The 94780-nt window shown below is 39.5% G+C and carries 79 protein-coding genes, 3 tRNA genes and 1 other RNA gene; 27 read left to right on the top strand and 56 right to left on the bottom strand.

Going from position 1 to position 94780, the window contains the following annotated elements; all coding sequences use genetic code 11:
- Positions 1 to 313 precede the first annotated feature (313 nt).
- The 9 genes from fba to QL995_RS19865 form a co-directional block, all read right to left on the bottom strand.
- A complete protein-coding gene (gene fba / locus QL995_RS19905; RefSeq protein ID WP_007377491.1) occupies positions 314 to 1378 on the bottom strand; it encodes a class II fructose-bisphosphate aldolase in 1065 nt (354 codons plus the stop codon).
- A 201-nt stretch (positions 1379 to 1579) separates the two neighbouring features.
- On the bottom strand, positions 1580 to 2755 hold the full coding sequence (locus tag QL995_RS19900) for a phosphoglycerate kinase (protein WP_007587175.1): 1176 nt from the start codon (positions 2753 to 2755) through the stop codon (positions 1580 to 1582).
- A gap of 64 nt (positions 2756 to 2819) precedes the next feature.
- Positions 2820 to 3836, bottom strand: coding sequence for an erythrose-4-phosphate dehydrogenase (epd, locus tag QL995_RS19895; RefSeq protein ID WP_197176256.1), 1017 nt, complete (start codon positions 3834 to 3836; stop codon positions 2820 to 2822).
- A 232-nt stretch (positions 3837 to 4068) separates the two neighbouring features.
- Positions 4069 to 4332 (bottom strand): hypothetical protein, encoded by a 264-nt coding sequence (locus QL995_RS19890; RefSeq protein WP_290294920.1) that lies wholly within the window; start codon positions 4330 to 4332, stop codon positions 4069 to 4071.
- Between the two features lie 44 nt (positions 4333 to 4376).
- A complete protein-coding gene (locus QL995_RS19885; protein WP_290294919.1) occupies positions 4377 to 5108 on the bottom strand; it encodes an SIMPL domain-containing protein in 732 nt (243 codons plus the stop codon).
- 301 nt (positions 5109 to 5409) lie between these two features.
- A complete protein-coding gene (locus QL995_RS19880) occupies positions 5410 to 6033 on the bottom strand; it encodes a 3'-5' exonuclease (protein WP_197152565.1) in 624 nt (207 codons plus the stop codon).
- A 15-nt stretch (positions 6034 to 6048) separates the two neighbouring features.
- A complete protein-coding gene (locus QL995_RS19875; RefSeq protein WP_290294918.1) occupies positions 6049 to 7887 on the bottom strand; it encodes a DUF294 nucleotidyltransferase-like domain-containing protein in 1839 nt (612 codons plus the stop codon).
- Positions 7888 to 8012: 125 nt separating this feature from the next.
- Positions 8013 to 9737: a sodium:solute symporter family protein gene (locus tag QL995_RS19870; protein WP_007587184.1), complete on the bottom strand. Its 1725-nt coding sequence runs from the start codon at positions 9735 to 9737 to the stop codon at positions 8013 to 8015.
- A gap of 10 nt (positions 9738 to 9747) precedes the next feature.
- A complete protein-coding gene (locus QL995_RS19865; RefSeq protein ID WP_007377498.1) occupies positions 9748 to 10011 on the bottom strand; it encodes a DUF4212 domain-containing protein in 264 nt (87 codons plus the stop codon).
- A 414-nt stretch (positions 10012 to 10425) separates the two neighbouring features.
- Between QL995_RS19865 and QL995_RS19860 the strand changes: the two genes are divergently transcribed.
- A complete protein-coding gene (locus QL995_RS19860) occupies positions 10426 to 13866 on the top strand; it encodes a PAS-domain containing protein (protein ID WP_165727298.1) in 3441 nt (1146 codons plus the stop codon).
- 102 nt (positions 13867 to 13968) lie between these two features.
- Here QL995_RS19860 and QL995_RS19855 read toward each other — a convergent pair whose 3' ends face one another.
- From QL995_RS19855 to QL995_RS19840, 4 genes are all read right to left on the bottom strand, one after another.
- Entirely contained in the window at positions 13969 to 16614 is a 2646-nt protein-coding gene (locus QL995_RS19855; RefSeq protein ID WP_290294917.1) for a DUF2339 domain-containing protein, read from the bottom strand.
- Between the two features lie 126 nt (positions 16615 to 16740).
- On the bottom strand, positions 16741 to 18102 hold the full coding sequence (locus tag QL995_RS19850) for a hypothetical protein (protein WP_010554602.1): 1362 nt from the start codon (positions 18100 to 18102) through the stop codon (positions 16741 to 16743).
- Between the two features lie 164 nt (positions 18103 to 18266).
- Positions 18267 to 19172, bottom strand: a complete 906-nt coding sequence (locus tag QL995_RS19845) for a GGDEF domain-containing protein (RefSeq protein ID WP_290294916.1) — start codon at positions 19170 to 19172, stop codon at positions 18267 to 18269.
- Between the two features lie 97 nt (positions 19173 to 19269).
- Complete coding sequence (locus QL995_RS19840; protein ID WP_010554604.1) at positions 19270 to 19854, bottom strand: VTT domain-containing protein; 585 nt, start codon at positions 19852 to 19854, stop codon at positions 19270 to 19272.
- A 509-nt stretch (positions 19855 to 20363) separates the two neighbouring features.
- Between QL995_RS19840 and QL995_RS19835 the strand changes: the two genes are divergently transcribed.
- A complete protein-coding gene (locus tag QL995_RS19835; protein ID WP_010554605.1) occupies positions 20364 to 21599 on the top strand; it encodes a TMEM143 family protein in 1236 nt (411 codons plus the stop codon).
- Positions 21600 to 21685: 86 nt separating this feature from the next.
- Here the strand turns inward: QL995_RS19835 and QL995_RS19830 are convergent, their stop codons facing one another.
- From QL995_RS19830 to QL995_RS19810, 5 genes are all read right to left on the bottom strand, one after another.
- The gene (locus tag QL995_RS19830; protein WP_290294915.1) at positions 21686 to 24832 is read right to left on the bottom strand and encodes a CusA/CzcA family heavy metal efflux RND transporter; all 3147 of its coding nucleotides are present in this window, start codon (positions 24830 to 24832) and stop codon (positions 21686 to 21688) included.
- Between the two features lie 8 nt (positions 24833 to 24840).
- Positions 24841 to 26088 carry an efflux RND transporter periplasmic adaptor subunit gene (locus tag QL995_RS19825; RefSeq protein ID WP_290294914.1) on the bottom strand — a complete coding sequence of 416 codons (1248 nt, stop codon included), beginning with the start codon at positions 26086 to 26088 and terminating at the stop codon, positions 24841 to 24843.
- A complete protein-coding gene (locus tag QL995_RS19820; protein ID WP_290294913.1) occupies positions 26085 to 27338 on the bottom strand; it encodes a TolC family protein in 1254 nt (417 codons plus the stop codon). Before QL995_RS19820 ends, QL995_RS19825 begins: the two co-directional genes overlap by 4 nt.
- Positions 27339 to 27488: 150 nt before the next feature.
- A complete protein-coding gene (locus QL995_RS19815) occupies positions 27489 to 27809 on the bottom strand; it encodes a hypothetical protein (RefSeq protein ID WP_007378232.1) in 321 nt (106 codons plus the stop codon).
- A gap of 80 nt (positions 27810 to 27889) precedes the next feature.
- On the bottom strand, positions 27890 to 28708 hold the full coding sequence (locus QL995_RS19810; RefSeq protein ID WP_290294912.1) for an AraC family transcriptional regulator: 819 nt from the start codon (positions 28706 to 28708) through the stop codon (positions 27890 to 27892).
- 112 nt (positions 28709 to 28820) lie between these two features.
- On the opposite strand from QL995_RS19810, the gene QL995_RS19805 reads away from it, so the two are divergent.
- Positions 28821 to 31913 (top strand): beta-galactosidase, encoded by a 3093-nt coding sequence (locus tag QL995_RS19805; protein WP_290294911.1) that lies wholly within the window; start codon positions 28821 to 28823, stop codon positions 31911 to 31913.
- Between the two features lie 61 nt (positions 31914 to 31974).
- Here the strand turns inward: QL995_RS19805 and QL995_RS19800 are convergent, their stop codons facing one another.
- Positions 31975 to 32421, bottom strand: coding sequence for a DoxX family protein (locus QL995_RS19800; protein WP_024589737.1), 447 nt, complete (start codon positions 32419 to 32421; stop codon positions 31975 to 31977).
- Positions 32422 to 32637: 216 nt separating this feature from the next.
- Entirely contained in the window at positions 32638 to 33783 is a 1146-nt protein-coding gene (locus QL995_RS19795) for an iron-containing alcohol dehydrogenase (RefSeq protein WP_007587207.1), read from the bottom strand.
- A 184-nt stretch (positions 33784 to 33967) separates the two neighbouring features.
- Here QL995_RS19795 and QL995_RS19790 point away from each other — a divergent pair, with 184 nt between their 5' ends.
- Positions 33968 to 34852 carry an AraC family transcriptional regulator gene (locus QL995_RS19790; protein ID WP_024594102.1) on the top strand — a complete coding sequence of 295 codons (885 nt, stop codon included), beginning with the start codon at positions 33968 to 33970 and terminating at the stop codon, positions 34850 to 34852.
- Between the two features lie 22 nt (positions 34853 to 34874).
- Here the strand turns inward: QL995_RS19790 and QL995_RS19785 are convergent, their stop codons facing one another.
- Both QL995_RS19785 and QL995_RS19780 read right to left on the bottom strand, forming a co-directional pair.
- Positions 34875 to 35693 (bottom strand): hypothetical protein, encoded by an 819-nt coding sequence (locus tag QL995_RS19785; protein WP_290294909.1) that lies wholly within the window; start codon positions 35691 to 35693, stop codon positions 34875 to 34877.
- 193 nt (positions 35694 to 35886) lie between these two features.
- The gene (locus QL995_RS19780; protein WP_007587216.1) at positions 35887 to 36306 is read right to left on the bottom strand and encodes a VOC family protein; all 420 of its coding nucleotides are present in this window, start codon (positions 36304 to 36306) and stop codon (positions 35887 to 35889) included.
- Between the two features lie 273 nt (positions 36307 to 36579).
- Here QL995_RS19780 and QL995_RS19775 point away from each other — a divergent pair, with 273 nt between their 5' ends.
- The 4 genes from QL995_RS19775 to QL995_RS19760 all read left to right on the top strand — a co-directional run bounded on the left by QL995_RS19775 (position 36580) and on the right by QL995_RS19760 (position 39841).
- Positions 36580 to 36885, top strand: a complete 306-nt coding sequence (locus tag QL995_RS19775; RefSeq protein ID WP_007587218.1) for a hypothetical protein — start codon at positions 36580 to 36582, stop codon at positions 36883 to 36885.
- Positions 36882 to 37271, top strand: coding sequence for a hypothetical protein (locus tag QL995_RS19770; protein ID WP_007587227.1), 390 nt, complete (start codon positions 36882 to 36884; stop codon positions 37269 to 37271). The genes QL995_RS19775 and QL995_RS19770 overlap by 4 nt, the downstream gene beginning before the upstream one ends.
- Positions 37272 to 37440: 169 nt before the next feature.
- Positions 37441 to 37923, top strand: coding sequence for a DUF3015 domain-containing protein (locus tag QL995_RS19765; RefSeq protein WP_024589733.1), 483 nt, complete (start codon positions 37441 to 37443; stop codon positions 37921 to 37923).
- Positions 37924 to 38002: 79 nt separating this feature from the next.
- Positions 38003 to 39841, top strand: a complete 1839-nt coding sequence (locus tag QL995_RS19760) for a DUF4105 domain-containing protein (RefSeq protein ID WP_290294908.1) — start codon at positions 38003 to 38005, stop codon at positions 39839 to 39841.
- Positions 39842 to 39852: 11 nt separating this feature from the next.
- Here QL995_RS19760 and QL995_RS19755 read toward each other — a convergent pair whose 3' ends face one another.
- Both QL995_RS19755 and QL995_RS19750 read right to left on the bottom strand, forming a co-directional pair.
- Positions 39853 to 40674, bottom strand: coding sequence for a sterol desaturase family protein (locus QL995_RS19755; RefSeq protein WP_290294907.1), 822 nt, complete (start codon positions 40672 to 40674; stop codon positions 39853 to 39855).
- On the bottom strand, positions 40671 to 41117 hold the full coding sequence (locus tag QL995_RS19750; protein WP_290294906.1) for an SRPBCC family protein: 447 nt from the start codon (positions 41115 to 41117) through the stop codon (positions 40671 to 40673). The genes QL995_RS19755 and QL995_RS19750 overlap by 4 nt, the downstream gene beginning before the upstream one ends.
- A gap of 97 nt (positions 41118 to 41214) precedes the next feature.
- Between QL995_RS19750 and QL995_RS19745 the strand changes: the two genes are divergently transcribed.
- The 3 genes from QL995_RS19745 (at position 41215) to QL995_RS19735 (ending at position 44548) form a co-directional block, all read left to right on the top strand.
- Complete coding sequence (locus QL995_RS19745) at positions 41215 to 42228, top strand: AraC family transcriptional regulator (RefSeq protein ID WP_197142261.1); 1014 nt, start codon at positions 41215 to 41217, stop codon at positions 42226 to 42228.
- Between the two features lie 92 nt (positions 42229 to 42320).
- The gene (locus QL995_RS19740) at positions 42321 to 43094 is read left to right on the top strand and encodes a transporter substrate-binding domain-containing protein (protein ID WP_290294905.1); all 774 of its coding nucleotides are present in this window, start codon (positions 42321 to 42323) and stop codon (positions 43092 to 43094) included.
- A 356-nt stretch (positions 43095 to 43450) separates the two neighbouring features.
- Entirely contained in the window at positions 43451 to 44548 is a 1098-nt protein-coding gene (locus QL995_RS19735; RefSeq protein ID WP_290294904.1) for a polysaccharide lyase family 7 protein, read from the top strand.
- Here the strand turns inward: QL995_RS19735 and QL995_RS19730 are convergent, their stop codons facing one another.
- Positions 44549 to 44950: an NUDIX hydrolase gene (locus tag QL995_RS19730; RefSeq protein ID WP_024589726.1), complete on the bottom strand. Its 402-nt coding sequence runs from the start codon at positions 44948 to 44950 to the stop codon at positions 44549 to 44551.
- A gap of 186 nt (positions 44951 to 45136) precedes the next feature.
- Between QL995_RS19730 and QL995_RS19725 the strand changes: the two genes are divergently transcribed.
- The 3 genes from QL995_RS19725 to QL995_RS19715 all read left to right on the top strand — a co-directional run bounded on the left by QL995_RS19725 (position 45137) and on the right by QL995_RS19715 (position 48498).
- Positions 45137 to 47020, top strand: a complete 1884-nt coding sequence (locus QL995_RS19725; RefSeq protein ID WP_290294903.1) for a propionyl-CoA synthetase — start codon at positions 45137 to 45139, stop codon at positions 47018 to 47020.
- 169 nt (positions 47021 to 47189) lie between these two features.
- On the top strand, positions 47190 to 48047 hold the full coding sequence (locus tag QL995_RS19720; RefSeq protein ID WP_290294902.1) for an MBL fold metallo-hydrolase: 858 nt from the start codon (positions 47190 to 47192) through the stop codon (positions 48045 to 48047).
- A gap of 217 nt (positions 48048 to 48264) precedes the next feature.
- A complete protein-coding gene (locus QL995_RS19715; protein ID WP_222714319.1) occupies positions 48265 to 48498 on the top strand; it encodes a hypothetical protein in 234 nt (77 codons plus the stop codon).
- A 542-nt stretch (positions 48499 to 49040) separates the two neighbouring features.
- On the opposite strand, the gene QL995_RS19710 is transcribed toward QL995_RS19715, so the two are convergent.
- Together QL995_RS19710 and QL995_RS19705 are read right to left on the bottom strand one after the other, a co-directional pair.
- Positions 49041 to 50873: a tetratricopeptide repeat-containing diguanylate cyclase gene (locus QL995_RS19710; protein WP_169061212.1), complete on the bottom strand. Its 1833-nt coding sequence runs from the start codon at positions 50871 to 50873 to the stop codon at positions 49041 to 49043.
- A 132-nt stretch (positions 50874 to 51005) separates the two neighbouring features.
- Positions 51006 to 51923: a LysR family transcriptional regulator gene (locus tag QL995_RS19705; protein WP_197152594.1), complete on the bottom strand. Its 918-nt coding sequence runs from the start codon at positions 51921 to 51923 to the stop codon at positions 51006 to 51008.
- A gap of 80 nt (positions 51924 to 52003) precedes the next feature.
- Between QL995_RS19705 and QL995_RS19700 the strand changes: the two genes are divergently transcribed.
- The 4 genes from QL995_RS19700 to QL995_RS19685 all read left to right on the top strand — a co-directional run bounded on the left by QL995_RS19700 (position 52004) and on the right by QL995_RS19685 (position 55613).
- The gene (locus QL995_RS19700; RefSeq protein WP_121955081.1) at positions 52004 to 53143 is read left to right on the top strand and encodes an alkene reductase; all 1140 of its coding nucleotides are present in this window, start codon (positions 52004 to 52006) and stop codon (positions 53141 to 53143) included.
- A gap of 396 nt (positions 53144 to 53539) precedes the next feature.
- Positions 53540 to 53797 carry a hypothetical protein gene (locus QL995_RS19695; protein WP_197173836.1) on the top strand — a complete coding sequence of 86 codons (258 nt, stop codon included), beginning with the start codon at positions 53540 to 53542 and terminating at the stop codon, positions 53795 to 53797.
- A gap of 379 nt (positions 53798 to 54176) precedes the next feature.
- Positions 54177 to 54941, top strand: coding sequence for a DUF6515 family protein (locus QL995_RS19690; RefSeq protein ID WP_290294901.1), 765 nt, complete (start codon positions 54177 to 54179; stop codon positions 54939 to 54941).
- A 171-nt stretch (positions 54942 to 55112) separates the two neighbouring features.
- A complete protein-coding gene (locus QL995_RS19685; protein ID WP_007587274.1) occupies positions 55113 to 55613 on the top strand; it encodes an RDD family protein in 501 nt (166 codons plus the stop codon).
- Positions 55614 to 55714: 101 nt separating this feature from the next.
- On the opposite strand, the gene lptG is transcribed toward QL995_RS19685, so the two are convergent.
- A complete protein-coding gene (gene lptG, locus QL995_RS19680) occupies positions 55715 to 56782 on the bottom strand; it encodes an LPS export ABC transporter permease LptG (RefSeq protein WP_007587278.1) in 1068 nt (355 codons plus the stop codon).
- Positions 56779 to 57891 (bottom strand): LPS export ABC transporter permease LptF, encoded by a 1113-nt coding sequence (lptF, locus tag QL995_RS19675; RefSeq protein ID WP_007587281.1) that lies wholly within the window; start codon positions 57889 to 57891, stop codon positions 56779 to 56781. The genes lptG and lptF overlap by 4 nt, the downstream gene beginning before the upstream one ends.
- A 309-nt stretch (positions 57892 to 58200) precedes the next feature.
- On the opposite strand from lptF, the gene pepA reads away from it, so the two are divergent.
- From pepA to QL995_RS19660, 3 genes are all read left to right on the top strand, one after another.
- Complete coding sequence (pepA, locus tag QL995_RS19670) at positions 58201 to 59712, top strand: leucyl aminopeptidase (RefSeq protein WP_007587283.1); 1512 nt, start codon at positions 58201 to 58203, stop codon at positions 59710 to 59712.
- 150 nt (positions 59713 to 59862) lie between these two features.
- The gene (locus tag QL995_RS19665) at positions 59863 to 60309 is read left to right on the top strand and encodes a DNA polymerase III subunit chi (RefSeq protein ID WP_007587285.1); all 447 of its coding nucleotides are present in this window, start codon (positions 59863 to 59865) and stop codon (positions 60307 to 60309) included.
- Positions 60310 to 60362: 53 nt separating this feature from the next.
- Positions 60363 to 63218, top strand: a complete 2856-nt coding sequence (locus tag QL995_RS19660; RefSeq protein WP_290294900.1) for a valine--tRNA ligase — start codon at positions 60363 to 60365, stop codon at positions 63216 to 63218.
- Between the two features lie 113 nt (positions 63219 to 63331).
- Here the strand turns inward: QL995_RS19660 and QL995_RS19655 are convergent, their stop codons facing one another.
- Positions 63332 to 64594, bottom strand: coding sequence for an outer membrane protein transport protein (locus QL995_RS19655; RefSeq protein ID WP_121954265.1), 1263 nt, complete (start codon positions 64592 to 64594; stop codon positions 63332 to 63334).
- Between the two features lie 283 nt (positions 64595 to 64877).
- Between QL995_RS19655 and QL995_RS19650 the strand changes: the two genes are divergently transcribed.
- The gene (locus QL995_RS19650) at positions 64878 to 65201 is read left to right on the top strand and encodes a hypothetical protein (RefSeq protein ID WP_024592106.1); all 324 of its coding nucleotides are present in this window, start codon (positions 64878 to 64880) and stop codon (positions 65199 to 65201) included.
- Here the strand turns inward: QL995_RS19650 and QL995_RS19645 are convergent.
- Positions 65161 to 66375, bottom strand: a complete 1215-nt coding sequence (locus QL995_RS19645) for an HD domain-containing phosphohydrolase (protein WP_007587289.1) — start codon at positions 66373 to 66375, stop codon at positions 65161 to 65163. The two genes, QL995_RS19650 and QL995_RS19645, sit on opposite strands and share 41 nt — an antisense overlap.
- A gap of 352 nt (positions 66376 to 66727) precedes the next feature.
- On the opposite strand from QL995_RS19645, the gene QL995_RS19640 reads away from it, so the two are divergent.
- Positions 66728 to 68491 (top strand): GNAT family N-acyltransferase, encoded by a 1764-nt coding sequence (locus QL995_RS19640; protein WP_290294898.1) that lies wholly within the window; start codon positions 66728 to 66730, stop codon positions 68489 to 68491.
- A 108-nt stretch (positions 68492 to 68599) separates the two neighbouring features.
- Here the strand turns inward: QL995_RS19640 and QL995_RS19635 are convergent, their stop codons facing one another.
- The 3 genes from QL995_RS19635 to QL995_RS19625 all read right to left on the bottom strand — a co-directional run bounded on the left by QL995_RS19635 (position 68600) and on the right by QL995_RS19625 (position 70128).
- Positions 68600 to 69304, bottom strand: coding sequence for an NRDE family protein (locus tag QL995_RS19635; RefSeq protein WP_222714311.1), 705 nt, complete (start codon positions 69302 to 69304; stop codon positions 68600 to 68602).
- A gap of 1 nt (position 69305) precedes the next feature.
- Positions 69306 to 69839, bottom strand: a complete 534-nt coding sequence (locus QL995_RS19630; RefSeq protein ID WP_024589710.1) for a hypothetical protein — start codon at positions 69837 to 69839, stop codon at positions 69306 to 69308.
- 214 nt (positions 69840 to 70053) lie between these two features.
- Positions 70054 to 70128: transfer RNA gene (locus QL995_RS19625), tRNA-Arg, on the bottom strand.
- Positions 70129 to 70374: 246 nt separating this feature from the next.
- Between QL995_RS19625 and QL995_RS19620 the strand changes: the two genes are divergently transcribed.
- Positions 70375 to 70557, top strand: a complete 183-nt coding sequence (locus QL995_RS19620; protein ID WP_007587299.1) for a hypothetical protein — start codon at positions 70375 to 70377, stop codon at positions 70555 to 70557.
- Between the two features lie 3 nt (positions 70558 to 70560).
- On the opposite strand, the gene QL995_RS19615 is transcribed toward QL995_RS19620, so the two are convergent.
- From QL995_RS19615 to QL995_RS19605, 3 genes are all read right to left on the bottom strand, one after another.
- A complete protein-coding gene (locus QL995_RS19615) occupies positions 70561 to 71367 on the bottom strand; it encodes a phosphotransferase (RefSeq protein WP_290294897.1) in 807 nt (268 codons plus the stop codon).
- 3 nt (positions 71368 to 71370) lie between these two features.
- Positions 71371 to 71988, bottom strand: a complete 618-nt coding sequence (gene pnuC / locus QL995_RS19610) for a nicotinamide riboside transporter PnuC (protein WP_007587303.1) — start codon at positions 71986 to 71988, stop codon at positions 71371 to 71373.
- A 200-nt stretch (positions 71989 to 72188) separates the two neighbouring features.
- Entirely contained in the window at positions 72189 to 72440 is a 252-nt protein-coding gene (locus QL995_RS19605; protein ID WP_007587304.1) for a hypothetical protein, read from the bottom strand.
- A gap of 107 nt (positions 72441 to 72547) precedes the next feature.
- Between QL995_RS19605 and QL995_RS19600 the strand changes: the two genes are divergently transcribed.
- Positions 72548 to 72787: a DUF2960 domain-containing protein gene (locus QL995_RS19600; RefSeq protein ID WP_007587305.1), complete on the top strand. Its 240-nt coding sequence runs from the start codon at positions 72548 to 72550 to the stop codon at positions 72785 to 72787.
- Between the two features lie 19 nt (positions 72788 to 72806).
- Here the strand turns inward: QL995_RS19600 and alr are convergent, their stop codons facing one another.
- The 9 genes from alr to rpsF form a co-directional block, all read right to left on the bottom strand.
- Positions 72807 to 73886: an alanine racemase gene (gene alr, locus QL995_RS19595; RefSeq protein WP_007587306.1), complete on the bottom strand. Its 1080-nt coding sequence runs from the start codon at positions 73884 to 73886 to the stop codon at positions 72807 to 72809.
- The gene (gene dnaB / locus QL995_RS19590) at positions 73886 to 75265 is read right to left on the bottom strand and encodes a replicative DNA helicase (protein WP_007587308.1); all 1380 of its coding nucleotides are present in this window, start codon (positions 75263 to 75265) and stop codon (positions 73886 to 73888) included. The genes alr and dnaB overlap by 1 nt, the downstream gene beginning before the upstream one ends.
- Before the next feature lie 113 nt (positions 75266 to 75378).
- Entirely contained in the window at positions 75379 to 76317 is a 939-nt protein-coding gene (locus QL995_RS19585; protein ID WP_290294894.1) for a DUF4097 family beta strand repeat-containing protein, read from the bottom strand.
- 9 nt (positions 76318 to 76326) lie between these two features.
- Positions 76327 to 76809 carry a hypothetical protein gene (locus tag QL995_RS19580; RefSeq protein ID WP_290294893.1) on the bottom strand — a complete coding sequence of 161 codons (483 nt, stop codon included), beginning with the start codon at positions 76807 to 76809 and terminating at the stop codon, positions 76327 to 76329.
- Entirely contained in the window at positions 76796 to 77344 is a 549-nt protein-coding gene (locus QL995_RS19575) for a sigma-70 family RNA polymerase sigma factor (protein ID WP_290294892.1), read from the bottom strand. The genes QL995_RS19580 and QL995_RS19575 overlap by 14 nt, the downstream gene beginning before the upstream one ends.
- A 429-nt stretch (positions 77345 to 77773) precedes the next feature.
- On the bottom strand, positions 77774 to 78226 hold the full coding sequence (gene rplI, locus QL995_RS19570; protein WP_002962755.1) for a 50S ribosomal protein L9: 453 nt from the start codon (positions 78224 to 78226) through the stop codon (positions 77774 to 77776).
- Between the two features lie 35 nt (positions 78227 to 78261).
- Positions 78262 to 78489 carry a 30S ribosomal protein S18 gene (rpsR, locus tag QL995_RS19565; RefSeq protein ID WP_007378475.1) on the bottom strand — a complete coding sequence of 76 codons (228 nt, stop codon included), beginning with the start codon at positions 78487 to 78489 and terminating at the stop codon, positions 78262 to 78264.
- 12 nt (positions 78490 to 78501) lie between these two features.
- Positions 78502 to 78819, bottom strand: coding sequence for a primosomal replication protein N (gene priB, locus QL995_RS19560; protein ID WP_004588456.1), 318 nt, complete (start codon positions 78817 to 78819; stop codon positions 78502 to 78504).
- A 43-nt stretch (positions 78820 to 78862) separates the two neighbouring features.
- A complete protein-coding gene (gene rpsF / locus QL995_RS19555) occupies positions 78863 to 79204 on the bottom strand; it encodes a 30S ribosomal protein S6 (RefSeq protein WP_007378473.1) in 342 nt (113 codons plus the stop codon).
- Positions 79205 to 79581: 377 nt separating this feature from the next.
- Between rpsF and QL995_RS19550 the strand changes: the two genes are divergently transcribed.
- On the top strand, positions 79582 to 80781 hold the full coding sequence (locus QL995_RS19550; protein WP_290294891.1) for an alpha/beta hydrolase-fold protein: 1200 nt from the start codon (positions 79582 to 79584) through the stop codon (positions 80779 to 80781).
- A gap of 268 nt (positions 80782 to 81049) precedes the next feature.
- On the opposite strand, the gene QL995_RS19545 is transcribed toward QL995_RS19550, so the two are convergent.
- From QL995_RS19545 to QL995_RS19525, 5 genes are all read right to left on the bottom strand, one after another.
- Positions 81050 to 82951 carry an alpha/beta fold hydrolase gene (locus QL995_RS19545; RefSeq protein ID WP_282114798.1) on the bottom strand — a complete coding sequence of 634 codons (1902 nt, stop codon included), beginning with the start codon at positions 82949 to 82951 and terminating at the stop codon, positions 81050 to 81052.
- Between the two features lie 197 nt (positions 82952 to 83148).
- On the bottom strand, positions 83149 to 84315 hold the full coding sequence (locus QL995_RS19540) for an FAD-dependent monooxygenase (protein WP_290294890.1): 1167 nt from the start codon (positions 84313 to 84315) through the stop codon (positions 83149 to 83151).
- Positions 84312 to 85499, bottom strand: a complete 1188-nt coding sequence (ubiH, locus tag QL995_RS19535) for a 2-octaprenyl-6-methoxyphenyl hydroxylase (protein WP_290294889.1) — start codon at positions 85497 to 85499, stop codon at positions 84312 to 84314. Before ubiH ends, QL995_RS19540 begins: the two co-directional genes overlap by 4 nt.
- A gap of 15 nt (positions 85500 to 85514) precedes the next feature.
- Positions 85515 to 86837: a Xaa-Pro aminopeptidase gene (pepP, locus tag QL995_RS19530; RefSeq protein ID WP_290294888.1), complete on the bottom strand. Its 1323-nt coding sequence runs from the start codon at positions 86835 to 86837 to the stop codon at positions 85515 to 85517.
- A gap of 30 nt (positions 86838 to 86867) precedes the next feature.
- Positions 86868 to 87431: a UPF0149 family protein gene (locus QL995_RS19525; RefSeq protein WP_007587323.1), complete on the bottom strand. Its 564-nt coding sequence runs from the start codon at positions 87429 to 87431 to the stop codon at positions 86868 to 86870.
- Positions 87432 to 87624: 193 nt separating this feature from the next.
- Here QL995_RS19525 and ssrS point away from each other — a divergent pair.
- A non-coding RNA gene (gene ssrS, locus QL995_RS19520) (6S RNA) lies at positions 87625 to 87807 on the top strand.
- Positions 87808 to 87992: 185 nt separating this feature from the next.
- Here ssrS and QL995_RS19515 read toward each other — a convergent pair.
- From QL995_RS19515 to QL995_RS19495, 5 genes are all read right to left on the bottom strand, one after another.
- Positions 87993 to 91076 carry an efflux RND transporter permease subunit gene (locus QL995_RS19515; protein WP_024589701.1) on the bottom strand — a complete coding sequence of 1028 codons (3084 nt, stop codon included), beginning with the start codon at positions 91074 to 91076 and terminating at the stop codon, positions 87993 to 87995.
- Positions 91073 to 92389, bottom strand: coding sequence for an efflux RND transporter periplasmic adaptor subunit (locus QL995_RS19510; protein WP_290294921.1), 1317 nt, complete (start codon positions 92387 to 92389; stop codon positions 91073 to 91075). The genes QL995_RS19515 and QL995_RS19510 overlap by 4 nt, the downstream gene beginning before the upstream one ends.
- Positions 92379 to 93794 (bottom strand): TolC family protein, encoded by a 1416-nt coding sequence (locus QL995_RS19505; RefSeq protein WP_165727252.1) that lies wholly within the window; start codon positions 93792 to 93794, stop codon positions 92379 to 92381. The genes QL995_RS19510 and QL995_RS19505 overlap by 11 nt, the downstream gene beginning before the upstream one ends.
- A 685-nt stretch (positions 93795 to 94479) precedes the next feature.
- Positions 94480 to 94555 (bottom strand) — tRNA-Thr (locus QL995_RS19500).
- 102 nt (positions 94556 to 94657) lie between these two features.
- Positions 94658 to 94733: transfer RNA gene (locus QL995_RS19495), tRNA-Phe, on the bottom strand.
- Positions 94734 to 94780 lie beyond the last annotated feature (47 nt).

Below are 94780 nucleotides of genomic sequence, written 5' to 3'. Positions count from 1 at the left end.
AGGGCACACCCCAAACGCGATCGAAAAACAGGAGTATTTCAGTATGGGGTAGAGCCAAATTTTTAAGGCTGTACTTAATGTTTTTCTTAAGTACCTACCTATGACATCCATGTAGGCAACAAAGAGTAAATTGCCCCTAGGCAGAACCCTTCGGGCAGCGCATGTTTGGCATTTATTCCACGTTATCGCCTATTTATGGGGAATAAAACCACACTGCATAGGCTCTGCCTTGTCTAAATACCAAACATACTGCTGCAAATTTAACCTCGAAAGATAAACAGGCCCTAATAATGATCAATTATAAATTGATCTATTATCTAATTTTAGGGTCTAGCTCGCCGCTTAAGTATTTAAGGTGCATTTCATCAAGTGAAATTGGCTTAATTTTACTAGCCTGACCAGAAGTACCAAACGAGTTATAGCGCGCAACACAAATCTCTGTCATTGCTTTTGTAGCTTCAGCTAGGTATTTACGTGGATCAAAGTTAGATGGGTTAAGCGCCATATGACGGCGAATTGCACCGGTAGATGCCAAACGTAAATCGGTATCAATATTTACCTTACGAACACCAAATTTAATGCCTTCAACAATCTGTTCAACTGGCACACCATAAGTTTCTGGAATTTCGCCACCGTACTGATTAATAATTTCTAACCACTCTTGTGGAACTGAAGATGAACCATGCATCACTAAATGCGTGTTAGGAATACGTGCATGAATCGCTTTAATGCGGTCAATCGCTAAAATGTCATCTGTTGGTGGGCGAGTAAATTTATAAGCTCCGTGCGAAGTACCACAGGCAATTGCAAGTGCATCAACATGTGTTTTATTTACAAAGTCAGCCGCTTCTTCAGGGTCTGTTAGCATTTGCTCAGTGGTTAGTATACCTTCTGCGCCAACACCATCTTCTTCGCCAGCTTCACCTGTTTCCAGTGAACCAAGTACACCTAGCTCGCCTTCAACCGATACGCCACAAGCATGCGCCATAGCAACAGTTTCGCGCGTTACTTCTACATTGTATTCGTAGCTTGAAGGAGTTTTGCCGTCGCTCATTAACGAGCCATCCATCATTACTGATGAAAAACCAAGCTGAATTGAACGCTGACATACACCTGGCGATGTGCCGTGATCTTGGTGCATAACAACGGGAATATGTGGCCATTCTTCAACGGCTGCTAAAATCATATGACGAATAAATGGAGCACCAGCATAAGCACGTGCGCCAGCTGATCCCTGAACGATTACTGGGCTGTTTGTTTTGTCAGCCGCTTCCATTATTGCGCGCATTTGCTCTTGATTGTTAACGTTAAAAGCAGGTACGCCGTAACCATGCTCTGCTGCATGATCTAAAAGTTGTCGCATACTGATTAAAGCCATTGGGTATTCTCCAATTTATCGACAGTAGTTCCCTACCATCTAGTTTGAACGGATGTGTTAGTTTGGCGTTATAACAACGCCACGAAAAACCACTGCTTTGCAGTAATATTCCGTCTAAATTAACTATTAAATTAGGGTGAGAGGTATTTAATAATTAATTGTCGGTGAGGGCTATTACCCCCTCACCTTACGCTACTAAAATTACTTAGCGCGCGACTCTAGCATTTCAACTGCTGGAAGTTTTTTGCCTTCTAAAAACTCTAAGAACGCACCACCACCAGTAGAAATATAAGAAACTTTATCGGCAATGCCGTATTTATCAATTGCGGCTAAGGTATCACCACCACCAGCAATTGAAAACGCATTTGAGTTAGCAATTGCTTGTGCAATAGCACGTGTGCCATTACCAAATTGGTCAAACTCGAACACGCCAACAGGGCCATTCCATACAACAGTGCCCGCATTTGCAATAATTTTTGCAAGCTTGCTCGCTGTATCAGGACCAATATCAAAAATCATATCGTCGCTTGTCACTTCGCTTACATCTTTAAGCGTAGCTACAGCAGATTCAGAAAACTCATTACCAACAACTACGTCAGTCGGTACCGGAATTTCACCATTATTAGCAATCGCTGCAGCACATAAGCGGTTAGCTTCATCCATTAAATCAGGTTCGTAAAGCGATTTACCAACTGGGCTACCTGATGCAGCAATAAAGGTATTTGCAATACCGCCGCCGGTAACTAATTGGTCAACAATTTTAGAAAGTGAATCTAAAACGGTTAGCTTAGTTGAAACTTTAGAACCACCAACAATCGCCACTAATGGACGAGCTGGGTTATCAAGTGCTTTGCCTAACGCTTCTAGTTCAGCCGATAATAAAGGACCTGCACATGCCACATCAGCAAATAAGCCAACGCCATGCGTAGATGCTTGTGCACGGTGAGCCGTACCAAATGCATCCATTACATATACATCACACAGTGCTGCAAGTTGCTTAGATAGCGCTTCGTCGTTTTTCTTCTCGCCTTTGTTAAAGCGCACATTTTCAAAAACAACAACTTCGTTATCAGCAATATCAACACCGTTTAGGTAATCTTTTTCTAAACGTACAGTTTGCTCAAGGGCATCGTTTAAGTAATCAGCGACAGGTGCTAGCGAAAACGCTTCATCATATTCCCCTTCCGTAGGACGGCCAAGGTGTGACATAACCATTACTTTAGCGCCCATCTCAAGCGCTAATTTAATAGTAGGTAGTGCTGCACGAATACGCGCATCTGACGTCACTTTACCTGCTTTAACTGGTACATTTAAATCTTCACGAATTAATACGCGTTTGCCGTTTAAATCTAAATCTGCCATTTTTATGACCGACATGAACATCTCCTTAGTTAACGATACTGAACCTGAAAAATACGTTTAAAATTATTATATTAATAAATTACTTATTCACTGCCATCATAGCACGCGCTGTGTCGAGCATACGATTAGCAAAACCCCATTCGTTATCACACCATACTAATAACTTTATCAGTCGTTTGTGACTAACACGTGTTTGTGTGCCATCAATAATACAAGAATGTGGGTCGTGATTAAAATCAACCGACACAAGCGGCTCTTCGGTATAACTTAAAATACCTTCTAAGCGGTCTTTTGCTTGTGCTTTAAGTGCGTTATTTACTGCGTTTAAATCTACATCGGTATTAACCGTTACACTTAAATCCATTGCCGTGACATTTATAGTCGGTACACGTACGGCGATGGCTTCAAAACGGCCTTTAAATTTAGGTAAAATACGGTCTATACCACGGGCGAGCTTTGTATCAACTGGAATAATTGATTGGCTTGCAGCGCGAGTACGACGTAAATCATGATGATAACCATCAATCACTTGTTGATCGTTCATCGACGCATGAATAGTCGTAATAGCGCCCGATTCAATACTAAATGCATCATCAAGTACTTTAATAACTGGCACAACACAGTTAGTTGTACACGACCCGTTAGACACAATCGTGTGCTCGCTTTTAAGCTCATCGTCGTTTATGCCATACACAATCGTTGCATCAACATCGTTATCAGCCGGATGCGAAAACAACACCTTTTTAGCACCTGCGGTAATATGTAACTGCGCATGTTCACGCGAGTGATAAACGCCCGTACATTCAAGTACAACGTCTACATCGAGTGTTTGCCAAGGTAATTCAATTGGGTTTTCTTCACAAAAAAGTGCAATGGTATCGCCTGCAACACTAATGGTGTCTTCACCAAGTTTTACAGGGAAAGAAAAACGACCGTGGGATGTGTCGTATTTTAATAAATGAGCAATAGCTTCAGGGTCAGCAAGTTCGTTAATCGCAACAATTTTTATATCGTCGCTCAAACCTGATTCGTATAACGCGCGGACAATATTTCGACCAATACGACCAAAACCATTAATTGCAAGTTTGATTGCCATGAAATATAAAATCCACTCTTTTAGCGTGCAGATAAAGGCTATTTGCCTTTTTGATGGCGGTATTGTAATCGACCTTGAACATTATTATAAGAGGGGGCGATTAGAAACTTTAAATTAAGGTTAAAGCGTATGAATAAGCTAGTTATGATTATCGAACCAAGAGCCTGATTTTTTAAATAGCAAAAACAACGTTAATGTAGCCATTAGCTGTAAATTAAACTATCAAAAATAGCTAACGACATAGATAAAAATGTACATATATAAAAATATTATAGATCGTTTCGTCTGTTAAATTTGGGTGATTTTTATTAAGCTCTGTAGATAGTTTTTTTGTTGCATCTTCTAAAGATAAGCCAGCATTAAATTGTTCACTGACGTACTCCATGCTCCACTCTCTAATTTCTTTAAGTGATTCAATAACCTTTGGATTATATTCAATTTTCAGGTTATCTAAATCCATTATATGTTCAGAAAGCATGTTTATATCATTTTCCATAATCATAACCCCTATTTATAAAATCAAATTAACCATGTATATTTTTAATTTATTTCTAAATCAAACACTACGTTTATTGATGATTTAAATGTAATAGTTTCTTGTAAATACCTGCCTTGCTCAAATGGATTTCTAGTAACTTTAGAGCCGGTCACAACTATTCTCTCAAAATCATCTACGCCATAACCATAACTTGAACGGTTAGAATTGGAATTAATACTGTAAATTTTTCCAAGCTCTGCGCCAAATGCTTTGGCAAGCTTACCCCCTTTAACTATAGCGTTATCTATTGCGCCTTGTGTTGCTTCAGCTTTTAACTGCGCGGCTTTTGAAGACATAAGCTCAATATTCGTTAGTTCATTAATTTTTACACTTAGTGCAAAATCGATAAAATCATTCAATTTTTCAATATTTCTTAATGTTACTTTAAGTGTTCTTGTTGCTACATATCCTGCATTAATTGCTGTACCGCTCTCGACATTAAACTTGTCGTCATCATTGTAAGTTAACAGGCTTGTAGCAGAAACATCCGTCTCCTTAACACCGTACTTGCTTAATCCTTTAAGTAACAAATTTACTCGATCATCAACATCACGTTTTGCATCAAGTGATTTGTCTTTAAAGCTTATTACTTCAAAAGAAATCTTAGCCATATCGGGCTTTGCCAATACCTCAGCAGTACCCTGCACTGCAATATGGCGATTAGCAGGTAAGCTTGAATTAGCAAAAGTGATGAGTGGGAATAAGGTTAAGAAAATGGCAGTAATGAGTTTCATATTCGTTCCTTGGAGTAATTAGCTAAATAATGACTACGTAACTGTACCTATAGTCATACGGATAACAATAAAAGTAAACTGCTCTTTATTGTAGGCGGGAGTTTATCTCACGCGGCATAATACCAACCTGCATAAATCTTTGATCAATTTAACAAATTAAATTGCACTATAACGTCGTTAAAAATTTTTTATTTAGAACAACTAGATACAAAAATTTTTGCCTAGTTCTAGCGTAATTTTCTTAATGTTAAATAGACCCCGTATATAAGCAGATTGGTATAAAGCCCCGCCTACAGCCAACCTACATCAACTCGCCTAATTTTAACTCTTTGCCACGGCTTATTTGATGGCACTGGGCTAGCAGTAACTCAGCGGTTGCTTGTGCATCAGTCAGTGCATGATGGCAATGATAGCTTGGTAACTCATAACGTGTGCGACAGGCATTTAGGGTTAAATCATCTTGTTTTATTTCAGTTGAATGATGAAGTAAGCGCTTTTGTTCAATATGGAGTGTGTCGATTATGAGTTTAGGACGTATAGTTATATTGGCATTTTTAAGCGCTATTTTTAAAAACCCCCAATCGAGCATGGCATTATGAAACACTAAAATACAGTCGCTAAAGTGGCTGCTCAATTGCGTTAATATACTGCACAAGCTCTGTCCTTTTGTTATAGCATCATCGCTAATTCCATGAAAAACAGGACTTTGCTCAAGGCTTTTTACGTCTTTATTTATAAGGTGCTGCGACTCGCTCATTTTTATACATTGGTTATCTATTATCACCCACGCTACCGATACAATTTCGTGCTGTTTTGCATCAAGGCCAGTGAGCTCTAAATCAATCACCAAATAACGTTGTTGTAAGGCATTTTTACCTAGTAATTTACGGCGCTTTAAATACCGAGTGAGCAGCTTTTTTACCATGTTAGTAATCCATCGTTATAAACTGCCGCGAGCAAACTTAAACGCGGCGGCTTGCTGCGCTTGTTTAACAAGGTAAAACGCTTCTTTTAGTTGATGGCGCTCTAGTGAGTTTAATTTATTAGGGTTAATGCAATTACTCGGTAAGCCCTCTTCGTTTATTTGTGTACTCAAACGAAGCTGCGTTAAGAACCGCCAGCAGTCTTTTAGGTTGTATATATCTTCTTTGCTGATCAGTTTATGTTTTAGTAGTGCGTCTAATCGCTCTTGCGTGTTGGCGCGCCTAATACCCGCTTTTAAAGCGTATAACCGCACTATGTCATTTATAATTACGACACCGCGTTTTTTTAAATCTATGTATTTATTATTTTGATCTGTTTTTTCGGTTTTAAATTTATTAAATAAACCAATTGGCACGCTGTTGCTGCTTATATCGGTTGCCATTGCGGCATAGAATAAGTCGTTACGCGATATACGAATTAGTTGCTCGCAAAAAGCGGTGTATAAAGCATTTGAGCCTTCAATAAATCGCAGGTCAAAAAATATTTTACAGTTGAGCATTGCATTAGGAGTAGGGCTTTTTATCCATTTAAAAAAGCGCTCGCTCCAGTCGTTTACGCTCATTCGGCACTCATCGCTGCTTGCCATAATATTACCTGGGCAACGCCTAATGCCGCATTCAACCAAATTTTCACATACAAACTCTCCCATGCTTTTAAAGTAAGCGTGTTGCTCGGTGGTTAAGTCGTTAGGGAGTAATAAGCCGTTATCTTGATCTGAATGCAAGGTTTGTTCTTCGCGTGCTTGCGAACCAAAGCAAATAAAACTAAAGCTGGTTGGCGCTGCGCCATGCTCTTCTTGAAATAAGTGAATCAGGCGCGATGTAAGCGCATCGGTTAAACCACTGAGTAATTTACCAATTAATGATATGTCGTCAATGTTGTACGAAAAACCACGCAAAAGTTCGGGAATTTCTTTAGCGTAGCGTTTTAAATCAGTAACAGTATGCGCTTTATATATGCGCCCAATAAGCTGTACGGGGTCGCTTTTTTGTTGGCGCAGTAAATCGGTGCTGGTTATCATCCCTATTGGGTTATGATTTTCGTCAAGCACGGGTAAATGATGAATATTGTATTTAAGCATTAAGTGCAGCGCCGAAAACACCCGGTTATTTTCAAATATAAACTTAGGTTTGGCTGTCATAATACTGCTTACTGCGTCTTGTGGATCTACTTCGTCGGCAAGTACTCGATTACGTAAGTCGCGGTCGGTTACCACCCCTACTAAGTGCGCGTGCTGCGTTATCATTATTGACGATACGCCATGCTCTTTCATTTTTTTAGCGCTTTGCCTAATACTTGCATCGGGCGAAAGCGTAATGGCGGTGCGGGTCATCAGCTCTGATATTTTACGTTCAGACCAACTATCGTTTTTACTTTTATAATGCGATGACAACAACCGGTTAGCATGAGCGCGTACAAAATATTGCTCAAACGATTTATATTCTCTGCGTAAAAAATCAAAGTGCGTTTGAGAGAGCATATACACTATGCCCTCTTTTTGTACTTCCAACCTATTTTGAATTGCCTCACCGGTTAACAGCGACGGAAAACCAAAATAGTCACCTTGCGCTAAGCGTGTAACAACATCGCCCTTACCATCAACTAGGTCATACAAACCAGAGCGAATTAAAAACAGTTTAGGGTTTTCACTTTGTAACCACTGAGTTTGGTTTTCGCGGGTGAGGTAAATAATATCAAGATGATTTACAAAATATTCGTATGCGCTGCTATCAAGCATAGTAAAAGGTGCTTGCAAACAAACGTATTGGGCTATTTCTTGTTGTTCTACACTCATTGTATTCGCTCTTTAAATGGTGATGTACCAATCTAATGTACTTATTTATTAAACAAATAAAAAGCCCGACTAAAGTCGGGCTTTTGGTGCTTTATGTTTTCTAAACTATATCTATAAATTGTAGCCTAGTGGTCGTGTGCTTCTGCAGACCCTTTAGGGTTACGAATGCTTTCAACCATTTCTTGAATTTCAACTGGTGTTGGTTTAGTAAACTTAAGAACAATTGCAGCTACTGCAAAGTTAATAATCATACCAATTAAGCCAATACCTTCAGGCGAAATACCTAAGAACCAGTTTTCAGGGCTGTTTAGCTCTGGGCTAACAAACTTGAAGAAGATGATATACGCAGCGGTAAAGCCAATACCCGTTACCATGCCTGCAATTGCGCCTTCGCGGTTCATTGTTTTAGAGAATATACCCATAATAATTGCTGGGAAGAAACTCGCTGCCGCCAAGCCGAATGCAAATGCCACTACCGATGCCACAAACCCAGGCGGGTTAATACCAAAGTACGCGGAGATAACAATAGCGACCATGGCTGCCAACCTCGCTGCAAGTAACTCTTGCTTGTCGGTAATATCGGGCTTGAGAGTTCGCTTGAGTAAATCGTGCGAAACGGAGGTCGAAATAACCAGTAGTAAACCTGCTGTAGTAGAAAGTGCCGCGGCAATACCACCAGCAGCTACAAGTGCAATTACCCATGCTGGTAGGTTAGCAATCTCTGGATTAGCTAATACCATAATGTCGCGGTCTACGTTTACTTCGTTAGCACTGTTCGGATCGGTGATTTTACCCGCCGTGTAGAACATTTTGCCATCGCCGTTTTTATCATCAAATGTAATTAAACCTGTGCGTTCCCAGTTTTTAATCCATCCTGGTGCTTCTGCGTAAGCTGTACCGCTACCGTCTTTACCATTTATAGTATCAACCATGTTTACGCGAGCAAAGGCTGCAACCGCAGGTGCTGTAGTATAAACAATCGCGATGAACACAAGTGTCCATGCTGCAGAAATACGCGTGTCTTTTACGCGAGGTACAGTGAAAAAGCGAACAATTACATGTGGTAAACCAGCAGTACCTACCATTAACGCGCCAGTAATAGCGAACACGTCAATCATGCTCTTAGAGCCTTCGGTATATTGCGCAAAACCAAGTTCAGCGCTTAAGCCGTCTAGTTTATCAAGTACATACACGCCATCGCTGCCAATTAATGTGGCACCAAAACCGGTTTGTGGGAAAAAGTGACCCGTCATCATCATCGAGATAAAAATGGCTGGTACAAGGTAGGCAAATACAAGTACACAATACTGCGCTACTTGTGTGTAGGTAATGCCTTTCATGCCGCCAAGTACCGCATAAAAGAATACAATCACCATACCAATGTAAACACCGGTTTCAATTTCTACTTCTAAAAAGCGTGAAAATACTACGCCTACACCACGCATTTGCCCTGCAATGTAAGTAAAACAAATGAATATGGCACATACAATTGCTACTAAACGCGCGGTGCGTGAATAGTAACGGTCGCCAATAAAGTCAGGAACAGTAAACTTGCCGAATTTACGTAAGTAAGGCGCTAAACACATGGCTAATAGTACATAACCACCTGTCCACCCCATTAAGTAAACGCTGCCATCGTAACCTGCAAACGAAATAATACCCGCCATTGAAATAAACGACGCGGCGCTCATCCAATCGGCAGCCGTTGCCATACCATTAGCAAGAGGAGGTACGCCGCCGCCTGCTACATAAAACTCTTTAGTTGAACCCGCACGGGCCCAAATTGCTATGCCGATATAAAGCGCAAAGCTTAAACCAACAATTATAAACGTGAGTGTTTGAACATCCATTGCTTAGCTCCTATTCGTCTACGCCGTATTTTTTATCTAACGTATTCATTTTGAAAACGTACACAAAAATCAAAGCAACAAAGGTATAAATCGCGCCTTGCTGGGCGAACCAGAAGCCAAGTTTAAACCCAAAAAAACGTACTTCATTAAGTACATCAACCAGTAATATGCCAAAGCCGAAAGACACGATAAACCACACTGCTAATAGTTTAAATAACAGCGAAATGTTTTCTGCCCAATAAGCTTTTGCTTGTTCTTCATCTTTAAAAGCCATTTTTGTTTTCCCCTTTAAGCACCGCAATATCGCGATGAGTGGTTTTTTATCTTCGCTTACCAATTTAGCAACGCTGGTTACATATTGAATTGAGACCATAGTCGTAACAGCTTGTTAACGTTTACGTAAACTGTATTTATCATTCAAACGTATTTTATATATTTGCATTTTATTTCAATTGGTTAGCTTAATTTTTTGAATTAGCTTTACTATTAAATTGGTAAGTTGGTTATTAATGCGACATTAGTCTAATGCTTGAGATGATTTTATTTTTGTTATTAATATTCAATAAGATAGAAATAAAATGAAAGTTTTATTTTAAATTCAAGCCTCACACTTAACCTCAGTTCTGGTATTGTGTTAATCCCTCATAGGGTTGAGAGACTATTTAAAATAATAAGGTTTAATAACAACATGACTGCCGTACTCATTATTGTTGCTTTAAGTTATATAGGTGTGCTGTTTTGGCTCGCCAATTGGGGCGATAAAACAACCCCTTTGGCGAAGCGTATTAGCCATCACCCTTTTGTGTATTCACTCTCACTTGGGATTTACTGTACCTCTTGGACTTACTACGGCTCAGTGGGTACAGCCGCCACCAGCAGTTGGAGTTATTTGCCAATATTATTGGGCCCTGCGCTGCTGTTTTTATTCGGCCAAGGGTTTTTACGTAAGCTGGTACTGGTAAGCAAAAAACAAAACATAACCACTATTGCTGACTTTATTTCAGCTCGTTACGGCAAACGCCAAACTACCGCGATTATGGTTACTGTAATCGCCTTACTCGCGACTATTCCCTATATTGCACTGCAATTAAAAGCGCTTAGTACCAGCTTTTTACTTTTGCAAAACAGTAATAAAATATCAGGCGATATGCTCGCGCTTTCTGCCACATTAATTATGGCCTTATTTGCAATATTTTTTGGTACCCGCAAAGTGGACGTAACAGAGTATCGCTCTGGGTTAATGCTTGCTGTCGCGTTTGAATCGATGATTAAACTTATTGCACTTATTGCTGTAGCAGGCCTTGCTGTTTACACCTTATTTAATATGCCAGAGCCTACTTCAAATAAAGTAACCGAGTCGATTTGGGCCCATTGGAGCGACTTTAACTTCTTTAGCTTTAACTTTATTGGCCAGTCTTTAATGGCTGCGGCGGCTATTATATGTTTACCACGCCAGTTTCATGTAACCGTGGTCGACAACCAAAACAAACGCCACTTACTTACCGCTCGCTGGGCTTTTCCGCTGTATTTATTATTAACTGCCGCAATGATTTTACCTATTGCGACTGCGGCAATTCATCCTGAAATTGGCAGCGGCTATTCGCCAGATAGCTTTGTACTTGCCCTACCGTTAATTAACGACAACGCCTTTTTAACCACCTTTGTATTTATAGGTGGTTTATCGGCCGCCACCGCAATGATAGTGGTAGCAACGCTTACATTAAGCACGATGATTTCAAACGATGTGGTATTACCCCTAATGCTACGTCGTAAATTTAAACGCAACTTAATTACTACCAGTTATAAGTCTCGTATATTACTTGTAAGGCGCTTTGCTATTGCAGGCATATTAATTTTGGCCTATTTCTATCAGCAATGGTTTGGCCATAGCAGCGCACTGGCAAGTATGGGCTTAGTTGCTTTTTCACTTGTTACTCAATTATTACCCGCTATTGTGGGCGGTTTATACTGGCGAAAAGGCCATGCTTATGGGGTTTATGCAGGTTTAGTAGCGGGCTTTATTTGCTGGGTACTATTTTTAATGCTGCCAATACTCGATGCCGGAGCAACGCTTGATAGCGAGCTACAACAAACGCTTATAACGCGTGGAACCTTGATAGCTTTGTTTGCCAATATTGGTTGCTATATTAGTTTTTCACTTGGGGCTGAAGAGCGCTTAATTGATAAGATTCAGGCAGCTGCTTTTGTTAACCCTAAAGATCAGGCTATTTTATCAAGGCGCTTAAATAAAGATGTAAAAGCCACTGTTTACGACTTTAAAATACTACTGCAAACCTTTTTAGGTATTCAGCGCAGCCAACAAGTATTGGCGCATTACGCACTCGCCCATCACTTAAGCGATAACAACGCACACCCAGAGCCTGAATTTATAGCCTACTGCGAACGCGCGTTAACAGGCGTGCTGGGCGCATCTTCCGCGCAAGCATTAATACATACGGTATCGTCGGGTAAGCGTATGGCGTTTGAAGAAGTTGTAAACTTTTTTGACGAAACCACACAAGCGCTGCAATTTAATCAAAATCTGTTATTTACCTCACTCGAAAATTTAAGCCATGGTATTTCGGTTGTCGATAAAGATTTAAAGCTAGTAGCTTGGAATAAACGCTACAGCGAAATGTTTGGCTACCCTGAAGGATTTCTAGAAGTAGGCCAACCCATAGAAGATATTATTAGATACAACGCTAACCGTGGTGAATGTGGCCCTGGCGAAATAGAACGCCAAGTAGAAAAACGTGTGCAGCATTTAAAATACGGCAGCTCACATCACTTTATTCGCCACCGTCGTAATGGCCAAGTATACGAAATGATTGGTAACCCGCTGCCCGATGGCGGATTTGTTACCAGCTTTTCGGATATTACCAATCACATAAGTACGCAAAATGCGCTTGAAGAAGTAAACATGGATCTTGAAAACCGCATAGAAGCGCGAACTCAAGAAGTGCAAACCATTAATAGAGACTTACAAGCTCAAATAGATAGCCGTGTACAAACCGAGCAAGCACTTACTTTAGCCAAACGAGAAGCAGAGCAAGCCAACGACAGTAAAACGCGCTTTTTAGCACTGGCGAGCCACGACATTTTACAGCCGTTAAACGCAGCACGTTTATACCTTGCTGCCATTGACGAAAAGCAACTCGACAGCACTAACCAAAACAGCTTTGAAAAATTAGGCGACAGTCTCGATTCAACCGTGCATTTAATGTCGGCACTACTTGAAATAGCCAAGCTAGAACAAGGCGCTATGACCCCAACCCCTCGCCACTTTTATATTGAAGATATTTTAGCGCCATTGCAAAGTGAATACGCTATTTTATCAAGTGATAAAGGCCTTAAGCTTAGTGTGCGTTCACACCAGCAAATTGTGCATAGCGATATAACCTATTTGCGCCGAATTATTCAAAACTTGGTCTCTAATGCAGTTAAATACACCGATAATGGCCGTGTATTAATTGCCTGTAGGAACCGAAAGCACAATTTACGAATAGAAGTATGGGATACAGGCCCTGGTATTAGCGAAGTAGAGCAAGCTAAAATATTTAACGACTTTTACCGTGTTGAGTCGGGCGATAACAAAGGCGTAGGCTTAGGCTTAGGTGTTGTAAAACGTATGGCTGACTTATTAAGTTTGCCGCTTGATGTGCATTCTGAGCCTAATAAAGGTAGCCGTTTTAGCATTGAGGTACCTTATGGTGACGAGCAGTTTGTACAACAAAAAAGTACTACAAACAGCCTAATAGAAAACCGTGCAGCAATTAATATTGTTGCCGTAGACGACGACCCTGAAAATTTAGCAGCAATGGCAAGCTTACTTAAAAAGTGGCAAGCTAATTACACGCTATTTGATAATGTAAATAATGTACTGGCGCATGCTAAAGAAAACGGTGCACCCGATGTTATTTTAATGGACTATCAATTAGGTAGTGATTGCGATGGCATAACGCTAATTAAAACCCTGCGCGAAATTTGGCAAAGCCAAGTACCCGCTATTTTAATTACCGCAGTGCGCGACACCGAGCTTAAACAAGAAACCAAAGCCGCTAATATTCATTATTTAAGTAAGCCAATTAAACCGGGCAAACTAAAGGCACTGCTTAATCACAGTACATAATAAGCGAGCAAAAAGTGATCAAGTTAAAAGCTATCAAGTAATAGCGTAAAACAAAAAGCCCAGTATCTTCACTGGGCTTTGCTTTATAAAGTATTCATAAAGTTAAACTTGATTTACTCGGCTTCTAAGCTTTTGGAACAACCAACTTAACCCCACCAACGAAAGCCCTAATCCAATAAACGAAAGCGCTTTAAGTAAGCCCTCCAAGTTAGCCATATCAATTAAAAACACTTTAACAATAACTGCAGCTAGTAAGCCTAAGCCTATTTTTTGTATTAATAACTGGTTTTTTAAATGACCAAAAATAACAGTACCCGCCCCCATTACTAACCAAATAACAGAGTAGCTATAAAGCTCTGCATTACTTGCGCCTTTTGATAAGTAAATATAAGGCCCTTGCCAGTATTGGCGAATAAAGCTGTTTATTGCCAATAATATAAACCCACCCGCAACGGCCAATATAAATGGCGTAGCTTTAGCGTTTATTGGTTTTACAAGCTTGGCCAGCCAAAGCGTTAATCCTGCAGGTACTAACCACAATAGTAATAACCAGTTAAATATTGGCAGCTCACCTATGTAAAGTGATTCAAATAATGGGTTGTCGTCAAGCAGTGTTTTAATAGCAAAAAGCCCTGCTAACCCTACAAGTGCAAAGCCCGCCACTTGGTATAACTTAGCTAAAGTACCGGCAAGTTTTGCTCTGTGTAAATACACACACCCTAATGCCAGCCAGTTACAGGTAAGGAGTATTTGTTCGTAAAAGTTAAGTGAATCAAATTGCGGATAATGCCCTACTAACTGATAACTTGTTTCGGTGGTAATAAAAAGTGCTAAACAATGAAGCGCTGCACCTTCGAGCCATATTTTCAGTTTTGATGAGTCAAAGCACTTAGCTGCGGCAAAAAATAACGCAATACATAACGGATAAATCACAATGCTCCAATGCAAACCAAATACCGTGAGTGCATCGTAACTTGGCGTCCAAGGTGAAAGCGTTAAGCGCAGTAATAACGCAGCAACCAAGGCTTTTATAGGCCAATGTGGCATAGGCACGTTATAGCGTTTAATAAGTACGCTTATAAGTAATACTTGTACAGCAAGTGCAATGGTTAGGCCGCTGTCACTTAGTAGCATAGTAATTGCTAACGTAATATTGGCATTAGCACCTATCCAATAAGTAAAACGCTGAAATAGCGTTGTATTATGCTGCGCACACTTTATTAAAATAGCCGCCACTACAAACAATACAACGGCCCAAAGTGGATATGCAGTACTTAACGCGGAATTAGGAATAAGCGTATATAAAGTCGCTATCATTACAAATACACTAAATGCCCCCGTAATATGAAACGCTAAACGCTTAATCTGTTTTTTACCGTAATAAAGCCCAAAAGCGGTAAGTAACAATCCGAGTAATAAACCCAAACCGTATTCATTTTTGAATATAAAGAGAGCGTCATCAAATAGATTTGGCGAAAGATGCGTGCGCTGAGCGCCTATCACTAATAGCGTTGATATAACTAACGCTACACCCTGCCAAATATCCCAACGGCTATTTTTAAGGACTAAAAATAGCACCAATACAATACTCAACACGCCGATTGTTTGCCACTGCATATCAAAGTGACTTATTAGCATGGTAAATATTAAGGGCGCTATAAAGGCGAGTAATAATGCATGATCTGGAAGCACTTTAAGTAAGCGTTTTAAACTGTGCGGGCGATGTTCAATAACATTCAGTTTTAGACCTAAGCGCGGTATAGCAATTAACCCAATAATACTCAGTAGAGCAAACGTTCCCATTAACCAAACGGTATTAATTTTAAGTAATGTAAAACCAACTAAATACCAACCAATATGCCCTGCCCATAATAAATACCACAACCAAGCTCGCTGTACTTTATGTGCAACTAACGCGGCCGACAAACTTACAAAACCAACATACATAAATAACGCAAACAAGTTACCGCTGCCTGTATTAACCCATATTGGTACGCTATAAGCGCCAATAATACCTAGTACAGCCAATAATGGGCCTAACCTAAGCGCCATAGCACTTGCGCTAATTGCAATAACTGCCAGTGTAAAAAATGCCACGGTAGGGCTAAGCATATCGTAGCTACTGTAGGCTAAAAGCGTTAAAGCAAAACAGGTAATAAACCCGCCGCTTGCAAGCGCTGCGGGTATGTAATTATTAAAGCCTTCAAATATAATACGTTTATGGTGTAAATAAGCCGCAGCTGCAATTAAGCCAAGCCCAAATAAGCCGCCTAAGCTCAGCCTCATTACAGGCGATAATAATCCCGCTTCTAGGCTGTATTTAGCTAAAAATATGCCACCAAACGCAAGCGCTATTGCGCCTATCCAGGTCATCCAGTTTTGCTCAAACCCTGCGCGTAATTTATTAAATAGTAATTCTATGGCTGATGCTTCAGCTGGTTTGGCTTTTTTAGGAGGCGCTGATAGCTGATTTATTACAGGCGGCGACGCGTTTTGGGACGTTAAGTTTGGCTGTGCTTTATGATCAATTGGCTCTGATCTTGAAAGCGCTGCCTGAGCCGTAGATGCTTCACTTTGAGGTTCACTTTGCGATATCGATTTATGTGTTTGTAGATGTGTTATTTTGGCCCTTAAAACAGCAACTTCTTGTTTTAATCCATTTAACTGCACTAGCGCTATTAAGCCGCAAATAGCACCGGCAACTACAACCAGTATTACTATGACGGCTAACCCAACTAAATCATCCATGGCACACTCTTATTAATTATTATGCCCAGAGTGTACCTAATTATTAATGAGTAGGTAAATTTTGTTCAATAAAAAAGCCTAAGTACTTAAAGTGCTTAGGCTTTATGCTACTTAATATGTTTAGATTTATTCAACACTATCGGTAATAGTGCGCTCTAGGGTCATTTTATAACCTGAGCTTGTTGTTTCATCATGCTCTAAAATCAATATGTAGTTACCCTCTTGTGTAAAGTCCATATCGCTTTGCTGAATAAGCACAATTTGCTGGCCATTATCTTCATATACAACATAAACCGTGTAAATTTCGTTATCTACAACCTGTTCTTCTTGGTCATACTTATCTAGGCCATCGACTACGTTACTGGTGTCGTCTACCGTTTCGCCGTTAAGTGTAAAGTACACATCTACATCTGAAACCGACTGCCCTGCGTAGCTTTCAATTAGGTTTACAACCGATACCGTATGGCTGTAACTACTTGGTGTTAGGTTTTCTTCAACGCTCATCATACGTAAACCGTTATCAACGTCGTTATAAAAAATACCCACCGCACTTTGCTCACGCTCTAGCGTCATTAAAAAGTTATCAGCTAGTTTTGTACCTTCTTCGTCGTACATCGCTACGCTGTAACTATTAGGCGAAAGTTCAACATAATCGGTATAAGAGTCACTAGCAACTGTATTTGTTGTGTTTACAGTTGTACCGCGTGTAGCAGAAAAGCTTACTGGCGAGTAGTCATCAACCGTATTTATAAAACGTAATTGCCCCAGGGCAGATTGATGTTTAAGCTCAGTAACGTAGTTATTATCGGTTACTACATCAAGCGTAATACCGCCTTCTTCTGTAGCATAACTTGGGCGGATCATTGCTACATAGCTTGCTTCATCGTATAAATAAACAGATGACGACTCGTACACAACATCACTGCTGCCCGCTTCGGTTATGTAAATAGTGTAATAGCCTTCATCAATGCTTTGCAGATCTAACTCACTTAAATATTGAGCCGATGAAAAAAGTGTCGCGCTTTCAAATACGCCATCATCAGTTGCTAAGTAAATATCGTAGTTAGTATCCTCCCCTGCAATATTATAAAACCCTAAGTTAAACTCACCCGTATCGCTTGTGATAGGTACGCTAAGCTCTGTAAATGTAGGCTCATCAAAGTTGCCGCTCATTACTACTAACTGTGTTTTGTCACCTTTAATAGAAATTTCTTGGTCGCTAATTGTTATATAGCTGTCGTTAGCATCTAGGTATTCAAAACTTACATCATAAGTGCCTGTGCTGTAGTTATGGCGAGTAGTTACATCGGCAAAATCAGCGCCTGAACGTTCTGTTTCTTCAACAAACAAACGCGTATATGGGCTATTGTAAGAGCCGTTATACAATTGGATGTAACCTGTAGAGCTTGAGCTATCATCAGAGCCGCAGCCCGACAAAATAGTAATTAGACTTAAGGGTAATGCAGCTTTTAAAAGGGAGTTGGTCATTAAGGTTATTCCTTATTATTAATATCCCCATTATGACCCAAACATTCTATTTTAATTTCATGATTTACAAAGCATTACCCTCACTGACATTTCCTTACGAAAACGTTAAAAAGTGTAGTAAATGTGCAAACAATAAGGACGTGTTTTTATATAGTTAAAAACGCTTACGGGGCAATTTCAAAACGATCTCGGCCATTCTTTTTAGCTAAATATAAAGCTTGATCAGCGCGCTTCATTACTTTATCTAAAGGCTCATTAGGCGTTTGCATTGCAACACCTATACTTACTGTTAAGTGGCGAGAATTTTGAACATTTATGGTGTGCGCAAGATCAATTAATTGCTGCGAAAAATCACATGCTTGCGTCATATTATTTGTAGGCAAGTAGCCACCAAACTCTTCACCACCGAGGCGAGCAAATTTGTTTTGGTGCGTAAAAGCATTGTCGTATTTAGTTGCTAGTTCTTTAAGCACTACATCACCAACATCATGACCAAATTCATCATTAATTGATTTAAAGTGGTCTATATCTACAATTAAAATAACGTAAGGTGAGTGCTGAGCATCTTTAGCGTGCTGATAAAAATAACGTCTGTTATGTACCTTGGTTAAATCATCAATAATTAGCTCACGCGCTAATCGATTATTAATACTTTGTACAAAGCGCATCGTTTTAAATAAACCATAGGAAGTTAAAAGCATGCCGCTGGTTCTGCATAAATCTTCAAAATAAATACTTACCCAGTAAGGCTGTATCACTATCTCATCGATTAAATCAGCTGTATTACCCATGGACCAAAGCATTAATCCGAGAGTCGAAAATGTATATGCAAGCTTTGAAAGTTTGGAGCACTGAACCATCCAAAATAAAAAAGTAAGAACAATTAAATTAATAAAATCAGTTGTAAAACCGTAAACATTATTTTGAACTTGTAAGGGAGGAAAGTTAGTTAGGGAGTAGGCTGAAAAAATAACAATATAAGCTAATAAAAATAGGCTTACAGTTTTATTTTTCCAGCTCATTTTAAAAAAATTAGAAAGCCTGATAGTGAGTTTTACAGTTTCAATCATATTAACCCTAAGCTTTTCGATACTATATTGAAAAACTATAGCACATTACCAAAAAGGCTTATTAGAATAAGGTGGTTAATAACCTTTAATAATGAGCTTAAATCACCAAGCTTAATCCCCAAACTCCTAACACAAGTAACGTTATTAAAACCATTGCCTTAGTTTTGTGTTTACTAATAATTCGCTCAGCTTCATTACCTGCATAATAAACAATAATAGCCAAACCAAAGTAACGAATAGAACGCGCAATACCTGAGGCCAATAAAAATAGCCAAATAGAGTACTTAGTCGCGCCTGCAGCAAGCATCGCTATTTGAAACGGAATAGGCACTATGCCTAGTGTTATTACAAACCAAAAACCTTGATCTTGCATTTGCTGTTTAACGTTTTCAAATTGCTCAGGGCTCGAAAACGTATTAATAATCCAATCGCCAACCGCATCAAATAAATAATAACCCAACGCATAACCAAACAATGCGCCCACTATGCAGCCTAAAGTAGCCATTAGCGCGATAAGCCATAGCTTTTCACGGCGAGCTTGCATTAGCGGTACTAATACAGCCTCGAGTGGAATAGGAACTATGGTTGACTCTAAAAATGACGCCACTGTAATACCGCTAAGCATATGCTTAGAGTCAATAAAATTACGCGTTTTTTCTTTTAGTTTTTTTTGAATGGCCATAGTAAATCCTTTTCACTTATCAGTAAGAACAAGAGTATTCAATAAGCCAATAATTACACATTTAGGTTAATACACGCTGAAAACAGCGTACTAAATTTATCAGGTCCTAGGGCGTATTGATCTTTGTGGATTGAAATTTGTTCAATCTAGGGGCGATTAAATCGCGGCGCGAGGTTTGTAACCTAGTGGGCTAAGTAAAAATCGAGCAAAGCTTCCGCGTCCTGCTCACGCCCCTTACCTACATCCATGCAGGCAACAAAGAATTAATCGTCCCTAGAAAGAACCCAGAGGGCAGCACATGTTTGGTATTTATGCTGCGTTATCGCCTTATTTATGGGGAATAACCACACTACATAGGCTCTGCCTTGCCTAAAAACCAAACACACAGCTGCAAATTCAACCACCAATGCTCAATACGCCCTACTGCATTAACAAATTAGTAATATCCATAAGAATATTTTATTATGTGCCTATGCAGTTAGATTCCCTATCACAGTAGTTATTAATTTATGCAAAGTGCGCGTTTTATTCCCTTTAGAAAGCAAGATATTGTTGATATGTGTAGCGAAGAGCTTAAAAGCAGTACACAAAAAACATCGTTTAAACAATTTTGCGATTTACTAGCAAGCCTTATTCATTACGATTACCACTCAACACTTGAGTCACTTAAAAACAACTACGCCCCTTTTGATCCCAACAGTGACACGCGATCGTTAGCGCCAGTATCGGCGGATCAAAAAGCGCAGTGCCAACATGAGTTTGCTAAAGATTTTGCTAAGGTGCTTAATGCCGCTAATTTTGAAGTGATCACCAATGAAGACTTACAAGATGCATTAAATGAAGAGTCATTATTTAAGGTGCGCCTTGAAGTTGAATTTGACGACTTTGAAGAAGTGGTATTCTATCGCCGTGGCGAGTCGCAACTCACTGAAACTATTACCAGCTTTTGGGGCTTGCGTAAAAAGCCGCTGCACTTTACTAATTACGACCGTGTTGCCGTGTTTATTCGCTTTAAAGATAGCGCTTATTTTGAAGCTAAAAATAAAACGCCAATGGGATTTGAGCCAAGCTCAACCATAGTAAAGCTGTTTCAAAATGTGCCAAAGGCCGATCTCGAAATGCTATTTCCTAATAGCGAAGTACGCATGCGCCCTATTGATAAAGCAATTATTGGCTCATCGGCTTTAGTTGGCGGTGCAGTGGTACTTATAACTAAACTTGGCGCATCAATCGTATTATTGCTTGCTCTGTTTGCTTTTTGGGGTGGTTTTAGAAGTGAAGCTGTAGAAATGACCCAGCAACATTTTATTACCTTTGCTATTGGCATGGGAGTATTTGGCAGCTTTATTTTTAAAGAATGGAGTAAGTTTAAAAACCGTAAAATTAAATTTATGAAAGCGCTTAGCGATAACCTCTACTTTAAAAACCTTGATAATAACGCGGGTGTTTTTCACACGCTTATTGACGCTGCCGAAGAAGAAGACATAAAAGAAGCCCTGCTTGCGTATACCTTTTTACTAAAATCAGAAAGCGGCTTAACCGCCCAAACGCTTGATGAACAAATAGAGCATTGGTTTAAAAGCAAATACCAGTGCGATCTTGATTTTGAAATTAGCGACGCACTTGAAAAGCTGGTACGTATGCGTTTGGTAACGTGCACTAGTGATGTGTATAGCGCAATAAATTTAGAACACGCAAAAACGATATTAGATGAGCGTTGGGATAATCTGTTTCAATATAATTAATGTAGTATTTTTGCTAAATAATACCCAAATAAAAAAGCAGCTGTAAGTACAGCTGCTTTTTTTATTACATTATTAATAGCTAGTATTTAAGCTAATTCAGCTTCTGCTTTTTTAGTAAATTTAGAATGTACTAACTTATAAAGCGCAGGCAATATTAATAGTGTCAGTAGAGTTGATGAAATAATCCCGCCAACCACTACGGTGGCGAGAGGTTTTTGCATTTCAGAACCCGTTCCCGAATTAAGCGCCATAGGTATAAAGCCTAAACTTGCCACCAGCGCCGTCATCAGTACTGGGCGCAAGCGCTGTAATGCACCGCTGTGAATTGCATCAAACAAACTTAAACCATCGCTTCGTAATTGCTTAATAAACGACAGCATAACCACGCCGTTTAATACCGCGACACCGCTTAGGGCAATAAAGCCGACACCTGCTGATATTGAAAACGGCATATCGCGCAGCAATAACGCAAGCACACCACCCGTTAATGCCAGTGGCACACCACTAAATATAATCAATGAATCACGAAGCGATCCAAAGGCGCTATACAGTAAGCCAAATATAAGTAATAAAGTGACCGGCACAACCAACGACAATCGCTTACTTGCTGATTGTAGCTGCTCAAACGTGCCGCCGTATTCAAGCCAATAGCCACTTGGTAAATTAAGTGATTCATTCATGCTCGCTTGCGCATCACTTACAAAGCTTGCTAAATCGCGCCCCTCTACATTGGCAGTTACCACTACGTTACGCTTACCACTTTCGCGGTTTATTTGATTAGGCCCTTTTTCAATGCTGATTGTTGCTACTTCGCCAAGCGGTACAAACGCAAGTTCTGGGTTACTATCTTTAGGTAAAGCAACTGGCAAACGAGCAAGTGCTGATACATCGCTAGACCAACGTTTATCAAGGCGTACTAATAACGAAAAACGTTTATCGCCCTCAAAAATTAGTCCGGTTTGCACACCACCAACAGCGGCGGCAAGTGTTTGTTGAATATCGTTTACGCTTAAACCCAATAACGCCATATGGTCGCGCATTGGTGTTACCGAAAGTGTTGGCAATCCTTCCATTTGCTCCAAACGTACATCGGTAGCACCTGCAATATTACGCATTAGCCCTGTGGCTTTTTCGCCAAACTCTTTAAGTACGCTTAAGTCATCACCATAAATACGCAGTGCCACATCGGCGCGCACGCCAGCAATTAACTCGTTAAAGCGCATTTCTATTGGTTGTGTAAATTCGTAATTATTACCAGGGACATCGTTAACACGGGTACGAATTTGCTGAACCAATTCTGCTTTAGTGAGTGCTGGATTAGGCCACTCATCTTGCGGTTTGAGTATTAAAAAAGTATCGGCAACATTGGGCGGCATAGGATCGCTTGCTACATCGGCAGTACCAATTTTTGAAAATACGTTAGCAACCTCAGGCTGATCTAATATGGCTTGCTCAAGCTCTTTTTGCATTTGCACAGATTGCTCAATACCGGTGCCAGTAATGCGCAGCGCGTGCATGGCAATATCGCCTTCATCAAGTTTCGGTAAAAATTCTGCGCCCATGTTTTTAACTTTAAAACCAAGCACCAATACTAATGCCGTGGCAATACCCACCATCAACCACGGTAATTTAAGCGATATACCAAGTAATGGCTTATACACTTTTTTAACGCCGCGCATGACTGCATTTTCGGTTTCATCAACCTTACCGCGAATAAACACTGCAATAGCAGCAGGTACAAAGGTAACGCCAAATATAAGCGCGCCAATTAACGCCGCAACTACTGTAAACGCCATTGGCTGAAACATTTTGCCTTCAACGCCGCTTAGTGCAAATAAAGGTAAATAAACCAGCATAATAATAACAATACCAAATACAGCCGGTGTAAATACTTCTTTGGTGGCTGCGGTCACTACATTTAAACGCTCGTTTAAAGTAAGTAGCCTGCCATGTTTATGCTGAGCTACACCGAGTTGGCGCAGGCAGTTTTCAACTACAATTACAGCGCCATCAACAATTAAACCAAAATCGATTGCGCCTAGGCTCATTAGGTTACCCGATACGCGATTACCCACCATACCTGTAACGGCAAACAACATACTCAACGGAATAACCATTGCCGTAATAAGCGCGCCCGTTACATTACCCAGCAGTAATAGCAAAATCACTATCACTAAAACGGCACCTTCAAATAAGTTGGTTTGCACGGTTGCTATGGTTTTATCAACAAGAGTTGTACGGTCGTAAACTGCCTCAACAATAACGCCAGCGGGTAAGCTTTTTTGCACATCAACTAACTTATCAGCCATAGCTTTTGCCACTACGCGGCTGTTTTCGCCAATTAGCATCATGGCGGTGCCGAGCACGGTTTCTTCGCCGTTATAAGTGGCCGCGCCGGTTCTAAGCTCTTTGCCTAAAAGCACGTTAGCCACATCTTTAATGCGTACAGGTGCATCGTCGCGCTTAGCTATAACGGTATTGGCTATGTCATCAATGGTTTTAAGCTGCCCTGGTGAGCGTACTAAATATTGCCCGTCAAAGCGCTCAATATAGCCTGCGCCTCGGTTACTGTTATTAACCTCAAGTGCACTAATTACATCGCTAATAGTAAGCTTGTAGGCAATGAGTTTTTCGGGCACTGGCGCTACTTGGTATTGGCGCTCAAAACCACCTTGGCTGTTTATTTCGGTAACGCCTTTTACTTTTAAAAGCTGCGGGCGAATAACCCAATCTTGCAAAGTACGTAAGTCTTCGGCGTTGTAGGCGGTGCCATCTTCTTTTAACGCATTAGGTGCGGTATGCACACTATAAGTAAATATTTCGCCTAAACCACTGGCAATAGGACCCAAGTTTGGCTCTACGTTATTAGGTAAGTCGGAGCGAATACTTTGAATACGCTCACCAATTTGCTGACGCGCCCAATAAATATCGGTGCCTTCATCAAAAATAACCGTTACTTGCGAAAGCCCATAACGCGAAAGCGAACGGGTATAATCAAGCTTAGGTATGCCCGCCATGGCGGTTTCTACCAAATAAGTAATGCGTTGCTCTACCTCTAATGGCGTAAAACCCTGCGCTTTGGTATTAATTTGCACTTGTACGTTAGTTATATCGGGTACTGCGTCTACTGCTAAATTTTGAATGTTGTATACACCAAATCCAGCAAATAAAAATGTAAGCGCAAGCACCAGCATGCGGCGTTTAACCGCAAAAGAAACTATCCAATTAATCATGGTGCCTCCTAGTGAGCGTGGCTTGCGCCGCTTTTTAAAATATCAGCTTTAATGACATAACTATTGTCTGTTACGTATTCGCTACCTGCGTTTAAGCCTGTAAGTACTTCTACCCACTCGCTATTTTTTGCACCTAAGGTAACGGGACGCACTTCAAATACATTATTTTTACGAACAAACACACTGGGTTGACCGTTAAATTCTTGAATTGCTTGTGGCTTAACACGCACGCTGGCATTTATTTTAGCCACACTTACATCGCTATTTATATGCATGCCTGGGCGCCAATGCCCGTCTGGGTTATTAAGTTCTATACGGGCACGCGCTATGTGCCCGCCAGTCATCATTGGGGCTATAAAAAACACTTTGCCTTGCGTATTTAAATGGTGATGCAAGTCGTACACTTTAGCGCTTTGACCAATGGCTAGTTTTTCAATATTTTCAGGAAAAGCAGATAACTCAACCCATACTTTATCAAGGTTAACTACCTGCATCAGTGCGCTGGTGCTTGCAAGCTCGCCACGCTTTAAGTATTGCTCGGTTACAACGCCGCTAATAGGGCTTTTAATAGGGTAGTTTTGCAGTGTTTCACGGTTGGTTACATTGGCAAGTACTTCGCCTTTTTTAACGTTTTGACCAATGCTTACAAAAATATCACTGATCAATCCGGCATACGGCGCCATTACTTCTACCGTGCCGTGCTGCGTTGGGGCAATAACGCCAAAAAGCGTATCGGTAATATCCACTTCACCACTTTGCGCTATCTCGGTTTTAATGCCTGCGCGCTCAATAGCTCGCTCTGTTAACGTGGTACGGCCTTCGTGTTGGTCGTATTCATAGCTAATGCTCTCGCCTTTATAATTAGCAGTAACGGTAAGTGCAAACGAATGCGGTTCGTTAATTGATTGCGTGCTAACAAGGTAGTCGCCCTCAGCTGCAAACTGTATATTTTGCGACCCTTCAACTAAGCGCTTTAAACTCATTGTTATGTTTAAGTCGTTTATATTAATCGATTTATTTTTCTTATAGCCGTATACACGTAGCTCAACATTACCTGCAAATTCTTGCAATTTAAGCTCAAGGGTTAATTTAGGGTCAGTTAATAAAAAGCCGCCGTGTGGACCCTGCTTTTGCTCGTGTTGTTCTGTTTCTTTATGACCTGACTCGCCATGCTCAGCAGAGGCAAATACATCTGTGCTTACAAAGCTGCTGGCAAACGAAAGTGATACTAGTAATGCGATTATATTTTTATTCATGATTGATGAGTCTCAATTAAAGATTGGCCTGTTAAACGCTCAAGAGTAAGTAGCACTTGGTACAGCTCTGCGTGAGTTGTAATAAGTGTGCGTTTAGAATCAAAAAGTGCTTGTTGAGCATCAAGCAATTGCAACACCGAAATTTGTCCGCGTTGATAACTTTTTAAGCTTTGTTCGATCAATGTTTGTGCCTGAGGAATAATTTGATCAGATAATAGCTTTGCCTGATTAGCTCGACCTTGATAATAAGCGTACAAAGTACGTACTTGCTGGCGTAGCTGGATGCGCAATTGCCCTTGCTGCTCATTTAAAAGCATGAGTTGACTATTTGCAGCTGCAATATTTCCGCTATTTGAATTACTTAATTGCAGTGGCATAGAAAACGAAAACACTAATGAGCTGGAGTCGCTTTGTTGGTTATAGCGCACGCCTCCCCCTACATTAATATCGCTTTGTCCGTTTGCTTTTTGCAGTGTTAAATTAGCTGTTTGCTGTAAATATTGCTGTTGTAATAATGCAAATTCAGGGGCTTGGTTAACCGCATCTAAAAGTGCTTGCGCTGATTTAAGCGCAGTAATTACATTAATATTGCCAGCAAAAGTATCGTAGGGTTGCTCCTCACTCCACAGCTCGTTAAGCGATAAACTTGCTCGCTCAAATTCACTATTAAGCATGGCTTTATTAAGCTCTACTTGGCTAAGTGCATAACGCATGCGCGTTACATCAGCTTGCGACGCAGCACCCGCATTGGCTCTTTGTTCAATCGCTTTAAGCGCTTGGATAACGACCTGTTTACGCTCGTTGTTTAAACTTAATAATGTTTGAAATTTAAGCCCTTGGTAGTATCGCTCAGCAGTGGTTGCTAATAAGGCTAAACGGGTATTTTGATACTGTATTGCTTGAGCTTTAATATTGGCGGTTGCGTAATTAATACGGCTTTGGCGCTTATCGCCCAGCTCTATTAGTTGGCTAAGCCCGAGTGTTATTTCAGCGCCTTGAATGCCACGCGCCTTGTTTGTACCCAGTAAGTTTTCAGCTTCAACATTCAATACAGGATTAGGAGAAAGAGCAGCTTGAGATTTAAGCGCACTCAATATTTTTTGATGATAAGGGTAGCGTTTTAATACCGGGTTTTGTTGTTCGGTATTACTCAGCGCTTGCTTAAGGGTTAATGTTTTAACATTCGCCAAAGTACTAAAAGCAGGTAGCGCGCACATTAGCGCCACCAGCATAATTGGTTTTTTATTCATATAGCGTGTCCGTTTTTTAACAAACAGAGTTAACTTAATCACTACGCCTATTTTAAAAACAAGCGCGATCAAGCAACCTAAATATGTAAATAACTAGCCTAATAGCGCACAAGCGCAGGCAGTTTTTTACAAAGTATTTAAAATTAAAAACTAACTAAGTGAATTGGGTGGCGGTACATCTGGCGGGTAATTTAACCCGTTATAGCACGCAGGCGAAGTTGCTTTACTTTGCTCTGGGCTTATTGAGTGGCTAGAAGTGCTGTTGTAGCCACAATGGCAATGTTGGTGGGCATGAATTTCGGTAGTTGATGTTTTATCGCTTTGGTTATCATCGGCTGTGGAGTCGCCTTGCGATAACGAACTGGTTACGTGATCAACGTCTTCTTGCAAATGATACGCAGCACCATCACAGCTAATAAAGCTGTGTACAAGCACTAATAATATCACTATTAAAAAACGGTTTGAGCGCATTACCTACCTAAAACTCTAAAATGCAATTTAAGAAATCGCACAATACCTTAAATTTATTCAAATGTAGAGAGCCGCTAACGTTATTTTCTAAATTCGCTTGGCGACACACCTACCGACTTCTTAAAACGTTTGGAAAAATTAAAAATATTAGAGTACCCCACATAACTTGCCACATGCGAAATTGGCCAAGCCGTGTTTAACAATAAGTTTTTAGCTCGCTCAATGCGTAAATAAATAAGTTGTTGTATTGGGCTTTTACCAAATTGCGCTTGGCATAAACGATGTAAATGCGGCGATGAGTAATGCACATTTTCGCACATTGCCTCTATTGTCCAATCAAACTGCAAGCGCTTGTCTACCTCTTCAAACAAACTAATTAAACGGTTATGCGCCGCACCCTGTGAGTTATTTTGCAGCGTAGCATTTAAGTAATGACTTAAAATAGGCGTTACGCTTTCGCGTAAATTAGCATTGGGCTCGCTGTATAAAAGCTCCATAGCAAGGTGTAACGGTTCAAGTTTTTGCTCGGTTAGTACCAGTGCTTGCGCTAAGTTTAAATGCTGCCAACGTTTAGTATTTGCAAGGTTTAACCAAATAACATCCCAATGTTCAGCATCAATTTTCACTTCAAAGCTTTGCTTTGCTGGTAGCACAATAAGTGTATTGGCATTAAGTGTGTACTGCTCATTTTGTGTTGTTAATTTACCCTGCCCTGCAAGCGTATAAAAAAGTGTATGTTCTAGCGGTGCTGAGCGTGCTACGCAATAACGACCCGATAGGTTTGAGCAACCCGCAAGTGCTATTTCAAGGTTTGGTATTTGCGCGAGCGTTTGTGAATCAATAAAGCGTTCTATACAACGCGGACCAATATCGAGTATGTCTTTAATGTTATAACGCATAATTACAATGATAGTTTTGGACAAATAAAGGAGAGCTTTAAGCATAACCCCTGCGATTATTTTTAGCTATATTTAGCGCATTATAATTGCCCGCTTATGCAATAGGATAAACATGACCTCTTTACAGCACATAATTAATCGCCGAGATTGGGAAAACCCAATTTCAGTACAAGTTAATCAAGTAAAAGCGCACAGCCCACTCAATGGATTTAAAAGCATTGACCATGCCCGTACTAACACGCAATCGCAAAAACAAAGTTTAAACGGTCAGTGGGACTTTAAATTATTTGATAAACCCGAAGCGGTTGATGAATCGTTGCTAAGTGAAACACTAAACAGCAACTGGCAAAGTATTACAGTGCCTTCTAACTGGCAATTACACGGCTTTGATAAACCTATTTACTGTAATGTTAAGTACCCATTTGCAGTTAACCCGCCTTTTGTACCAAGCGACAACCCTACAGGCTGTTACCGCACTGAATTTAATATAAGCGAAAGTCAGCTAACTCAGCGTAATCATATTATTTTTGAAGGCGTTAACTCGGCGTTTCACCTGTGGTGTAACGGACAGTGGGTGGGTTATTCACAAGATAGCCGTTTACCGAGCGAGTTTGATTTAAGCGAGCTGTTAGTGGCAGGTACTAACCGTATTGCGGTTATGGTTATTCGCTGGAGCGATGGCAGTTACCTAGAAGATCAGGACATGTGGTGGCTAAGTGGTATTTTTCGCGATGTTAACTTACTTACAAAACCACAAAACCAAATACGTGATGTGTTTATAACCCCCAATTTAGACGCTTGCTATCGCGATGCAACGCTACATATAAAAACGGCGATTAATGCGCCAAATAACTATCAAATAGCAATGCAAGTTTTTGATGGCGAACAGGCGCTATGTGAGCCACAAATTCAAAGTACTAACAATAAACGTGTTGATGAAAAAGGTGGCTGGAGCGATGTTGTATTTCAAACAATTGATATACAAAGCCCTAAAAAATGGACCGCCGAAACCCCATACTTATACCGCTGCGTTGTGAGTCTGCTTGATGATCAAGGCAATACCATCGATGTTGAAGCCTACGACATTGGCTTTAGAAAAGTAGAAATGCTTAACGGGCAACTGTGTGTAAACGGCAAGCCGCTACTTATTCGCGGTGTTAACCGCCACGAACACCACCCAGAAAACGGCCATACAGTTACTACCGCCGATATGATTGAAGATATTAAGCTGATGAAGCAAAATAACTTTAACGCCGTGCGTACTGCTCACTACCCTAACCACCCTCGTTTTTACGAACTATGTGACGAGCTAGGTTTATACGTAGTTGATGAAGCAAATATAGAAACCCATGGCATGTTTCCTATGGGGCGTTTAGCTAGCGATCCGCAGTGGGCTGGTGCATTTATGTCGCGTTATACACAAATGGTTGAGCGCGATAAAAACCACACCTCAATTATTATTTGGTCTCTAGGAAACGAATGCGGACACGGTGCAAATCATGATGCTATGTACGGCTGGTCAAAAAGCTTTGACCCCTCTCGCCCAGTGCAATACGAAGGCGGCGGCGCAAATACAACGGCTACCGACATTATTTGTCCAATGTACGCCCGTGTAGATACCGATATTAAAGACGATGCGGTACCTAAATACTCTATTAAAAAATGGTTGAGCCTACCGGGTGAAACTCGCCCACTTATTTTATGTGAATACGCCCATGCAATGGGTAACAGCCTAGGTAGCTTTGACGATTACTGGCAAGCATTTAGAGAGTACCCACGCCTGCAAGGCGGCTTTATTTGGGATTGGGTAGATCAAGGTTTATCTAAAACAGACGAAAACGGCAAGCATTATTGGGCTTACGGCGGCGACTTTGGTGATGAACTGAATGACCGTCAATTTTGTATAAACGGGTTATTGTTCCCAGACCGTACGCCGCACCCTAGCCTGTTTGAAGCTAAGTACAGCCAGCAACATTTACAATTTACATTGCGTGAGCAAATTAAAAACCAATACACCATTGATGTATTTAGCGATTACGTATTTAGACATACCGATAACGAAAAGCTTATTTGGCAGTTAATGCAAAATGGCATCTGTGTTGAGCAAGGCGAGCATGTACTTAATATTGCTCCGCAAAGTACGCACACGTTAACTATTAAAACTAAAACAGCATTTGAGCAAGGTGCGCAATATTACCTTAATTTAGATGTGGCATTAGTTAACGACTCACACTTTGCAAACGCTAATCACGTTATGGATTCAGAGCAGTTTAAGCTTATAAATAGTAACAATTTAAGCAGTAAGTTATTTGTATCATCATCTGAGCAAAACGCTATAAGTGTTAGTGTTAGCGAAACCGACTCTCAACTAAGTATTGAAAACGATAAATTTAAACTGATTTTTAATCAACAATCAGGGCTTATAGAGCAGTGGTTACAAAACGATACTCAGGTTATTAGTAGCCCACTGGTTGATAACTTTTATCGTGCCCCACTTGATAACGACATTGGTGTAAGCGAAGTAGACAATCTAGACCCCAATGCATGGGAGGCTCGTTGGTTGCGTGCAGGTATAGGGCAATGGCAGCGCACATGCAGCTCAATTCACGCAGTGCAATCAAGCGTTGATGTACGTATTACTTGTGTATTTAATTACGAATTTAATGGCGTGCTACAGGCTCAAACACAGTGGCTATATACACTAAATAATACCGGCAATATTAGCTTAAATATTGACGTGCACTTAAACGATACTCTGCCACCAATGCCGCGTATAGGGCTAAGCACAACACTTAACAAGCAAAGCGATACAAAAGTAAACTGGCTGGGTTTAGGGCCTTTTGAAAACTACCCAGATCGCAAAGCCGCCGCACGTTTAGGTTATTACAGTTTGTGCTTAAATGAGCTACATACACCGTATATATTCCCAACTGATAATGGCCTGCGTAGCGATTGCCAATTGCTGAGTATTAATAACTTAACCGTGACTGGCGCGTTTTTGTTTGCAGCCAGCGAGTATTCGCAAAGTACGCTAACGCAAGCAAAACACACTAACGAACTAATTGCTGATGATTGCGTACATGTACACATTGATCATCAACATATGGGTGTAGGTGGCGATGATTCATGGAGCCCAAGTACTCATAAAGAGTATTTACTTGAGCAAAAGCAGTACAGTTATTCTTTAACTTTTTCAGCTAAATAATTTAGTAGTTAACCTACAAAAACAGCGGCCAAATTGGCCGCTATTCTTCAATTAATAAACTCTATTTTTTAGCTAGCTTTTTAACTAATACGTTATCAAGCGAAAAGCTTCCCGCTCCTTGAATTGCTAAAACCACAGTTACTACAAGTAACGTTAATGCGTATTCATAGCCATTGTTTGCCATAAATAAGCCATTACTAATATGTACGCTAAAAATAGCAATCATCATAGTAAAGCCGGCAACTACAGCAGCTGGGCGAGTTAACAAACCAATTGCTAATGCAATGCCACCAAAAAACTCAGCGCTACCTGCCATCATTGCTAACCAATAGCCAGGCTCTAAACCAATACTCGCCATCCATTGACCTGTACCTTCAAGCCCGTAACCGCCAAACCAAGCAAATAGTTTTTGTGCACCATGCGCCGCTAAAATAAGGCCAACTGGTACTCGTAAAATTAATGCTGCTACGCCTGCTTTTGAGCTAAGTAATGTGTTTAGTAATTTCATGAGTTTAGTCCTGTTTTAATTTATTTAATCGTTAGATTTTTCCTAACCGTTGAGCACAGTTTACTATCATCATTCAAAAACATTAATACGGAATTTATTGGTTAATTAGCAACGCAGTATTTATAATAAACCATAAAAAAACCGCCAACCTAAAGGTTGACGGTTTTTTATTAACGTATTACTTAGTATATTTAAGTAAGCGCTTAGCTTTGAAAATTAAGCAACTGCTTGCTCTAAAATTTCGCGGCTTTCTTTAAGCGTAATAGCTTGGTTTTCACCAAGTGCTAGCATGCCGTGTGCTTCAAGTTTGCCAATAATATTGTCAATAGCAGCGGCTTTATCATCGCCATGTTCAGTAAGCTGGGTCGCTACGTCAAGGCTGTGGTAAAACGCTTCGATTGCTAAAATTGTTTTCTCAGCTAAATCGTCAGATTGCTCAAGACCAAATACGTTTTTACCCATTTGCTCTAGTTTTGCTTTTTTAACTGCAAATTGGTTGCGTAGTAAAGAAGGCTGAACAATAGCAAGTGAACGAGCATGATCAACGCCGTAAGCAGCTGTAAGCTCGTGGCCAATCATGTGTGTTGCCCAATCTTGCGATACACCAGAACCAATTAAACCATTAAGTGCTTGGTTAGCTGCCCACATAAGGTTTGCACGCCATGCGTCGTCTTGGTTTTCAAAGTTATCGCCCAGTGTTTTAAGCGTTCTTAAAAGTGCCTCTGCGTAACCTTCTTGAACCAATGCTGTTTCAGGGAATGTTAGGTACTGCTCACAGGTATGTACCCATGCATCTACTAATCCATTCACAAGTTGGCGCTGTGGTAATGTTTTCATTACATCAGGGTCCATAATCGCAAATTTAGGAAGTACTTCTGGTGATGCAAACGGTAGTTTTTGCTTTGTTGCTTCTTTGCTCACAACTGAGTTTTGGTTAGACTCTGAACCCGTTGCAGGCAATGTTAATATTGCACCAATTGGTAATGCGCTAGTAATAGTGTGCTTACCAGTAGGAATATCCCAACCTTCTCCATCATAAACTGCAGATGCTGCAATGTATTTAACGCCGTCGATTACTGAACCGCCGCCTACACCTAGTACAAAGTCGATACCTTGTTCTTTACAAATTTTTACTGCTTGGTCTAGTACTTCTATAGTTGGGTTAGCGCCTACACCCGAAAATTCAACCCAGTCAAAGCCTTCAAGTGCTGCTGCAACTTGGTCGTACACGCCGTTCTTTTTAATTGAACCGCCGCCGTACACTACAAGTACTTTTTGATCCTTTGCGATCAAATCAGTTAGTGAGGCAATTTGTTCTTGGCCGAACTGGATAAGTGTTGGGTTTACGTAGCTAAATTTCATTATTTTGCTCCTAGGTGACGGTTAAATACTAAATATAATGCTTAGTTACTAACTAAGCTAAACTTCAATGAGTGCATATTAGTGGCAAAATAAACATAAAAAAAGCCCAATAACTCGCAAAAGCTTGCCTAAAACTGTCAAGATTGATATTTTACGCAAAATTCGTACGATAGTAGAAGTTTTAATGTCCTCAATAGCCAACATGATGCAAAAATTTGCAGAGCACAATAATTTACTTAACTTTGAAGGCAACATGGAAACCATTATTCCAGGTGTGTATTTTCATCGTGCAAGTAAAAGCTCGCCGCGCCAGCCACTTATATATAACTCAGGTATTATTATTGTTGGGCAAGGACATAAGATAATTCATTTCCCTGATCATCAAATAAAATATGGTGAAGGCGACTACCTTGTTTTAGGTGTACCAGTGCCACTTGAATGCGAAGCTTTTACCGATAACAACCAGCCTGTTATGGGTATTGTTATAGATATAAACCCGGTAATGTTACATAAATTAGTAAACCAAATTGGTACACATAAGCCATTCACCACTGGGCAAATGAGTGGCGTTCAATCGGCTAAAATAGATGGCGCAATGGAGCAAGTAACCCACCGTTTACTTAGCGTGCTTAATAACCCCATTGAGGCTGACGTTTTTGGCGAAGATATAGTAAAAGAATTGGTATATCGTGTACTTTGTGGTCCACAAGGACATACTTTAATAGGGCTTGCTATGCATGATGGGCATTATGCGCGTATCGCCCGTACGCTCTCAACTATGCACAGTAGTTATGCCAATCAAATTACAGTTGAGGGGTTGGCTGAAGATGTAAACATGAGCGTATCGTCGTTTCATCGTGCTTTTAGGCAAGTAACATTTGAGTCACCTTTGCAGTATTTAAAAAAAGTACGCTTAGCTAAAGCTAAAGAGCTTATAACCAGTAGTGGAAGCAAAGCCAACGAAGCTGCATTAAAGGTTGGCTATACCAGCCCATCGCAATTTAGCCGCGAATTTAAACGCCACTTTAATAAAACCCCCAGTGAAATGTTAATTCAACTACATAACTAGGTAATGGCTTTAGAGATGTAAATTAACCGAGCGAGTCAATTTTAAGCACTGCTTTTTTGGTGTTTAGCATAGCTTGCTTAGTCAATTGGCGATTAATAAGTTGGCTAAAAATAATAGTAAATAATGTTGAGCAAATGGCAGCTGTTGCGTACACCTGCCAAATCATAAAGTTATGTTTTAACATAAACGCAATCACCGCAAAAAATACACACCCACCTAATGAACCAATAATACCGCCATTAAGAATTTTAAACGTTGAGGCTTGTTTGTCACTAAAATGGGCAACACTGCCCATTACCGCTAAAATAATCGGAAAGGTAGATATTAACCCGCTCCATGCAGACCCTATATGCTGCGATATAAACGTAACAAGCACGATAAAGCTCGTCACTAATATCATTTTTACCGGAAGCTCCCAGCGAGCATTTAATGGTTTTGCATCAACTGATATATTTAGCTTTGTAGAGATAATAGTTAAACCGAGTAAAATACAAAGTGAAACCACACTCGCCACAATAATATTCACTGGTAAAAATAAAGTAATAACGCTAAATACGCACCAAATACTCAACGCTGTAAAAAGCGATTTAAGCATTCCAAATCTTCGTGATACAACCAAGTAACTAAAACAAAATAAGCCTATACCGCTCATACCATAAAGAGAGGCCACCGCTGAGTTAGCTGCAAATAATTTACCTTGCTCTAATGCTATAAAATAAGAAATAGGCCCAGAGGTAATAGGCAAGCCAGGAATTATGCCGCTAACAAAACTACCAAAGCGTTTTTGGGCGAATGTTATTAGTAAAATAAGCAAAGGTGCAATTATGAGTTTAAGCAGCATAAATAACAATAAAGTATGAGAATTGAAATTAAGTCTACGTGTCTATACCTACATTGTAGAGTGAATAAAAATCATGTATGTAGCGTAATTTTTTTTACCTGTAAATATTAACTAATTTATCAAAACACTGATTAATAGTTATAAAAAAACCACTTATTAAAGTGGTTTTTTAGCTTAACTTAAACAACAGCATTTATACTTTTTTAAATAAAACCTCTGGGTTTACCATGGTTTTCATTTCAAGCACATTGCCATTTGGATCTTCAATAAAAAACGTTTCTTGCTCAAACTCATCACCAATAAATCGGCGGTATGGTTTATCTAAGTATTCAATACCCGCATCTTCAATACGTATTTTTAACCCGTTAAATTCATCTTCAGATAAGTGAATCCCAAAGTGAGGTACTGCCACAGCTCCCATATCTACATCATGGCGAACTGTTGGTAAGCGCTCAACACTCTGGTGCAAGGTAAGTTCATTACCCCAAAAATCTATATCTACCCAGCGACCTTCTTCACTGTTACCCGTTTTACAGCCTAGTACGTCACAATAAAACGCTTTAGCCACTTTTAAATCGCCAGCCGGAATAGCCAGATGTAAACAGTTAGACATAAATAACCCTTGGTTAACACTTTAATACATTAAATTATCGCCATTATACATAACTTGTGATTTATAGAACATTAACAGCGGCACTATTAAGCATATTTAATACCTAAAAGCCGTTTAAAAAACACGCTTTTAAAGTTTGTAATTACTTATAACATTTATTTGTTAGAGAGTATTAGAAAGCGCAAAAGGATTAGTTTAAAATGCGCCGCTATGATTAAATTCTTATTTTTAAAATTCATCACTTTCTTTTTAGGCTTTGTAGCTTGCTTTGCTATGCACACTACTTTTGCATTACCTTTAGTGATTTCTGCTGCGCTAACGGGGCTTATTGGCTCGTTTATTCCTTTTCCTGCACATTATAAAAACCATCCGTATGCTGCAATTTATGCTGGTAGCTTTGCAGGCATGTGTTCAACTCATTTAATTACCAGTTACTGGGAAATTGCTATTATTTCGCTTATTGGCTCAAGTTTGTATGTGCTTACTATGAATATGTTTACAGGTTTTGGTGGCAAGCTTGGCAGCGTAGCTTTTGCAAGCGTAGCACTTTTTGTATTAGCCAAAGGAATTGTATTATGAGTATTGAATATCCATTACTTGTACTGCTTGGGGCTTTTTTAACATTTTATTTAGCTAAGCATAGTCGCTTTGACGGGGTTAGAGCGTCGTCTTCACTTTCTATTATTGCTTATTTAATTTTTAGCGCTTTAAATTTGAACCCCGATTTATACGCAATTGTATTTTTTGGCGGCACATTCATAGGTATGAGCGCCCCACATCGATTTGGTATTTATACTGTAGCAAGCTCATCTATTTTGTTTTCAATCTTATTTGAATTCCTTGTACCAAAACTTGACGGCTATGGCGGTGCATTGGGTATTAGTGCATTTTTATCTGTATGTATTTGCCATACTTGCATTTTATTAGGTGCCCCAAGAAGTAAAAAACCGCCACCAGTTCAATAAAAAGTGGAAACTAGGCTGATTTTTATCCTGACATTAACTTTAATATATTTAAAAATTAGAGTGTAAAATATTCATGTTTTAGCCTGTTCCTTTTTTCTGCAAGTCTGTTAGAATCTTCCGCGAACTTTATTTACCCTAAATAAAGACAATCATATATGGATTTATGAAAATGAAAAAACTAATCGCAGTAGCAGCTCTATCTTTACTTCCTTTCTCAAACGCAATGGCTGACCAAGATATTGGTTGTGGTCTTGGTTCTATGTTATTTGCTGGTCAGCAAGGTAAAGGCGTTAAAATTTTAGGCGCTACAACAAATGGTACATCTGGTAACCAAACTTTTGGTATCACTTTTGGTACTCTTGGTTGTGATGGTACTGGTACAGTAACTTCTTCAGAAAAAATCGCTTTATTCATTGACGGTAACATGGAGCAACTTGCTCGTGATATGTCAAAAGGTGAAGGCGAAACTTTAGCTACTCTAGCTGAAGCTTGGGGTGTTGCAGATCAAGATAAAGCAGCGTTCAATAAGCTTGCTCAAGCACAGTTTTCTTCAGTATTTACTTCTGAAAACGTAACTTCACAAACAGTTTTAGAAAACCTAAACACTGTTCTTGCAAGTAACGCACAACTTGCTTCTTATACTCTTTCTTAATCAGCTAAATTAGCCGGTTTTATACGTATAAATAAAGCCGCTGGAGTATTTCTCTAGCGGCTTTTGTAATTTAGTGATTATGAAAAAAATATTATTTGGTTTACTGCTCGCTCTTTTTAGTACTTACTCAAACGCTCAAAGTATTGAAACAAATACATTAGCAACACACCCTTACTGGCTTAAATTAGGTCACTACCGCTTGGCCACATTAGGTGATTGGAAAAGTGAAGTAGACAGTGCTGAGTTTTTTTTATCTCCTGTAGGTAAAACAAGCCCATATGACGAACTTAAAGCCACTATAGCTGCATTTAGTGGTAAAAATACTGACCCAAAAACAACACAATATCGTTGTCAGTTTCCTGCACGTTATAAATGGCTAAAAACAAAAATTAAAAATAACTGGCCCGAACTTAATTGCCCAGAACTACAGGCGTGGCAAAAAATAATAAACCCTAAAGGGGTTACGTTAGTTTTTCCAACTGCATTTATGAATAGCCCATCATCAATGTTTGGCCACACTTTACTTCGTATTGATGCAAAAGATCAGACTCGCCATAAAGAGTTGCTCGCATTCGCAGTTAATTTTGCAGCAGAGCCAGACGGCTCAGATAACGCAGCTATGTATGCACTAAAAGGCTTGATTGGCAGCTACCCAGGTAAGTTTTCGCTTATGCCGTACTATAAAAAAGTACGCGAATATAATGACTTAGAATCTCGTGATATTTGGGAATACAAACTTAATTTATCAGAGCTACAGGTAGAGCTTATTTTATTGCACTTGTGGGAGCTACAATTAGCTACATTCGATTACTTTTTTATTGATGAAAACTGCTCTTACCAATTACTTGCATTATTACAACTTGCACAAGAGGACCTTGATTTAACATCGTCATTTAATATGCAAGCTATTCCATCAGATACCGTTGCAGTACTAAGAAATAACAACTTATTACAAACACCTAATTACCGCCCTGCTTTTGGTACTAAGCTATACCATTACTCTACTCAAATGACTGACGAACAACTTGATGATGCAAGAGAGTTAATGCAAGGTGGCTCCCTCAATACTCGTAATTACTCACAGTCGCAATTAGTCGCTATATTAGAAATGGCGTATGAATGGTTAAATTTTGAATTTTACGATAAAGCGTTAAATCGTGAAGAAATTGCTCCGCGACTAACTAAGCTACTCCTAATGCGCAGCAAATATAATGTAGCTTCGCCATTTACTAAGCCAAGCCGCCCTATTGCTTCCCCAGAGCAAGGTCATGGTTCTTCTAAAGTATCGCTAGGTAGGGTACAAAATAATAACCAAGCAAACCTTACAAATTTTGGCTATAGGCTTGCGTATCATGACTTACTAGATAGGCCAGAAGGTTTTATAGCGGGTGCACAAATTAGTTTTTTTGATTTGGAAGCCGCTATTACTGACGAAGGAAATGCAGATATTGAACATTTTTACTTATTAGATGCTATGTCGCTTGCACCCGATAACCGCGTATTTGATAGCTGGTCGTGGAACTTTAAAATGGGCTTTGACCGACAACCAAGTGACAATGAACGTTTAGGCCGCTTTTTTACAAAAGGAGGTTATGGTAAATCTTATGGCGATCCTAATAATCTACACGGCTATATTCTTGGTCAATTTGAGCTAAATACAGGCGATATAACCGACCGACTTAGTACTGGAATAGGCAGCGAAGCCGGTGTAATTTGGCAAATAAACAATAACCATAAACTCGCTTTAACTGGCAATGTATTATGGCTAACTGATAACGCAGCAAGTAAGCATAGCGAAATAGCTATAACATGGAATTACGCTGTTTCTCGCAATGTATCGCTGCGCAGCAAAGTACAGCATGCTCAATGGCATAGCCATAATTCATCAATGAGTTTAGCTATGCAGTTTTACTTTTAACTTTTTCAATATTATTTATATTTAATGCTACTTGTAGGGTAGCCAAATAGCACTCTACATTTAGCTTTTATTCCCGATGCCTTATAAACACTTTTCAATAAGTGCTCCCACTGATGAAACGTAATAACGACTGGGTTATTGCTATTAAGCTGCCCTATAATGCCGTATTTACAAGGCTTTGATTTATCTTCTTCTACAAAGGTGCCAAATAACTTATCCCAAATAATAAGTACACCTGCAAAGTTTTTATCAAGGTAACCTGCATTTATTGCGTGATGAACTCGGTGATGCGAAGGCGTATTAAATACTTTTTCAAACCAGCCTAACTTACCCACTATTTGAGTATGTACAAAAAATTGATACGCCAAATTTAATGCAACCACGCTAAATACTGTAAGCGGTTCAAATCCAATTAAAATCATAGGTAGCCAAAACACCCACATACCGGCTACGGGGTACATTAAGCTTTGCCTAAATGCGGTGGTGAAATTCATTTTAGTTGAGCTATGGTGCACCACATGTGCAGCCCACAACCAATGAATATGATGCGATGCTTTATGAAACCAATAATACAAAAAATCTTGCAGTAAAAATGCAAATGCAATACTTAATACACTCACTTCAATATCAAACAATCTATAGTCATACAACCAATTAAATAAAGGCATTAACAGCAGTAACGCAATAGCATCTGCGCCTTGGTGTAATAGCGCTAACGCTGTATTTGCTAGGCTATCTTTTATGTCGTAATAGCGCTTAAACTTAATAAACTCACAGCAAACAAATATCAAAAATAACGGGCTAAGAGCGAGCAAAATAATTTCTGAGTTCATACTTTACCCGCCAAAAAGTAATTATTTAAATTGTTTAACGCTTGGGTTATATCTTTTGTAATAACATATTTAAGTAATGCATTTGGCATCCACCATGGAGCTGAGCAGCTTATGCAATAGTTAAGTTCGGTAACTAAAGTATTGATGTCTTTATTTGCACTGAGGTATATATCGCCTCGATGATTAGCTACTGGTTTATCGCCTACTATTTGGTAACTGATCTGATTTTGATCGGCACTGATTATTTGCTCTGAAAAAGTTATTTTACCTATTTTCACTTGCCTAACAGATCCTTTTCCGCCTTCTATATGCCCTTCGTCTTGTGCTTGTAGCAGCGTAAATTTGGCATTAAAAAATCGATGCAACTGTTGATGATCCAATAGTGTGCTTATTATTTGTTTTGGCTGTGCATTAAGCGTTTGTTTTATTGTTATAAGTATCATTTTTACAGCAAGAGGTTATTAGGCATTCAACTAGCATATAAAAATTTAACGTGGCAAACTTGCTAATACACGACTATTTTTTAGCTTTAGATGACAAATGCACACATTGGCTGATCATTACTTTTCAAGTATTCTTGATTACTTACAAGCGCAAGGCATTAGTACTAAAACGGCTTTGCACGCTATTAGCTTTGACGAATTTAGTAATCAGCGTACCCATCAATTAGCGCCGCGTATTAGTTTAAATAGTTACAATGCCTTATTAGTTTATGGCAAAAAAACACTTAACGATCCTCTTTTTGGTTTTACCCTAGGTCAGCAAATTCGCACTGCTGACTACGGCGTTTTAGGTTACTTAATTGAATCAAGCGATAACTTAAGCAGTGCCATTAAAGCATTGTTAAGCTACGACAGCTTGGTGGCTGATATTGGTAAAGCCAAGTTTGAACTAAATACTGATACAGCAACTATTCGTTGGATTGCTCACCAAAGTTGTAATGAGCATGTTGTTTTACGAAACATGACCGCGTGGGTAAGTGTAATTCGCCAGTTAATAAATTTAACGCTTTCGCCAAGTAGTATTAGTTTTACTTATAATTGGTTGCCATCGCAAAGGCGCGCCCTTGAATCATGGTTTAAATGCCCTGTAAAAAGCAGTGCTGAATATAATCAAATTAGCTTTCCGAGCCATTATTTAACGCTGCCCTTTAAAACCGATAACGCCATTATTAATTCTACTTTTAAGCAATTGTCAGAGCAGCAACTCTCTAACTTTAAAAGCCAGCAGTGTATTGACGATAAAGTTAATCAGTTACTTACAGCTAAAACTACCTTGCAAAACTGCAACCTAATAGGCATAGCTGATGCGCTTAATTTAACACCCCGAACGCTACAACGACGCTTAAAACAACAAGACTTAACCTTTGCTCAGCTACTTGAAAAAGAACGTAAAAAACGTGCAGATACATTAATAGCCAGCATGCCACTTGCTGATTTATCTAATATTTTAGGATTTAAAGATCAAAGCTCTTTTAATCGAGCTTTTTTACGCTGGCATAAATGCTCGCCATTACAATTTATAAAATACAAAACAGCAAGTACAGCCAAGTAAATGCAAATTATTTACGTTATATAAACATAATATATATATGTTTTAGTTAATACTCTCTACACTAGGTGTATTATTGCTTTAAAAGATTTTTTGTGTTTTTGCGTGTTTTATTAAGTGCTTTTGTATTTATTTTATATAGCCCCCTGTGTAACGCCGATTCGGTTACTTTTATAGCTGAAGACCTTCCTCCTTATCACTTTAAAAATCAGCAAGGTGAAGTAAGCGGCGCTTTAGTCGACATTGCCAAAGCAGTTGTGAAGCAAACAAACTTAACCGCTAATTTTGAAATAATGCCTATGGCCCGCGTTTTTAAGGAGCATAAAACAAATACCAACGCCATAATGTTGTCTTTGTTAAAAACCCCAGAGCGGATTAATAAATATACATGGTTAGGCGAAGTGTATTTTGCAGATGCTTATTTAATTAGCTTAAAAAGCCATGTAGATGAAGTTGTTCACTTAAATTTTGCTAAAGAGTATAAAGTAGCAACCATTCGTGGCTACCTGAGCGAAGCCTACTTAAAGCAAAAAGGCTTTACCGAAAATAACAATTTAATACTGGTCAGTTACTATAATCAACTTTGGCAAATGCTTTATAAAAACCGGATCGACTTTGTAGTAACTAATACACTTACACTTAATAACGAGCTAAAAAGCCTAGGACTCGATCCTAGCCTAATAACAAAACGAATTCATTTAAGCGATCTTCCCTCCTCACTTAATTTTGCAGCAAGTAATCAACTTAATCCTAAAACAGCTAAAGCACTCTCTGACGCATTAAGTAGTATTAAAGAAAATGGTGAATACCATGCCATTTTAAACAAGTGGCAACTTATATTACCAAACACGACTAACTTGCAGCACTAACCATAGTTAAAGCCCAACATTAGTTATTGGCAGTGGTTATTTAGTTATTTGCTAAACGCGGCAAAGCAAACTACAAAATTAAAAATCTCCTCACCCCCAAAATAGACTACACCTTAGCGCCAAAATCCACGTTAAACATCACTAAATGAATAGCCAAGCACATAAAAAACACATACCGCAAACACTTCCATAAAAGCCGTTAAAAAACACCTAAACCAAATTGGTATAACAAAAGATCATTTAAAAAATATTTAATTTTACTAATTGGTAAGTTTTAATTGTTAAATTGGTATGCTAGATTGAGATTAAGCGATGCCTGTACCGCACAATTTTTACTTCATCACACAGAGACAATAATGATAAAAAATACATCCACATTTAAACTTACGGCTTTAGCCGTTATCACCCCTTTACTTTTTACCGCTTGTTCAAGTACCCAAAGCACTAATCAGCAAAGCGATGCGCCGGTACCTGCAACAAAGTTTGATTTATCTCACTGGAAAATAAATGTACCAGTGGATTTAAACAACGACGGTAAAATTGACACTATTGACGTTGAAGAAATTCAAACCTACTCGCATCCTGATTTTTTCTATCTTGATGATAAAGGCTACATGGTATTTACCTCTCCTAATAAAGCGCTTACAAGTGCTAACTCTACTAATACCCGTAGTGAACTTAGACAAATGATCCGTGGATCAAATACTAAAATTAAAACTAAACACTCTAAAAACAACTTTGCTTTAGCTGTTCACCCGCTATCTGACCGATTTGGCTCTGTTGGTGGAAAAATGGAAGCAACGTTAAAAGTAGATCATGTTGCACTACGTGCTACCGACCCTGATAAAAAAGCAGCTTACTCGGTTGTTGTAGGACAAATTCACGCGGGTAAAGATCAGGCACTTATTGATACCAAGCTTGGTTATGGCTGGGGCAATGAGCCACTTAAAATATATTACAAAAAATGGCCAGGACATAAAACAGGCTCAGTTTTTTGGAACTACGAACGTAACTTAGCTAAAACGAATCCTGACCGTACAGACATTACTTACCCTGTTTGGGGTAATACATGGGAAAACCCTAACGAGCCAGGCGGTGCAGGTATTGCACTAGGTGAAGAATTTAGCTACACGGTAAATGTGTATAAAAATGTTATGCACCTTACATTTAGCGCACAAGGCAAAGAAGACGTTAACTACTCTATTAACTTAGGTAATAACGTAGATGCTTATGGCAAAGTGGACGAAAAAGACCATCCACATGGCTACGCTGCAGATTGGCATTACTTTAAAGCCGGCGCTTATAACCAATGTAGTACTAAAAGCGCGAAAGGTATTTGGTACCCAGGTTGTTTAGGTACTGGCGATTGGTCTACAGATAAACAAAATGGCGATTACGCTCAAGTAAGCTTTAGTAAACTAGAGTTAAGCCCAGCGACACCGCCAACAAAATAACTAGGCTAGTACAGCCTCAGATAAGTAATTTTTTAGTGATGTAAACAGTGGCGTTGGTAGATTATTAATATCGCACCAGCGCCACTTTAAACATTTATTAGGCTCTTTAAGCTCAGGCTCTCCACCTTCAAAATCAGCTTTTACATACAGCGTAATATAGTGCTTGTTCTCTGCTGTAAAAATATCATTGGTAAAATCAAGCTTAGTAATTTTACTTACCTTTAAACCTGTTTCTTCAAACACTTCTCGTATTGCACATTGCTCAACACTTTCACCAAACTCTAAATGCCCACCAGGTGTTGCCCATGTATTAGCACCATGCGCGCCAATACGCTCACCTAGTAAAATTGTGTTTTGATGCTTTATGATAACCGCAACCCCTACTCTTACTACGTTACTCATATCGTGTTTTCTCTTGTTTTTACTGCCCGCCATGCTGAACCACACGCTTTGTATTGTCAATTTGGTATTTTTAAAACCAGTGTATTGATTAACTTTTAGCCGACCAAGGTCGAATAGCTTGCTTGCTAAAAAAAGCCTACATTTTGTAAGGTCTCTCACACACAAATTTAGCTTTAGGAGCCTTACATGTCAGGCGAATATAAACAGCAATATAATGCCTTTAAACAAAACCCAGCCCAATTTTGGCTCGAACAAAGTAAGAATATTCCATGGTATAAAATCCCCACAAAAGCATACACACAAGACGACGACGGGCTTTACCATTGGTTTAGTGACGGGCAATTAAACACCAGTTTTTTAGCTCTAGACCAGCACGTTATTGCCGGGTTTGGCGAGCAAACTGCACTGATTTACGACTCTCCAGTCACTAATACAAAGCAAACTTATAGCTACTCACAACTACAACAAGAAGTTGCTAAATTTGCAGGCGTAATACAATCGTTAGGTGTTACAAAAGGCGATCGCGTTGTTATTTATATGCCAATGATCCCACAGGCGGTTATTGGTATGTTGGCATGCGCTCGCCTTGGTGCTATTCATTCGGTGGTATTTGGTGGGTTTGCTGCACACGAATTGGCTGTACGCATTGATGATGCCAAGCCCAAACTTATACTTAGCGCCTCATGCGGTGTTGAAGTAAACAGCGTTATTGAATACAAACCACTTATTGATAACGCAATAGACTTAGCTACTCACAAAGTAGAACACTGCGTTATTTATCAGCGTCCACAAGTAACCGCCACTCTTAAGCCTAAACGAGACATAGATTGGACTCAGGCAATGCAAACGGCTGCAAGCGCAGATCCGGTGCCTGTAAATGGTAGCGATCCGCTTTATATTTTATATACCTCAGGCACGACAGGCACACCCAAAGGCGTAGTGCGCGAAAATGGTGGTCACGCAGTGGCAATGCAATACAGCATGGAAACCGTTTATGGTATGAAGCCCGGCGACGTATTTTGGGCAGCGTCTGACATTGGCTGGGTAGTTGGGCACTCTTATATAGTTTACGCGCCGCTAATGTATCGCTGCGCGACCGTATTATATGAAGGTAAACCGGTTAAAACGCCCGATGCCAGTGCATTTTGGCGCGTGGTTGAAGAATATAAAGTAAATGCATTATTTAGTGCCCCAACTGCATTTAGAGCGATTAAAAAAGAAGACCCAAATGCCGATGGTTTTAATCAATACGATACCTCTAGCTTAAAACGTTTGTTTTTAGCAGGCGAGCGGTTAGATCCTCCCACTTACGAGTGGCTTAAAGAAAAAACCAAACTGCCAGTGCTCGATCATTGGTGGCAAACCGAAACCGGCTGGGCTATTGCTTGTAACCCTGTAGGGCTTGAGTACTTAGCAACAAAACCTGGTAGTTCTACCGTCCCTACTCCAGGTTTTGACGTGCGAATATTAGATATGGATGGCAATGAATGCGCAGCTAACGAGCAAGGCGCCGTGGTAATTAAACTGCCACTTCCACCAGGTTGCCTACCAACAATTTGGCAAGATACCTCGCGTTTTAAAGCAAGCTACCTAAATGAATACGAGGGTTATTATTTATCTGGCGATGGTGGTTATATTGATGAAGATGGCTACCTATTTATTATGGGCAGAACTGACGACGTTATAAATGTAGCAGGACATAGGCTTTCTACCGGCGAAATGGAAGAGATAGTAGCCGCGCACCCTGCTGTTGCTGAATGCGCTGTTTTTGGCGTGAACGATCCCCTAAAAGGGCAACTCCCTATGGGAATGATCGTGCTTAAAAATGATTTTATGGGCTCAAGTACCGACGTAGAACAAGCGCTTGTTTTAAGTGTTCGTAATCAGATTGGCGCTATTGCGTGCCTTAAAAATATAGTTAGCGTAGATAGGTTGCCCAAAACACGCTCGGGTAAAATACTGCGTAAAAATTTACGTCAACTAGTTGATGGCGAAGAGCTACAAATACCTTCAACCATAGATGATGCCAGTATCTTTGAAGAAATAAACCAACAACTAACACAAAGATAAACCCAACCAACCTATCTAAAGCCATTTTTATAATGGCTTTTTATTTCATTCTTATATTTGATCCTTTGACTTAAGCTTTAATTTAACTAACAGCTGAAATTTTTTACAGCTTTATGCTTTCTTCTTTTAATAGCGTTATTAATTTAATCAATTTAAAAAGGAATGGTGTATGCCCCGCTTGCTACAAAAACTATTAAGCACAGCCCTATTGTTTATAGGCTTTGCCACACAAGCCTATGAAATAGAAGACTTAGGAGATGGCTTACACCGCTTTATAGACGACAGACACCGCTCAGTATTTTTAATCACTTCTGAGGGCGCAATTGTTACCGACCCGCTTAATAAAAAAGCCGCCACATGGTTAAACGAGCAAATTAAAACCCGCTATAACGTACCGGTAAAGTATGTAATTTATAGCCATAATCATAGCGATCATATTTACGGCGCCGAGGTATTTAAAAGCCCGCACACCACGTTTATAGCGCATAAACTCGCTGCGCAAGATATTAAAAACACACAAATGAAAACAGTAACGCCCAGCCTTACTTTTGATGACGAGCTACTGCTTACCCTTGGTGATTCCACAGTAAAGCTTAACTACCATGGTCCAAACGATGGTCGTGGTTCGGTTAGTATATTATTCGAAAAGCAAAAAACGTTATTTGTAGTTGATTGGATTGTTATTGGCAGAATGCCGTGGCAAAAGCTGTGGAGTTACGATATTCAAGGCATGATTAACTCAACCCAAGCGGTACTCACATATGACTTTGATGCTTTTGTAGGTGGTCATGCCGATATTGGCAGCAAGGCTGATGTAGCGCGTTACTTAAGTTATTTAGAGCTTTTGTATAGCCAAGTAACCGCAGGCGTTTTAGCCGGTAATACTCTTGACGAAATTAAACAAAATGTAAAATTAGACCAATTTAGTGACTTTAAACAGTTTGATGCATGGTTACCGCTTAACATAGAAGGCGTGTACGAGCGTTTAATGGAAGAGTCTGGTATGGGTTGGCGCAGCGATTTATAAGTTTGAACTCAACGTTGTAAGCTCTGAGCTTTGAGCTCTAAACTCAATATTATAAGCATTGGTATTGGCGTATTTAACGCAGTACCAATGCACTTATTAATTAGTTAAATAGACATCAAACGCCATATAAGTCACCTTTACAATATCCTTACGTTTGCTTACAGCACTATACAAAAAAAAGTTTATCCTAGGCTTTAGCTACATAGGACTAATAAACATGAACTTATCTTTAAAAATAGTTTTAGTAATGGCGACCGCGCTTATTATGAGCGGCTGCACTGTATATCAACATAGTCCCAGTGCGCATAAACCAAATAAAAAAGTCGTTAAAGTGGTTATTCCTGCCTTAGTAACTGAGCACAACTCTCCAAGCATTGTTATCGTAAAAGCCAAGCCCACAAAACAAGCCTGCACTAAACACGATGATCATTGGCATTGCAGGGCTCGCTAACAAATACTTTGCTAAGTAAATCACTAAGTTTTTATATTCTCAGCGTTAAATTAAATATTTTTGAATGTAAAAAAACCGCACTAAAGCTTTTTTTAAAAGTGCCTTAGCGCGGTTTCCGTATTTCAAATTCAAATATTAAAAAAGCTCGTTAACTAAAATCGACCAGCACTTCATAATGCCCTAGCATGTCGCTTACTTGATATACTCATCGTGCCATTTTATTATTTTTTTGCTTAACTCCAGCCCTAAACCGCAGCCAGTATTGGCAGGCCTGTTTGTGTTATGAGTCGCGTGTTGCATATCAGCTTGTGCGCTGTATTTACTTATAGGGATCTCGCTGTGCAATATGCCATTATCTTGATAGCTTGGCTGGCTGCTACATGCAGCAAGTGTGCAAGTAAAAAACCGGTTGAGTGCTTTTTGAAATAAACCATTTAATTATGCCTAATTCGTACCATTACATTAAGTGAATCAGCTTGCTATATTTTTCAATAATAAATAAAAATCACTAGCCGTTTAACAGCTCAGTAATTATTTAATTATTAAACCATTACTTTATTACGACCTGCATTTTTAGCTGCGTATAATTTTTCATCAGCTCGTCGAGATGCATCTTTTGGGGCTTCGCCCGCTTTAACTTCTACTACACCAATACTTACTGTTGATTTTATATGGAGTGAGGTATGAGTAACATTCTCAATATTTTCGCGTATACGCTGGGCAACTTCATGCGCAAAACTAAGTGCTGTATTAGGTAAAACAACTAAAAACTCTTCTCCGCCAACCCTTCCAGCGCAATCTGTTTGACGAATGTTTTTTTCTATAAATTTAACTGTAGAGATAATAACTTCATCGCCAATATCATGTCCGTATGTATCGTTTACTTGTTTAAAGTGGTCTATATCAATAACAATTAATGAACACGCGCTCCCTAAAAACTCGCTTTTTTTAATCGCGTTGTATTTAAATGCAAATATTGCTCTACGATTAGCGATATCTGTTAATTCGTCTTTTAATGCAAGTGTTTTGAATCGCTGTTTATGCTGAGTTTGTTTATAAGTTATGTAAGCTAAAATCAATATTAACCCAATAGAAAATAGCAACGATGCGATTTGCCAAAATGCTTTTTCATTAGCTAAATTTAATAACTGCTCTTTTACCTCTGACGATTCTTTCAGTCTTGTTATTTCTCGTTTTTGCTGATCCCAGTCAAATGCTAAACGTTGAGAAAGTAATGTATTATCTGCAATTTCTTGCACTTTTTTATCTGCTATTTTTAATAACTCTCTTTGAGCTAAGGCTTCTTGCTGATAATTACTTTTTTGCACTGCTAATTCACGCTTAAATTCTAAAAAACGAGTTAAAGAGTCAACTGACCATACTTGAGAACTATTTTGTTCAAAATCTAAATAAAGAAGTTCCGCTTCATCTAGGCGGCCCTTTTTAATTAACCACTCAGCTGTTGTTATTGATTGAATAAATTTAATCCACTCACTATTTAGCGTTAAATCCCTAGCTTGATTTAAGTATTGTTTAGCCTCTTGCAGCTCATTTAATTGAATATTTATTTGTGCGATTTTAAAGAGTAGGTAAGCACTCCCTTCATCGTCTTCATACTTAGTAACGGCTGGGAGTATACTGTTGTACAGCATTATCGCTTTTTGGTAATTACCTTGGGCTTCATAAGCCTGGGCTAGGATATCTGTGGCTATGTACCACTCTTGCTCATTGTAATTTGTCAGCTCATTAATCGCTCTTTGTAATTGTTCTTCAGCCAGCAAAAAATTGTGAAGGTCGGCATGAATAAGCCCTATCTCTTTAAGTATGAGCGCTTTGTCGTAAGAAAAGCCGCCTTGTTCAAAGGAATTATAAGCTTGTTGAAATGCTAAAAAAGCTTGCTGATACGAGCCTTGCGAACGAAAAATCCTTCCTAAAATTAAGTTAGCTGTCGCATATTGATAATAAAGCTCTGGATTTTTTGAGGATGCACTAATAACATTTTTAGTCATTGAAGTGGCTGTACTTACTTTGCCTTGTTGGTATAAATGAAATGCTTGGCATGTTTCTAAATCGAGTTTTAATTTAGGCGAGTCAGCTTTTTTGATTGCTTGATTAGCATCTGTCAGTAAATCATTTAATGCTATATGATTTTTGTCATTTTGGGAGTCATAAAACCAACACTTTACAGTTTTAACTCGAGCAGTATCGAGCAGTGAAGAATAAGGTAAATTGCGCTCTAACTTATCCATAAGCTCACGACTTTGACCACTCGTTAAATGTCCACTTAGTATTTTTTCAACATCTTCTTTTACTGCGTTAGCAAAGGTACTAAAACAAAGTAGAGAGCAAAAAACACCAAAAAATAACTTAAACATTTAGCTTTATAATTCCTTTACCGCACTTAAAACACAATTGAAGGACACTGTAATTAGCTGACGACAATCTTTAATAACCATCGTTAATTATGGTAACAGTATTTGCTTTTATACTTGCATTAAAGTTTACTGTTATAAGTTTTGTAGCTGCTCTATCAACCATTTATGAATTGGACTGTTGTTAGTACGCGGATGCCATGCGGCTATTACTTTAAATGTAGGAGGCAGAGCTTCTATTTTTAGCTGTTTAACTTTGCTATTTGGTAATAATCTTGATGGGTAAAACGCTAGCATATCGGTTGTATGTAAAATGTCGGGCACTGCTGAAAAGCTCGGTACCGACATTACAATATTACGTTTTAGCCCTTGGCTTTCAAACCACTGATCGTGCGATCCGCGCAAATTAGCGCGCGATGGCGACACCACTAGCTGTGAATGCTTTGCAAATTGCGCCAAACTCAAAGGTTCAGTGTAAGTAGTGTTACCTATACCGGTAATACACAAATGCTGTTCTTCAAACAAAGTGATATAAGAAAGGTTGTCGGGTATAAACTCTGGAAAGCTTATCAGCAAATCAAGCTCGCCTGCCGTTATAAGTTGATTAACGTTATCTGATGCAAAGTCGCGTACTATCAACTTTAAACCCGGTGCTTCGCGGCGGGTAATATTAAATAATTGCGGTAGTAAAGCCTGCGTGGCGTAGTCGGTCGCGCTTATGGTAAACACACCTTTATAAGTTTGCGGACTAAACAGCTCGGGCTCTAGTAATGATTCTAATTGCTTTAAAATATGATTAACAGGCGCCTTGAGTCCTTGCGCTTTAGGAGTAGCAACCATGTTATTACCTTGGCGAATAAACAAGCGATCGTCAAATAAGTCTCGTAGTTTTCTTAGTTGCTCACTAATAGCTTGTTGCGTTAACCCCATTTTTTTGGCTACTTGCGAAAGATTTTGCAGTTCTAATAAGCTACTGAGTACTCTTAACTGTTTTATATCGAGCCGACTAATACCATTCATAATTGTATGCTGCACAAAAAAGTGTTGTTTCAAATTGTATCCTTAAATCTCTATGCTGCCAATGTTGCTTAACCACTATTTAAGCCTTTGTTTGCTTTATAAGAGAATTTAAAATGAAATCAGAATTAGTTAATACCGCCCCTTTATTCTCATCAATTGAGCTTGGCCCTTTTACACTTAAAAACCGTATTGTGATGCCACCTCTTACTCGCTCTCGCAGCACTCAGCCTGGCAATATTCCTAATGAATTAATGGCTGAGTATTATGCGCAGCGGGCATCGGCTGGTTTTATGGTTACCGAAGGCACACAAATAGAACCTCGTGGACAAGGTTACGCTTGGACCCCAGGTATTCACTCGCAAGCACAAATTGAAGGCTGGAAAAAAGTAACACATGCAGTACATGCTAAAGGCGGTGTTATTTTTGCTCAGCTTTGGCATGTAGGGCGCGTATCGCACGCCACACTACAACCAAATTCAGGTAAACCGGTTGGCCCTTCAGATATTATTGCTGACAATGTAAAAGTATTTATTGAAACCGCACCTGGTGAAGGCGCATTGGCTGACCCAAGTGAGCCTCGTGCACTAACAACAACTGAAGTTGGCGAACTGGTAAACATGTATGCGCAAGCTGCACGTAATGCTCTAGAAGCAGGCTTTGATGGCGTAGAGCTTCATTGTGCTAACGGGTATTTAGTTAATCAGTTTATTTCTGAACATACTAATAACCGTGACGATCAATACGGTGGAACGCTTAGTAATCGCCTGCGCTTTTTAAAAGAGATAGTTGAAGCGGTAAGTGACGTTGTAGGCTCTGATCGTTTAGGTGTTCGCTTTGCTCCTTTATTTGAAAGCACAGATGAAACACGAGTGTATTTAGGACTTGTTGAATCAAACCCTCATCATACTTATGTACAAGCCGTTAAAGTGCTTGAGCAAGCAGGTATTGCTTACTTATCAATAGCGGAAGCTGATTGGGAAAATGCTCCTGATTTACCACAAGAATTTTATAAAGCAGTACGAGCTGAATTTTCAGGTCGCATTATTTATGCTGGTAAATACACAGTAGAAAAAGCGGTGCGTATTTTAGGTGAAGGTTACGGTGACTTATTTGCATTTGGTCGCCCATTTATAGCTAACCCTGATTTACCAGAGCGTATAGCGAATAATTGGACGTTTAACGAGGCCGATGCAGCCACTATGTATGGCGGTACTGAAGTAGGTTATAGCGATTATCCTTTTTATCAAAAGTAGTCAACCTAAACTCTAAACGATATATGGGATAAGGATTGGTATTGCTATAGAACCGATACGGTTTTATACCAGGTAGCTTAATTAAGCTACCTGTTTTGAGGTAAGAAAACGGTGTTGATAACACTGCTGAATTTGTTATTAGTTGTTCTCGACAATTGCTCTTTCATTGCCCTACCTTCTGCATTTATGCAGCCATATATCAGTCATTTTTTAATAGAGTGAGCGTTAGATTGAATCTCTCAAATTGATTAAGTATTACTGCGGATTGGTATTAGCGTCAAGAATAGTAAAGATAAGTAAAAGGGTGTAAAGCCTCCCTACAGTTGCCCTGCATGCAGTTGGCATTCAGTTTCAAACGTCAATACTAGCCATGTTAACCACAAACGAGGCAATATTATGAAACTTACATTTATACTACCTGCACTATTAGTTATTGGCACTTTATCTAGTTCTGCATTTGCAGCACCACATGATAGATATACAAAGCAAGAATATAAAAAGGTTCAGCTAAAACGAGAACTGAAAAAAATTAACCAAACTAAGGTAATCAAGTATGTTCCAGTTAAAGTTGTTAAAAGAAACGTTAATAACACAGCATTTGTTAAAGTTAATACCATAACGTATCACCCAAACCTTAAATTTATTAAAAGATAGATGCGTACTTTAAAATATAAAGTCATGTTTGCGGCAATAAACAACGTGCCGCAAACTTAGCTTTTTACACCATTTAAACTCTATTATTGGTATTTTCCCATCTAAAAATGCACGGAAATAACGTTTTCTAAGCACAACAAAAAGTCCAAATATATAATTTAATAGCAGTATTATTAAAATATCTCTCGTAATACCCCCCCCTTAAAAAGAACAGAATTACCCTTAAAAATCGTCAAAAACTAGATGTTATGTCAAGAACCGTCACTAAAATGTAAAAAGCTGTAAGCATAGCTCCGTTTGCTGTTGTATGTCAGTTAACATTCAGTTTGAACCGCTAGTATTGAACCCAGTTATGTAAAAACATAAACGAGGCAATACTATGAAACTTACTTTTTTACTACCTGCACTGCTCGCCATTGGCGCAGTATCAGGCTCTGCGCTTGGAGCACAAAACGAGCGAGAGAATGATAAAAGCTTTAAACGTGACCACGACAAACGTGTTGAATATAAACGCGATGAACGCCGCCATGAAAAAAAGCAGCGTATTGAGCATAAAAAAGAAAAACGAGAAGACCGTAAGCAAGAAAAACGTAAACTTGCTAAGTACAAGCAGGTAAAGCGTGAACAATACCGCTACAACCAGCGCAAATATAACTACTTAACAAGCCATAATAATTCAGTCGCTTACAGACAAAATCGATTTATAAACCATTTACCACGCAATAGCGCATCGATTAGATTTAATGGTATTTCGTTTACGTTTAACGACGGCCTTTACTACCGTAAAGCTAAAAGAGGCTACCATGTAGTTACGCCACCTAGAGGCCTGCGTATAAATACGCTACCAAGAAATTACAGGCATTTTAAGCATCACAATACCACCTACTACACATATCAAAACGTGTATTACGTCGCAAATAATGACGGTTATACAGTGGTTGATGAGCCACCAACCCGTCTTAATCAGGCAATAAAAGTGGGGAATGTGAATGATTATAGCTTGGGCCAAACTTACGATTCATTGCCTCAGGCAGCACAGGCCGTAATAATTAACTCGCAGCAGTATTTTAAATACGGCGATATTTATTTTTTACCGCAAATAAGTGGTGACGACATAAAATACCTTGCTATCAAGCTAGGTTAAATCCGCTATAAATTAAAAGGCCTTGCTACCAATAGCAGGGTCTTTTTCATTTCCCCTGTAGGTAATAACTTAAAGCAATAAAATCAATTCCCTCTCTAAGCATTAACATGTCTTAGTATTTGTAAGCTTTTTTGCTAAACTAGCTCGCATATTAATAGTGAGAGTGTATTTATGTCGGGTGAGTTTCCACGTGCTGGTTTTTGGCGCCGTTTTGCGTCGTTAGTTTACGATACGTTAGCCATTATTGCGTTTGCGATGTTAACTGTAGTGCTGTATTTATTTGCAGTACAAGGGCTTATTTCTCTCGATGTAATTAGTTTAAATGGCGCAGAGGATGTATCTGCCTTTATTCAAAATTCAAATCTTCTTTCGGGTATTCGTACCGCTCTTTTAATTATTGTTACCTTAGTATTTTTTGGCTACTTTTGGACTAAAAGCGGGCAAACCATTGGCATGCGTGCATGGCGTTTAAAAGTACAAACTCTCGAGGGTAATTTAATTAGCTGGCCGCAATCAATTATCCGCAGCGTTAGCGCTTTACTCGGTTTAGGTAATTTGGTGGTGTTAGTAGATTTTAAAAACAAAAAAGCACTGCAAGATTACATCTCTAAAACAGAAGTTATTGCACTTACTAAAGAAGAAAACAGACGTATTTATAGTGAGCTTGATTAATACCAACTTTTCGAATCGTGAGTTAAGCGGTAATTAAGCAGTAATTAAAAAGCAAAAAGGGTGACCAGTGGTCACCCTTTTTAATGCTTTGAATTGGTACTCTATACCCGTTTATTCATCAAATATGTCGCAAAGCCTATAAATATAATACTGGGCAATACCGCCCCTATAATGGCAGGTATTTGGTAAACCATAACGACAGGGCCAAATATTTCATTAGTTAAGTGAAACACAATCCCCGTTACAACACCCATAATAATACGTGCGCCCATAGTAACGGTACGCAGTGGGCCAAATATAAACGAGAGCGCCACCAGCAGCATTACCGCAACAGATACTGGCTGCATCAACTTACGCCATAGAGCAAGCTCATAGGTACTTGTGTCTTGTTCGTTTTGCTCTAAGTAACTTAAATACGACCAAAGCCCAGTAAATGAAAGTGACTCCGGTTTTACCGAAACAACCCCTAACTTTTCAGCTGTGAGTTGCGAAGGGTAAAACTCTTCTGGTAATTGCTCTGTTGTGGTTTTTTCGCTAGTAATAATAACCTTATTTACGTCACGAAGTAGCCAGCCTTCTTTTCGGCTCAGTGCATCTCTTGCTTTAGTAATTTGGGTAAGCTCTAACGATTTATCAAAGTGGTACATGTGTACCCCGTTGAGCCTGCCGTTTTCATCAACATCTTCAATATTAATAAAATTATTGCCGTCTTTAGCCCATACACCTTTTTGTGTATTAAACACATCGCCGCCATGTATTGCTTGGTTTCGCATTTCTTTAGCGTGTAATTGCGCTTCAGGTGCACCCCATTCGCCAAGTGCCATCATGCATACAGCCATAAATATGGCTGTTTTCATCACAGAGCCAATTATTTGTAAGCGCGACATACCAGCGGCTTGCATCACTACCAGCTCACTGTTTGAGGCAAGTGCCCCCAAACCCGTTAAGCCACCAATTAGCGCGGCCATCGGAAAAAACACCACTAAATCGCCAGGTATTGTGTAAAGCGTGTAAAGCATTGCGGTCATTAAGTCGTAACTGCCGCGCCCTACCGACTTTAACTGGTCGATAAATTTAATTAAGGTGCTAATACCAACAAGTACCAACAATGCAAAGCCAGTAGTTTGTAAAATACTGCGGCCTAAATACCAATCAAGCGTTTTCATCATGAGCCTAACTCCCGCTTAGTTACAACGGCTTTAAGCCAAGCGCCCAGTGGTCGCCCTTTTATAATTAATAACCCACCTATAAACAAGGCACTTAGATGAATCCACCACAAGCCGATTGAAGGCGGGATTTTGCCATCTTCAACTGCAAATTTAGCGGCATTTAGTAAAATAAAGTAGCCTAAGTACAAGCTAATAGCAGGCACTAGTTTTGCAAATTTACCTTGGCGAGGATTAACCACACTTAGCGGCACTGCCAGTAAGGTAAGTAGTGGGATTGATAACGGAATAGCGAGTCGCCATTGCCATTGAGCAATAGATTCAGGAGTATTTATAGCCAATAATTGGTTAGTTGGCACAGCCTCTAATTTACGGCGTTGATGCTCTATTTCTTGTTCTCGTATTTGTACGCTGTAACCATCAAATTCTGTTAAATTAAGTGCAGGCGTTGTGCCGTCTGTTTCATAACGTTTACCGTCTGTTAGTACTAGCTGTTGCTCACCATTTACGGCTTCAACCACAACACCTTGCTGTGCATATACTAAGCGCGCTAGATTGCCTTTTTCGCTATCAGGTAACTGTGCAACAAATACCTTATTGAGCTCTTTGCCGCCTTTTTCAATATTATGAATAAACACCACGGCTTTTTCGTTACCGGTTTCTTGGAACCGCCCAGCTCTTAGTGCAGATAACCCTGCATCGGCTTTGGCTTGTTCTTTCAATTGATACTCTTGCTCGCTTGCCCACGGCGCTATATACATAGTCAATGCAGCGGCTAATATGGCAAGCCCAACGCTTGATATAAGCGTTACGCGCACAACATACCATTCACTTACGCCACAGGCTTTAAGGACGGTCATTTCGCTATCGGCGTAAATACGGCTGTAAGCCAAAATAATGCCTAAAAATATACTCAGCGGAAGTATTAGCGAGGCCAGTTGTGGAAGCTTTAGTGCAATCATCGATAGCACTAATTTAGCAGGAATGCTGCCCTCAGAGGCATCACCTAAAATACCAACTAACTTTTGTGACAAAAAGATTGTCATTAAAGTTAAAAATACGGCGACCTGCGATTTTAAAACCTCAGCGGTCAAATAACGGAAAATTAGCAATGCTCGCCCCTGTTAAACATGGAATTTCACTACGATAGTGATAATTGAATAGTTAAATAGCTATTTTACCCAATTAATACCGGCAAATAGGCTATTATTATAAGCCATCAAATTTAATTATCCTACCTAAGTGCACGATATAATGTTGCATTAGTAGCCCTTAAGCATATAAAGTTCAATTACACAGTAAGAGTCTAGCAAAATCAGCTAAAATTAAAATTATCCGCACATAAGTTACGTAGATAAGACTAGAAAATACTTTTTTAGCCCCAACTTACTAACTTAAATGACTCAAAATCAGGAGTGACAATGGAATTTAACGTAAAAAGTGGTAGCCCAGAAAAACAGCGCAGCGCATGTATTGTGGTTGGCGTTTACGAGCCACGTAGGTTATCCCCCATTGGTGAACAACTCGATAAAATTAGTGATGGCTATATCTCTAATTTACTTCGCCGTGGCGACTTAGAAGGTAAGCCAGGCCAAGTTTTATTATTGCATCATGTACCCAATGTATTAAGCGAGCGCATATTGCTTGTTGGTTGTGGTAAAGAGCGCGAGCTTGATGATAAGCAATATAAACAAATTATTTCTAAAACTATTAATACCTTAAACGAAACAGGCTCTATGGAAGCAGTCTGCTTTTTAACAGAGCAACACGTTAAAGGTCGCGACACTTACTGGAAAGTTCGTCAAGCAGTAGAAACAACGCAAGATTGCTTATATACGTTTAACCAATTAAAAAGTAAAAAAGTAGACCCTCGTCGTCCACTTCGTAAAATGGTGTTTAACGTACCAACACGACGCGAACTAACTATTGGCGAAAGTGCCATTGAGCATGGTTTAGCCATTGCTGCAGGTAGTAAGCTGTGTAAAGACGTGGCTAATATGCCACCAAATATTTGTAACCCAGTGTACTTAGGCGAGCAAGCACAAGAGTTGGCAACTAATTTTGACAACATCACTGTTGATATTATTGGCGAAAAGCAAATGGCAGAACTAGGTATGAATTCTTATCTAGCTGTTGGCCGAGGTAGTGATAACGAATCAATTATGTCGATTATTAACTACAAAGGCGCCGCTGACGACCAAGCCCCTATTGTACTTGTTGGTAAAGGCTTAACGTTTGACTCAGGCGGTATTTCATTAAAACCAGGCGAAGGCATGGACGAAATGAAATACGACATGGGCGGCGCTGCAGGTGTTATTGGCGCAATGCGTGCACTTGCACAAATGCAATTGCCAATTAACGTTATTGGTGTTTTAGCTGGTTGTGAAAATATGCCTGGCTCAAACGCGTATCGCCCGGGTGATATTTTAACAACAATGTCAGGGCAAACAGTTGAAGTGTTAAACACCGACGCTGAAGGTCGTTTAGTATTGTGCGACGCACTAACGTACGTTGAACGCTTTAATCCAGATACGGTTATTGACGTAGCAACACTTACTGGCGCTTGTATTGTAGCCCTTGGCGCGCATGCGACTGGTTTACTATCAAACCATAACCCACTTGCCCACGATTTATTAAAAGCGTCTGAGCAAAGTGGCGACCGCGCATGGCAGTTACCGTTATGGGATGACTATCAAGATCAGCTAGAGAGCCCATTTGCTGACTTTACAAACTTAGGCGGACGCTCTGCGGGTACTATTACTGCGGCATGTTTCTTGTCTAAATTTACTAAAAAGTATCATTGGGCGCATTTAGATGTTGCCGGTACAGCGTGGCGCAGCGGCGCTAAAAAAGGCGCAACGGGTCGTCCTGTTCCAATGCTTACTCAGTATTTATTAAATAGAGCTGGCGTAAGTGAAGCCGCTCAAGATTAAACACACTGTTTAACTATTTATAAGGCGCCGTTTGGCGCCTTATTTATTTGTGTATTAATTGAAGCAAACCCCGTTATATGGCAAAATCTGCCTCTTAATTTATGTATATCAATTTGGTGTACATTCAATGTCATGGGAAACCCCGATACAATGAACATGAACGCTAAATTTTTCGTTCTAAAGCAACAAGATGAGTCTAAAGCGAAGGCTGACGATCATTTTGCTTTGGCTGCTCAAATTGCGGCCGATCAGTATCGAAATGGGCAGCGTGTGTTTATTTGTGTTAACGATAACGAAGCAGCCTGTGCCATTGATGAAATAATTTGGGCATTCGATCCAGATAGTTTTGTGCCACATAATTTACAAGGTGAAGGCCCTAAAGGCGGCGCACCTGTAGAAATTGGTATTACGCCACCTGTTGGCAATCGTAAAGTTTTAATTAACTTGGCTACTCAGTTACCGGATTACATTCGTCGGTTTAACCAAGTTTTTGATTTTGTACCCGTAGAAGCAGCGGCTAAACAAGCAGCCCGCGAGCGTTTTAAAAAGCTACGCCAACTCGGTGCCAATCTCACCACGCAAGATATTAATAGCTAGCCAATCAGGCAAACTAACCAACTAATTTAAGTACTTATTTAAGGTTCTGTGTAATGGATAAAACCTACAATCCGCAAGATATTGAACAGTCTCTATATCAAGACTGGGAACAAAAAGGCTACTTTAAGCCATCTGGCAAAGGCGTACCATATTCAATTATGATCCCGCCGCCAAATGTCACTGGTAGCTTACACATGGGCCACGCCTTCCAAGATACAATAATGGATACCCTAACGCGTTTTAAACGTATGCAAGGTAACAACACATTATGGCAAGTAGGTACTGACCACGCAGGTATTGCAACGCAAATGTTAGTTGAGCGCAAACTGCATGCCGAAGAAGGCAAAACACGCCACGATTTGGGCCGCGAAGATTTTATTAATAAAATCTGGGAATGGAAAAAAGAATCGGGCGGCACTATTACCAAACAACTTCGTCGCCTTGGCGCATCGGTTGATTGGGATCGTGAACGCTTTACCATGGACGATGGCCTATCTGAAGCCGTTAAAGAAGTGTTTGTACGCCTTCACAAAGAAAACCTAATTTACCGTGGTAAACGCCTAGTAAACTGGGATCCTAAATTACACACTGCTATTTCTGATCTTGAAGTTGAAAACAAAGACAAAAAAGGCCACATGTGGAACTTACGTTACCCACTGGCTGATGGCGTTACAACGCAAGACGGAAAAGACTACATAGTAGTAGCAACAACTCGTCCAGAAACCATGCTTGGCGACTCGGGTGTTGCAGTAAACCCTGATGACGAACGCTACATAGATTTAATCGGTAAAGAGATTTTATTACCTATCGTTAATCGTCGTATTAAAATTGTTGCTGACGAACATGCCGATAAAGATAAAGGCACGGGCTGTGTAAAAATAACCCCAGCGCACGACTTTAACGATAACGAAGTGGGCAAGCGTCATCAAATGCCGATGATCAACATTTTCGATAAAGACGCCGCTATTCTTACCCAAGGTGAAACATACACCTTTGACGGTAAAGAGCTTGAGTTTGATGCGCCAATTCCTGAGCGCTTGCGCGGCCTTGATCGTTTTGCAGCGCGTAAAGCAATTGTGGCTGAATTTGAAGAACTTGGCCTACTTGAAAAAATTGAAGACCATGGTTTAACGGTTCCTTACGGCGATCGCTCTGGTGTTGTAATTGAGCCACTACTTACCGATCAATGGTATGTACGTGTTGCACCACTTGCTGAACCGGCAAAAGACGCTGTTAAAAACGGCGATATTCAATTTGTACCTAAGCAATACGAAAACATGTACTTCTCGTGGATGAACGACGTACAAGATTGGTGTATTTCACGCCAGCTTTGGTGGGGTCACCGTATCCCAGCTTGGTACGACAGTGAAGGCAATGTATTTGTTGGTCGCGACGAAGCTGAAGTACGCCGTGAAAACAACATTGCAGATAACGTAACGCTAAGCCAAGACGAAGACGTACTTGATACGTGGTTCTCATCAGCGCTTTGGACTTTCTCTACACAAGGTTGGCCAGAAAATACCGATGATTTAAAAACCTTCCACCCGTCTGACGTGTTGGTAACTGGTTTTGATATTATTTTCTTCTGGGTTGCACGCATGATTATGATGACGCTGCACTTTGTAAAAGACGAAAATGGCAAACCACAAGTTCCGTTTAAAACCGTATATGTAACTGGCTTAATACGTGACGACAATGGCGATAAAATGTCTAAGTCAAAAGGTAACGTACTTGACCCACTAGACATGATTGACGGCATTGAACTTGAAGACCTAGTACAAAAACGTACTGGTAACATGATGCAGCCAAAACTTGCGGCTAAAATCGAAAAAGATACGCGTAAAGTATTTGCAGGCGGTATTGAAGCACACGGCACCGACGCCCTTCGCTTTACTCTTGCTGCAATGGCATCTACCGGTCGTGATATTAACTGGGATATGAACCGCCTTGAAGGTTACCGTAACTTCTGTAACAAATTATGGAATGCGAGCCGTTACGTATTAATGAATACAGAAGAGCAAGACTGTGGTTTTGCAAACGGTGCTCAAACGGAGCTTTCATTAGCTGACCGCTGGATTTTAGGTCAATATGAAGCAACCGTTAAAACCTACACAGAGCATTTAGATAACTACCGTTTTGACTTAGCTGCTAACACACTTTACGAATTCACTTGGAACCAATTTTGTGATTGGTACTTAGAGCTAACTAAGCCGGTATTATTTAAAGGTAATGAAGCGCAGCAACGTGGTACACGTAATACACTTATTACTGTACTTGAAAGCTTACTGCGTTTAATGCACCCAATGATGCCATACATCACTGAAACGATTTGGCAGCGTGTTGCACCACTTGCAGGCCTTGAAACAGCGGGTACCAGCATTATGGTTCAGCCGTTCCCTGTATATAATGAAGCAAGCGTTGATGCTAAAGCGATGGACGACTTAGAGTGGGTTAAACAATTCATTTTAGCTATTCGTAATATTCGTGGTGAAATGGATATTAGTCCAAGTAAACCACTTAGCGTATTACTTGCTAATGCATCGAGCGACGACGTGCGACGCATTGAGGAAAACAAATCATTTTTAGCATCACTTGCAAAAATTGAAGAGTTTACAATGCTTGAAAACAAAGACGACGCACCAGCATGTGCAACGTCTTATGTTGGCAACCTTGAGATCATGATCCCAATGGCGGGCTTAATTGATGTGGAAGCCGAGCTTTCGCGTATTAATAAGCAACTCGAAAAAGCAGAAAAAGGCCTAGCACAAGTGCAGAACAAACTCGCTAACGAAAAGTTTGTAAACAACGCACCAGAAGCTGTACTTGCTAAAGAAAATGCAAAACTGGCTGAATTTAGCGATGCTAAAACTAAGCTACTTGAGCAAAAAACTAAAATAGAAAGCTTATAATTTTAGTTATTATGCCTATTAACACTATTTAATAGGCATTAAAAAAGCCGCTCACTTTAATTAAAGTGAGCGGCTTTTTTGTGCCCTGTGATTAACCACAAGACACTTCTACATTAAAACTTGTAGTTGTACTGAGCGCCAAGTAATACCGCGTGGCCTTTAGATTCGAAGCCCCACTGGCTGCCCGAGTCATCAGCTTCTGTGAACGTTTGTGTTTTACCACGGATGATACTTACACCAAGATCAACGTTAGAGTTTTGATCAATTGTGTAGTTACCGCCAAACGAGAACCAAAAGCGATCTGTATCTGGAATAGAGATAGAAAGGTGTGTTTGCGATACTGGAGACTCATCAAATGCAACACCGGCACGAAGTAGTAAATCTTCGTTGTATTGGTAATCAGCACCTACAGAGTATCTGAAAGAGTCATCAAACTGCTCTTGCTTTTCAAACGCAACAAACTTATCACCTGTTGGTAACGTTACTTGTGCTTCTAGTGATTCAAAGCTGCTCCAACCTGTCCATAATACACTGTAATGTAAGCCTAACTTGTCATCTAGCTGATGTGAGCCAGAAAACTCAGCAATAGCTGGTAGTGTTAGATCAACTGCACCTGGAAGCTTAGCACCACCAGTACCGCCTACTGGTAACTCGTTTGAGAAGTCACCATCAAATGTGATGTCTGTTTCGCTGCGATAGTTAAAACCAAAACGGCTGTTATCATCTAGCTGGTACATTAAACCAACGTTTAAACCAAAACCAGTATCATCACCTTGAAGGTTTACAGCATCAGCACCAAAATCAATACCGCTTGCATTAGCACCCACTTTACGAATAACAGTTGCATCAGCATAAATAGCGTTTAAACCAATACCAAAGCTGAATTGCTCAGTTACTTTATAAGCAACGCTTGCATTAAGGTTAACAGTAAAGATTTCTGTTTCGCCAGCAATTTGGCCAGCAACGTATTCGTCGTTAAACTCTGTAGATAAACCAAAGTTAGAAAATGCACCAAAACCAATCGATACTTTATCGTTGTAAGGCATAGTAAAGTAAATAGCAGGTACTACAGCACTTGGTGCAATGCTGTCGTCATCTAATGCACTTGGGTCAATACCATTATTAGTACTTTCGCCTTCAATACTTACATCTGGGATTACGCCAATAGCAGCAACACTTAGTTGCTTTTCTTTAAATAAAGTCATTAGTGCAGGGTTACGTGCAACTACAGACGCGTCGTCTGCGATAGAAGCTTCACCAGCGTATGCACGGCCTAAACCCGATGCATTTTGCTCTGATAATTGAAACGCAGCTGCAAAGCTATCAGCTGAAACAAATGCAAGCGAAGCTGCAATAAGAGTTTTAGAAAATTTCATTGTTGAGTCCTTAACCAAACTGACTGTCTGGGTACTATGTGTGTTGTTATTAGGATTTAAAACGTGATTACACTACCTTAATTTTTTGTAAAAAACTCTATGAATACGTCAAAAGACACTAAAAAACATGTTTTTTAACGACATTTTAACAACTATTTAAAACTCATCGGATGAGAAGTGTGGTATTAGAGTAAACACTCTAAATGTAATTAATTATCATTTAGATTGACTTGAAATTAGTAGCAACTTACACTCATTATAAAATCGCAATGGAAGTAAAACTGTGATCATTTTATTTATTATTACAGGGCTAATATTTTGTGGGGCGAGTGTGTTTTGCTTTTACAAAGCAAACTACTGTGCATGTACTCAAGCAGGACAATGCGATAACCCCGTAAACCATTATTGGCTAGGGGCAATGTTAAATGCGTTGATTTCTTTAGCGCTGTGTTGTTTTGCATTGCACGTAGAGCTAGGCACTTTGTTATGGTTAACACTGATGGGAAATTGCTTTTTGGGTGCGTTTATTTCTGCAAAACAAACTAAAAAAAGGCAATGCAGTAAAACTAGTTCAACAAATGCTCTTTTAGCAGGCGAGACAAATTAATCTGATAATCTAAGGGCTTAACACTTGATAGTATTTTAAGCTCTTGGGTGTGCTCACTTAAATCGATGTCTTTCGGTGTAACATGGTGATTGTGCTTAGCATTATAAAATAGCTTAATTTTAGGTTTAATAGGATTTAATACGTTCCCTTCAAGCACTAAGGCTAAACGTTCATTCGTTAATTTTACAATAGTTCCTACCGGATGAACCCCTAAACACTTTATAAAACGCTGTACTAACTCACCATCAAACAATTGCTTATTGGCTAATAAGTATCGCAATGCGTTGATTGGTTCATCACCATCTTGATGCATTCTATCGGCAGTCATTGCATCGTACACATCTACAATTGCCATTATACGCGCTGGGCGACTTAACTTCTCTGCTTGTAGGCCTCGCGGATAACCAGAGCCATCTAAGCGCTCATGATGATTCACTATCATATCAAGCATAAGGGGTGTTATACCCTTCTCGCCTTTAACTAAACCCAAACCTTGCGCTACATGCTTTTTAATCGCTAAGAGCTCATTATTAGTAACCTTAGTTGGCTTTGAAAATATACCCTGCGGTAATTTAGCTTGGCCTAAATCATGAAGTAACGCGCCCATGGCAAGCTCTTGCACAACAGCCATTTTGTACCCTAAGTATTTAGCAAATACAGCGGTAAAAATAGCGCAGTTGATCATATGCCGCCAGTTATAGCTGTGTTTATCTTTTATACGAGTAAGAATAGTCATGGCGTTGGCGTTACGAAAAACTGAGCTGACTATTTCGCTGGCTATTTCATCAAGCACTTTTATATTAACACTCAGGCCAGATGTTAAGTCACCGTATAACGACTGTAGCTTTCGGCCATGCTGATCGTAATTGACACTCGCTTTAGCAAATTCTTGTTCAATTGAGATTGCTATAGGTGTTTTTTCGGCTTTTTGCTGGCTATTAGATGTTTTAGGTTTACTTTGAGGCTTATATTTGGCAGGAACTGGGGCATCACCTTTAGCAAAATCTATAAGCAGCTCAAGCACCCCTTCAGAGACTAAACGCTTAATAATAGATCTATCGCGCACTAAGCCACTGGTCTTAATTTTTATGCTATTGATCCCTTCATGTTGCTTAGTAACGCTATCAACATACATACCAGGAGTAAGCTCAGATACGGGCAAAGTAATTAGCATAAAGGCGGGATTTTTCTATTAAGGAATATGTACCTTAAATAGCATTAATTAAGCCTAAAAGTCTAGTTTTTGAGTTGTAAGTAGTTATATATAACTAAAAGCATTATTTACAGCCCTATTTGAGCTGTACTGTAATTCTGATTATTTTACTTTTTAATAATTAAACGCTTTCATCTCAACTACACTAAATTGCTTATCACTAAAAAGCAGGTGATTTAGCTATAAAATTTATCTAATCATTATAAAAAAGCGAACTTTATTAACCTTTCTTGAACATAATATTGTTTTGCCTCGGTCTCAATATACACAGCACTTAATAACAACTGCTTTAAATTCTTAAGAGTACTAATATATGACAAAACTAAACCACCCCGTATCAAACCTAAGTGTGGCTGCAATAAACACAGCCTCGCCTTTGGGTCATATATTAAAAGTAGCCGCTCCACTGCTCGATAGCTTACTAGGTATAAATAAACTGCGTGATATATACCTCTCTAATAATTTATCGGGTTTAGATAAGCAGGAGTTTAGTGAAAAGCTTTTAAATGTATTGGGTATTAATGTACTTGGCGCACAAGGTGTTATTAACAAAATACCTAAGCAAGGCCCTTGTATAGTAGTATGTAACCATCCTTATGGCATGGTTGAGGGCGTAATAATTGCCAAATTACTCACCCATTATCGTAGCGATACTAAAGTAATGGCTAACGTTGGTTTAAAAATATTTACAGAAATTAAAGACTATTTTATATTTGCCAATCCGCTAAAACCAAAAGCAGCCATTAATACTAGTGCAATTAAACAGTGTTTTAAACATGTAAATAACGATGGTTTACTTGTGGTTTTTCCTGCTGGCAGGGTTTCGTTTTTTCAATCAAAAAAACAACGTGTAACCGACGGTCAATGGAATCGCTTAGCGGCTCAACTAGCCTTAAAAACACAAGCCCCTTTATTACCTGTGTTTATTAGTGGTCAAAATAGCCCTATGTTTTACAATTTGGGACGTATTTACTACCGATTTAGATTATTAATGCTAATACGTGAATTACTTAAAATTCAAAAAAGGTCCATTAATTTAGGTGCTGGTAATTTACTTACACCCAAGTTATTAAATAAATTTGAGAAAACTGACGACATTAACGATATTGCGCGCCTGCTTTGCTATTTAAACGATGAACGCTTTGTAACACCTTGGCAAGACAATGCCCAGTCAATGCAACTAAAAGCGATTATGCAGGATGTTGATAAAACAAAAATGACGAGTGAACTTGCTAGCTTACCAAGCGAGCAGCACTTATTAGACTTTAAAAGTTACTCCGTTTATTACGGTTATCAAGATCAAATACCTAATTGTGTTGCTGAAATAACACGCCTTAGAGAAATAACCTTTCGTACATTAAACGAAGGAAGCGGCGAGCCATGTGATACCGATAAGTTTGACGCAACCTACATGCATTTATTTATTTTTGATCATAAAAATGAAGAGATCATTGGAGCTTATCGAATTGGACAAACTGATTTATTACAAAAAAATAGCGACGTGAGCGCCCTTTATTTATCGCAAATGTTTAATTTTGAACCCTCTTTTATTAATCAACAACAGCCGTGCTTGGAAATGGGTCGCTCGTTTATAGTTCAAAAACATCAAGGCAGTTACCATGGCTTATTACTGCTATTTAAAGGGATCGGTGCGTTTATGGCGCAAAACCCACGTTATAGGACTTTATATGGCACGGTTTCATTAAGTAAGCTTTACGACCCTCGTTCTGTCGCAATTATTGACCATGCTATGGTTAATAATAAACAAGGTGTTAGCGCCAATACGCCTTTTAATAATAAAATTCATCCAGAGTTTGAAGACTTTATTAGTGATCACACGTTAAACATAGATCATGTATCAACATTGGTTATGGGAATAGAAGAAGATAAAAAAGACATACCGATTTTATTAAAGCAATATCATAAGCTAGGCGCTCAATTTCATTGTATGGGAATTGACAGTAACTTTAATCACACCCCAGGATTACTTTTAAGTGTGCACCTACCAAGTGCGCCTGAAAAGCTACTTAAGCTCTACCTTGGTGATAAAAAAGATGATTATATAAATCACTCATAATTTTCATCTGCTGTATTAATACTGCAGATGAAAATAGAGCAACAAAAAAGTCGACGCAATTAATTGCGTCGACTTTTTTAGTTATGTAACAGCTATAAAAATATTTAGTTAAGCTGCAGCCACTTTTAAACAACTAATGCTGCTAATGAGCTGAGACTGCTTATCAAAATAATTAAAGCGTATAGTGTTACCAACTTTAATATGGCTAATACTGACTGTCATTGCATCTTCTCTTTGCATATTTACACCATATTGACCCTGCTCGGCTTTGCTGTAATGAAATGCTAAAAACTGCTCACTTGCAGGATATCTTAAGTCAATAAATTGCTTAAATTGTTGTTTACGCTTTTGTGTAACTGTTTCTAGCTCAACGCCAGATGACGTTGCAAGCGATTCAACTTGGCAATCGATTAATTGTTTTGAGTCCCATCGAACAAAAGCGATGTGACCATTATTTAGCGATAATTTATCCGGAAAAATACACAATTTAAAAGGTGCATAACCCGATAAATCCATATTTTTTAATTGAGACAATGCAGGGGTATTATTGCTTAGTAAATGCGGGATTAAGAGGCCTCTGCTGTGCTTTACGGCATTTATATCAAATGCACTTTGATAATCGTTTAATAAAGCTAATGTTTGCCCCCAATGCGATACACCAAGCCAAGTACCACCCCCTTGCGGATCGATAGGGTAAATTGCGTTACCTGTGTGCTTACTCGGGGCGATTGCCATTTCTCGCGTTTTTTGTTCATCACGATTAAAAAACAACTCGTAGCCATCATCAGTTAGGAAGTAACTTAAAGTGCACATATTAACTTTGCAGTGATTTTAATTGGCTTTGTTGGCTTTTTTCTCTCAAAAAAGTAGCTGTACTTGGTGCTAACCCAAAGTTCTGGTCGAATGATGCTTTTTGTGCAAAGGTAATTTGTGAAATCATCGCATAGTGATGTACTGCATGGCTTCCTACAAATATAAGCTCTCGTGCTAATGAGGTTGTTACAGTTTGTACATTTTTACTTTTAATTGATACTTCGCTTGAAAGTAACAGCGGTTTATTAAAATCATCTGTACTTAGCTGTTCAATCCACGATGCTATCTCTGCAATTTTTTTTATAGCTTCACAGGGGTTACTTTCAATATTACTGCCGCGTAGGCGACTATCGTAATCAATATTATTTATACCAAAGCCCGTCATTAAAGATTGGTAATGATCGATAATGTGGCGCATATGTGACCCAGCTGAACTAATGAAATTAGGAGCAACGATTTGCGAATAATCCTCTTTAGTTACACTTTCAAGATAAGCATGTCCTTGAGCGAGTATTTCTAACTGACTATTTAACATTGAATCGGTTTTCCTCATTTATAATTTCGTCGTATATGCATACATAACGTTAGATAACATTTTGAATAATGCAATTTTGCATTGTATAAATAACTAGAAAGCTGTTCTTACAATAAAATTTCAAAATTTATGCAGTAATACATTTTTAAATATAAAAGTAATTAATGAGAAGCTAGATAATATAGAGGGGAATATTAGTAGATGTAAAAGCAAATGGCGCTCTCGGTAGGGATCGAACCTACAACTCAGCCTCCGGAGGGCCACGTGATATCCATTTCACCACGAGAGCACATTTGTTGCCGCCACACCAACTCGCGATATCAGTGCTTTAGCATCAGCAATGATAAAGAGATCTTTAAATAAATACCAGTAACATCAGCTTATATGCTTATTAATTAAACTCTTTTAAATAAAACACTTCACAATGGCTTAAAAACACGCTATTTATTCTTATTGAATAGGAAACAGTAACGGTTTAGTAACATTGAAACTATGATTGTCGCTGTGCGGATGGATTTAATACGAGGAAATAATGATGAGTTTAATGTCTACTGAGCAAGTTGCTGAGTTTTTAGGTGTAAAAGTAGAGCGTGTAAAACGTCTCTCTAGAGAAAGTTTATTAATTGCTAAATCAGAAGATGAAAATGGTGAACCACAATTTGATACAGCCGAAGTAACAAAATACAAAGAGCTCGCCGAGCGCTTTGGTGGTCTTTAACATCTATAAAAAAGTATTATTAACGAGTTTAGTTAGCTGCGCGCGTAACATTACAGATTTACTAGTTATGCTGCGCTCTTCATACCAGCCAATACATAACACTAAAAAAAACAGCTTATAGCAATTCAACTTATCCATTGAAAGATTAAACGTTTTTGTTTTATCGATACTATTTTTATAGTTATTTAACAATGCACTTTCACTGCTCTCATTAAGATTAAAGCTCACTGCAAGGGCTGCCAAATCAAAATACACATCATTAGTTTGTGCATATTCAAAGTCAATTAAATACATGCCCGAAGCATTTACAATAATGTTATCTTTTACTAAGTCGTTATGACAAAAGCCTGCATTAAATGACATAGCTGCAACGGCTTTGAGTGCCTTCTCTATTTGAGGTTTGTATTGCGTATATACGTGGGTGCTTTGATAAAAATGAAGCTCTTTAGCTATATCCATTGGCGCGGTAGACACTTTGTAATTGTGCACTTGAGCAAGTTTATTAATAAAGCTAAGCGTTATATCCGATTGCGCGCTCTTGCCTTCAATATAATTAAACACCGCACGACCGTTTTCTTTATCAAGCCAAATAGGCGCAGGACATATATTAAAGTCGCTTAAAAAGCGCTGCGCTTCAAGGCCGTCACTTGGCCAATGGCTTTTATAACACTTTAACAAATACCCTAGTTGCTCGGTACGTATTAAAAAATTATCGTTACTAAAGCCATTAAATAATCGCTCGCTTGAAACAATGCTTGTAGGCTCTATAAACGCACTACACATTTTTACTAACTGAGTATGCTCAATCATTGATTAAAGCTGTGCTAGAGGCTTAGCTTGGCTTTGTTCGTACTCTTCGTACCAAGTTTTAAAGCCCCACGCTGCCATAATGGTATAAAATATAAAGAGTGCTAGCGTTGGGTAATAGCCTTTCTCGTAATATAAATACATAGAAGCGGCATCTATTACAATCCAGTACAGCCAGTTTTCGAGGACTTTTTTAGCCACTAAGTAAGTAGTTACTACGGCAAAACACGTTGTAAAGCTATCAAGATAAGCAAAATCGGCATGAGTATAGTTTTGCATAACGTAACCAATAACTATTGCAGCTACGGTTGTTAAACTAATTAAAACAGCATGACGGTTTATCGACCACGATGTAATATTTAAATTTGCAGCCTTGCCTTTACGCCATACAACCCAGCCAAATACAGCCATATACATATAATAAAAATTAAGTAATGACTCCATAAGCAATGCGCCATTCCAGTACATTATTGTATAAATGAGCGTGCTAAAAAATGCCGCTGGCCAACACCATAAGCTTTCTTTTATTGCTAATAATAAATAAGCCATCGACAACCCTACCGCAATATATTCCCAATGCGACATTGCTGTAAAACCACTTAAGGTTTGTGTTAAAAAGTCCATATTATGCAGTTACCGTTTAGTTGTGCCGATTGTTATACCAATCTGCTTATATACGGGGTCTATTTAACGTTAAGAAAATTACGCTAGAACTAGGCAAAAATTTTTGTATCTAGTTGTTCTAAATAAAAAATTTTAACGACGTTATAGTGCAATTTAATTCGTTAAATTGATCAAAGATTTATGCAGGTTGGTATTATAGGTTATTCAGGCGATAAGTCGCCAGAGAGAAACTTACATACAAAAATAGCTTTACCAAATTCTTCATATGAACGTTTAATTTCGGTATTTAACACCTGCATTACTAAATCGTAATCACCAAAAATTTGCGTTGATAACGTGTTAGTAATCACTTTTAAATCATCGTATTCGTTTAATCTGTCAATAAAGCCCTGAATAAACGGGATATAATCTTGGTGAAGTGGGTATTTACTGATCTCTACTGATAATTTCATTTTTGACTCTTTATTTTAATTACCGATTACAACAAGTCATTCAATGCTAGAGCCGTTATTAAATACAGTGTAAAATCGCTGCAACACTCAATTGAAATGAGCTTAATATGGCACGTAGAATAACCTACAAATATAAAAACGAACCGCGCGAGATTAATTTCGCTAAAGATAAATACCACGACATGTATCAAGCAATTGCTGCCGCCGAAGGTATTGATCTAACTAATTACTTAAGCATGGTACAGCAAATAGAAATGACCTCAAAAGGGTCTGCTTCTGTTCGTAACTTTCGCGACCAAGAATTTGCCCGTATGGGCTTTAGCGACGTTTACTTTATAAAAGAGTAAATACCGCTTTATAGCTGTATTAACGCTGATACTCATAACTTACGCGCGGTGTAATATTACATAATAGCTCGTAAGGGATAGTATCAGCGCATAATGCTATTTCTTCAACTGGTAGCTCAGGGCCCCACATAGTGACTCTGTCGCCCACTTTAATATTGTGCTCATTAGCGCCTATATCTACGCTAATCATATCCATAGCAACACTGCCAACAATACCATAACGCTGCTTACCAATTATTACTGGTGTGCCCTCTTTAGCATGCCGAGGATAACCATCGCCATAACCCATAGCCACAACGGCTAATTTGGTTGGTTTATCGCTTTTCCAACGTCCGCCATACCCTACCGCCTCATTGGCTGGTACATTACGCACCGCAATTACGCGCGTAGTTAAGCGCATAACTGGTTTTAATTTATGTTGTTGCCCAATACTATTTGCCATTGGCGATACGCCATATAGCATAAGCCCAGGGCGCACCCAATCACCATGGCCGCTCGGCCACGCGATAATACCAGCAGAATTTGATAAACAATGTGCTTGGTCAATGCCATTCACTAAGTTATCAAATAACGTGATTTGTTGAACCGTTTTGGCATTATCAACATCATCAGCACACGAAAAATGGGTCATTAAATTAACGGTATTTTTGGCGTTAGGTGTTTTTTGTAAGCGGTTATAAAACTCTTCAAACTGCTCTGGCGCAATACCTAGTCGATGCATACCTGTATTTACTTTTAACCAGCATGTTATTGGCGCATCGAGCTTTGCTTTTTCAAGCGCGGCTAATTGGTATTCGTCATGAATAATAGTTTGAAAGTTATTAGCGAGTAAAATAGGTAAGTCGGCTTTGTTAAAAAAGCCTTCTAGTAAAACTATTGGCTTTGTTAAGCCCCCAGCTCGAAGGGCAAGCCCTTCATCTATTCGCGCCACAGCAAATGCGTCAGCATTATTTAAATGCTGCGCAATCGTTACTAAACCATGCCCGTAAGCATTTGCTTTTAGCACCGCCATTACTTTGCTGTTAGGTGCAAAGCACTTAACTTGCGCTAAATTATGCGCAAGTGCAGCTAAATTAATTTCAGCAGTGGCTAAGCGCATTAGTAATCGTCATCTACCGCTGGTCCCGCGTAATTATCAAAGCGAGAAAATTGACCTTGGAATGTTAAACGCACTTTACCAATTGGGCCGTTACGTTGTTTACCTATAATGATTTCGGCAATACCTTTGTCAGTACTGTCTTCGTTATAAACTTCATCACGGTAAATAAACATGATTAAATCGGCATCCTGCTCTATCGACCCCGACTCACGTAAATCTGAGTTAATAGGGCGTTTATCGGCACGTTGCTCTAGCGTACGGTTAAGCTGTGAAAGCGCAACAACTGGACATTTTAGTTCTTTTGCTAGTGCTTTAAGTGAACGTGAAATTTCAGCAATTTCGAGCGTTCGGTTATCAGCAAGGCTTGGTACACGCATTAACTGCAAATAATCGACCATGATCATACTAATGCCGCCGTGGTCGCGGGCAATACGCCTTGCACGAGAGCGTACATCGGTAGGTGTTAAGCCCGATGCATCATCAACGTACATTTTACCTTTTTCCATCAACAAGCCCATTGTTGATGAAAGTCGTGCCCAATCGTCATCATCTAACTGGCCAGTACGTACCTTGGTTTGGTTAATACGGCCAAGAGACGCTAACATCCTCATCATAATTTGTTCTGAAGGCATCTCTAGAGAGTAAATTAATACTGGTTTGTCTTGAGTCATTGCAGCATGTTCTGCAAGGTTCATCGCAAAAGTGGTTTTACCCATAGATGGACGCGCTGCAACAATAATTAAGTCAGAAGGCTGTAAGCCCGTGGTCATTTTATCAAGATCGGCATAACCTGTACTTACACCCGTAACACCATCTTGTGGTGATTGATAAAGCTCTTCTATTTTATCAACGGTTTTTTCAAGGATGCTATGAATGCTTTGCGGGCCTTCATTATTTTTTGTTCGTTGCTCAGCTATTTTAAACACTTTGCTTTCGGCAAAATCGAGTAAGTCGTGACTGGTACGTCCTTCGGTATTAAAACCCGCTTCTGCAATTTCGTTCGCTACGCCAATCATTTCACGTACAACAGCACGTTCGCGTACAATACTTGCGTAAGCGTCAATGTTAGCAGCACTTGGCGTGTTTTTAGCTATTTCTGCTAAATAAGCAAAGCCACCAATTCCTGCCAGTTTATTATTTTTTTCTAAACTTTCAGAAATAGTGATTAAATCTATCGGATCGCCAATCTCAGCAAGTGCCGTCATCGCTTCAAAAATTAACTTATGCGTGCGGGTATAAAAATCCTGTGATACAACAAGTTCAGCTACGCGGTCAAACGCTTGGTTATCAAGCATTAAGCCACCTAAAACAGATTGTTCAGCTTCTATTGAATGGGGAGGAACTTTAAGTGTATCGACTTGCTTATCTGGTTTGGCCATAACTTCACAGTAGTAAAATTGAATGGCTCTATTCTATCGACTTGAAGGGGCTGTGCAAATAGAAAAGCAGGAAATCTTTTCCTGCTTTTTGTAATCGTGAAGGTGAATGAGCGTTATTTAATACGAAGCTCTATGCGTCCACTAATTGTATCCATTTCAACATTAGCATTACCGCCATTAATGCTAAATTCTAAATCACTGGCTGGGCCGTATTTAGCTTTACTGACTTTATCGCTAGTAACTTTATTAATGATTTTGCCATTAGCGTGCGCTTTAATTTCAAAATTTGCAGATACGCTGTCAGGAAAGTAAAAATCACCATCCCCACTTACCGATTCAAAACGTACATCACCGCCTTTTAAAAGCTCTTTAATATGTACTTCGGCTTCGCCATTCACCGTGTTAATACGTAAGTTTTTAATTGACGATAGCGTAAAATCTATATCGCCATTTACATTTTCAAGGCGCACATCATTGGCGCTTGAGGTTGATTTAATATCGCCATTAACAGCGCTAAAACGTAGTTCACCACTCGATTCCCTATCGTTAATTTCGCCATTTACGGTTTCAAATTGAATATTCCCACTTAGGTTTTCTGCATTTACATCACCATTTACGGTGGTGAGCTTAATGTTGCCAGTAATATCATCTACCGTAATTTCGCCATTAACCACGTCAACTTCAGCGCCATTTTTTAGCTCTTTCGCAGTCACCGATACATTAACGCCAGAAAACTCTAAACTACTGCTTTTAGGCATAAATATGGTTAAGCTTGAGCCATCGCCATTATTACCCCAATTTGATTTACGTGGCATTTTTACAATAAACTGAGTTTTATCACCATTTGTTTTAAGCTCATAACCCTCGGCTTTGTCATCAAGCTCGCCAGATACTTTAAATTCGTTTTTATCCCAGCCTGTAATATGTATATCACCGCGTTGGTTTTCAATAAAAATAGTGCCGCCACTTGGTACGTCTATTTGCTTATCTATTTTTTCACCCGCTAATACCGCCAACGGAAATAAGCTCAGTCCTAATAAAATCGCTTTCATGTCGTACTCCTAAATGTGCTGCCAACGTGGCGCGTGCACCTTGTTAATTAAATCAAGTTGTTGTTGATATATTTGCGCTAACATTGTTAGTAGCGCTTGGTTTTGTGGCTCATTTTCAAGAACTTGCTTTATTGCTTGCTCTGCATTTTCAAGCTCTTGTAGCTGCGTTTGCCAGTTAGTGGTCAATGCTTCTTTATTTTCATATTCAACCAACAAACTGTTTTTTTGCGCCGAAAAGTAATCACTTATAGCCACTACGGGTTGTGGCTCGGGCGCTATAACAAATAAATTTACAGCAATTAAAGCCGCTAATGTGCAGGCAGCTATTGCTGTTAGTTTTGGCCAAATAGCAGTGCCTTTTAGGTCCTGCTTATTACTAACCATTGCTCGCTCAATTCCCGCCCACAGGTCTTTTTGTGGCGTAATGTCTTTATCAAGCGTGTTTAATGACTCATTTAAATAGTCGTCAAAATTTAGTTTATTCATTTTCATACCACTCTTGTAGTAGCTGCCTAGCACGATGATATTGCGACTTACTTGAACCAACAGCCATACCTAACTGATCGGCTATTTCCTCGTGCCTGTAACCTTCGATTGCAAACAACACAAACACCATACGTGCGCGCTCAGGGAGCCTTACTATTAATTTATCGAGACCATTTAAGCCTTTGCAGTCATTAGCTGATTGCTCATCCATACCGCAGTGTTCAATGCTCACTACTTTTTGCAGCCAATTTTTTTGCTTGCGTAAGTAACTAATTGCTACATTACTGGCAACGCTGTAAAGCCAAGTAGAAAACTGCGAGCGACCGTCAAATTGCGCTATTTTACGCCATACCTGTACAAACACTTCTTGGGCTGCATCTTCAGCATGCGCTTGGTCCGCTAATAAGCGTAAACATAAACCGTAGACTCGTTTTATATGTAACTCATAAAGCGTTGTGTATGCACCTTGATCACCTGATTTAACTCGCTCAATGAGTTTAGCTTCGCATAAAGGCGTTTGTTCGGGTTTAGCGTGTAACATCCGTGATGTCGCCTTTTAATTATTATTATTGAGTTAGTGTATTGATAAGTTAGACGTAATAACAGTTCGAAAAGGTTTAAAGGGAATGAAAAAATAATTGAATAAAAAGGGGCTTGTACGAGGCTCTATACCAATTCGCTTAATTAAGTGATCTATTTTGAGGATGGAAAAACGTGTTGATAGCTAGACAAAAAATTCGCTATTTAGTTGTTCTCGGCAATTGCTCCTGCATTGCTCTACCTTCTGCATCCATGCAGTCGTAAATGAGAATTTTTTAACGCAGGTAGCGACACGTTTAGCCCCGCAAAATGATTAAGTATTATTGCGGATTGGTATTATTTAACTGCGCCCTTAACTAATTAAAGTTAGCCAAATTACAGACACAAAAAAGCCGTGCTAATAGCACGGCTTTTGTCGCTTAATTAAAAATTAAGCTTCAGCGATTACGATTACTTTAATAGTAGCCGTTACGTCTGAGTGAACTGAAATTGATACGTCAAATTCACCTGTCTCACGGATAGTACCTAGAGGCAAACGAACTTCTGACTTAGCAACTTCAACACCAACAGCTGAGATAGCGTCAGCGATGTCACGAGTACCGATTGAACCGAATAACTTACCTTCGTCACCAGCTTTAGATACTAATGTAACTTCTGCTAATGCTTCTAGTTTTTCAGCGCGTGCTTGTGCAGCAACTAACTGTTCAGCGATTTTCGCTTCAAGTTCTGCACGACGAGCGTCAAACGTTTCAATGTTAGCTTTAGTCGCAGGAACTGCCTTACCTTGAGGGAAAAGGAAGTTACGTGCGAAACCAGATTTAACTACAACCTGTTCACCTAGGCTACCTAGGTTAGCGATCTTATCTAGTAGAATAACTTGCATGTTTCTACACCTTTTAAAAACTGTTAATCCGCTGCTTACTTATGTAAGTCAGTGTATGGAAGAAGGGCTAAGTAGCGAGCACGCTTAATAGCAGTTGCTAGCTGGCGCTGAAATTTAGCGCTAGTACCTGTGATACGGCTAGGTACGATTTTGCCACTTTCTGTAACATAGTTTCTAAGAGTAGCTAGATCTTTGTAATCGATTTGTTTTACGCCTTCCGCTTTAAAGCGGCAGAACTTACGACGTCTGAAATAACGTGCCATGAGATTAATTCCTCAAATAATTCTTTCTATATGCTGAGCATGCAAAACCAATTGGCTAAGGCCGTTACGACCTTCGTGGCGATTTAAAAAACCACTCACTTGCAATGCCTGCCCAACGTGCAAATGTTGAGTCTGTTGTTGCATTTGCTTTCCACTTGCAACTACCTGAAGCCTCACGTAACTATTACGGTTAAGGTCTGCTTCGGTTTGCATCGATTTATGTTCTACAACAAAAATGCAATGCGGGATGCCAGCAGGGCTTTGGCTAAACTTGGGAGTTTTACAAACTACCCCAGATATAACCAGCTGATTCATATATGGGCTAACCATTATAGTAACTGCTGATTACATGCCATGCTAGGACTCAAAACAATTAAGCAGCTGGTGCTTCTTTCTTCTCTTCTCTTGCAAGAGGAGACGCTTCAGTTTCAGCAGTTTTAGTGCGGATAACTAAGTTACGAAGCACTGCATCGTTGTAGCGGAAAGTAGTTTCTAGCTCGCTGATTACTTCAGTTGGTGCTTCAACGTTCATAAGAACATAGTGAGCTTTATGAAGCTTGTTAATTGGGTAAGCCAATTGACGACGGCCCCAATCTTCAAGACGGTGGATAACACCACCAGCTTCAGTGATAGAACCAGTATAACGTTCGATCATACCAGCAACTTGCTCACTCTGATCTGGGTGAACCATGAATACGATTTCGTAATGACGCATGGATATTCCTTACGGTTAATAGAGCCTTCTACCGTTTCGGCCGGTCGGTTTAAGGCAAGGAATTAATAGTTTAAAAGCCGAAATGAGCGCGCATTTTACGCTTAGACGGATAATTAAGCAAGCAGGTTTTTTAAGCTTTTATAGATAAGAGTTAAAAGGTAATTATTACGAGCTTCGCTCATCGCGTCAACAAGCTGCTCGCCTACCGAAAAAGTTAAGCACAGAGTGCAATGTCTCTTGTAGAAGCCGAGCTTACTCGCGTGAAAAGCGATAGCTTTTAATTGCTTAAGCTTTATGTTTACCCCGAAAATATAAACATTTACTCAAGCTTAAAGCCGTGCAATTATTAAGCAATACATTATTAAATAAGGATATTTATGAAGCTCTTACTATCGCTTGTATTAATACTTACTTTTAGTACACCATTTTTAAGCCACGCAAAAACCAATACAACTGACATAACCGTTGGTAAAAAAGTCATTCTGCAGTCAAAAATACTTAACGAAGACAGACCCATTAAAATTTTCATACCTGACACTGTAAAAGACGATCAGCCGCTTTATGTTATTTATTTACTTGATGGTGTTGAGCACTTTCATACGGCGTCTGGTGTTATTAAATCCCTTGTTGATTACGAGCAGATACCTAACGCAATGCTCGTTGGTATTGATACAACTAACCGTGTTCGCGATTATTTACCCAAAGTAGAAGGCGAGCCTAAAACAGAGTTTCAAACTTTTGTTAAAAACAAATGGCCTGACGCAGGACACACCGACAAGTTTTTAAAGTTTGTGTCTGATGAACTCATGCCTTATATAAACAGTAATTACTCAACTAACGGCTACAACACCTTAATTGGCCACTCTAATGCAGGTACTTTGGCGCTTTATACTTTAGTTAATCAGCCTGAGTTATTTAATAACTATATAGCTATAAGCCCAAATAGTTGGTGGAGTGATGAGGAATTAAAAAATAATATTATAAAATACACTAAAAACCCTAAAGGTGATCAGTCGTTATTTATTAGTGTAGCAAGCGAAGGAGCACGCTTTTATACAGGCGTATTAAATACTTTGGTAAATTTAGAACAACAAACGCCCTCGCAGCTTAAATGGGAATATAAGCATTACACCGCTTTTACTCATATGGGCACTATACTACCAGCGCTTAGCGATAGCCTAATTCACTTATTTAACGACCTAATATTTAAGGTTACTGACGAGCACGGAAAGTTTGCTGATGTATCGCTCATTACAGGTTATTACCAAGCACTTAGTGATAAGTACGGGTTTGAGCTTAAAATTCCACAAGATGTATACGTAGAGTTTGCTCATAGCCAGCAAAAGTTTGGTAATACAGCTAAAGCTATTACCACGCTTAAACACTTTACTACCCATTACCCAAATGCAACTTATTCTCACATGCGTTTATCGCAAGGGTACACTGCAGACAAACAGTTTAAAGAAGCCGTTACCAGCATGAAACACGCACTCGAGCTTGCAAAAGAAAACAAAAAAGACCCGCTGTTAATTGATGCGCTCAAAGATATGGTGAATGAAGCACAAGAGAATTTGTAACTGATTTAACGCAAAGCGCTTTTTAACTAACGATAGTAATTACGAGCTACGCTCGTCGCGTCAGCAAGCTAAACGCCTACAGGTAAGATTAAGCTCAGTGTTAAACTTTGCATGTAGACGCCGAGCTTGCTCGCGCGAAAAGCGTAGCTTTTAATATGTTCAAAACTATTTTAAAACAAAAGACCGATGTTTAAACTAAACATCGGTTTTTTATAATTACTAGAAAATTTAAAATAGGTTTCGAGTTAAAAAACGCTCACTCATTTACTTACAAGTGTTTTTTAAGAAACTCAGTAACCTCTTTGTATTGTACTTTTAAGCTTTCTGGGTCATCAAAAAAGTGTGTTCCGTCATCAATTTCAACATACTTTATATCTAAATTTCGCTTTGCTTTATCATAAAAATATTTTGATTGTCGATAGTCAACTCTCGTATCTTTTGTCCCATGGATAAGTAAAAGTGGGGCTTTAATTCGGTTAATCATATTGATTGCCGAAACCTCAGATAATGCATCAACGGCTTTACTATCAGTCATATCAACAATATTACCTAGGTAGGCATCTTGTCGCTCTTCATCTTCAACTAACCCTTTTAGATCCGATATTCCAGAAATACTAATAATACATTTAAAGCGATCGGGCTCTTGCCATGCTGCTGTTAATGCAACATAACCACCATAACTTGCGCCATAAATACATGCATTATTTTTTGATGTTAATCCGGTTCTAGTAGCCCAATCCATTGCATCATATACATCTTGTTGCATACGTTTACCCCACTGATAATAACCATCAGTTTCAAAAGCACTACCAAAACCTTCTGAGCCTCTGAAGTTCACTTGCAATACCGCATAACCTAAACTAACTAAATATTGAAGCTCTCGATTAAAGTATTTGTAGTCTCGGCTATGAGGTCCTCCGTGAGGCATTACAATTAGCGGCGGAGTTTTAACCCCTTCTGGTTTTGTAAAATAGCCTGAGATTTCAGCTCCATCGCTCGCTTTAAAGCTATAGTTTTGCACTGGTACAAATTTATTACGTGCTAAATAAGGAAATTTAGATAACCAAGCGCCGCCCTTCTTTGTGTTTAAATCAAAATAATAATAAGTAGGGCTGACTGAATCACTTATTACATTAACAAGAATTCGTGTTCTATCTTTACTACGGCTAACAATACTAGCTTGCTTATCACCAAATAAATTAGTAACCATAAGCTCTTGCTTACCGTCTACCTCTGAAAAATAATGGCTCTTGTAGAAATCATCATAGTAGCCAACCCCTATAAAATCGCCCTCACTATTAACGATTGCATTATTTATATCGTATTTATCATTGCTATAAACAAGCTCTTCAAACTCCCCTGACTCGATATCATATGACCATAAAGCTTGTCTGTGTAATACACGATCAGAAAGGACGTAAGCTTTTGTACCATCTTCATTAAGGCCTTGGATGGAGAAAGTACTATCTTCACCCAAAATATGGGTATGAATCATTTTTAATGCTTCATCTTTCTTTGCTCGATACCATATTGAAGCAATAAACTTATCATCTTTTTTATCAATTGCGATCCCCAGGCGTAAAACTCCCTTAGGGTCTGCATACCAACTTCCAATATTTTCTTTATTCCTCTGAATTTTATCAAAACTAGAATCACCTAATTCAACTTTAAAAACAGAATAAGCTTTATCTTTTTCATCAAACGTTGACACTAGCGCGAAATCTGGCTCATTTTTAAGTGAGGAAACGAGTCTGAAACTCTGATATCTATACCACCTATATTCAGAAAAACGTCGCGTAGTTAGCATTTTACTTTCATTGGTTTCAACATTGATCGAATATAACCTTGAAACTCTCATGTATTGACCATTGACATATTCAGGGTAACTAGCAGAAACAATGATATATTTATTGCCTGACCAACGAATAAAGTCGACTCTGTCTTTATCTTTTTTGAGACTTGCTAATATATTGAATTCGATACTAGGAAATTTAGCTAAACTGATAGTAGGACCTTCAGCAGTATTATAAAGTGTTGCTATCATTTCTCCATTTGGCGATATTTGTGGTTGCTCTACCATTGGAAGTTTAGCGTAAGACTCCCAAGGTTTATCTTTTGCATGAACTACAGACGCAGTTAATAAAAAAAATAAGAGTGTTATTTTTAACATTTATTTCTTCCTTAAAATTTAGTAAAAACTTTTTATCATATTTAATGTAAAAATAACAAAATTTACCGAAAAAACATACAAAGTAAGTACTTAATTTATTTTAATAAAAAACCGATGCTTAAATTAAACATCGGTTTTTTATTAAAAGCGAATAACTAACCGCTTTTCTCGTTGGGTTTTGTTTCACTCAACCTACATCACTTTCCTATCGCTTCTTTGGCGAACAGGTGCTTGATTGGCCCAAGATTATCAACTAATGATAGCCCTACTCCACGAATAAGTTTTTTAACTGGGTTTGCACCTTCAAATAACTCTTTTAACCCTTGCATCATAGCTATGTGCTTTTGTGCATCGAGCTTACGAGTGCGCTCGTAATCGCGCAGTGTGCGAGTGCTTGCAAACTCCTTGCTATCGCTTGTCAAAAGCTCAATTAAATAAGCCGCATCTTTTAGGCCTAGGTTCATACCAAGCCCTGCAAGTGGATGGATTGTATGTGCAGCGTCGCCAATGAGTACCACTTTGCCTGAAACCCATTGCTGGGCGTAGCGCATTTTAAGTGGGAAAGCAGTGCGCGCACTTTGCACTTCACACAGCCCGCATTGACCATCTATTGCAGCCATTACGGCTTTATTAAAGGCGGTGTCGTCCATTGCTAATAATTCATCACAATGATTGGGGCTGGTAGACCACACAATTGAATGAGTATGCTCATCGCTCAATGGTAAAAACGCGAGTGGCCCTGTTGGTAAAAAGACTTGGCGTGCGGTGTTTGCATGTTGCTCTTTAGTTTTAACTGTCGCGACTAGCGCATGGTGATCGTAATCTTTAAAGCTAAGCGCCATATTAAATTGTTTACGTATAGCTGAATTTGCACCATCAGCCGCCACCAGCAGTTTTGCAATAATTGGCTCGCCGCTTTTAAGTGTTATAAATACATCAGATTCGCTTTGATGTATTTGCTGATACTGCGTATCAAACATTAGCGTGGCACTGCTTTGTTGCTCTAGCTCTTTTATAAGCGCGTAGCGGATAATGTCGTTTTCAACAATATGGCCTAAATGTTCAAGCTCAAGTTGCTCGTTATTAAACGCTATTTTGCCAAAGCTGTCGGCATCACGTACGTCCATATGTGTATAAGCGCACGCTCGCTGTGCGATAATTTCGGGCCATACGTTTAATTGTTCAAGCAAGGTTTGACTTGCAATGCTTAACGCACTTACACGCAAACCATATTCGTCAGTTGGTAATGCTTGTGTTGGTGCGCCGTCGAGTACAACGACGCTTATATCGGCTTTTGCCAATCCAAGTGCTAGTGTTAGCCCTACACAGCCGCCACCTACAATACAAACCTGTGCTTGCTTCATAAACGCCTACCTTGTTTAACTTGCCCCATTAACTGTTTAGCTAATGGCGCTTTTAATGCGGGAAATAAATCCATCGAAAACAACCCAATACTGCGCCCCAATGCGAGCACTCGCGATGAGTTTGAAAAAAGTCTAACAAGTGCGTCGGTTAAACTCATTACGGTTTTTATATCATCACTGCGCTTTTTTGAATATTCACGTGTAAACGCATAGCTGCCTAAATCGTGTTGGCTATTTGCTATTAAATTACTAAGTACTTGTACGTCGCGAAGGCCTAAATTAAAACCTTGCCCTGCAATAGGATGAATAGCATGTGCGGCATTACCAATAACCACTGTACGGTGCGCAGTCAAAGACTCGACTTGCCCGTAAACGAGCGGGTAACTCGTGCGCATGCCCACTTTAGTAAATTGACCACCGCGATAACCAAACGCGCTTTGCAGGGCACTTAAAAAACCTTGTTCACTGAGTGCCATGTGCTGTTCAACCTGATCTTGGCACATACACCACACTAACGAATAACGGTTATTGCTCATGGGTAATAACGCCATAGGCCCGTTTTGTGTAAAACGCTCAAAGGCATGATTATTATGCCCACCAGCCACTTCTACATTAGCAATAATTGCGCCTTGTTCATAAGGCTGGGTATTAAAACCAAGCCCAAGTAAACTACGTGTTGGTGATTGTGCGCCATCAGCAATAACCAATAGCTTGGCGTTTAATTGCTCGCCGCTTTGTAAGGTGAGTGTATTGCTATGCAAAGTTTGCTCAATGGCAATTACGCTATCGGGGCACAAAAGCGTAATATTTGACTGCGTTAAACGCAGGTGAAGCGCTCGGCCAAAAGGGTTAACTTCTACTACGTAACCAAGTGAGGGCTTAGCAAATTCGTCGCAATTAATGTGCGCTTTGCCAAAGTGGCCTCTATCAGACACGCTCACTTTTTTAATCGCTGCGGTGTAAGGAGCATTTTGCTCAAATAAATTGAGGCTTTGTAAATACTCTACCGATTGCTGAGCAAGTGCAATGCTTCTGTCGTCAAAGCTTGGGTGGTAGTCGCCGGTTACTTGATTCGCTTCTACAACGGCAATATTTAACGCGGGATTAGTTTTAGCCACACTTAATGCGCAGCTTGCTCCCGCTAAACCACCGCCAATAATAACTACATCAAACTGCTTAGCCACTTTACTCTCCGAGCTTTATACGTTTTTAGCACTTTGCATAAGTGCTTCTATATCGCTAATTTTTTTAGGTACGCTTAGGGTCAAGTTTTCATGGCCGGTTTCGGTAACTAGCAAGTTATCTTCGATACGAATGCCAATGCCTTTGTATTTTTGCGGTGCGCTTGAGTCTTCGCTTATATAAAGCCCTGGCTCTATAGTGAGTACCATACCCAGCTCAAATGCACGCTCAGCGTTATTTACTTTGTAATCGCCAACATCATGTACATCTAAACCAAGCCAATGCCCAAGCCCGTGCATGTAATATTCTTTACACGCACCTTTTGCCATTAGCTCGTCAAAGTCGCCGATTAAAATACCTAAATCAAGTAAACCTTGGGTCATTACTTCCATTGCTAGTTTATTAGCATGCGACATATAACCACCGGGTTTTACCTCATCAAAAGCAACTTCTTGCGCTTTAAGCACAATATTATAAAGCGCGGCTTGCTCTTCGCTAAATTGACCATTTACCGGAAATGTACGAGTAATATCGGCGGCGTAACCTTGTAACTCGCACCCAGAGTCTATAAGTACCAGATCACCATTTTTTAATACGTCGCTATTTTGCGTGTAATGTAAAATATTGGCGTTGTCGCCACTACCAACAATTGTGCCGTACGCAGGATGAGGCGCACCGTTCATTGCATAATGATGATGTAACTCTGCTTCTAGCTGAAACTCTGTGGCACCCGCATGTGAATAACGCATAGCGCGCATGTGCCCTCGCGCACTAATTTCACAACCTTCTCGCATAACATCTATCTCACTTGGCGATTTAAACAAACGCATTTCGTGAATAAGGTCGCGTATTTCTTTTAAATTACTCGGTGCTTTAAGGCCTTTTCGAGAGCCACTTCGAAGCGTACCTAGTAACGAAAACACTTTGGTATCAAATGAGGGGTAAGCACCTTGTGCAAAATAAATCGCATTTTTTGCATTTAGCATATCGAGTGTTTTATCGTTTAATTCACTTAGCGGGTAAGCTTCATCAAACAGGTAGTCACTTTTAGCTTTATCAAAGCCAACTCTGCGGCCATGCCAAATTTCTGCAAGCTTGTCTTTATCTAGGCAAAATAAAGTACTGGGTGCATCGCTGTTATTACAGAGTACAAGTACGGCGTCGGGTTCGTTAAAGCCAGTTAAGTAAAAAAAGTCGCTATCTTGTCTAAATGCATATTCGGTATCGCGGCTGCGCGTAACTTCGCTCGCAGCGGGAATAATAGCAACGCTATTTTCATCCATTTGAGCAAGTAAGCGCTCGCGACGTGCTTTAAATTCTGACTTTTTTACTTCAACCATTATTAACCAACCCGTTTTACTTTTTAAAAGTTAATGAAGTGTTTTTTTAGTACTTTGCGTGCTTTGCTCTTTACCAAGCTCTGCAAAACAAAGTAGTGCTGATACACGCACATATTCAATCACTTCGTGCAGCGCTTGGCTGTCTTCTTCGGTTTCTTCAAAAGTAGTATCTAGGCGAGTGATTTCGCTAAAGTCAGTAATAACCTCTTTAACATCACTCGATAGTTTACCGTAGTCTTTTTGCTTTAAACCAAAACCAAGCATAAAACCCGCTACCCATGATACGAGGCCATTAGCCTGATCGATGAGTGTTTCGTCGTCGCTTGGTAAAAATAAATCAAACTGAAATTCATCATCATTAAAGCTCGCGACTACTTGCTTATAAATAGTGCCAAAAAACTGCTTTAAATCGTTACTAAACGATTCACCATCGTTAAACACATCACTCAAAAGGCCTAAGTATTCTTTGTCGTCAATGGTTAAACCACACGCAAGTAAACCACTAATCACACCATGCGCTTCAGCAGGTGATACAAATATTTCATTTTTTTCTAAAAGCAGTTGAGCTTTTTCGTAATCGGGTAAATCGTTCATAATCGAATCTTCGCTTTGCAAGTTAAGGCAATGCTACCACTCGATAAAAAGCAACTCCAATTAATTGTATGATCAAGCTCAAAAACCATGCGATAAAGTAAATGATGAGTTAAAGGTGCGGAAAAACTAAGCGAACGGTTTAATTTTTTACGTTTGGGGTTTAAGGATTGGATTATGTCTTATATACTTAAATTGTTCCCTGGGGTACCGGAGCTTAGTTAAGTCCCTGAGCCGATAAATTTTATACCAGGGTTTCTGTTCGTCTACTATTGTGCAGGCTCGGCATGTACCGAGAAGCCTACGGTAAACCGCAGATTCCCGCCCTGAAACCTTCTGGTTTCAGGACTGAAACCGAGTACCGTATCTTGGGGAACACCTTTTTAGTAACCTTCGCCTTTAAAAGGCTTTATCAAAAAAATTAACCTTCCTGTTTATTCTTATATTTATCTAAATTTTTTATTCACTTATCTTCAATTGTCTAATATTACTTTTTAGCTTATAAAAAAAGCCGCAGGTAATTACTTACCTACAGCTTTAATAATCACGTATTTAAGAGTGAAGTTATTTAAACCAACCTTGAAAACGCTCCATTAGCATGTAGTTTATTGGTACTAACAATAAAGTAATAAAGGTAGCAAAAATAATCCCAAACCCTAAGCTCACCGCCATTGGTATTAAAAACTGTGCCTGAGTCGCTTTTTCAAACAGTAATGGCATTAAGCCAATAAAGGTCGTTAAACTAGTTAGCATTACAGGGCGAAAACGTGATGCACCTGCAATTTTTATAGCATCGAGAACTTTACCACCTTCACTGCGCTTTTTATTAATAAAATCAACGAGTACAAGCGAATCATTTACCACCACCCCGGTTAGCGCAAGCATACCGAGTAAACTCATAATAGTTAAGTCCATTCCCATAATCCAATGCCCTACTACAGCACCTATCATGCCAAATGGGATTACACTCATTACTATGATTGGTTGTAAGTAAGATTTAAGCGGTATTGCTAATAGCGCATAAATAATAAAAAATACAAACACAAGTGCCCAAGCCAACGACCCAAACGACTCTCTTTGCTCTTTAGCCTCACCTTCTAGTTTGTAATCTACTCCAGGATATTGCTGCATTAACCCATCTAAATACTCCGTTAGGTCAGCCTGCAGTATGGTCATGTTGGTATTATTTTTTTCGATATCGGCTGTTACGTTTAATGTGCGGTAACGGTCTATTCGATTAATAGTTGATGGACTTTGCCCAGCAGTAAGTGTTGCCACGTGCGATAAAGGCACTGAGCCTCCATCAGGCGTATTTATAAGTATGTTTTGTAGGTCAGCTACAGAGCGGCGCTCATCTATAGGTAAGCGTACCATTACACGTACGTCATCCCTGCCTCGCTGAATACGTTGTGCTTGCGAGCCAAAAAACGAGTTACGTACTTGTCCTGCTACATTGACTCTATTTAAGCCCAGCGCTAAACCTTGTTGCGTAAGCTCTATTTGTAACTCTTCTTTACCGTCGGACATACTATCGGCAATATCAAATACCGTTGGATAGGTCGATAAACGGGTTTTAATGTGATCAGCCACGTCTTGTAAAATAGTCAACGAAGTGCCGCTAAGCTGAACATCAATGGGGTCTGAACTTCGGCCAATTTCGGCTCTAAACGTTAAACTTTCGGCGCCTGGTATCACACCAATTAAATCGCGCCATTCGCTGGCAAGTTCTCGTGATCCTATGTCTGATTCACGCTTTTCAGCCGGTGTTATTTCAAAGCGTACAGAGCCTGAATTAGATACACCACCACGCCCGCCTGTTGTGGCTAATATATTTAAAATAACGCTTTCGCCAGTATCCGGATCGCGGTACTTTTCTTGTAATTGCTGCGCCTTTTGCGACATGTCAATTACGTATTTATTAGTTACTTCAAACGGTGTACCTGTTGGTAGTGTTAAGTTAACGCGGACTGTTTCGCTTGGTATGCGCGGGAAAAATACAAACTTAGTCCAACCGCTGGTGATCATGGTTAAAATTATAACAAATACACCAATAAACAAGCTTACCGAAGCCAATTTATGGCGCAGTGCTAAATTTAAAGTGGGTTGATAGTATTTTAAAATCGCGTTTTCAAATCCATCTGCAAAACGCTGTTGAATAACATCAAACTTTGAAGGTTCGCCTTTTTCGTGGCGTAGTTTTATATATTTTAAATGTGCTGGTAGTACAAATTTAGATTCAATCAATGAAAACAATAATACCGGAATAACCACTACCGGTATTTGTGCAAACAAGGCACCACGCGCCCCTTCAATAAAGGCCAAAGGTAAAAAGGCAGCAACGGTAGTCAACACACCAAATGTTACTGGTGTTGCTACTTCTTGAGTACCTAAAATTGCGGCTTGCTCGCCCGACTTAGCCGTTTTTAGGTGGGTGTAAACGTTTTCGCCGGTAACTATGGCGTCATCAACAACAATCCCCAGTACCAATATAAAGCCAAATAAGCTCATAATATTAAGGGTTACGCCAAAAATAGGCATCGCTATAAACGCGCCCATAAACGAAACCGGAATACCAATAAATACCCAAAATGCAATTGCAGGGCGTAAAAACAAAGTAAGTAAAGCCAGTACTAAAATACCGCCTTGTAAAGCATTGGTAGTAAGGGTCGAAATACGACTTTTAACCAGCTCCGAATCATCATCCCAGTAACTTAGTTCAAACCCTTGCGGGAGAGAGCTTTGTTGCTCTTTTATGTAGTTTTTAACATCGTCAGCAACTGTAATCGCACTTTGTGGACCAATTCGATATACGTCGATAAATGCAGCTTGCTTACCATTAAAGCGAGTACGTACTGGTGTTTCTTCAAAATCATCTTTTATAGTCGCTATATCACCTAAGCGAATAATAGTGCCATCGGCTTGGTTTTTAACAACAATGCTGGCAAATTCATCTTTACGATATGCTTGCCCTTTAGAGCTTATAAGTACGTCCCCGCCTTCTGTTTTTAAGTTACCAGCAGAAATATCTGAGCTTGAGTTTGAAATAGCACTCGATATTTGTGCCAAGCTTAAATCGTACTGACGAAGAATATCTTGGCTTACTTCAATGGCTATTTCGTAATCACGAACGCCACTTAGCTCTACCTGCGTTACATTAGGTAAACGTAGGATTTGATCGCGTACTGTTTCTGCGTATTCGCGGGTTTCTTTTTCGCCATAGTCACTCGATACGGTAACCGCGATAACTTCACGAATTCGCTCAGCAAGCGCTACTATCGGCTTTTCAGCATCGGCTGGAAAAGTGTTAATTGCGTCTACACGACTTTTTATATCAGCTAAAAGCTCACGAGGGTCGTAACCGCTTTCCACTTCTATTGTCACAGAGCCAGAACCTTCAGAAGAGCGACTAAATATTTGCTTTATGCCCTCTAAATCTTGTACTGCTTCTTCTATTCGTATAGTTACACCTTGCTCTACATCCTCTGGTGTTGAACCACGCAAACTTACATTTACGCTTATCATGTCAGTTTCGAATGAAGGAAATACCTCAAGCGGTATTTTGCTTGATAAGCTAAAAAGTCCCGACAGTAACAGCGTTACTAGCAATAAGTTAGCAGCAACATGGTTTTTGGCAAACCAAGCGATCATGGCTTATCTCCTTGCTTTGCTGCGCGGCGTTTTTTTAGCTCTTCAACACTAATACCCTGCTCTTTTGCTTTTTGCTCAAGCCGCTCTGGCGTCGGGCGCTTTCCTTTACCTTGCCCATTAGCTCCTCGGCTTTTAGGTTGCTCTGTGCTTTGTTCGCCTAAAATACTTACCTGAGTTCCAGAACTCACTTGCCCTAGTGGAGTAATAACCAGTTTATCATTTGGATTTAATCCCGTTTTTATCATCGCTTGTGTCGCATTTTGCCAAGCAAGTGTAATGTCTTTACGCTTGAGTACACCCTCTTCAACAACATAAACATACGTCCCTTGATAAATAGTACTGTTAGGGATTATAAGTGCGTTAGGAACTGTTTTACCGGTAATTTGCGCCTTTATGTATTGCCCTATTTTTATTGGGTACTGGTTATTAGCCGTTGCTTTATATGGGTCGTTAATTTTAGCAACTACGTAAAGCTGTTGTGCACCTTCATCTATAGCACCTTCGGTACGCGCTAGCTGCCCTTGCCACGTTTGCTCACCCACTAAGTCAGAGGTAAATTTAACAATTGAACCTGCTTGATTTTTGGCGCCATCACGATATTGCTCTGGTAAATTTACGAACGGAAGATCTTTATTTTTAATCGGTAAACGAATCTCTACGCTATCGATTGCGTAAATAGTGGCAAGCTGGGTATTGTTAGTAACAACTTGCCCCAAATCAACACTACGGCTAAGTATACGCCCGGCGTATGGCGCGGTTACTTTAGTGCGCTCTAAATCAAGCATGGCTTTTTCAAGTACTGCTTGAGCCGATAAAACTTCTGCTTCGGCTGCTGCAAGTTGTGGTTCACGCAGTACTAGGCTGCTTGCCTGATTTGAGCCACCAAGGCGTTTCCAATCAGTAATAGCTTGTTGTCCACGCGCTTTTTCTTCTAATAAGCCTTGCTCTGCCGTTAATAAATTGGCTTGAGCAGATTTAACTTCAGCTTGATGATCTCTATCGTCTAGCTTTAAAAGTACGTCGCCCTTTTCAAAAAAGCCACCTTCTCTAAAGTCATCACTTACTTCAATTATTTGCCCAGATGCCTGAGCAACTAATAAACTTTGTGTACGTGGTTTTACCGTACCGTAGCTATCAATCATCACTTGGTAATTTTGTGATTTAAGCTCAAGCGCAGCCACACTTATTGATGCTTTAGGAGGTGAGCCAAAGCGTTTAGCCTCTGGCGGATTACCTTTAATAAACATAACAATTAAAATAGTGGCAATAATAACCACCGCTGGAATAATAATTTTTGCTGTTTTAGTTTTCATCATTATTGCTCTTTAGTTCACTTGAGGGCTTTGCAAAATCACCACCAAGGGCAACGTGTAAGTTAATTCTGTTAGCTATTAATTGGTTTTTAATGTCGATTAAGGAGCTTTGTGCATCGAAAGACCTATCTTGTGCGTCAAGCACCGTAGTGTAAGTTACCAAGCCACTTTGATATTGCTCAAACGACAACTGCTCTGCTGCAAGTGCGTTTTCTTGCGCCTCAAGGGTGCTGCTATATTGTGATTTAAGAGACTGCTGCTGTGAAATCGCATTTTCTACATCACCAAATGCATCGTAAAGCGTTTGCAAATAAAGTTGCTCTTGCTTTTGAGTATTAAGGCGCGCTATTTCTTCATTCGCTTTTAAGCGTCCGCCCTCAAAAAGTGGTGCTGAAATACTACCTAATAACGACCATGCAAGGCTTGATGGAGAAAACAAGTCGCTTACTCTGTCGGTGCTATCACTTAGTGAAGCTGTTAAGTTTAAACTTGGAAAGCGTTGTTTGTGCGCATACGCAAGTGATGCGTCGGTGGCTAAAAGATCATACCAACTTGCTCGCAGCGTAGGTTTACGTGTTATAAGTTCAGAAGGTAAGCCTAGTGGAATATCGGTATTAATAACGGGTAAGTCGCTACTAGCAGTAATGGCACCTTTTGGGTATTCACCCAGTAAACGCTCAAGTACGCGTGCTGAAGCCGATAGGTTCGCCGTTTGAGTGGCAATGCGAGCGCGTTCAGTATTGAGCTCATTACGAGCTAAGTAAACATCGAGAGCTTCGTTTATACCTTGGCGATAGCCAGACTCGATAATATCTAGGTTTTGCTGTGCGTTAGCTTCTCTGCGTTTAAATAAATCGAGTAATTGTTGTGATGTAACAACATCAAACCAGCCTGTTACCACATCAGCAACGAGTTGCTGTTTAGCTTGCTCAAACCGTGCCTGTTGCGCTAAATAGTTAAGATTAGCTTCGCGCTTTGAATCCGAAAGCTTACCCCATAAATCAACCTCGTAAGTTAAGTTTAAACTAACTGAACTTGCGTTGTCGTAGCTCACTGGGCGGTTGTCTTTACTACGGCTAGTACGCGTTGATAAATCGAGGCTAGGCCAAAGCGCTGCACCCGATACTATAAGCTGTTGTTTTTGAATTTCTACATCGTAACTAGTTTGTAAAAGCTGTTGGTTGTTTTTAAGTGCTTGTTGTACAAATTTGTTAAGCGTAGGGTTTTGTAGTTGTGTAAGCCATTGCTCTTGTACTTTTAATACCGAGCTTGATGCTTCTTGCTGCCATTGCTGTGGCATATTATTAGGCGCTTGCATGCGCTGCGACGAGTTAAAATCACTCGCACAGCCGCTAAGCAGCATCACACTAATTGCCAATAGGGTTGGCTTGCATTGCCAAATCATAATTAAACCTAAATTACTGCTATTTATGAACGTAATTCAAGCACTTTGGCAACTTTTGCTCAACCTACTTTACATAACATTACATAGCTAGCGATGAACTAACATAATAGCCAGTTATACGGTAAAAATGAGCAAATGATCAGCAATTTTTAATAATAAAAAATTAACTTTTTGTAGTGTGTCTAAGAGATTATACCAATTTGCTTAATTAAGTGATCTATTTTGAGGTAAGAAAATCGTGTCGATAACAAAGCAAAAATTTCGTTATTTTTGTCTTATATCAGAAATTTTTAACGCAGTTAGCGTCAGGTTTAATCACTCAAATTAATTAAGTATTATTGCGGATTGGTATTAGACATATAGAAACAGAAAAGCCCCGCTATAAGCGAGGCTTTTGAATAAATGGTGCCGACTAACTAAGTCGAACGGATAACTTATACAGGCTACTGATTACAAGTCAGTTGCTTTGCTCTTAACTATGGGTATTTTTAATTCTCAAGTTGAAAACAAAAAAGCCTCGCTATAAGCGAGGCTTTTAAATAAATGGTGCCGACTAACCGAGTCGAACGGATAACTTATACAGACTACTAATTACAAGTCAGTTGCTTTGCTCTTAACTATGGGTATTTTTAATTCTCAAGTTGAAAACAAAAAAGCCTCGCTATAAGCGAGGCTTTTGAATAAATGGTGCCGACTAACCGAGTCGAACGGTTGACCTACTGATTACAAGTCAGTTGCTCTACCAGCTGAGCTAAGTCGGCACACAAAACTGTGTGCTAAGGCACGTTCAATTTTAAAGATTGAGAACTTTTATAAAGCACTTAAAATAAAAAAACCTTGCATAAGCAAGGCTTTTCAATAAATGGTGCCTCGACGCGGAATCGAACCACGGACACGAGGATTTTCAATCCTCTGCTCTACCGACTGAGCTATCGAGGCACATAAACTGTGCTAATTAATTGTGATACTTTACAATTAACTTTAAA

The sequence above is a fragment of the Pseudoalteromonas sp. APC 3358 genome (assembly GCF_030408075.1).
Lineage (GTDB): Bacteria > Pseudomonadota > Gammaproteobacteria > Enterobacterales > Alteromonadaceae > Pseudoalteromonas > Pseudoalteromonas arctica.
This window is presented reverse-complemented; position numbering and strand designations above follow the sequence as displayed.

Coding starts and splice junctions, on each gene's coding strand:
- QL995_RS19830 (WP_290294915.1), bottom strand. CDS start 24,832: ATGATTAATTGGATAGTTTCTTTTGCGGTTAAACGCCGCATGCTGGTG.
- QL995_RS19685 (WP_007587274.1), top strand. CDS start 55,113: ATGTCGGGTGAGTTTCCACGTGCTGGTTTTTGGCGCCGTTTTGCGTCG.
- QL995_RS19605 (WP_007587304.1), bottom strand. CDS start 72,440: ATGAAATTATCAGTAGAGATCAGTAAATACCCACTTCACCAAGATTAT.
- QL995_RS19640 (WP_290294898.1), top strand. CDS start 66,728: ATGACAAAACTAAACCACCCCGTATCAAACCTAAGTGTGGCTGCAATA.
- QL995_RS19850 (WP_010554602.1), bottom strand. CDS start 18,102: ATGACCAACTCCCTTTTAAAAGCTGCATTACCCTTAAGTCTAATTACT.
- rpsF (WP_007378473.1), bottom strand. CDS start 79,204: ATGCGTCATTACGAAATCGTATTCATGGTTCACCCAGATCAGAGTGAG.
- rpsR (WP_007378475.1), bottom strand. CDS start 78,489: ATGGCACGTTATTTCAGACGTCGTAAGTTCTGCCGCTTTAAAGCGGAA.
- QL995_RS19585 (WP_290294894.1), bottom strand. CDS start 76,317: ATGAAAGCGATTTTATTAGGACTGAGCTTATTTCCGTTGGCGGTATTA.
- QL995_RS19695 (WP_197173836.1), top strand. CDS start 53,540: ATGAAACTTACATTTATACTACCTGCACTATTAGTTATTGGCACTTTA.
- QL995_RS19515 (WP_024589701.1), bottom strand. CDS start 91,076: ATGATCGCTTGGTTTGCCAAAAACCATGTTGCTGCTAACTTATTGCTA.
- QL995_RS19820 (WP_290294913.1), bottom strand. CDS start 27,338: ATGAATAAAAAACCAATTATGCTGGTGGCGCTAATGTGCGCGCTACCT.
- QL995_RS19700 (WP_121955081.1), top strand. CDS start 52,004: ATGAAATCAGAATTAGTTAATACCGCCCCTTTATTCTCATCAATTGAG.
- QL995_RS19665 (WP_007587285.1), top strand. CDS start 59,863: ATGAACATGAACGCTAAATTTTTCGTTCTAAAGCAACAAGATGAGTCT.
- QL995_RS19890 (WP_290294920.1), bottom strand. CDS start 4,332: ATGGAAAATGATATAAACATGCTTTCTGAACATATAATGGATTTAGAT.
- QL995_RS19730 (WP_024589726.1), bottom strand. CDS start 44,950: ATGAGTAACGTAGTAAGAGTAGGGGTTGCGGTTATCATAAAGCATCAA.
- QL995_RS19865 (WP_007377498.1), bottom strand. CDS start 10,011: ATGGCTTTTAAAGATGAAGAACAAGCAAAAGCTTATTGGGCAGAAAAC.
- QL995_RS19760 (WP_290294908.1), top strand. CDS start 38,003: ATGAAAAAAATATTATTTGGTTTACTGCTCGCTCTTTTTAGTACTTAC.
- QL995_RS19780 (WP_007587216.1), bottom strand. CDS start 36,306: ATGTCTAACTGTTTACATCTGGCTATTCCGGCTGGCGATTTAAAAGTG.
- QL995_RS19545 (WP_282114798.1), bottom strand. CDS start 82,951: ATGTTAAAAATAACACTCTTATTTTTTTTATTAACTGCGTCTGTAGTT.
- QL995_RS19800 (WP_024589737.1), bottom strand. CDS start 32,421: ATGAAATTACTAAACACATTACTTAGCTCAAAAGCAGGCGTAGCAGCA.
- QL995_RS19600 (WP_007587305.1), top strand. CDS start 72,548: ATGGCACGTAGAATAACCTACAAATATAAAAACGAACCGCGCGAGATT.
- QL995_RS19735 (WP_290294904.1), top strand. CDS start 43,451: ATGATAAAAAATACATCCACATTTAAACTTACGGCTTTAGCCGTTATC.
- QL995_RS19710 (WP_169061212.1), bottom strand. CDS start 50,873: ATGTTTAAGTTATTTTTTGGTGTTTTTTGCTCTCTACTTTGTTTTAGT.
- lptG (WP_007587278.1), bottom strand. CDS start 56,782: ATGATGAAAACGCTTGATTGGTATTTAGGCCGCAGTATTTTACAAACT.
- QL995_RS19810 (WP_290294912.1), bottom strand. CDS start 28,708: ATGCGTTATAACATTAAAGACATACTCGATATTGGTCCGCGTTGTATA.
- pepP (WP_290294888.1), bottom strand. CDS start 86,837: ATGGTTGAAGTAAAAAAGTCAGAATTTAAAGCACGTCGCGAGCGCTTA.
- QL995_RS19860 (WP_165727298.1), top strand. CDS start 10,426: ATGACTGCCGTACTCATTATTGTTGCTTTAAGTTATATAGGTGTGCTG.
- QL995_RS19825 (WP_290294914.1), bottom strand. CDS start 26,088: ATGAATAAAAATATAATCGCATTACTAGTATCACTTTCGTTTGCCAGC.
- QL995_RS19580 (WP_290294893.1), bottom strand. CDS start 76,809: ATGAAAATGAATAAACTAAATTTTGACGACTATTTAAATGAGTCATTA.
- QL995_RS19775 (WP_007587218.1), top strand. CDS start 36,580: ATGCACACTACTTTTGCATTACCTTTAGTGATTTCTGCTGCGCTAACG.
- QL995_RS19540 (WP_290294890.1), bottom strand. CDS start 84,315: ATGAAGCAAGCACAGGTTTGTATTGTAGGTGGCGGCTGTGTAGGGCTA.
- pepA (WP_007587283.1), top strand. CDS start 58,201: ATGGAATTTAACGTAAAAAGTGGTAGCCCAGAAAAACAGCGCAGCGCA.
- QL995_RS19750 (WP_290294906.1), bottom strand. CDS start 41,117: ATGATACTTATAACAATAAAACAAACGCTTAATGCACAGCCAAAACAA.
- QL995_RS19840 (WP_010554604.1), bottom strand. CDS start 19,854: ATGGCCATTCAAAAAAAACTAAAAGAAAAAACGCGTAATTTTATTGAC.
- QL995_RS19855 (WP_290294917.1), bottom strand. CDS start 16,614: ATGGATGATTTAGTTGGGTTAGCCGTCATAGTAATACTGGTTGTAGTT.
- QL995_RS19755 (WP_290294907.1), bottom strand. CDS start 40,674: ATGAACTCAGAAATTATTTTGCTCGCTCTTAGCCCGTTATTTTTGATA.
- QL995_RS19725 (WP_290294903.1), top strand. CDS start 45,137: ATGTCAGGCGAATATAAACAGCAATATAATGCCTTTAAACAAAACCCA.
- QL995_RS19620 (WP_007587299.1), top strand. CDS start 70,375: ATGAGTTTAATGTCTACTGAGCAAGTTGCTGAGTTTTTAGGTGTAAAA.
- QL995_RS19785 (WP_290294909.1), bottom strand. CDS start 35,693: ATGCTGCTTAAACTCATAATTGCACCTTTGCTTATTTTACTAATAACA.
- QL995_RS19790 (WP_024594102.1), top strand. CDS start 33,968: ATGTCCTCAATAGCCAACATGATGCAAAAATTTGCAGAGCACAATAAT.
- QL995_RS19630 (WP_024589710.1), bottom strand. CDS start 69,839: ATGTTAAATAGTCAGTTAGAAATACTCGCTCAAGGACATGCTTATCTT.
- QL995_RS19510 (WP_290294921.1), bottom strand. CDS start 92,389: ATGAAAACTAAAACAGCAAAAATTATTATTCCAGCGGTGGTTATTATT.
- dnaB (WP_007587308.1), bottom strand. CDS start 75,265: ATGGCCAAACCAGATAAGCAAGTCGATACACTTAAAGTTCCTCCCCAT.
- alr (WP_007587306.1), bottom strand. CDS start 73,886: ATGCGCTTAGCCACTGCTGAAATTAATTTAGCTGCACTTGCGCATAAT.
- QL995_RS19635 (WP_222714311.1), bottom strand. CDS start 69,304: ATGTGCACTTTAAGTTACTTCCTAACTGATGATGGCTACGAGTTGTTT.
- priB (WP_004588456.1), bottom strand. CDS start 78,819: ATGGTTAGCCCATATATGAATCAGCTGGTTATATCTGGGGTAGTTTGT.
- QL995_RS19715 (WP_222714319.1), top strand. CDS start 48,265: ATGAACTTATCTTTAAAAATAGTTTTAGTAATGGCGACCGCGCTTATT.
- QL995_RS19505 (WP_165727252.1), bottom strand. CDS start 93,794: ATGATTTGGCAATGCAAGCCAACCCTATTGGCAATTAGTGTGATGCTG.
- QL995_RS19745 (WP_197142261.1), top strand. CDS start 41,215: ATGCACACATTGGCTGATCATTACTTTTCAAGTATTCTTGATTACTTA.
- QL995_RS19770 (WP_007587227.1), top strand. CDS start 36,882: ATGAGTATTGAATATCCATTACTTGTACTGCTTGGGGCTTTTTTAACA.
- QL995_RS19660 (WP_290294900.1), top strand. CDS start 60,363: ATGGATAAAACCTACAATCCGCAAGATATTGAACAGTCTCTATATCAA.
- QL995_RS19795 (WP_007587207.1), bottom strand. CDS start 33,783: ATGAAATTTAGCTACGTAAACCCAACACTTATCCAGTTCGGCCAAGAA.
- QL995_RS19575 (WP_290294892.1), bottom strand. CDS start 77,344: ATGTTACACGCTAAACCCGAACAAACGCCTTTATGCGAAGCTAAACTC.
- QL995_RS19690 (WP_290294901.1), top strand. CDS start 54,177: ATGAAACTTACTTTTTTACTACCTGCACTGCTCGCCATTGGCGCAGTA.
- QL995_RS19815 (WP_007378232.1), bottom strand. CDS start 27,809: ATGCGCTCAAACCGTTTTTTAATAGTGATATTATTAGTGCTTGTACAC.
- QL995_RS19875 (WP_290294918.1), bottom strand. CDS start 7,887: ATGAGTGTAGAACAACAAGAAATAGCCCAATACGTTTGTTTGCAAGCA.
- fba (WP_007377491.1), bottom strand. CDS start 1,378: ATGGCTTTAATCAGTATGCGACAACTTTTAGATCATGCAGCAGAGCAT.
- QL995_RS19885 (WP_290294919.1), bottom strand. CDS start 5,108: ATGAAACTCATTACTGCCATTTTCTTAACCTTATTCCCACTCATCACT.
- QL995_RS19835 (WP_010554605.1), top strand. CDS start 20,364: ATGCAAAGTGCGCGTTTTATTCCCTTTAGAAAGCAAGATATTGTTGAT.
- QL995_RS19870 (WP_007587184.1), bottom strand. CDS start 9,737: ATGGATGTTCAAACACTCACGTTTATAATTGTTGGTTTAAGCTTTGCG.
- QL995_RS19765 (WP_024589733.1), top strand. CDS start 37,441: ATGAAAAAACTAATCGCAGTAGCAGCTCTATCTTTACTTCCTTTCTCA.
- QL995_RS19615 (WP_290294897.1), bottom strand. CDS start 71,367: ATGATTGAGCATACTCAGTTAGTAAAAATGTGTAGTGCGTTTATAGAG.
- epd (WP_197176256.1), bottom strand. CDS start 3,836: ATGGCAATCAAACTTGCAATTAATGGTTTTGGTCGTATTGGTCGAAAT.
- QL995_RS19805 (WP_290294911.1), top strand. CDS start 28,821: ATGACCTCTTTACAGCACATAATTAATCGCCGAGATTGGGAAAACCCA.
- pnuC (WP_007587303.1), bottom strand. CDS start 71,988: ATGGACTTTTTAACACAAACCTTAAGTGGTTTTACAGCAATGTCGCAT.
- QL995_RS19880 (WP_197152565.1), bottom strand. CDS start 6,033: ATGGTAAAAAAGCTGCTCACTCGGTATTTAAAGCGCCGTAAATTACTA.
- QL995_RS19550 (WP_290294891.1), top strand. CDS start 79,582: ATGAAGCTCTTACTATCGCTTGTATTAATACTTACTTTTAGTACACCA.
- QL995_RS19645 (WP_007587289.1), bottom strand. CDS start 66,375: ATGCTAATTACTTTGCCCGTATCTGAGCTTACTCCTGGTATGTATGTT.
- QL995_RS19525 (WP_007587323.1), bottom strand. CDS start 87,431: ATGAACGATTTACCCGATTACGAAAAAGCTCAACTGCTTTTAGAAAAA.
- QL995_RS19720 (WP_290294902.1), top strand. CDS start 47,190: ATGCCCCGCTTGCTACAAAAACTATTAAGCACAGCCCTATTGTTTATA.
- rplI (WP_002962755.1), bottom strand. CDS start 78,226: ATGCAAGTTATTCTACTAGATAAGATCGCTAACCTAGGTAGCCTAGGT.
- QL995_RS19845 (WP_290294916.1), bottom strand. CDS start 19,172: ATGATTGAAACTGTAAAACTCACTATCAGGCTTTCTAATTTTTTTAAA.
- QL995_RS19655 (WP_121954265.1), bottom strand. CDS start 64,594: ATGAAATTTTCTAAAACTCTTATTGCAGCTTCGCTTGCATTTGTTTCA.
- QL995_RS19900 (WP_007587175.1), bottom strand. CDS start 2,755: ATGTCGGTCATAAAAATGGCAGATTTAGATTTAAACGGCAAACGCGTA.